The sequence below is a fragment of the Oceanobacillus saliphilus genome (genome assembly GCF_023522835.1).
In the GTDB taxonomy this organism is placed as follows: Bacteria; Bacillota; Bacilli; order Bacillales; family Amphibacillaceae; genus Oceanobacillus; species Oceanobacillus saliphilus.
In genome coordinates, this window is record NZ_JALCZU010000014.1 from 1 (window position 1) to 85172 (window position 85172).

General features: G+C 39.8%; 98 protein-coding genes, 2 rRNA genes, 1 pseudogene and 2 other annotated features. Of the genes and pseudogenes, 93 read left to right on the forward strand and 8 right to left on the reverse strand.

The features are described 5' to 3' along the window. The 67 genes and pseudogenes from rrf to sspO form a co-directional block, all read left to right on the forward strand. Positions 1-99 (forward strand): 5S ribosomal RNA (rrf, locus tag MN204_RS18145); the annotation flags it as partial. A gap of 168 nt (positions 100-267) precedes the next feature. Beyond that, complete coding sequence (locus tag MN204_RS18150; RefSeq protein WP_249872514.1) at positions 268-969, forward strand: MgtC/SapB family protein; 702 nt, start codon at positions 268-270, stop codon at positions 967-969. Positions 970-1163: 194 nt separating this feature from the next. After that, positions 1164-1631, forward strand: a complete 468-nt coding sequence (locus tag MN204_RS18155; RefSeq protein WP_249872515.1) for a CtsR family transcriptional regulator — start codon at positions 1164-1166, stop codon at positions 1629-1631. 40 nt (positions 1632-1671) lie between these two features. Next, positions 1672-2220, forward strand: a complete 549-nt coding sequence (mcsA, locus tag MN204_RS18160; protein WP_249872516.1) for a protein-arginine kinase activator protein McsA — start codon at positions 1672-1674, stop codon at positions 2218-2220. Continuing rightward, complete coding sequence (mcsB, locus tag MN204_RS18165; protein WP_249872517.1) at positions 2217-3281, forward strand: protein-arginine kinase McsB; 1065 nt, start codon at positions 2217-2219, stop codon at positions 3279-3281. Before mcsA ends, mcsB begins: the two co-directional genes overlap by 4 nt. Before the next feature lie 13 nt (positions 3282-3294). Next, the gene (clpC, locus tag MN204_RS18170) at positions 3295-5724 is read left to right on the forward strand and encodes an ATP-dependent protease ATP-binding subunit ClpC (protein ID WP_249872518.1); all 2430 of its coding nucleotides are present in this window, start codon (positions 3295-3297) and stop codon (positions 5722-5724) included. A gap of 237 nt (positions 5725-5961) precedes the next feature. Then, positions 5962-7335, forward strand: a complete 1374-nt coding sequence (gene radA / locus MN204_RS18175; protein ID WP_249872519.1) for a DNA repair protein RadA — start codon at positions 5962-5964, stop codon at positions 7333-7335. Positions 7336-7471: 136 nt separating this feature from the next. Then, complete coding sequence (locus MN204_RS18180) at positions 7472-8563, forward strand: PIN/TRAM domain-containing protein (RefSeq protein WP_249872520.1); 1092 nt, start codon at positions 7472-7474, stop codon at positions 8561-8563. 119 nt (positions 8564-8682) lie between these two features. Continuing rightward, a complete protein-coding gene (gene gltX / locus MN204_RS18185) occupies positions 8683-10152 on the forward strand; it encodes a glutamate--tRNA ligase (RefSeq protein WP_249872521.1) in 1470 nt (489 codons plus the stop codon). A gap of 59 nt (positions 10153-10211) precedes the next feature. Then, positions 10212-10427: a binding site (T-box leader), on the forward strand. Between the two features lie 115 nt (positions 10428-10542). Continuing rightward, positions 10543-11187, forward strand: coding sequence for a serine O-acetyltransferase (gene cysE / locus MN204_RS18190; RefSeq protein WP_249872603.1), 645 nt, complete (start codon positions 10543-10545; stop codon positions 11185-11187). 51 nt (positions 11188-11238) lie between these two features. Next, the gene (gene cysS, locus MN204_RS18195) at positions 11239-12639 is read left to right on the forward strand and encodes a cysteine--tRNA ligase (protein ID WP_249872522.1); all 1401 of its coding nucleotides are present in this window, start codon (positions 11239-11241) and stop codon (positions 12637-12639) included. A 2-nt stretch (positions 12640-12641) separates the two neighbouring features. Continuing rightward, positions 12642-13043, forward strand: coding sequence for a Mini-ribonuclease 3 (locus MN204_RS18200; protein WP_249872523.1), 402 nt, complete (start codon positions 12642-12644; stop codon positions 13041-13043). A gap of 1 nt (position 13044) precedes the next feature. Beyond that, complete coding sequence (rlmB, locus tag MN204_RS18205) at positions 13045-13791, forward strand: 23S rRNA (guanosine(2251)-2'-O)-methyltransferase RlmB (protein WP_249872524.1); 747 nt, start codon at positions 13045-13047, stop codon at positions 13789-13791. Beyond that, the gene (locus MN204_RS18210; RefSeq protein ID WP_249872525.1) at positions 13791-14300 is read left to right on the forward strand and encodes an NYN domain-containing protein; all 510 of its coding nucleotides are present in this window, start codon (positions 13791-13793) and stop codon (positions 14298-14300) included. The genes rlmB and MN204_RS18210 overlap by 1 nt, the downstream gene beginning before the upstream one ends. A 108-nt stretch (positions 14301-14408) precedes the next feature. Beyond that, positions 14409-15089, forward strand: coding sequence for an RNA polymerase sporulation sigma factor SigH (sigH, locus tag MN204_RS18215; RefSeq protein WP_438804718.1), 681 nt, complete (start codon positions 14409-14411; stop codon positions 15087-15089). Between the two features lie 115 nt (positions 15090-15204). Beyond that, positions 15205-15354 carry a 50S ribosomal protein L33 gene (rpmG, locus tag MN204_RS18220; RefSeq protein WP_249872527.1) on the forward strand — a complete coding sequence of 50 codons (150 nt, stop codon included), beginning with the start codon at positions 15205-15207 and terminating at the stop codon, positions 15352-15354. 75 nt (positions 15355-15429) lie between these two features. Further along, positions 15430-15603: a preprotein translocase subunit SecE gene (gene secE, locus MN204_RS18225; RefSeq protein WP_249872528.1), complete on the forward strand. Its 174-nt coding sequence runs from the start codon at positions 15430-15432 to the stop codon at positions 15601-15603. Between the two features lie 210 nt (positions 15604-15813). Then, complete coding sequence (gene nusG, locus MN204_RS18230; RefSeq protein WP_249872529.1) at positions 15814-16350, forward strand: transcription termination/antitermination protein NusG; 537 nt, start codon at positions 15814-15816, stop codon at positions 16348-16350. Positions 16351-16513: 163 nt separating this feature from the next. After that, the gene (gene rplK, locus MN204_RS18235) at positions 16514-16939 is read left to right on the forward strand and encodes a 50S ribosomal protein L11 (protein WP_067729195.1); all 426 of its coding nucleotides are present in this window, start codon (positions 16514-16516) and stop codon (positions 16937-16939) included. Positions 16940-17256: 317 nt separating this feature from the next. Continuing rightward, positions 17257-17949: a 50S ribosomal protein L1 gene (rplA, locus tag MN204_RS18240; RefSeq protein WP_249872530.1), complete on the forward strand. Its 693-nt coding sequence runs from the start codon at positions 17257-17259 to the stop codon at positions 17947-17949. A gap of 49 nt (positions 17950-17998) precedes the next feature. Then, positions 17999-18148 (forward strand) — a sequence feature (ribosomal protein L10 leader region). A gap of 59 nt (positions 18149-18207) precedes the next feature. Further along, positions 18208-18708, forward strand: a complete 501-nt coding sequence (rplJ, locus tag MN204_RS18245; protein WP_249872531.1) for a 50S ribosomal protein L10 — start codon at positions 18208-18210, stop codon at positions 18706-18708. Positions 18709-18762: 54 nt separating this feature from the next. After that, a complete protein-coding gene (gene rplL, locus MN204_RS18250; RefSeq protein WP_249872532.1) occupies positions 18763-19125 on the forward strand; it encodes a 50S ribosomal protein L7/L12 in 363 nt (120 codons plus the stop codon). A gap of 322 nt (positions 19126-19447) precedes the next feature. Continuing rightward, complete coding sequence (locus tag MN204_RS18255) at positions 19448-20050, forward strand: class I SAM-dependent methyltransferase (protein WP_249872533.1); 603 nt, start codon at positions 19448-19450, stop codon at positions 20048-20050. A 433-nt stretch (positions 20051-20483) separates the two neighbouring features. Then, positions 20484-24020, forward strand: a complete 3537-nt coding sequence (gene rpoB, locus MN204_RS18260; RefSeq protein WP_249872534.1) for a DNA-directed RNA polymerase subunit beta — start codon at positions 20484-20486, stop codon at positions 24018-24020. A gap of 109 nt (positions 24021-24129) precedes the next feature. Further along, complete coding sequence (rpoC, locus tag MN204_RS18265; RefSeq protein WP_249872535.1) at positions 24130-27732, forward strand: DNA-directed RNA polymerase subunit beta'; 3603 nt, start codon at positions 24130-24132, stop codon at positions 27730-27732. A gap of 201 nt (positions 27733-27933) precedes the next feature. Next, positions 27934-28185: a 50S ribosomal protein L7ae-like protein gene (locus tag MN204_RS18270; protein WP_249872536.1), complete on the forward strand. Its 252-nt coding sequence runs from the start codon at positions 27934-27936 to the stop codon at positions 28183-28185. 145 nt (positions 28186-28330) lie between these two features. Then, on the forward strand, positions 28331-28750 hold the full coding sequence (rpsL, locus tag MN204_RS18275) for a 30S ribosomal protein S12 (protein WP_067729211.1): 420 nt from the start codon (positions 28331-28333) through the stop codon (positions 28748-28750). Positions 28751-28791: 41 nt separating this feature from the next. Next, complete coding sequence (gene rpsG, locus MN204_RS18280) at positions 28792-29262, forward strand: 30S ribosomal protein S7 (RefSeq protein ID WP_249872537.1); 471 nt, start codon at positions 28792-28794, stop codon at positions 29260-29262. A gap of 129 nt (positions 29263-29391) precedes the next feature. Next, positions 29392-31470 carry an elongation factor G gene (gene fusA / locus MN204_RS18285; RefSeq protein WP_249872538.1) on the forward strand — a complete coding sequence of 693 codons (2079 nt, stop codon included), beginning with the start codon at positions 29392-29394 and terminating at the stop codon, positions 31468-31470. Between the two features lie 125 nt (positions 31471-31595). Beyond that, positions 31596-32786 (forward strand): elongation factor Tu, encoded by a 1191-nt coding sequence (gene tuf / locus MN204_RS18290; RefSeq protein WP_249872539.1) that lies wholly within the window; start codon positions 31596-31598, stop codon positions 32784-32786. 650 nt (positions 32787-33436) lie between these two features. Then, entirely contained in the window at positions 33437-33745 is a 309-nt protein-coding gene (gene rpsJ / locus MN204_RS18295) for a 30S ribosomal protein S10 (protein WP_010652096.1), read from the forward strand. A 31-nt stretch (positions 33746-33776) separates the two neighbouring features. Next, positions 33777-34406, forward strand: a complete 630-nt coding sequence (gene rplC / locus MN204_RS18300) for a 50S ribosomal protein L3 (protein ID WP_249872540.1) — start codon at positions 33777-33779, stop codon at positions 34404-34406. A 26-nt stretch (positions 34407-34432) separates the two neighbouring features. Then, entirely contained in the window at positions 34433-35056 is a 624-nt protein-coding gene (gene rplD, locus MN204_RS18305) for a 50S ribosomal protein L4 (protein WP_249872541.1), read from the forward strand. Beyond that, complete coding sequence (gene rplW, locus MN204_RS18310) at positions 35056-35343, forward strand: 50S ribosomal protein L23 (RefSeq protein WP_249872542.1); 288 nt, start codon at positions 35056-35058, stop codon at positions 35341-35343. The genes rplD and rplW overlap by 1 nt, the downstream gene beginning before the upstream one ends. Before the next feature lie 29 nt (positions 35344-35372). Beyond that, on the forward strand, positions 35373-36203 hold the full coding sequence (rplB, locus tag MN204_RS18315) for a 50S ribosomal protein L2 (RefSeq protein ID WP_249872543.1): 831 nt from the start codon (positions 35373-35375) through the stop codon (positions 36201-36203). A gap of 57 nt (positions 36204-36260) precedes the next feature. Beyond that, complete coding sequence (rpsS, locus tag MN204_RS18320) at positions 36261-36539, forward strand: 30S ribosomal protein S19 (protein ID WP_249872544.1); 279 nt, start codon at positions 36261-36263, stop codon at positions 36537-36539. Between the two features lie 18 nt (positions 36540-36557). Further along, entirely contained in the window at positions 36558-36899 is a 342-nt protein-coding gene (rplV, locus tag MN204_RS18325) for a 50S ribosomal protein L22 (RefSeq protein WP_249872545.1), read from the forward strand. Positions 36900-36902: 3 nt separating this feature from the next. Continuing rightward, positions 36903-37544, forward strand: coding sequence for a 30S ribosomal protein S3 (gene rpsC / locus MN204_RS18330; protein WP_249872546.1), 642 nt, complete (start codon positions 36903-36905; stop codon positions 37542-37544). Between the two features lie 18 nt (positions 37545-37562). Continuing rightward, on the forward strand, positions 37563-37997 hold the full coding sequence (rplP, locus tag MN204_RS18335; RefSeq protein ID WP_249872547.1) for a 50S ribosomal protein L16: 435 nt from the start codon (positions 37563-37565) through the stop codon (positions 37995-37997). Then, positions 37987-38187: a 50S ribosomal protein L29 gene (gene rpmC / locus MN204_RS18340; protein ID WP_249872548.1), complete on the forward strand. Its 201-nt coding sequence runs from the start codon at positions 37987-37989 to the stop codon at positions 38185-38187. The genes rplP and rpmC overlap by 11 nt, the downstream gene beginning before the upstream one ends. A gap of 25 nt (positions 38188-38212) precedes the next feature. Beyond that, positions 38213-38476, forward strand: a complete 264-nt coding sequence (gene rpsQ / locus MN204_RS18345; protein WP_249872549.1) for a 30S ribosomal protein S17 — start codon at positions 38213-38215, stop codon at positions 38474-38476. Between the two features lie 43 nt (positions 38477-38519). Continuing rightward, positions 38520-38888 (forward strand): 50S ribosomal protein L14, encoded by a 369-nt coding sequence (gene rplN, locus MN204_RS18350; protein ID WP_249872550.1) that lies wholly within the window; start codon positions 38520-38522, stop codon positions 38886-38888. A 34-nt stretch (positions 38889-38922) separates the two neighbouring features. Then, positions 38923-39234, forward strand: coding sequence for a 50S ribosomal protein L24 (gene rplX / locus MN204_RS18355; protein WP_249872551.1), 312 nt, complete (start codon positions 38923-38925; stop codon positions 39232-39234). A 26-nt stretch (positions 39235-39260) separates the two neighbouring features. Next, on the forward strand, positions 39261-39800 hold the full coding sequence (rplE, locus tag MN204_RS18360; RefSeq protein WP_010652083.1) for a 50S ribosomal protein L5: 540 nt from the start codon (positions 39261-39263) through the stop codon (positions 39798-39800). A gap of 29 nt (positions 39801-39829) precedes the next feature. After that, positions 39830-40015 carry a type Z 30S ribosomal protein S14 gene (locus MN204_RS18365; RefSeq protein WP_249872552.1) on the forward strand — a complete coding sequence of 62 codons (186 nt, stop codon included), beginning with the start codon at positions 39830-39832 and terminating at the stop codon, positions 40013-40015. A gap of 29 nt (positions 40016-40044) precedes the next feature. Then, on the forward strand, positions 40045-40443 hold the full coding sequence (gene rpsH / locus MN204_RS18370) for a 30S ribosomal protein S8 (RefSeq protein WP_249872553.1): 399 nt from the start codon (positions 40045-40047) through the stop codon (positions 40441-40443). A 30-nt stretch (positions 40444-40473) separates the two neighbouring features. Then, complete coding sequence (rplF, locus tag MN204_RS18375) at positions 40474-41010, forward strand: 50S ribosomal protein L6 (RefSeq protein WP_249872554.1); 537 nt, start codon at positions 40474-40476, stop codon at positions 41008-41010. Between the two features lie 30 nt (positions 41011-41040). Then, positions 41041-41403 carry a 50S ribosomal protein L18 gene (gene rplR, locus MN204_RS18380; RefSeq protein WP_249872555.1) on the forward strand — a complete coding sequence of 121 codons (363 nt, stop codon included), beginning with the start codon at positions 41041-41043 and terminating at the stop codon, positions 41401-41403. A gap of 23 nt (positions 41404-41426) precedes the next feature. Then, positions 41427-41930 (forward strand): 30S ribosomal protein S5, encoded by a 504-nt coding sequence (rpsE, locus tag MN204_RS18385; RefSeq protein ID WP_067729248.1) that lies wholly within the window; start codon positions 41427-41429, stop codon positions 41928-41930. A 13-nt stretch (positions 41931-41943) separates the two neighbouring features. Beyond that, a complete protein-coding gene (gene rpmD, locus MN204_RS18390; RefSeq protein WP_249872556.1) occupies positions 41944-42126 on the forward strand; it encodes a 50S ribosomal protein L30 in 183 nt (60 codons plus the stop codon). A gap of 31 nt (positions 42127-42157) precedes the next feature. After that, a complete protein-coding gene (rplO, locus tag MN204_RS18395; protein ID WP_249872557.1) occupies positions 42158-42598 on the forward strand; it encodes a 50S ribosomal protein L15 in 441 nt (146 codons plus the stop codon). Then, positions 42598-43890, forward strand: coding sequence for a preprotein translocase subunit SecY (gene secY, locus MN204_RS18400; protein WP_249872558.1), 1293 nt, complete (start codon positions 42598-42600; stop codon positions 43888-43890). Before rplO ends, secY begins: the two co-directional genes overlap by 1 nt. 34 nt (positions 43891-43924) lie before the next feature. After that, the gene (locus MN204_RS18405; protein ID WP_249872559.1) at positions 43925-44569 is read left to right on the forward strand and encodes an adenylate kinase; all 645 of its coding nucleotides are present in this window, start codon (positions 43925-43927) and stop codon (positions 44567-44569) included. A 225-nt stretch (positions 44570-44794) separates the two neighbouring features. Further along, a pseudogene (locus MN204_RS18410) lies at positions 44795-45078 on the forward strand (KOW domain-containing RNA-binding protein). Then, positions 45060-45278 (forward strand): translation initiation factor IF-1, encoded by a 219-nt coding sequence (gene infA, locus MN204_RS18415; RefSeq protein WP_010652072.1) that lies wholly within the window; start codon positions 45060-45062, stop codon positions 45276-45278. The pseudogene MN204_RS18410 and the gene infA overlap by 19 nt, the downstream one beginning before the upstream one ends. A gap of 31 nt (positions 45279-45309) precedes the next feature. Beyond that, positions 45310-45423 carry a 50S ribosomal protein L36 gene (rpmJ, locus tag MN204_RS18420; RefSeq protein WP_010095733.1) on the forward strand — a complete coding sequence of 38 codons (114 nt, stop codon included), beginning with the start codon at positions 45310-45312 and terminating at the stop codon, positions 45421-45423. A gap of 23 nt (positions 45424-45446) precedes the next feature. Continuing rightward, positions 45447-45812 (forward strand): 30S ribosomal protein S13, encoded by a 366-nt coding sequence (gene rpsM, locus MN204_RS18425; protein ID WP_249872561.1) that lies wholly within the window; start codon positions 45447-45449, stop codon positions 45810-45812. Positions 45813-45833: 21 nt separating this feature from the next. After that, positions 45834-46223 carry a 30S ribosomal protein S11 gene (gene rpsK / locus MN204_RS18430; protein ID WP_249872562.1) on the forward strand — a complete coding sequence of 130 codons (390 nt, stop codon included), beginning with the start codon at positions 45834-45836 and terminating at the stop codon, positions 46221-46223. Positions 46224-46430: 207 nt separating this feature from the next. Then, positions 46431-47375: a DNA-directed RNA polymerase subunit alpha gene (locus MN204_RS18435; protein ID WP_249872563.1), complete on the forward strand. Its 945-nt coding sequence runs from the start codon at positions 46431-46433 to the stop codon at positions 47373-47375. A gap of 44 nt (positions 47376-47419) precedes the next feature. Then, entirely contained in the window at positions 47420-47773 is a 354-nt protein-coding gene (gene rplQ, locus MN204_RS18440) for a 50S ribosomal protein L17 (RefSeq protein ID WP_249872564.1), read from the forward strand. A gap of 315 nt (positions 47774-48088) precedes the next feature. Further along, positions 48089-48928 (forward strand): energy-coupling factor ABC transporter ATP-binding protein, encoded by an 840-nt coding sequence (locus MN204_RS18445; protein WP_249872565.1) that lies wholly within the window; start codon positions 48089-48091, stop codon positions 48926-48928. After that, entirely contained in the window at positions 48904-49773 is an 870-nt protein-coding gene (locus MN204_RS18450; protein WP_249872566.1) for an energy-coupling factor ABC transporter ATP-binding protein, read from the forward strand. The genes MN204_RS18445 and MN204_RS18450 overlap by 25 nt, the downstream gene beginning before the upstream one ends. After that, positions 49770-50573 (forward strand): energy-coupling factor transporter transmembrane component T family protein, encoded by an 804-nt coding sequence (locus MN204_RS18455; RefSeq protein ID WP_249872567.1) that lies wholly within the window; start codon positions 49770-49772, stop codon positions 50571-50573. The genes MN204_RS18450 and MN204_RS18455 overlap by 4 nt, the downstream gene beginning before the upstream one ends. A gap of 18 nt (positions 50574-50591) precedes the next feature. Continuing rightward, a complete protein-coding gene (truA, locus tag MN204_RS18460) occupies positions 50592-51341 on the forward strand; it encodes a tRNA pseudouridine(38-40) synthase TruA (protein WP_249872568.1) in 750 nt (249 codons plus the stop codon). Between the two features lie 184 nt (positions 51342-51525). Next, positions 51526-51963 (forward strand): 50S ribosomal protein L13, encoded by a 438-nt coding sequence (gene rplM / locus MN204_RS18465; RefSeq protein ID WP_249872569.1) that lies wholly within the window; start codon positions 51526-51528, stop codon positions 51961-51963. Positions 51964-51982: 19 nt separating this feature from the next. Continuing rightward, entirely contained in the window at positions 51983-52375 is a 393-nt protein-coding gene (gene rpsI / locus MN204_RS18470) for a 30S ribosomal protein S9 (protein WP_249872570.1), read from the forward strand. A 202-nt stretch (positions 52376-52577) separates the two neighbouring features. Continuing rightward, a complete protein-coding gene (sspO, locus tag MN204_RS18475; protein WP_249872571.1) occupies positions 52578-52733 on the forward strand; it encodes a small acid-soluble spore protein SspO in 156 nt (51 codons plus the stop codon). Between the two features lie 209 nt (positions 52734-52942). Here sspO and MN204_RS18480 read toward each other — a convergent pair whose 3' ends face one another. From MN204_RS18480 to MN204_RS18490, 3 genes are read right to left on the reverse strand one after another with little or no spacing between them, the layout of a single operon-like run. Then, positions 52943-54238, reverse strand: a complete 1296-nt coding sequence (locus MN204_RS18480) for a TRAP transporter large permease (RefSeq protein ID WP_249872572.1) — start codon at positions 54236-54238, stop codon at positions 52943-52945. After that, positions 54238-54723: a TRAP transporter small permease gene (locus MN204_RS18485; protein ID WP_249872573.1), complete on the reverse strand. Its 486-nt coding sequence runs from the start codon at positions 54721-54723 to the stop codon at positions 54238-54240. Before MN204_RS18485 ends, MN204_RS18480 begins: the two co-directional genes overlap by 1 nt. After that, positions 54716-55717, reverse strand: coding sequence for a TRAP transporter substrate-binding protein (locus tag MN204_RS18490; protein ID WP_249872574.1), 1002 nt, complete (start codon positions 55715-55717; stop codon positions 54716-54718). The genes MN204_RS18485 and MN204_RS18490 overlap by 8 nt, the downstream gene beginning before the upstream one ends. Before the next feature lie 462 nt (positions 55718-56179). Between MN204_RS18490 and uxaC the strand changes: the two genes are divergently transcribed. Both uxaC and gnd read left to right on the forward strand, forming a co-directional pair. After that, complete coding sequence (gene uxaC, locus MN204_RS18495; RefSeq protein WP_249872575.1) at positions 56180-57577, forward strand: glucuronate isomerase; 1398 nt, start codon at positions 56180-56182, stop codon at positions 57575-57577. 78 nt (positions 57578-57655) lie between these two features. After that, positions 57656-59065 (forward strand): NADP-dependent phosphogluconate dehydrogenase, encoded by a 1410-nt coding sequence (gene gnd / locus MN204_RS18500; RefSeq protein ID WP_249872604.1) that lies wholly within the window; start codon positions 57656-57658, stop codon positions 59063-59065. 194 nt (positions 59066-59259) lie between these two features. On the opposite strand, the gene MN204_RS18505 is transcribed toward gnd, so the two are convergent. Next, positions 59260-60429: an ROK family transcriptional regulator gene (locus MN204_RS18505; protein ID WP_249872576.1), complete on the reverse strand. Its 1170-nt coding sequence runs from the start codon at positions 60427-60429 to the stop codon at positions 59260-59262. Between the two features lie 206 nt (positions 60430-60635). Here MN204_RS18505 and larC point away from each other — a divergent pair, with 206 nt between their 5' ends. The 16 genes from larC to MN204_RS18585 all read left to right on the forward strand — a co-directional run bounded on the left by larC (position 60636) and on the right by MN204_RS18585 (position 76471). Continuing rightward, positions 60636-61496 (forward strand): nickel pincer cofactor biosynthesis protein LarC, encoded by an 861-nt coding sequence (gene larC, locus MN204_RS18510; RefSeq protein WP_249872577.1) that lies wholly within the window; start codon positions 60636-60638, stop codon positions 61494-61496. 32 nt (positions 61497-61528) lie between these two features. Further along, positions 61529-61927 (forward strand): methylglyoxal synthase, encoded by a 399-nt coding sequence (mgsA, locus tag MN204_RS18515; protein WP_249872578.1) that lies wholly within the window; start codon positions 61529-61531, stop codon positions 61925-61927. Between the two features lie 223 nt (positions 61928-62150). Further along, entirely contained in the window at positions 62151-63416 is a 1266-nt protein-coding gene (locus tag MN204_RS18520; protein WP_249872579.1) for a nickel pincer cofactor-dependent isomerase, group 22, read from the forward strand. Positions 63417-63438: 22 nt separating this feature from the next. Further along, entirely contained in the window at positions 63439-64209 is a 771-nt protein-coding gene (locus tag MN204_RS18525) for an SDR family oxidoreductase (RefSeq protein WP_249872580.1), read from the forward strand. Between the two features lie 117 nt (positions 64210-64326). Beyond that, positions 64327-65802 (forward strand): gluconokinase, encoded by a 1476-nt coding sequence (locus MN204_RS18530; RefSeq protein ID WP_249872581.1) that lies wholly within the window; start codon positions 64327-64329, stop codon positions 65800-65802. Between the two features lie 52 nt (positions 65803-65854). Further along, a complete protein-coding gene (gene larB / locus MN204_RS18535; RefSeq protein WP_249872582.1) occupies positions 65855-66601 on the forward strand; it encodes a nickel pincer cofactor biosynthesis protein LarB in 747 nt (248 codons plus the stop codon). Between the two features lie 22 nt (positions 66602-66623). After that, the gene (larC2, locus tag MN204_RS18540; protein ID WP_368858682.1) at positions 66624-67094 is read left to right on the forward strand and encodes a nickel pincer cofactor biosynthesis protein LarC2; all 471 of its coding nucleotides are present in this window, start codon (positions 66624-66626) and stop codon (positions 67092-67094) included. A 49-nt stretch (positions 67095-67143) separates the two neighbouring features. Continuing rightward, positions 67144-67227, forward strand: coding sequence for a hypothetical protein (locus tag MN204_RS18545; protein WP_438804719.1), 84 nt, complete (start codon positions 67144-67146; stop codon positions 67225-67227). Between the two features lie 249 nt (positions 67228-67476). Continuing rightward, on the forward strand, positions 67477-68841 hold the full coding sequence (locus MN204_RS18550) for a hypothetical protein (RefSeq protein WP_249872584.1): 1365 nt from the start codon (positions 67477-67479) through the stop codon (positions 68839-68841). Positions 68842-68958: 117 nt separating this feature from the next. Then, positions 68959-69963, forward strand: coding sequence for a Gfo/Idh/MocA family protein (locus tag MN204_RS18555; RefSeq protein WP_249872585.1), 1005 nt, complete (start codon positions 68959-68961; stop codon positions 69961-69963). Positions 69964-70216: 253 nt separating this feature from the next. Further along, the gene (locus MN204_RS18560) at positions 70217-71227 is read left to right on the forward strand and encodes a TRAP transporter substrate-binding protein (protein ID WP_249872586.1); all 1011 of its coding nucleotides are present in this window, start codon (positions 70217-70219) and stop codon (positions 71225-71227) included. Positions 71228-71294: 67 nt separating this feature from the next. Then, a complete protein-coding gene (locus MN204_RS18565; RefSeq protein WP_249872587.1) occupies positions 71295-71792 on the forward strand; it encodes a TRAP transporter small permease in 498 nt (165 codons plus the stop codon). A gap of 5 nt (positions 71793-71797) precedes the next feature. Then, positions 71798-73078, forward strand: a complete 1281-nt coding sequence (locus tag MN204_RS18570; protein WP_249872588.1) for a TRAP transporter large permease — start codon at positions 71798-71800, stop codon at positions 73076-73078. Between the two features lie 216 nt (positions 73079-73294). Beyond that, on the forward strand, positions 73295-74464 hold the full coding sequence (locus tag MN204_RS18575; RefSeq protein ID WP_249872589.1) for a GNAT family N-acetyltransferase: 1170 nt from the start codon (positions 73295-73297) through the stop codon (positions 74462-74464). A 103-nt stretch (positions 74465-74567) separates the two neighbouring features. After that, positions 74568-75242, forward strand: a complete 675-nt coding sequence (locus MN204_RS18580; protein ID WP_249872590.1) for a hypothetical protein — start codon at positions 74568-74570, stop codon at positions 75240-75242. Then, a complete protein-coding gene (locus tag MN204_RS18585; protein ID WP_249872591.1) occupies positions 75242-76471 on the forward strand; it encodes an efflux RND transporter periplasmic adaptor subunit in 1230 nt (409 codons plus the stop codon). The genes MN204_RS18580 and MN204_RS18585 overlap by 1 nt, the downstream gene beginning before the upstream one ends. A 39-nt stretch (positions 76472-76510) precedes the next feature. Here the strand turns inward: MN204_RS18585 and MN204_RS18590 are convergent, their stop codons facing one another. Continuing rightward, on the reverse strand, positions 76511-77362 hold the full coding sequence (locus MN204_RS18590) for a YihY/virulence factor BrkB family protein (protein ID WP_249872592.1): 852 nt from the start codon (positions 77360-77362) through the stop codon (positions 76511-76513). 140 nt (positions 77363-77502) lie between these two features. Between MN204_RS18590 and MN204_RS18595 the strand changes: the two genes are divergently transcribed. From MN204_RS18595 to MN204_RS18605, 3 genes are read left to right on the forward strand one after another with little or no spacing between them, the layout of a single operon-like run. Further along, the gene (locus MN204_RS18595) at positions 77503-77985 is read left to right on the forward strand and encodes a DUF948 domain-containing protein (protein WP_249872593.1); all 483 of its coding nucleotides are present in this window, start codon (positions 77503-77505) and stop codon (positions 77983-77985) included. Between the two features lie 2 nt (positions 77986-77987). Next, positions 77988-78443: a DUF948 domain-containing protein gene (locus tag MN204_RS18600; protein ID WP_249872594.1), complete on the forward strand. Its 456-nt coding sequence runs from the start codon at positions 77988-77990 to the stop codon at positions 78441-78443. Further along, positions 78430-78657 carry a hypothetical protein gene (locus tag MN204_RS18605; RefSeq protein WP_249872595.1) on the forward strand — a complete coding sequence of 76 codons (228 nt, stop codon included), beginning with the start codon at positions 78430-78432 and terminating at the stop codon, positions 78655-78657. Before MN204_RS18600 ends, MN204_RS18605 begins: the two co-directional genes overlap by 14 nt. Positions 78658-78886: 229 nt before the next feature. Here the strand turns inward: MN204_RS18605 and MN204_RS18610 are convergent, their stop codons facing one another. Beyond that, complete coding sequence (locus tag MN204_RS18610) at positions 78887-79309, reverse strand: DUF948 domain-containing protein (RefSeq protein WP_249872596.1); 423 nt, start codon at positions 79307-79309, stop codon at positions 78887-78889. A gap of 156 nt (positions 79310-79465) precedes the next feature. On the opposite strand from MN204_RS18610, the gene cwlD reads away from it, so the two are divergent. Beyond that, entirely contained in the window at positions 79466-80188 is a 723-nt protein-coding gene (gene cwlD / locus MN204_RS18615; RefSeq protein ID WP_249872597.1) for an N-acetylmuramoyl-L-alanine amidase CwlD, read from the forward strand. Between the two features lie 91 nt (positions 80189-80279). Beyond that, positions 80280-81338 (forward strand): iron-sulfur carrier protein/transcriptional regulator SalA, encoded by a 1059-nt coding sequence (gene salA, locus MN204_RS18620; RefSeq protein WP_249872598.1) that lies wholly within the window; start codon positions 80280-80282, stop codon positions 81336-81338. A gap of 90 nt (positions 81339-81428) precedes the next feature. Here the strand turns inward: salA and gerD are convergent, their stop codons facing one another. Continuing rightward, positions 81429-82049: a spore germination lipoprotein GerD gene (gene gerD, locus MN204_RS18625; protein WP_249872599.1), complete on the reverse strand. Its 621-nt coding sequence runs from the start codon at positions 82047-82049 to the stop codon at positions 81429-81431. Positions 82050-82205: 156 nt separating this feature from the next. Between gerD and MN204_RS18630 the strand changes: the two genes are divergently transcribed. Beyond that, a complete protein-coding gene (locus MN204_RS18630) occupies positions 82206-82871 on the forward strand; it encodes a KinB-signaling pathway activation protein (protein ID WP_249872600.1) in 666 nt (221 codons plus the stop codon). A 254-nt stretch (positions 82872-83125) separates the two neighbouring features. Here the strand turns inward: MN204_RS18630 and pdaB are convergent, their stop codons facing one another. After that, entirely contained in the window at positions 83126-83881 is a 756-nt protein-coding gene (gene pdaB / locus MN204_RS18635; protein ID WP_249872601.1) for a polysaccharide deacetylase family sporulation protein PdaB, read from the reverse strand. 559 nt (positions 83882-84440) lie between these two features. Between pdaB and MN204_RS18640 the strand changes: the two genes are divergently transcribed. Further along, on the forward strand, positions 84441-84662 hold the full coding sequence (locus tag MN204_RS18640; RefSeq protein WP_249872602.1) for a hypothetical protein: 222 nt from the start codon (positions 84441-84443) through the stop codon (positions 84660-84662). A gap of 431 nt (positions 84663-85093) precedes the next feature. Continuing rightward, a 16S ribosomal RNA gene (locus MN204_RS18645) occupies positions 85094-85172 on the forward strand; the annotation flags it as partial.

An 85172-nucleotide genomic window follows, 5' to 3' on the forward strand; every position in this document is an offset into this window, starting at 1 on the left:
AGAGGTCACACCTGTTCCCATCCCGAACACAGAAGTTAAGCTCTTCAGCGCCGATGGTAGTTGGGGCTTTGCCCCTGCAAGAGTAGGACGCCGCCAGGCTAATTAAAAGAGTTAAGATACATCATGTATCTTAACTCTTTTTGTATATTTCCTTTTAATGACGGAAATCGTCATGTAATTCTATTTAAAAGAGTAGAGACATAAACTAGAGAAGAGAGAGAAAGTGAATTCATTAAAGGATAGTAGTATTGTTAGGGGGGATAAGAATTGAGCTATTATGTTGATCAACTACTTGGAGATAACTTCTTTCTAATCTTGATTCGATTATTTGTTGCCCTGATATTATCTGGGTTAATTGGTTTTGAGAGAGAAGTGAACAATCACTCAGCAGGTTTTCGTACCCATATCCTGGTAGGGGTAGGTTCCTGTCTAATGATGGTGTTATCATTATTTGGTTTTACTGCTTTTATCGAAGCATATGATAATATTCGATTCGATCCTGCACGTATTCCTTCTTATGTCATCAGTGGAATAGGTTTTCTTGGAGCTGGTACGATAATTGTATATGGTGGAACAGTTCGTGGTCTGACTACTGCAGCTTCCATTTGGGCTGTGGCAGGTATCGGTTTGGTAGTGGGAGCAGGAATGTACAGTATAGCAATCGTAACAACCTTAATTATTTTAATCAGCCTTATTTTCCTTAATCGAATTGAAAATCTGTTTCCTAAATCTAAATCCAGTAATTTTATAGAGTTAGTTGTAGGAGAAAAATTTAAAATTCATCAAGCCATCGAGATTATTGAGAAATACGATCTTTCAGTTAAAAATGTAGAGATATTTAGAGTGGAAAGTAATTTAAGGAAAATCTATATAAAGACTGACGTAAGGGATAATCATAATCTTTTCGAAGTATTTGAAGAAATATCCAGAATTGAGTATGTTAAAAACATTACCAAGTTGAATGCTTAAATAGTTTCGAAACCTTACATATTGTAACGATGTAAGGTTTTTGTTTTGTTTCCGTTAATTTTGTCTAAAATATATAAAGTAAGATGTTTGCATCTCCTTTGTTTTGGCGTATAATAAAAGTATAGTCAAAGATAGTCAAAGTCAAAAAATAAGACAAACTGAGATAAATCATACAGATAAGAGGTGCAGGGTAAATGAGCAATATTTCGGATATTATTGAACAATATTTGAAAAATGTTCTCCAATCGAAGGGGGAAAATACAATAGAGATCAAACGCAGTGAAATAGCTGATCAGTTTCAGTGTGTCCCTTCACAAATAAATTATGTGATTAATACGCGTTTCACAGTGGAAAAAGGGTATATAGTAGAGAGTAAACGAGGTGGCGGTGGGTATATCCGGATAATGCGAGTAAAACATCAGGACAAATCAGAACTTATTGATGAAATTATACAAATGATAGGCCCGTCATTCACACAGCGCTCTTCAATAGATGTACTCGAACGTCTTCTGGAAGAAAAGCTTATTACCAAGCGAGAGGCTAAAATCATGCTTAGTGCAATTGATCGCACTACATTGGCCTTTCAATTGCCATTGCGAGATGAGGTTCGTGCCCGTGTTTTTTCCGCAATGCTTTCAACACTTAAATATTTGGATGAATAGAAAATCTTTCTTCACCAACAGGAATAAGGGGGGAATGACGTTGGAATGCCAGGAATGTCATGAAAGACCAGCAACGCTTCATTTTAAAAAGATTAATAATGGGGAAGAAACATCGGTAAGCATGTGTGAAGACTGTGCGAAGAAAAAGGGGTACATGTCGTATCCGGAAGAAGGCTACTCGCTTCATGATTTACTAACGGGATTATTTAATTTCGATAACTTAAAAATGGCAAATCCAAGTGGAAATCAGTTAAAACAAGTAAAAGAACTGCAATGTACTTCCTGTGGGATGACATTTTCCGAATTTAAAAAAGTAGGTAAATTTGGTTGTGCCCATTGCTATGAATCCTTTGATTCCAGATTAGGGCCCATCTTCCGGAGAGTCCATGCAGGTAATACGAAACATTTTGGGAAAATACCAAAACGTGCCGGCAGTGATCTACATGTGAAAAAACAACTGAAAAGCTATAAAGACGAACTGAAAAACCTAATCGAAGCCGAAGCATTTGAGGAAGCTGCAAAAGTCAGAGATAAAATCAAGGCATTGGAAAAAGGGCATCGGGAACCGGAAGCAGGTGATGAACGATGACATTACAGAATTTTATTAGTGAAGCAATCAGTCCATGGATGCTTGAGGATGGCCCCGATAAAGATATAGTCATGAGCAGCAGAATTCGTTTAGCAAGAAATTTCGCCAATGTATCCTATCCGATTTTGGCAGACCAGGAAAACTTGGAGGAAATTCGCAGCTTCATTAAAAATGAATATGCAAATCAATCATTTCAGTCTTATGAAAATCTCGAATTTGTTTCCATAAAAGATCTAACGGCTGTGGAAAAAAGGGTACTGGTTGAGAAGCACCTTATCAGTCCTCATCTGGCGAAATATGCACAACAGAGCGCTGCACTGATTTCACAGAATGAACAGGTTTCCGTCATGATTAATGAGGAAGACCATCTTCGGATTCAGCTTTACTTCCCAGGTCTCCAGTTGAAAAAAGCTTTGGAGCACTCATTCAATTTTGACGATTGGCTGGAGCAAAAAGTCAATTATGCATTTGATGAAACGAAAGGTTACTTAACGAGCTGTCCAACAAATGTTGGTACGGGCATGCGGGCTTCTGTCATGATGCATCTTCCAGCTTTGGCAATGACGAATCAAATTAATCGAATGATTCCGGCAATCAGTCAGCTCGGACTAGTAGTAAGGGGAATTTATGGAGAAGGCAGTGAAGCACTTGGCAATATTTTCCAGATTTCCAACCAAATTACGCTTGGAAAATCCGAGGTTGATATTATTGAAGATCTGGAAAGTGTAGTGAAACAGTTAATTGATCATGAAAGAACCGCACGCAATCATATAATGGAACGATCGGGAACGAAACTTGAGGATCGTGTATTCCGTTCATATGGTATCCTTCAGTACAGTCGCATTATCGATTCAAAAGAATCAGCAAGATGTATTTCCGACGTGCGATTGGGTATAGATTTAGGTATTATAGAGAATACATCAGGAAATATTTTAAATGAGTTAATGGTTCTTACACAGCCGGGTTTTCTTCAACACTATGCGAATAGAACTTTGAAAGCGGATGAACGTGATGTATTGCGTGCAACAATCATTCGTGAGCGATTAAAATTGGAAAAATAGGAGGGAAATCCAGATGATGTTTGGACGATTTACAGAAAGAGCACAAAAGGTACTCGCTTTATCACAGGAAGAGGCAGTACGACTTGGCCACAATAATATTGGTACAGAACATATTTTATTAGGTCTGGTTCGGGAAGGAGAGGGAATTGCCGCAAAGGCGTTACAGTCCCTCGGCCTGGAGGTATCAAAAATCCAGGAAGAAGTTGAAAAACTAATCGGTGTAGGTAAACAGCCTATGCAATCGATTCATTATACACCACGTGCAAAGAAAGTAGTTGAGCTGTCCCAGGATGAAGCGAGAAAGCTCGGTCACTCTTACGTAGGGACGGAACATATTTTACTAGGGTTAATTCGTGAAGGAGAAGGCGTTGCTGCACGTGTATTGAACAACCTTGGTGTCAGCCTAAATAAAGCAAGACAGCAGGTACTCCAGTTGTTGGGTAGCAATGAGTCACAGGCAGGCCGCCAAGGACGTGGAGGGCAGCAATCAAACGCAAGCACCCCTACCTTGGATTCATTGGCAAGGGATTTAACTGTTAGTGCCAAAGAAGGGAAAATTGACCCTGTAATTGGTCGTGCGAAAGAAATTGAACGCGTTATTCAGGTGTTAAGCCGCCGTACGAAGAATAACCCTGTATTAATCGGTGAACCTGGTGTTGGTAAAACAGCAGTCGCAGAAGGGCTTGCACAACAAATTATTGATAATGAAGTTCCGGAAACGTTAAGAGACAAACGCGTTATGACCCTTGATATGGGTACGGTTGTTGCTGGTACAAAATACCGTGGTGAGTTTGAGGATCGACTGAAAAAAGTAATGGAGGAAATTCGTCAGGCGGGAAATATCATTCTGTTTATTGATGAACTCCATACGTTAATTGGTGCTGGTGGAGCAGAAGGTGCTATCGATGCTTCCAATATTTTAAAACCTTCCCTTGCCCGCGGTGAATTGCAATGTATTGGTGCAACGACATTGGATGAATATCGTAAGTACATTGAAAAAGACGCGGCACTTGAACGGAGATTCCAGCCGATCCAAGTTGATGAGCCTACAATGGATGAAACGATCCAAATCTTAAATGGTCTTCGTGACCGTTATGAAGCCCATCATCGTGTAACGATTACTGACGAGGCTATCGAAGCAGCGGCTACACTTTCCGATCGTTATATTACGGATCGTTTTTTACCGGATAAAGCCATCGATTTAATTGATGAAGCAGGTTCCAAAGTGAGACTTCGTTCCTATACGATTCCGCCTAATCTGAAAGAGCTGGAGCAGAAGCTTGAAGAAGTACGTAAAGAGAAGGATGCCGCAGTTCAGAGCCAGGAATTTGAGAAGGCTGCATCGTTACGTGATTCGGAACAGCGTTTTCGTGAGGAACTCGAGAAAACGAAAGATGAATGGAAAGAAAAACAGGGTCAAACAGACTCTGAAGTCACTGTGGAAGACATTGCAAGTGTTGTTTCCATCTGGACTGGAGTACCCGTATCCAAGTTAACGAAAGACGAGAGTGAACGTCTGTTAAACATGGAAGACATTCTGCATAATCGTGTCATTGGCCAATCCGAAGCCGTTGACGCTGTTTCCAAAGCCATTCGTAGAGCGAGAGCAGGATTAAAGGATCCGAAACGTCCAATTGGTTCATTTATCTTCCTTGGACCGACAGGGGTTGGTAAAACAGAGCTTGCCCGTGCGTTGGCAGAAGTGATGTTCGCTGATGAAGATGCAATGATTCGAATTGATATGTCTGAGTATATGGAAAGACATGCAACTTCCCGTCTCGTCGGTTCACCTCCGGGATATGTTGGTTACGAAGAAGGCGGACAGCTGACAGAAAAAGTTCGTCGTAAACCATATTCCGTTGTTCTGCTTGATGAAATTGAAAAAGCTCATCCAGAAGTATTTAATATTTTACTGCAAGTACTTGAAGATGGGCGTTTAACCGACTCAAAAGGTCGTCTCGTTGACTTCCGTAATACGGTTATCATCATGACGTCGAATGTCGGGGCAAGTGAGCTCAAACGGAACAAGTATGTAGGGTTTAACATGGGTGATGAAAAGCAGGAATATAAAGACATGAAATCAAAAGTTATGGAAGAGTTGAAAAAGGCTTTCCGTCCTGAGTTTCTGAACCGAATCGATGAAACAATTGTGTTCCATTCGCTAGAGAAAAAGCATATGAAAGATATCGTTACACTTATGCTGGAACAATTGAAGCGTCGTCTGAAAACACAGGATCTCCATTTGTCTCTGACAGATAAAGCAGTTGATAAAATTGCCAATGAAGGATTTGATCCGGAGTATGGTGCAAGACCGCTGCGCAGATCAATCCAAAAGAATATTGAAGATCTGCTGTCTGAAGAATTGCTGAAAGAAAACATTTCCAAAGGACAACAGATTAAGATTGGATTGAACAATAAAGGAGATTTCACCATTCTCACATAAAGGGAGTAAGATTCAGTAATGAAACTTGCGATCAGACAAAAAACACAAATTGAGTAGTAAGGAATTTAAAAGCTAGGAGAGTCATATCTTCTAGCTTTTCCTTAAATTTAAGCTAGTAAATAACAGAAACTTGCCAGTTGTGGCATAAATATGGGAAAACGTTACATAAATTGATAGGAACCTGTAACCTGCTAGGTTCAAAAATGTTTTATAATAAGAAAAAGGGGTTAGAGTGATTTGGCTAAGCGAAAAACAAAGTATGTCTGCCAGGATTGTGGATATGAATCAGCAAAATGGATGGGCAAATGTCCTGGCTGTAACAGTTGGAATACGATGGTTGAAGAGATCGAAGCTTCTTCCGTCAGGGGAAGAAGCTCCTTTTCCAATGGAACACAATCTGTCAGCAAGCCGGAAAGTATTACTTCAATCGAATCCCAGAAGGAACCAAGAATTACGACTGCCATGAAAGAGTTTAATCGTGTTCTTGGTGGCGGAATTGTTCTCGGTTCATTGGTATTGATTGGTGGAGATCCGGGTATTGGTAAATCGACATTGCTTTTGCAAATATCTTCCCAGCTGGCTGAAAAACAATTACCGGTATTATATGTATCCGGTGAGGAGTCGACACGTCAAACGAAGCTGCGTGCTGACCGTTTGGGAATTGAATCCGATTTACTATATGTTCTGTCCGAAACAAATCTATTTGACATTGGAAAGCAAATCGAAGAAGTTCGACCTTCGTTTGTCGTCATCGACTCGATTCAGACGATTTTCAAGGAAGAAGTGACCAGTGCACCTGGAAGTGTCTCTCAAGTAAGAGAATGTACGGTTGAATTAATGAAGATTGCCAAGTCGAATGGAATTCCGATATTTATCGTTGGGCATGTAACAAAAGAAGGAGCCATTGCAGGCCCGAGATTGCTGGAACATATGGTAGATGCCGTTCTATATTTTGAAGGGGAAAGACACCATACATATCGTATTTTGCGTGGCGTGAAGAATCGCTTCGGAAGTACCAATGAAATGGGAATCTTTGAAATGAAGGAAGAGGGATTGAGGGAAGTTTTGAATGCTTCTGAAATATTTCTTGAAGAACGTGCTGAGGGAACGGCAGGATCTACGGTAGTGGCTTCGATGGAAGGAACAAGACCAGTTCTAGTTGAGATTCAAGCGTTAATCTCACCTAGCAGTTTCGGTAATCCACGACGAACAGCAACGGGGATTGACCATAACCGGGTACCATTAATTATGGCCGTTTTGGAAAAGCGGGTGGGACTTATGCTACAAAATCAGGATGCCTATATTAAAGTTGCAGGAGGCGTCAAGCTTGATGAGCCTGCAATTGATTTAGCACTTGCAGTCAGCATTGCTTCCAGTTTCCGCGATCTGCCAACAAATCCAGATGATATCTTTATCGGTGAGGTTGGTTTGACTGGAGAAATCAGAAGAGTATCTCGTATTGAACAGCGTGTGCAGGAAGCGGCTAAGCTTGGTTTTAAGCGGGTTATATGCCCCAAAAACAATTTGGATGGGTGGACTTATCCAAAAGGTATTCAAATCGTTGGTGTAAGCACCGTTCAGGAAGCATTGGAAGAAGGATTAAGCAGATGATTTGAGGGAATTTTTAGAATTTGAATCGATGTTTATGCTATGCTATGATTTACTTGATATGATAGTCTTTTTTCATTTTTTTTAAGGGTTACATTTTACTATTTTCGGTAATAATAAAAGATAGGAGGTGACGAAAGTGCTCAATAAAGTTGTGCATTTGTTTTTTATTATCCTGGGAGGTACTATAGGATATCTGTATGTCCCGGAATTAGTCAGGATATTGAATATTACGGATTCTGAGTGGGTGAGTTCACCATATTTAGGAATGATCTTCGGCGCAATTATATTTTTTATCCTTTCATACTGGCTGGCAGATTATATCGTGGACTTTTTAAGGTGGGTGGAAGACGCACTTATTAAGCTCCCTGCAATCGATTTATTTTTCGGTAGTGTCGGTTTGATCGTTGGATTGGTTATTGCTTATTTTATCAACATGCCCCTTCAGGATATAAACATTCAAGTTGTTTCACAGGTTCTGCCATTATTTATAATGATTGTTCTAGGATATCTCGGTTTCCAGGTCGGTTTCAGACGCAGAGAAGAATTTGTTAATTTGATGAAAACGAATAAGAAGGATCGACGTCGTCCAATCGAAGGGGAAGATGCTGATTTGCTTCTGCCCAAAGCAAAAATTTTGGATACAAGTGTTATCATTGATGGGAGGATTGCTGATATCTGTCAGACAAACTTCCTGGAAGGAACGATTATCATTCCGCAGTTTGTTCTGGGAGAATTACAGCATATAGCAGATTCTTCCGATACACTGAAAAGGAATAGAGGTCGACGTGGTTTAGATGTACTGAACCGAATTCAAAAGGAATTGCCTGTAAAAGTGGAAATCTATGAAGGTGATTTTGAGGAAATATCAGAGGTCGACAGTAAACTAATTAAGCTTGCTAAAGTTATCAATGGAATTGTTGTAACAAATGATTTTAATCTGAATAAAGTGTGTGATCTTCAAGGTGTGAGTGTACTGAACATCAATGACTTGGCAAATGCGGTTAAACCGGTTGTATTGCCTGGAGAAGAACTGGTTGTTCAGGTAATCAAAGATGGGAAAGAGCATAATCAAGGCGTTGCGTATTTGGATGATGGCACAATGATCGTTGTTGAAGAAGGACGCGATTATATCGGCCAAACAATTGAAGTAATCATTACAAGTGTACTTCAGACATCTGCTGGGCGGATGATTTTTGCAAAACCGAAATTACTTGAAAAAGCGCTGTAAAAAGGGTATAACTTATAGAGGATACAATAAAGTGATAACATGTAAATGTTATCACTTTTTCATATAACGGTTATCTTTTAAATATTAATTATTTTTTACTACTTGAGAGGGGTAAAACCATGAGTAATGAAGTTCGCGTACGTTATGCGCCGAGTCCTACAGGTCATTTACATATTGGAAATGCACGTACAGCTTTATTTAACTATTTATATGCAAAACATTTTGATGGGAAGTTCATCATTCGTACGGAAGATACGGATGAGAAACGTAATGTTGAAGGTGGAGAAGAAAGTCAGCTGAAATTCCTGAAATGGCTTGGCCTTGAGTGGGATGAAGGAGCAGATATAGGCGGGAATTATGGTCCGTATCGTCAAACAGAGCGACTGGAAATGTATAATAACTATGTTAATGAGTTGCTTGAGAAAAATCTCGCATATAAATGCTATATGTCAGAAGAAGAGCTTGAAGCAGAACGTGAAGAACAGCGTGCAAATGGGCAAGTTCCCAAGTACTCTGGGGCACATCGAGACTTGAGTCAGGAACAAATTGCCGCGTTTGAAGCGGAAGGTCGTAAACCAAGTATCCGCTTCCGTGTACCGGCAGCGACAACCTATACTTTCCACGATATGGTACGTGGAAATATAACATTTGAATCCAGTGATTTTGGGGACTGGGTCATTGTTAAGAAAAATGGGATTCCTACGTATAACTTTGCAGTGGCAATTGATGATCATTTGATGGAAATATCACATGTTTTGCGCGGGGAAGAGCATATTTCCAATACACCGAAGCAAATGATGGTTTATGATGCTTTTGATTGGAAAGCACCAAAGTATGGTCATATGACACTGATCCTCAATGAAGATCGTAAGAAACTGAGCAAACGTGATGAGCATATCCTGCAGTTTATTGAGCAATACCGTAATCTTGGCTACTTACCGGAAGCAATGTTTAACTTTATCAGTCTCTTGGGCTGGTCCCCTGTTGGCGAGGAAGAAATTTTCTCCCAGGAAAAACTGATTGAGATATTTGATCCGGAACGACTATCTACATCAGCTGCCATCTTTGACCAGCAAAAATTGAAGTGGATGAACAACGAATATATTAAAGCATCTGAATTGGATGCAGTGATTGAACTTGCAATGCCACACCTCATTCAAGCAGGAAGGCTACCGGAAGATATGGATGAAGAAAAAAGAACATGGGCTGAGAATGTGATTAGCCTGTATCGTGAGCAATTACGTTATGGTGCTGAAATCGTTGAATTGACAGAGCTTTTCTTTAATGAACATATCTCCTATGATGAGGAAACTATGGAAGTGCTGCGTGAAGAGCAGGTACCGGAAGTGCTTCAAGTATTTACCGATAAACTGATCCATTTGGATGAATTCACTAAAGACTCCATCAAAGCGCAATTTAAAGCAACCCAAAAAGAGACAGGCCATCGTGGTAAAAAGTTATTCATGCCAATTCGTGTAGCAACTACGGGGCAAATGCACGGACCTGAATTGCCATTTGCAATTGAACTTTTAGGAAAAGAAGTTATTCTTGCAAGGCTGGATAAAGTTCTTAAACAACTGGGAGCTTAATGATTCACATTTAAGCATTCGTGTAATATAGTATTAATAAAGTCTAATTTTTACTAAATCGTTGAACGTTGATGAGGGAAAGTAGGAGCAGTCAGCTTACAAAGAGAGAATCACATCGCTGGGAGTGATTTTAAGTAGCTGTTCTGAAGTGCCCCTTGGAGTCTGTTATGGAAAATAGAGTACATGGCAGCGGCACTCTTCCGTTATAAGAGCACAAGTTGGGAGATTTGTTAATCTTCAAACAGAGTGGAACCGCGCATGTTAGCGTCTCTGTGTTTTAATGCACAGGGGCGTTTTTTAGTTTTTTCGCAACTAAGGTATACGCCAAAGGCTTAAGAAGTTGCCTTAGTTTTCTAACAAATAAGGTAGAGGAGGGGCAAACAAATGGGGATGTTTAAAACGATCAAAGAGGATATGGATGTGGTGTTCGAACAGGATCCTGCAGCCCGTACCTATTTGGAAGTGATGTTAACTTACGCTGGACTGCATGCGGTATGGGCACACCGTCTTGCGCATTGGTTTTATAGGGGAAAACTTTATTTTATCGCACGTGCAATCTCTCAAATCAGCCGATTTTTCACAGGCATTGAGATTCACCCGGGTGCTAAGATCGGAAGGCGGCTGTTTATTGATCACGGAATGGGAGTCGTGATTGGTGAAACATGCGAGATTGGGGATAATGTTACCATTTTCCAAGGAGTTACGCTTGGAGGGACTGGAAAGGAAAAAGGGAAACGGCACCCTACCGTTAAAGATAATGCACTAATCTCTACAGGGGCAAAAGTTCTGGGTGCAATCACAATCGGTGAGAACTCAAAAGTCGGTGGAGGATCTGTTGTACTCAAGGATGTTCCAGCTAATTCGACGGTAGTTGGAGTACCTGGCCGAGTAGTTGTTCAGAACGGGGAGAAAGTAAGAAGAGACCTTGACCATCATAAAATACCAGATCCTGTATCTGATCGATGCGAACAATTACAGGAACAAATTGACTCGTTGAAAGCTGAAATTGCTGTATTGGCAAATAGGAAAGATTAACAACGTCCTATCTGCCTTCGTTTTCAAATAAGAAGGGAGCACTTAAATACCATGCCAATAAAAATTTATAATACGCTGACAAGGAATAAAGAAGATTTTAAGCCTCTTCAGGAAGGCAAAGTAAGTATGTATGTCTGCGGTCCAACGGTGTATAACTATATTCATATAGGGAATGCCAGACCGGCTATTGTGTTTGATACGGTGAGAAGGTATTTTGAATATAAAGGTTATGCTGTGAATTACGTTTTGAATTTTACAGATGTAGATGACAAAATTATTAAAACAGCAAACGAATTAGGGGAAGAAGTTCCAGAACTTGCAGACAGATTTATCCATGCCTATTTGGAAGATGTCGGAGCGCTAGGTGTCAAAAAGGCTACACATAATCCTCGTGTCATGGAAACCATGGATGATATTATTGCTTTTATTGATAAGCTTATCCAAAAGGAATACGCTTATGAAGCGGATGGCGATGTATATTTCAAGCCGCGTGCTTTTGAAGGATACGGAAAATTATCCCATCAGTCTATTGATGAACTTCGCTCTGGTGCAAGAATCCAAATTGGTGAGAAAAAGAATGATCCGCTTGATTTTGCCCTTTGGAAACAAGCAAAAGATGGGGAAATTTCATGGGGTTCGCCTTGGGGGAAAGGACGTCCGGGTTGGCATATTGAATGCTCTGCAATGGTAAAGAAATATCTGGGAGATACAATTGATATTCATGCAGGTGGCCAGGATCTGACATTTCCTCATCATGAAAATGAAATTGCCCAATCCGAAGCAATGACAGGTCATACATTTGCAAACTATTGGATGCATAATGGGTATATTAATATTAATAACGAAAAAATGTCAAAATCCCTTGGAAATTTTGTTTTAACGAGGGACCTGATTGCTCATCATGATCCACAGGTTTTGAGATTTTTTATGCTTAGTGTGCATTATCGGAATCCAATTAATTTTACGGAGGAATTACTGGAAAGTGCAAAAAACAGTTATGAGCGAATTAAGACAGCATACCATAATCTGGAACACCGCAAGCAGTCCAGTATGAATCTGGTGGATGATACGGATGTTTGGGTACCGAAAATTGATGAAATGAAAGAACGTTTTGAATCCGATATGGATGATGACTTCAACACCGCGAATGCTATTTCCGTTCTCTTTGACTTGTCCAAGGAAGCGAATGTATATCTTCAATCAAAGCAAACGTCTGAAAAAGTTATTGGATACTTCCAGGAAACGATGCTGTCCATCCTTCAAGTACTCGGAATTAATCTAACAGAAACGGACGAACTATTGGATACAACCATCGAAGCGCTTATTGAAGAGAGAAATGAAGCAAGGAAGGATCGCGACTTTGCCCGAGCTGATGAGATTAGGGATCTGCTGAAGGATAAAAATATTATATTGGAAGATACACCTCAAGGGATTCGTTGGAAAAGAGGCTAATCATGAAAATGGACGTAAAACAAATGAAAAGCTTAGCCTTGGCATATATGGGCGATGCTATTTATGAGGTTCATGTCCGGGAATACTTGCTTCAAAAAGGGAGCGTAAAGCCTAATCAGCTACACCGGGAAGCTGTTACTTTTGTATCCGGTAAATCCCAGGCAGCTGTGATCCTTCACTGGGTTAATCAGGAAGGTTTTCTCAGTGAGGAAGAAGCAAGTATTGTGTCCCGGGGAAGAAATGCCAAGTCTGGCACGACACCAAAGAATATCAGTGTGCAGACTTATCGCTATAGCACTGCATTCGAAGCACTACTTGGCTACCATTATTTAATGAAGAATGAAGAGCGGCTGAACGAACTCATCGTAACAGCCATTCAATTTGTCGAAGAAAGGAGCGAATAATATGGATCAGGAAATGATTATCGGAAAGAATCCAGTAATGGAAGCATTGAGCTCAGGACGATCAGTTAACAAAGTATTTGTCTCTGAACAATTGAATCCAAATGTGTTAAAAAAGCTAAATCAATTGGCGAGGGAAGCGGGAACAATCGTGCAGAAAGTGCCGAGGTCCAAGCTTGATCAGCTTGATTCCGGAAACCATCAGGGTGTGATAGCTTATGTTGCTTCGTATCAGTACGCATCCATTGAGGATTTGTTCCGCTGTGCAGAAGAAAGGGAAGAAGCTCCGTTTTTCATTATTTTGGATGAACTGGAGGATCCACATAATCTCGGCTCCATTTTAAGAACAGCTGACGCTACAGGTGCACATGGCGTAATTATTCCCAAAAGACGCTCCGTAGGTTTAACCGCTACGGTTGCCAAAACAGCAGCCGGTGCAATGGAGCATATTCCTGTAACAAGAGTGACGAATATAGCAAACACAATTGATGAATTGAAAGAAAGAAATATATGGGTAGTAGGAACCGAGGCGGAAGCAACGGAAGACTTTCGCAAACTGGATGGCAGCTTGCCAATAGCGCTGGTCATCGGAAATGAAGGAAAGGGCATAAGCAGACTTGTTCGCAAAAAATGTGACTGGACAGTAAGCCTCCCAATGAAGGGGAAGGTCTCTTCTTTAAATGCCTCTGTAGCTTGTAGTCTGTTATTGTACGAGGTCTACCGAAAAAGGTATCCACTTGGTGATGCATAATGGTGGTTCTTATTGTAGATGGATACAATATTATAGGTGCATGGGATGAATTACAAGGACTCAAGGAAAAAGAAATCGGACAGGCCCGTGACCGGTTGATTGAAATGATGGCGGAATATCAGGCCTATTCCGCCCACCGCGTAATTATTGTCTTTGACGCCTATTATGTTAAAGGCATAGCAAGTAAGTTTAACCAATATAACGTTGAAATTATTTTTACGAAAGAAAAGGAAACAGCGGACGAATGTATTGAAAAACTTGTAAAAAAAATAAAAAATATTAAAACTCAAGTTTATGTAGCTACTTCCGATTATGCCGAACAGCGTACCATTTTCGGACAGGGGGCACTACGGAAATCTGCTAGGGAATTGCTTATTGATATGTCGGATATAGAGCGTGAAATCAAGGCCAGCATTGAGGTTCATAAGCAAGAACAGAAACATTCGAAAATCGATTTGGACCAGGAAATTCTGGAGAAATTTGAAAAGATGAGAAGAGGAGAAAAATAGCATAAAAGTTTGACTTTTGTGCTATTTCGACATTTTCCGTCATGTAATCGCTTATCATCGTATATTGACGCCAAAGAAATCCTTACTGTATAATATTTCCTAAAGCGATTGTCGGGTAGTTGGGAGGCGAGCTTGGTGAATGTTGGGCAAATAATAAATACAGGCGAGAAAGTTAGAGACAAACTTGATGATAACGATTTGCTGCAACTGGTTCGTGAAGGGGATAGCCAGGCCTTGGATATACTGATCCATAGATACATAAATTTTGTTAGGGCAAAAGCGCGGACTTATTTTCTGGTCGGTGCCGATAAGGAGGATATCATTCAGGAAGGAATGATAGGTCTCTATAAAGCTATTCGTGATTACGATGGAAGCAAGCTGTCTTCGTTTAAGGCGTTTGCCGAGCTATGTGTAACGCGGCAAATTATCACTGCCATAAAAACGGCAACTAGACAGAAGCATATTCCGCTCAATTCCTATATTTCGTTGGACAAGCCTATTTATGACGAGGAATCGGATCGTACTTTACTGGACATAATAGGGGGATCAAAAGAAATTGACCCACAGGAACTGCTTATTAACCAGGAAGATTACGGTAATATGGAACATAAATTATCTGAATTGTTAAGCGAGTTGGAAAAACAGGTCTTGCATTTATATTTGGACGGCAGAACCTATCAGGAAATTTCCGTGAGTTTAAACAGACATGTCAAATCCATTGACAATGCCCTTCAGCGCGTCAAAAGAAAGTTGGAGCAGGTGATGGAAGCGGATGGTGTGAAGTTATGACGAAAAGTGAAAAATTCACCAGCAACATATTGCGGCATCTGACAGGGCGTTGACACAATATGGCAACCGTGCTACATTTATAAGAGTGAAAATACCCTACACTAGGGGTGATATAATGAGTAATAAAATAACTTTATCGTGTGCAATTTGTTCAAGCAGGAATTATTCCACTAATAAAAATGTATCGACAAAATCTACAAGATTAGAAGTAAACAAATATTGTAAGACATGTGGGAAACATACATTGCATCGCGAGACAAAATAAAGGTAACAAGGATTCATCATTAACTTCTGTATGTTGGTTGAAATTGAGAGTTAGGTAGGTTCGGGGGGTACAAGCATGTTTAAATTTCTGAAGAATGTCTCCAGAGAGATGAAAAAAGTCAGCTGGCCAAAAGGTAAAGAACTAACAAATTATACGATTATTGTTATTTCGACTGTTATTTTTGTTGCACTGTTCTTTTTTGCTGTCGATCTTGGGATAACACAGATTTTAAATGCATTTTTTGAATAATTGAGCTATAATATAGCTATACTGAAAAAATGATATTCCTTTTATAAAACCCGGAGAAAAACGGGTTTTTTAATATTGGGTGAAAATGTTATTCTGCAGGATGCAAGTCGGTTCGGTGTTGCAATGCTGAATGTGGCTGTCTTACTAGAGTTGATTTATAAATAATTATCTCTGCAAGGGAGGGAAGGACAAGGCATTGTCCTGAAATTAATGGAGAAGAATTGGTATGTGGTTCATACGTATTCCGGATACGAGAACAAAGTAAAAATGAATCTGGAAAAAAGAGTGGAAACGATGGGAATGGAAGATAAAATCTTCCGTGTTATTGTTCCAGAAGACGAAGAAACAGAAATAAAAAACGGTAAGAAAAAAGTAACAAAGAAAAAATCATTCCCTGGTTATGTATTAACGGAAATGATCATGACTGATGACTCCTGGTATGTAGTAAGAAATACGCCGGGTGTAACAGGATTTGTCGGTTCAAGTGGCCATGGTGCGAAGCCGACACCACTGATGCCTGGTGAAATTGATGCAGTGCTAAAACGCATGGGTGTCGCAGCGCCAACTGTTCAGTTAGACTTTGAAATGAAGGAAAATGTGAGAGTGGCTGACGGTCCATTTACTGATTTCACTGGTACAATTGAACATATTGATATAGACAAACAGAAAGTAAAAGTCCACGTAAACATGTTCGGCAGAGAGACTCCGGTTGAACTGGATTTTTCACAAGTCGAAAAGCTTTCCTAAAAAAATGTACGGTGGAACCTTGCATTATTTTCTGATACATGGTAAAATTCTTTTGTTATTCATGCCCTGTTAAAGGTGCATTTGTAAATAGGAGTGGGAGGGTATCCAAAACAATTACAGGACCCTATTACCACATCACGGACTTTAAGGAGGTGTGTGTCTCGTGGCTAAAAAAGTAATCAAATTAGTTAAATTGCAAATCCCAGCTGGAAAAGCTAATCCAGCACCGCCAGTAGGACCGGCGCTAGGTCAAGCAGGTGTTAACATCATGGGATTCTGTAAAGAATTCAATGCTCGTACACAAGAACAAGCGGGTTTAATTATCCCTGTTGAAATTACGGTATTTGAAGACCGTTCATTTACATTTATTACTAAAACTCCGCCGGCAGCTGTTCTCTTGAAGAAAGCAGCAGGCATCGAGTCAGGTTCTGGTGAACCGAACAAGAATAAAGTCGCAACAGTAAAACGCGATAAAGTAAAAGAAATTGCAGAAACTAAAATGCCTGATTTAAACGCCGCTGATGTAGAAGCAGCGATGCGCATGGTTGAAGGAACTGCACGCAGCATGGGAATTACAATCGAGGACTAATAGCAAAAGCGTAAGCGGTCGTTTAAGGTCGTGGAAACTGGAGGAAGCCCCCGGAGAAAAAGGGAACACTCTGTGAACGCAGTGAGCAGATGTTGACTTATCTTACAAAGGAATTCCGAAGATTCGCAGACCCTGACCGCTGCTGCTTAAATTGTTACTTCGAAAAAATAAATACGGTACAGGTTGCGGTTGGGTAACCATTCGCAACCTTTTTCGTGAATGTGATGGCGTATAGTGCATTACAGGATTTATAAAAGCCAGGTGCTTTTATAAGTGGGAGGTATTACCGTTATAACCACAATAGAGGAGGAAATAAAATGGCAAAAAGAGGTAAGAAATTTCAAGAATCTGCTAAGCTTGTTGATCGTACAATAACGTATGAAGTAAAAGAAGCGATAGCACTTGCAAAGCAAACAGCAAAAGCTAATTTTGATGAAACGGTTGAAGCTGCATTCCGTCTTGGAGTAGATCCAAAGAAAGCAGACCAACAAATCCGCGGAGCTTTTGTTTTGCCACACGGAACAGGTAAAACACAACGTGTGCTTGTATTCGCAAAAGGTGAAAAAGCAAAAGAAGCAGAAGCAGCTGGAGCAGATTTCGTAGGAGAAGCGGAATTCATCGAAAAAATCAACAAAGGTTGGTTTGATTTCGATGTAATCGTAGCAACTCCTGATATGATGGCTGAAGTTGGTAAGCTTGGACGAGTACTTGGACCAAAAGGACTTATGCCAAACCCTAAAACTGGAACAGTTACTTTCGAAGTAGAAAAAGCTGTTAAAGATATTAAAGCTGGTAAAGTCGAATACCGTGTAGATAAGTCTGCAAATATCCATGTTCCAATTGGGAAAATTTCATTTGAAGATGAAAAATTGGTTGAAAACTTCGTAGCACTTACAGAACAACTTGTAAAAGTTAAACCACAAGCTTCTAAAGGTGTATACATGAAGAATGTTTCAATTGCATCTACAATGGGACCTGGAATTAAAGTTGACGTATCTAGTTTTCGTTAATTAGGTATTGACTTTTCATGGAGCTTTCGTTATACTAAACTCCGTTATGTAAATCGAATACGTTATACCGTAGACAGCAGGGGCGATCAAACGCTTAATCAACCTGCCGAGGTGTTTATAAACAGATGAGATGATTCGAAAGATTTCCATTTGTTATATGAAGCTCCCATGTCTACATGGGAGCTTTTTGCTTCGTCTGCCAAAACTTTCGGATTTCGAACGGTGTAATGATAGTGAATATCTATAGGAGGTGGAACAATGTCTGGAATAATTGAAAAGAAAAAACAAGTGGTTGATGAAATCACAGAGAAATTCCGTGCGAGTCAAACTGCAGTAGTAGTTGATTACCGTGGACTTGATGTATCAGAAGTTACTGCACTACGTAAAGAGCTTCGCGACGCAGGGATCGAATTTAAAGTTTACAAAAACACGATGGCCCGCCGTGCGGTTGAAGCTATTGAACTAAATGACCTTAACGAGGTACTGGTAGGACCAACAGCAATCGCATTCAGTAATGATGATGTAGTAGCTCCTGCAAGAATTCTAAATAACTTCGCGAAAGCACACGATGCTTTAGAAATCAAAGGTGGCGTAATTGAAGGTAAAGTAGCGAGCCTTGAGCAAATTAAAGAGCTTGCCGATCTTCCAAACTACGAAGGTATGGTATCGATGCTGCTTAGCGTACTTCAAGCACCTATCCGTAACTTTGCTTATGTTACAAAAGCAATTGCAGAACAAAAAGAAGAACAAGGCGCATAATTTGTGTCTCGAATAAAACGATATTAAATTAAAATTATTAGGAGGAAATATATCATGACTAAAGAAGAAATGATTGGCGCAATCAAAGAAATGTCAGTATTGGAATTAAATGATTTAGTTAAAGCAATTGAAGAAGAATTTGGAGTAACTGCTGCTGCACCAGTAGCTGCTGCAGGTGCTGCAGGTGGAGCTGTTGAAGCAGAACAAACTGAATTTGATGTAGTACTAACAGGTGCTGGACAATCTAAAATCAAAGTTGTTAAAGCTGTTCGTGAAATCACTGGTCTTGGTCTTAAAGACGCAAAAGACATGGTTGATAACGCACCAAAAGCAATTAAAGAAGGCGTAGCTAAAGAAGAAGCTGAAGAAGTTAAAGCTAAACTTGAAGAAGCTGGCGCATCTGTAGAAGTTAAATAATCAAGTTTATAAATATAGGAGCTCGTCGTATTCTCGGCGGGCTCTTTATCACGAATTTCCACCAAGTCTAACTTTTTGGAAAGACGACTGACAATAATTGCCGCATATTCGGAATGAAAAAATATACTTTACCTCACATTGTTTGGAATAAGGGCTTTTTTTCTGACTGGTGCGGCATTATTCATTTGTTTAAATGTCTATAAGTTAATCACTAAGGTTTTTTTTCGAAAGATTACGTTGTTAATTATAAATTGTTTTAGTGAGAGCGTTAAGCTTTCCTAGTCTTCTGAATTCCAAATACAAAGTCAAAGTAGGTGCCCATATGTCTGAGCATTACTTTTCCAATAAACCTCAATCTAAAACTTCACCAAGGACATGGACATATCAATTAAGAGGAAAAGAATATACGTTTACAAGTGATGTGGGTGTTTTTTCCAAAAACGAAGTGGACTTCGGCTCCAGGCTTTTAATAGAAAAATTTCGTGTGCCGGGAATTTCCGGTGATTTACTGGACCTGGGATGTGGATACGGCCCGATTGGGATAGCGTTAGCGGATGATTTTGAAGATCGCTCCGTAGTTATGGCAGATGTGAATGAGCGCGCATTAGAGCTTGCTGAAAAGAACGCTTCTATTAATAAAGTTAAAAATATATCTGTAATCAAGAGTGACGGCTTTTCTAATCTAATGGACAGGAAATTCGCGGCAATCATTACGAACCCGCCGATCAGAGCCGGAAAACAAGTTGTCCATCAAATGTTTGAGGAATCGAAAACAGCTCTATTGCCCGCCGGTGAGCTATGGGTTGTTATTCAAAAGAAGCAAGGCGCCCCTTCTGCTATGGAAAAGATAAAGAATCGATTCGGAAATGTTGAAGTTATTGCGAAAAATAAAGGTTACTATATATTGCGCGCGTTAAACAATTGACCGAGGAAAATTAATATGATAAGATTGGAAGATGGTAACATGGGGATTCTTATGTCAAGAGAATTTTTCGTGAAACAGGAACGTATATTTCATAAGCTAACGGCAACACTGGTATAATCGAAGAAAAGGAAGGTTTTTAATTAAGCCTTTTTTCTAGTTTACCAAAATATTTGCTATCTGTACATCTCAAAATTTGTTTGCTGTTGATAATATAAAAGCACTCTATGAATAAATCACGGAAGTGCGGTGTTCTTGATATTGCCAAATAGAGGATTCGTTTTCAAAGGTTTGTCCAGCTTACAGTTGGATGGCCGTAAGTGAAGTATGTTAGTTTCGAAAACAAAGCCGGAATTCATCCGGTGCTGTTTTTTCTAAATATGATAAGCATTTTGTTTAAAAACTACCAAAATGTATGATTTAAGGGGTGAAGCAGTTGACAGGTCAACTAGTTCAGTATGGACGGCACCGAAAACGCAGGAGCTATGCACGTATCAGTGAGGTGTTGGAATTACCAAACCTAATCGAAATCCAAACCGCTTCTTATGAATGGTTTTTAGAAGAAGGTTTGAGAGAAATGTTTGCGGATATTTCTCCGATTGAAGATTTTACGGGGAACCTATCACTTGAATTTGTTGATTACAGTTTAGGTGAGCCAAAATATCCTGTAGATGAATCAAAGGAAAGAGATGTCACCTACAATGCTCCGCTTCGCGTGAAGGTTCGTTTAATCAATAATGAAACCGGTGAAGTGAAAGAACAGGAAGTATTTATGGGGGATTTCCCACTTATGACAGATACTGGAACGTTTATTATCAATGGGGCTGAACGTGTTATCGTTTCGCAGCTCGTGCGTTCACCTAGTGTCTATTTTAATAAAAAAATTGATAAAAACGGAAAACGCGGTATCGCTGCAACTGTAATACCAAACCGTGGTGCATGGCTAGAATTTGAAACAGATGCCAAAGATGTTGCATATGTCCGTATTGACCGTACACGTAAATTGCCAATCACCGTGTTATTAAGAGCTCTTGGCTTTGGTTCAGATCAAGAAATCGTTGATCTGCTTGGGGAAAATGAATACTTAAGAAATACGCTTGAAAAAGATAACACAGAAACAACTGAAAAGGCGTTACTGGAAATCTATGAGCGTCTACGTCCTGGTGAGCCACCTACAGTGGATAATGCGAGAAGTTTACTGGTCTCTCGATTCTTTGACCCTAAACGTTATGACCTTGCACATGTAGGCCGTTATAAAATGAACAAAAAACTTCATATAAAAAACAGACTGTTTAATCAAGTTCTTGCTGAATCGGTAGTAGATCCCGAAACTGGTGAGGTGCTTGCGGAAAAAGGCCAAAGACTTGAACGTAAGCTATTGGATAAAATCCTTCCGTACATGGAAAGAGAGGAAGATCGTTTTGGAGAACGGGTAATCGAACTTCATGACGGTGTTCTGGAAGAGGAAATCACTGTTCAGTCTGTCAAAATCATGGACCCAACTGATCCTAACGGCGAACGTGAATTAACCGTTATTGGAAATGGCGGAGTGACAAAAGAAATAAAAAACATTACTCCAGCCGACATTCTGTCATCCATCAGTTATTTCTTTAACCTGCTTTACACGGTTGGAGATACAGATGATATCGATCACCTGGGTAACCGTCGTCTTCGCTCTGTTGGTGAATTACTGCAAAATCAATTCCGTATTGGTTTATCCCGTATGGAACGTGTCGTTCGTGAAAGAATGTCCATTCAGGATACATCAAGTGTTACACCACAGCAGTTGATTAACATACGTCCGGTTATTGCATCCATTAAGGAATTCTTTGGAAGTTCCCAGTTATCTCAGTTTATGGATCAAACGAATCCATTGGGAGAACTGACGCATAAACGTCGTCTATCTGCATTAGGACCTGGTGGTTTGACACGTGAACGAGCTGGGTTTGAAGTCCGAGATGTTCACTACTCCCACTATGGTCGTATGTGTCCGATTGAAACACCTGAGGGACCAAACATCGGTTTGATCAACTCGTTGTCAAGTTATGCAAAAGTGAACAAGTTTGGATTCATTGAGTCACCATATCGTCGGGTTGACCCGGAGACTGGTATCGTAACGAACCAAATTGATTATTTGACAGCAGATGAACAAGATAATTACATCGTTGCACAGGCGAACGCTCCTTTAGACGATGATAATAAATTTGTGAACGAAGAAGTAATCGCACGTTTCCGGGAAGATAATATTATCGTTTCCCGCGATAAAATTGATTATATGGATGTATCACCTAAACAGGTGGTCTCCGCAGCGACAGCTTGTATTCCGTTCCTTGAAAATGATGACTCCAACCGTGCATTGATGGGTGCAAACATGCAGCGTCAGGCTGTTCCATTATTGAATCCTGAAGCTCCTATCGTAGGTACGGGTATGGAATACGTTAACGGGAAAGACTCTGGTGCGGCAGTTATTTGTAGGGCCGACGGGGTTGTGGAACGTGTAGAAGCGAAAGAGATCCTTGTGCGCCGTGTTTCCGTCGTGGACGGTAAAGAAGTGCAAGGGGACGTAGAAAGTTATAAATTGCAAAAGTACAAACGTTCCAACCAAGGAACGAGTTATAATCAGCGTCCAATCGTAAGTGAAGGTGATCGTGTAACAAAAGGCGAAGTACTTGCTGATGGACCTTCGATGGAAGATGGAGAGTTGGCACTGGGTCGTAACGTTCTCGTTGGATTTATGACGTGGGAAGGTTACAACTATGAGGATGCCATTATCATGAGTGAAAGACTTGTTAAAGATGATGTCTATACTTCGATCCATATTGAAGAATTTGAATCAGAAGCTCGCGATACAAAGCTTGGACCGGAAGAAATCACCCGCGATATTCCAAATGTTGGTGAAGATGCACTGAAAAATCTTGATGAGCAGGGAATTATCCGTATCGGTGCAGAAGTGACTGACGGTGATATTCTTGTAGGGAAAGTTACTCCTAAAGGGGTTACGGAACTATCTGCAGAGGAAAGATTATTACATGCTATCTTCGGTGAAAAAGCGCGTGAAGTACGTGATACGTCATTACGTGTTCCACATGGTGGGGGCGGAATTGTTCTTGATGTTAAAATCTTCAACCGTGAAGATGGAGACGAACTGCCACCAGGTGTTAACCAATTGGTGCGTGCGTACATTGTACAAAAACGTAAAATCCATGAAGGCGATAAAATGGCTGGTCGTCACGGTAATAAAGGGGTTATCTCCAAAATTTTACCGGAAGAAGACATGCCGTTCTTACCAGATGGTACACCAATCGACATCATGCTTAACCCACTAGGGGTTCCGTCACGTATGAACATCGGACAAGTGTTTGAGTTGCATCTAGGGATGGCAGCAAGACAACTAGGCATTCATGTGGCGAGTCCAGTATTTGATGGAGCAACAGAAGATGATGTTTGGGAAACACTTGATGAAGCCGGTATGCCTAGGGATGCAAAAACAATCCTTTATGATGGAAGAAGCGGAGAAGCATTTGATAACCGTATATCTGTTGGTGTTATGTATATGATTAAACTTGCGCATATGGTTGATGATAAACTTCACGCCCGTTCAACAGGACCATATTCACTTGTTACACAGCAACCACTTGGTGGTAAAGCACAATTCGGTGGACAGCGCTTTGGTGAAATGGAAGTTTGGGCACTTGAGGCCTATGGAGCAGCATATACACTGCAGGAAATCCTGACGGTGAAATCCGATGATACGGTTGGACGTGTGAAAACATACGAAGCAATCGTTAAAGGGGATAATGTTCCTGAACCAGGTGTTCCAGAGTCGTTCAAAGTTCTTATCAAAGAATTGCAAAGTCTTGGAATGGACGTTAAAATGCTTTCCAGTGATGAGCAGGAAATCGATATGCGTGAATTGGAAGAAGAGGAAGTTCAGGCTGCCACGAAGCTGAACATAGATGTAGAAGAAAATTAAATAAATCAATTGCAGAATCGGTTCGTTAAGCGGACCATTCTGCAACTAGCATATAATTTTTACATGGATCCAGTGGTAAAATCGCACATTATAAAGGGAGGATTGCCCCTTGTTGGATGTAAATAATTTTGAGTATATGAAAATCGGGCTTGCTTCACCGGAAAAGATTCGTTCTTGGTCATATGGTGAGGTTAAAAAGCCGGAAACAATTAACTATCGTACATTGAAACCGGAAAAAGACGGTTTGTTCTGTGAAAGAATTTTTGGACCGCAAAAAGACTGGGAATGTCATTGTGGGAAATACAAACGTGTACGTTACAAAGGTGTCGTTTGTGATCGTTGTGGAGTGGAAGTAACAAAAGCGAAAGTCCGCCGGGAAAGAATGGGACACATCGAACTTGCTGCTCCAGTATCACATATTTGGTACTTTAAGGGCATTCCTAGCCGTATGGGACTTGTACTTGACATGTCACCGCGTGCATTGGAAGAAGTTATCTATTTTGCTGCTTACATCGTAACGGACCCGGGGAATACACCTTTAGAGAAAAAACAGCTGTTGTCCGAAAAGGAATTTCGTACCTATTATGATAAGTACGGTAATACGTTTAAAGCGCAAATGGGTGCTGAAGCTATCCGTAAGCTTCTTCAGGATATCGACCTTGATAAAGAGGTTGATGCACTGAGAGAAGAGTTGAAAAGTGCTCAAGGACAACGAAGAACAAGAGCAATCAAACGTTTGGAAGTAATGGAAGCTTTCCGTCATTCAGGTAATGATACAAGCTGGATGGTGTTGGATGTTCTTCCTGTTATACCACCGGAAATCCGTCCAATGGTACAGCTTGATGGAGGAAGATTTGCCACTTCTGATTTAAATGATTTATACCGTAGAGTAATCAACCGTAATAACCGTCTAAAAAGATTATTGGATCTAGGTGCACCAAGCATCATCGTTCAAAATGAAAAACGTATGCTTCAGGAAGCGGTTGACGCATTAATCGATAATGGCCGCCGTGGTCGTCCGGTAACAGGACCAGGTAATAGACCATTAAAATCATTGTCGCATATGCTAAAAGGGAAGCAAGGTCGTTTCCGTCAAAACTTGCTTGGAAAACGTGTGGATTATTCTGGGCGTTCCGTAATTGTTGTAGGTCCCAACCTTAAAATGTATCAATGTGGACTCCCAAGAGAGATGGCTCTGGAGCTCTTCAAACCATTTATCATGAAAGAACTTGTGGCCAGAGGGCTTGCTCATAACATTAAATCTGCAAAGCGCAAAATTGAACGTGTACATCCAGATGTCTGGGATGTGCTTGAAGATGTAATCAAAGAGCATCCGGTCTTACTTAACCGTGCACCTACATTGCACAGATTGGGTATTCAGGCATTTGAACCGACGTTGGTTGACGGTCGTGCAATTCGTTTGCATCCATTAGTATGTACAGCATACAACGCCGACTTCGATGGTGACCAAATGGCTGTTCACGTTCCACTTGGAGCAGAAGCACAGGCTGAAGCTAGAATCCTAATGCTTGCCGCACAAAACATTTTGAATCCAAAAGATGGTAAACCAGTTGTTACACCATCACAGGATATGGTATTGGGTAACTATTATCTGACACTGGAACGTGAGAAAGCAGTTGGTGAAGGAAGTATCTTCAAAGATGCCAATGAGGCTATGACTGCCTATCAAAACGGCTATGCACACCTGCATACGAGAGTAGCAGTGCAAGCTTCCAGTCTAAATAATAAGACGTTTACCGAAAAGCAAAATTCACAATTGCTACTTACAACTGTAGGTAAGTTAATATTTAACGAAATATTACCTGATTCCTTCCCTTATATTAACGAACCGACCAAAGTGAATCTGGAAGAAAAAACGCCAGAAGTCTATTTTGTAGAACGCGGAACGGATATTAGAGAAGAAATCAAAAATCGCGAATTGGTAAAACCGTTCAAAAAAGGTTTTCTAGGTGATATTATTGCTGCAGTATTCAAACAATTTAAGATTACAGAAACATCCAGAATGCTTGACCGCATGAAAGACTTGGGATTCAGCTATTCAACTAAAGCGGGTATGACCGTTGGTATCTCAGATATCGTAGTATTGGCTGAAAAACAAGGAATTCTTGATGAAGCGCAATCCAAGGTGGATAACGTACTCAAACAGTTCCGTCGTGGTTTAATCACGGAAGAGGAGCGTTATGAGAGGGTTATATCCATTTGGACACAGGCAAAAGATGTTATTCAAAATAAATTGATGGATTCCTTAAGCAACCGCAACCCTATCTTCATGATGAGTGATTCGGGTGCAAGGGGTAATGCGTCCAACTTTACGCAGCTTGCTGGTATGCGTGGACTAATGGCCGATCCGTCTGGTAAGATCATTGAGATTCCAATTAAATCAAGTTTCCGTGAAGGTTTAACGGTATTGGAATACTTTATTTCCACTCACGGAGCGCGTAAAGGTCTTGCCGATACAGCTCTGAAAACAGCGGATTCGGGTTACCTGACAAGGCGTCTAGTAGATGTTGCACAGGATGTCATTATTCGCGAGGAAGATTGCGGTACCGATCGAGGGCTGCCAGTATCTGCATTGGTGGATGGCTCTGAAGTTATCGAGCCTTTATTCGACCGATTAATCGGAAGAACTGCTTTCATTACTGCGAAACATCCTGAAACAGGAAAAGTTATTGTATCGAAAAATGAATTGATTTCCGAAGATCAAGCGAAAGAAATTATTGAAGCTGGTATTGAAGAGGTAACCATTCGTACTGCATTTACATGTAATACGAAACACGGGGTTTGCCAGAAATGTTATGGTCGCAACCTGGCAACGGGAGCCGATGTTGAAGTTGGAGAAGCTGTTGGTATTATCGCAGCCCAATCAATCGGTGAACCTGGTACACAGTTGACAATGCGTACATTCCATACTGGTGGGGTTGCCGGAGATGATATTACACAAGGTTTACCGCGTATCCAAGAATTATTTGAAGCGCGTAATCCAAAAGGTCAGGCAGTTATTACTGAAATTGCCGGTTCCGTTCTGGAAGTTAAAGAAGTTAAAGATAAACAGGAAATTGTTATACAAGGTGAAGTGGAACAACGCAATTATGCAGTTCCATATAATGCCCGTATAAAAGTTTCCATCGGTGAAGAAGTAGTAGCGGGTCAGGAGCTCACAGAGGGTTCTGTTGATCCAAAAGAACTCTTGCGTATTAAAGGTGTTGAAGGCGTCCAGGATTACCTGCTTCGTGAAGTTCAACGCGTATACCGTATGCAAGGGGTAGAAATTGGTGATAAGCACGTAGAAGTAATGGTTCGACAAATGCTTCGTAAAGTTAGGGTTGTTTCGGCAGGGAACACGGAAGTACTACCAGGTTCATTACTTGAGCTGCACCAATTTAAAGATGCAAACCATTCCGTGCTTAACAGTGGTGGAGAGCCTGCAACAGGACGTCCAGTACTCTTGGGTATTACAAAGGCTTCCCTAGAAACAGATTCATTCCTTTCCGCAGCGTCGTTCCAGGAAACAACGCGTGTTCTTACCGATGCGGCAATCAAAGGAAAACGAGACGAACTGCTTGGACTTAAAGAAAATGTTATCATTGGAAAACTAGTTCCGGCAGGTACCGGTATGCCACAATATCGAAACATTAAAGTTGGCATGGACAAACCGGAAACAGTGGAAGAAGAAATAGAGACAGTACAATAACAACAATCCCTATGCAAGGCGCAGGCGGCATGTAAATGTTGCCTGCGTTAGGCGGGATTTAGGATATTGTAAAAAAAGTTTAACAAGAAAAAAGTCGGAAGCACTAAAAAAATAGTCTAATATATATTGACATAAAAAATATAGAATGGTACTATATTCAAGGTGCTTCCGATTATACTTGTTACTTTGGAGGATACTCGGATGTCTTATGAAAAAGTGACAAAAGCAAGGTCGCGTATAATCATTGGGACAAAGCAGACACTTAAAGCTATGAGAAATAGCGAAATAAGTGAAGTCGTTATTGCCGATGATGCTGACAGGCAAATAACACAAAAAGTAGTCAGTTTGGCAATTGAACTAGGTATACCTTGCCAGCATGTGGATTCTATGAAAAAACTCGGTGCCGCTTGCGGTATAAAGGTTGGCGCAACTACAGCTGCGCTCAGGAAATAAACGTTTTGACGTCGTTAATGATTGTCGAAGCATTATTTTTTACCAAAAGATGAACCACCTGGATGTGTGGGTTTACAATCGGTGTTCAGAAAATCTGATTGCTGTTTTAAATTAAAGATATAAACCAAGAAGGGAGGACATAAAAATGCCTACAATTAATCAGTTAGTACGCAAAGGACGCGTAAGCAAAACAAGAAAGTCTGATTCTCCAGCACTTAACAAAGGTTACAACAGTTTCAAAAAGAGACTTACTGACCAAAGTTCTCCACAAAAACGTGGTGTATGTACTCGTGTTGGTACATTGACTCCAAAAAAACCGAACTCTGCACTTCGTAAATATGCACGTGTTCGCTTGTCAAACAACATGGAAGTAACTGCATACATTCCAGGTATCGGACACAACCTGCAAGAACACAGTGTTGTACTTATCCGTGGTGGTCGTGTAAAAGATTTACCAGGGGTACGTTACCACATCGTTCGTGGTGCGCTTGATACTGCTGGAGTAGACGGACGTATGCAAGGCCGTTCTAAATACGGAACTAAAAAACCAAAAGAAAAAAAATAACACACTAAAAATAATATAGAATAGGAAAGGAGGATACTAATATGCCTCGTAAAGGACCAGTACCAAAACGTGATGTATTGCCAGATCCGCTTTATAATTCAAAATTAGTAACTCGTTTAATCAATCAAATTATGATTGATGGTAAACGTGGGAAAGCACAGAAAATCCTTTATAATGCGTTTGGACTTGTTGCTGAAAGAAGTGGACAGAACGCAATGGAAGTTTTTGAGCAAGCTATGAAAAACGTAATGCCTGTACTTGAAGTTCGTGCCCGCCGTGTAGGTGGATCAAACTACCAAGTGCCAGTTGAGGTTCGCCCTGAACGTCGTCAGGCATTAGGATTGCGTTATATCGTTAACTATTCACGTCTTCGTGGAGAAAAAACGATGGAAGAACGCCTTGCTAATGAAATTCTTGATGCTTCTAACAACACAGGAGCTGCTGTTAAGAAACGTGAAGATATGCATAAAATGGCAGAAGCGAACAAAGCATTCGCTCACTACCGCTGGTAATATTAGAAAACTTGGCGAAAGGCTAAGCTTTTGGGCGAATGCCTTAGTTACACTTATGCGGTAAGAAAGTTTTTTACTTTTTTACCTGCCAAATCTAACCAAAGCTTTTAAGAGGAAGGAGAAGAATACATGGCTAGAAAGTTCTCCTTGGAAAAGACGCGTAATATTGGTATTATGGCGCATATCGATGCAGGTAAGACCACTACTACTGAGCGTATTCTTTTCTATACAGGACGTATTCATAAGATTGGTGAAACACATGAAGGTGCCTCACAAATGGACTGGATGGAACAGGAGCAGGAGCGTGGAATTACAATTACTTCCGCTGCAACAACTGCTGCTTGGAAAGAACACCGCATTAACATCATCGATACACCGGGACACGTAGACTTCACTGTTGAAGTTGAACGTTCATTGCGTGTGCTTGATGGTGCTGTAACAGTACTTGATGCACAATCAGGTGTAGAGCCGCAAACAGAAACAGTTTGGCGTCAAGCTACAACTTATGGTGTACCGCGTATTGTATTCATTAACAAAATGGATAAAACGGGTGCAGATTTCATTTATTCAACTGGTACGTTGAAAGACCGTCTCGGTGCGAATGCACATCCTGTTCAATTGCCAATCGGCGCAGAAGATGAATTTAATGGGATTATTGACTTGATCAAAATGGAAGCTCATTTCTATTTGGATGATCTTGGAACTCGTGATGAAGCGCGTGAAATTCCTGCTGAATTAAAAGAGCAGGCTGAAGAGCTGCGTGCAAGCCTGATTGAAGCAGTTGCTGAAAGTGACGAAGAATTGATGATGAAGTATCTTGAAGGGGAAGAAATTTCCAACGAAGAACTGAAACAAGCAATTCGTAACGCTACTTTAAATGTAGATTTCTATCCTGTATTTTGTGGGTCTGCATTTAAGAACAAAGGTGTTCAATTAATGTTGGATGGTGTTCTTGACTATCTTCCAGCACCAACGGATGTACCGCCAATCGAAGGTATCGTTCCTGGAACAGAAGAAAAAGTTACCCGTGCATCATCTGATGACGCACCATTCTCTGCACTGGCATTTAAAGTTATGACAGATCCATACGTAGGAAGATTGACTTTCTTCCGTGTTTACTCTGGAACTTTAGAATCTGGATCCTATGTTAGAAACTCTGTTAAGGATAAGCGTGAGCGTGTAGGACGTATCCTGCAAATGCATGCAAACTCCCGTGAAGAGATTTCAATAGCGTATTCTGGAGAAATCGCTGCTGCTGTTGGTCTAAAAGATACAACTACTGGTGATACACTATGTGATGAAAAAAATCTTGTTATTTTAGAATCCATGGAATTCCCAGAGCCAGTTATCTCTGTTGCTATTGAACCTAAAACAAAAGCTGACCAAGATAAAATGGGTACTGCATTAGCTAAATTAGCTGAAGAGGATCCTACTTTTAGAACGGAAACAAACCAAGAGACTGGTCAAACAATTATCTCTGGTATGGGTGAACTTCACCTTGACATCATTGTTGACCGTATGAGACGTGAATTTAAAGTTGAAGCTAACGTAGGCGCACCACAGGTTTCCTATCGTGAAACATTCCGTGCATCTGCTGAAGTGGAAGGTAAATTCGTACGTCAGTCCGGTGGACGTGGACAGTTCGGTCACGTTTGGATCAAATTTGAGCCAAATGAAGAGGGCGCTGGATTTGTATTTGAAAACAAAATCGTCGGTGGGGTTGTTCCGCGTGAATATATCCCTGCTGTTGAGCAAGGTGTTCGCGAATCATTGGAAAACGGCGTATTAGCTGGTTATCCATTGATCGATATTAAAGCTTCCTTATATGATGGTAGCTATCATGATGTTGACTCGAATGAAATGGCATTTAAAATAGCTGCATCAATGGCATTGAAAGCAGCCAAAAATAAATGTAATCCAGTACTTCTTGAACCAATGATGAGAGTTGAAATCGTTATTCCTGAAGAATACATGGGAGACATCATGGGTGACGTCACTTCCCGTCGTGGACGGATCGAAGGTATGGAAACTCGCGGTAATGCGCAACTTGTTAAAGGGTTTGTGCCACTTGCAGAAATGTTTGGTTATGCAACTGCATTACGTTCAAACACGCAAGGCCGTGGAACATATACAATGACGTTTGACCATTATGAAGAAACACCGAAGAGTATCACAGAAGAAATTATAAAGAAAAATTCTGGTGATTAATTGATTTTTTCTTTAAACTAACGTATAACATTTAGTAAAGGCTATGGAAATAACCTGCATGCATTATTTCGTAGCGGTAAATAAAATAATAAAAAATTGTTATTTATTTAAAGGAGGAACTATAAATGGGTAAAGAAAAGTTTGATCGCTCAAAAAGTCACGTCAACGTTGGTACAATCGGACACGTTGACCATGGTAAAACGACATTAACTGCTGCTATTACAACTGTTATGGCTAAAAGAAACGGTAATGGTACTGCAATGGGGTATGACCAAATTGATGGTGCTCCAGAAGAAAAAGAACGTGGAATTACGATTTCAACTTCACACGTAGAATATGAAACTGAAACTCGTCACTATGCACACGTTGACTGCCCGGGTCACGCTGACTACGTTAAAAATATGATCACTGGTGCTGCTCAGATGGATGGAGCTATTCTTGTAGTATCTGCTGCTGATGGCCCAATGCCACAAACTCGTGAGCATATCTTACTTTCACGTAACGTTGGGGTTCCTACAATCGTAGTATTCCTTAACAAAACAGATATGGTAGATGACGAAGAGCTACTTGAATTAGTAGAAATGGAAGTTCGTGATTTATTAACTGAATATGACTTCCCTGGTGATGATGTACCAGTAGTTAAAGGTTCTGCTCTTAAAGCTCTTGAAGGCGATGCAGAATACGAAGAAAGAATCGTTGAATTAATGGCTGCAGTTGATGAATACGTTCCAACTCCAGAGCGTGACACTGATAAACCATTCATGATGCCTGTTGAGGATGTATTCTCAATCACTGGTCGTGGAACAGTTGCAACTGGTCGTGTTGAGCGTGGTCAAGTTAAAGTTGGGGATGAAGTTGAGATCATTGGACTTAACGAAGCTCCAGGTAAAACTACTGTAACTGGTGTTGAAATGTTCCGTAAGCTTCTTGATTATGCTGAAGCTGGTGATAACATTGGTGCACTACTTCGTGGTGTTGCACGTGAAGATATCAACCGTGGTCAAGTACTTGCTAAACCAGGTACAATCACTCCACATACAAACTTTAAATCTGAAGTTTATGTATTATCAAAAGAAGAGGGTGGACGTCATACACCATTCTTCTCAAACTATCGTCCACAGTTCTACTTCCGTACAACGGATGTAACTGGAGTTATCCAACTTCCAGAAGGCGTTGAAATGGTAATGCCTGGTGATAACATTGAAATGACAATTGAACTTATCTCACCAATTGCTATTGAAGACGGTACTCGTTTTTCAATCCGTGAAGGTGGACGTACAGTAGGTTCAGGTGTTGTATCATCTATCCAAAAATAATTCATTTTATATAAAGCAGACAGCGTGACGACGCTGTCTGCTTTATTTTTTTGGCAGATAGTATAAAACTTTCCTATCTGCATAAGTGCAACTAAGGATGTCACCGAAAGGCTTGGTGACAACCAAGTTTTCTAATGGAAATTAATATCGATAAAAACTCCGCAAATAGATGCAACAGTCTAGGATCACTCTGGATTTGTAAAACTGATGTTATACGGTAGGGTTCTTAATCAGCTGTTAAGAAATTGAAATGCGATCCAAAAGCGCTTCTATGTCTATCAAGGTTTATTTTGAAGTTCATTAGGAGAGAGTAGTTATTATATAGACCTAGCCCTACAATTCGTCGTACAATCTGCTCCATCATAATGTACTAATCTCTTTCCATATAAAACTCCTAAAAAAACTCCTAAAAAAATTCTTAAAAAGCTTGCAATCAATGTAGAAACTATGTATAATACAGAAATGCGTGAACTTCTATTAAAAAATAGGAGTTGCATTGGACCGGCATTTTTAGTATAATATTAATGTTGGTCATTAAAGGCGATGATGTGGAAGGTTGTTGGCACACCCGGCCCCTTTGCCATGGCGGGGTGCTAAGGAATTTTCACGGAGAATGTCTATATGAATATGGGCGAAAAGGAGGGAAAATAATGGCAAAAGAGAAAATCAGAATTCGTTTAAAAGCATATGATCACCGTATTTTAGATCAGTCTGCTGAAAAAATTGTGGATACTGCGAAACGTTCCGGTGCTAAAGTATCTGGACCAATTCCATTACCAACTGAGAAATCTATTTATACGATACTACGTGCGGTGCATAAGTATAAAGATTCTCGCGAACAATTCGAGATGCGTACTCATAAACGTTTGATCGATATTGTTGATCCAACACCAAAGACTGTTGATTCGCTAATGCGTCTTGACTTACCATCTGGTGTGGACATTGAAATTAAACTATAAAATATGTTTTTAAATATAGGAGGTGTAACGGATGACGAAAGGAATCTTAGGTCGTAAAATCGGCATGACTCAGCTTTTTTCTGAAAACGGAGAGTTGATCCCAGTTACAGTAATTCAGGCTGAGCCAAATGTAGTTTTGCAAAAGAGAACATTAGAAAATGATGGTTATGAAGCATTGCAACTCGGTTTTGCTGATAAAAAGGAATCACGTTCAAACAAAGCGGAAAAAGGTCATGCTGAGAAAGCAAACACAGCCCCTAAGCGCTACGTTCGTGAAATCCGTAACGCAGATCTTGACACTTACGAAGTTGGTCAAGAAATCAGCGTTGAAGTTTTTCAGGCCGGAGAAAAAGTTGATGTAACAGGAACATCTAAGGGTAAAGGTTTCCAAGGTGTTATTAAACGCCACGGACAACAACGTGGACCAATGTCCCACGGTTCCCATTTCCACAGATCACCAGGTTCAATGGGTGACGTTGACCCAATGCGTGTTTTTAAAGGTAAAAACTTACCAGGACACATGGGATCTGAGCAAGTGACTATACAAAACCTTGAAATCGTTGGTGTAGATGCTGAAAAGAATCTATTGCTGGTTAAAGGTAATGTCCCTGGCGCTAAAAAATCTTATGTTCAAGTATTAAGTGCAGTAAAAGGTAACTAATCACACATACGAAGGGAGGATATGTCATGCCTAAAGTAGCACTTTTAAAACAAGATGGAAGTAATGCAGGAGATATCGAGTTAAACGATTCCGTTTTCGGTATTGAACCAAATACACATGTATTGCATGAAGCAGTATTGATGCAACGTGCATCATTAAGACAAGGTAATCATGCAGTTAAAAATCGCTCTGAAGTACGCGGTGGCGGTCGTAAACCATGGCGTCAAAAAGGAACTGGCCGTGCGCGTCAAGGATCTATTCGCTCACCACAATGGGTTGGCGGTGGAGTTGTTTTTGGACCAACACCACGCAGCTACAGCTACAAATTACCGAAGAAAGTACGTCGTTTAGCACTTAAATCCGCATTGTCTTCTAAAGTAAAAGAAGATAGCTTACTTGTATTGGATAACATTGTAATCGATGCTCCAAAAACAAAAGAAGTTATAAAAATGCTGGATGCGTTAAACGTTGATACAAAAGTACTGATCGTAACTGCTGAAAAAGATGAAGCAGTAATACGCTCAGCAAACAACCTTCAATCTGTTAAAGTATTAACAGTAGAGGGATTGAATGTACTAGACTTGCTTACGCATGACAAGCTGATCATTTCTAAAGATGCAGCTGAAAAAGCAGGGGAGGTGCTCGCATAATGAAAGACGTACGTGATGTTATTAAACGTCCTGTCATTACAGAGAATTCCGCAGATTTAATGGCAGACAAAAAATATACGTTCGAAGTATCTCCAAAAGCAAACAAAACAGAGATTAAAGATGCAGTAGAAACAATCTTTGGTGTTAAAGTTGAGAAAGTCAACACGATGAATGTCAAAGGTAAATTCAAGCGAATGGGCCGTTACGGTGGATATCGCTCAGATCGTAAAAAAGCTATCGTTCAGCTTACAGAAGACAGTAAAGAACTGGATTTCTTCGAAGCTTAAACTAAAAATTTCGAGAAGGAGGGAAAAAGATGGCGATTAAAAAATACAAACCAACCTCAAATGGTAGACGTAATATGTCTGTATCAGATTTTGCAGAAATCACTACGGATACTCCTGAGAAATCCCTTTTGGCACCATTGCACAAACGCGGTGGACGTAACAACCAAGGGAGATTAACGGTTCGTCATCAAGGTGGCGGTCACAAACGTCAATACCGTGTTATCGACTTTAAACGTGATAAAGATGGTATACCAGGACGCGTTGCCACAATTGAATATGATCCAAACCGTACAGCAAACATTGCATTGATCAATTATGCTGACGGAGAAAAACGTTATATTTTAGCTCCGAAAGGACTTAAAGTAGGGCAGGTAATTGAGTCAGGTGTAAATGCAGATATCAAAGTTGGTAATGCACTTCCACTAGCAAACATTCCTGTTGGTACGATCATTCATAACATCGAATTAAAACCAGGACGCGGTGGACAAATCGCTCGTTCAGCTGGTGCTCAAGCTCAAATTCTTGGTCGTGAAGAAAAATATACACTCGTACGTTTGTCTTCCGGCGAAGTTCGTTTAATTCTTACTACTTGCCGTGCTTCAATTGGTCAGATTGGTAACATTGAACATGAACTTATCCGCATCGGTAAAGCTGGTCGCTCGCGCTGGTTAGGCAAACGCCCAACTGTTCGTGGTTCCGTAATGAACCCTAACGATCACCCACACGGTGGTGGTGAAGGACGTGCTCCAATCGGACGTAAATCACCAATGTCACCATGGGGTAAACCAACTCTTGGTTACAAAACGCGTAAACGCAACAAGCCGTCTGATAAATATATCGTTCGTAAACGTAAAAAATAATCGGAATAAAGGGCGGGAAGTAAGACCCGTCTCTCAATTGCGGAAGGAGGTTTATCCATGGGTCGTAGTTTGAAAAAAGGACCTTTTGCAGATGACCATCTATTAAAGAAAATTGATACTTTAAATGAGGATGACAAGAAACAAGTTGTTAAAACTTGGTCACGTCGCTCAACAATTTTCCCGACATTTATTGGTCACACAATAGCTGTTTATGATGGACGCAAACATGTGCCAGTTTATATAACAGAAGATATGGTCGGACATAAATTAGGTGAATTCGCACCAACTCGTACGTACAGAGGACACTCTGGTGACGATAAGAGAACAAAACGATAATGAGAGGAGGTACTAGGCATGCAAGCTAAAGCCGTTGCGAAATCAGTTCGTATTGCTCCTCGTAAGGTTCGTTTAGTCGTAGATCTAATTCGAGGAAAAAATGTTGGCGAAGCAATTGCAATTTTACGCCACACACAACGCGGTGCTTCTCCAGTCGTAGAAAAAGTTTTGAATTCTGCTATCGCAAATGCAGAACACAACTACGAAATGGATACAGATAATCTAATTATCTCCGAAGCATTCGTAAATGAAGGTGCAACAATGAAACGTTTCCGTCCACGTGCACAAGGACGCGCAAGTAAAATCAACAAACGCACAAGCCACATTACAGTAGTGGTAACAGAAAAGAAGGAGGGATAGTCAGTGGGTCAAAAAGTGAATCCGACAGGTCTTCGCGTAGGTATCATTAAAGACTGGGAGTCAAAATGGTATGCAGGTAAAGACTATGCAGACTTACTGCATGAAGATATTAAAATCAGAGAATATCTTGAAAACCGCTTAAGTACAGCTGCTGTTTCTTCTATCGAAATCGAACGTGCAGCTAACCGTGTAAACATTACAATTCATACTGGTAAGCCAGGGATGGTAATTGGAAAAGGCGGTTCTGAAGTAGAAGCTCTACGTAAATCATTAAACAGTTTGACAGGCAAAAGAGTTCATATCAATATCGTTGAAATCAAGAAAGTTGATCTTAACGCTAAATTGGTTTCGGACAACATTGCTCGTCAATTAGAAAACCGTATTTCATTCCGTCGTGCTCAAAAGCAAGCAATTCAACGCGCAATGCGTGGAGGAGCTAAAGGAATTAAAACTCAAGTTTCCGGCCGTCTAGGTGGAGCAGATATCGCTCGTGCGGAACATTATAGTGAAGGAACAGTGCCACTACACACATTACGTGCTGATATTGACTATGGTACAGCAGAAGCTGATACTACTTATGGTAAATTAGGTGTTAAAGTGTGGATCTATCGTGGAGAAGTCCTTCCAACGAAAACCAACAAATAAGGGAGGGGGCTCATTACTATGTTAATGCCTAAACGTGTTAAATATCGTAGACAACATCGTGGTAAAATGAGAGGCCAAGCAAAAGGTGGCACAACGGTTGCTTTCGGTGAGTTCGGTTTACAAGCAACAGAAGCATCATGGATTACAAGCCGTCAAATCGAGGCCGCTCGTATTGCAATGACTCGTTACATGAAACGTGGTGGTAAAGTCTGGATTAAAATCTTCCCAGACAAACCATATACTGCAAAGCCTCTTGAAGTCCGAATGGGATCCGGTAAAGGTGCTCCTGAAGGATGGGTAGCAGTAGTTAAACCTGGAAAAATTATGTTTGAAATCGCAGGTGTACCAGAAGAAGTTGCTCGTGAAGCGCTAAGACTTGCTTCTCATAAACTGCCGATTAAAACAAAATTCGTAAAACGTGAAGAAATTGGTGGTGAAAGCAATGAAAGCTAATGAAATAAGAGATCTAACCACTGCCGAAATTGAACAAAAAGTAAAATCGTTAAAAGAAGAACTATTTAATTTACGCTTCCAGCTTGCTACTGGCCAGTTGGAAAACACTGCACGAATCCGTGAAGTACGGAAAGCAATCGCACGTATGAAAACTGTTGTACGTCAACGTGAAATAAGCGTGAATAACTGATTCTAAAGAGAGGAGGTTAGCCTCAATGACTGAACGTAATAATCGTAAAGTATATACAGGCCGTGTTGTTTCCGACAAAATGGATAAAACAATCACAGTTTTAGTTGAAACTTACAAATTTCATAAATTATACGGTAAACGTGTTAAGTATTCTAAGAAATTCAAGGCACATGATGAAAACAATGTTGCAAAAATAGGTGATGTCGTTCGTGTTATGGAAACTCGCCCATTATCAGCTACGAAACGTTTTCGTTTACTAGAAGTAACAGAAGAAGCGGTAATCATCTAATTAAAGTTCGCTCGGAATGTATCCGAAGGGAGGTCACAGCGTTATGATTCAACAGGAATCTCGTTTAAAAGTTGCAGATAACTCTGGTGCTCGTGAAGTATTGACCATCAAAGTATTGGGTGGATCAGGACGTAAGACTGCTAATATTGGTGATGTAATTGTTTGTACAGTCAAACAAGCAACACCAGGCGGCGTTGTCAAAAAAGGCGAAGTTGTTAAAGCAGTAATCGTACGTACTAAATCTGGTGCACGTCGTAAAGATGGATCATATATCCGTTTTGATGAAAATGCGGCCGTAATTATCCGTGATGATAAAAGTCCAAGAGGAACTCGTATCTTCGGACCAGTTGCACGTGAATTACGCGATGCTAAATTCATGAAAATCGTATCTCTAGCTCCAGAAGTGTTATAAGAATGAATTACCTTGTCAAGGAGGTGCGTTAAGCATGCATGTTAAAAAAGGTGATAAAGTTAAAGTATTATCCGGTAAAGACCGCGGTAAAACAGGTACAATATTAGAAGCATTTCCGAAAAAAGAGCGTGTGCTTGTTGAAGGAATCAACATGATCCAAAAGCACGCGAAACCTTCTCAAGATAATCCGCAAGGCGGAATTCTAAATATAGAAGCTCCAATTCATGTTTCTAATGTAATGCCATTAGATCCAAAATCCGGTGAACCAACTCGTGTTGGGTATGAAGTACGAGACGGAAAGAAAGTCCGCATCGCTAAAAAATCCGGTGAAGCTTTAGATAAATAATTTAGCGACGAAAGGAGGGCGCCACTATGAACGAATTAAAACAAAAATACCAAGGTGAAATTGCACCATCTTTAATGAATAAATTCAATTACGATTCTGTAATGCAAGTACCAAAAGTAGAAAAGATTGTTATTAACATGGGTGTTGGTGATGCAGTTCAAAATTCAAAAGCATTAGATAGTGCTGTTGAAGAACTTTCTTTAATTTCTGGTCAAAAACCATTAATCACTCGTGCGAAGAAATCAATCGCTGGTTTCCGCCTTCGTGAAGGGATGCCTATCGGGGCAAAAGTTACCCTTCGCGGTGAGCGTATGTACGAATTCCTACAAAAGCTAATCGCGGTATCACTTCCACGTGTACGTGACTTCCGTGGTATCTCAAAAAAAGCTTTTGATGGTCGTGGTAATTACACATTAGGTGTTAAAGAGCAACTGATTTTCCCAGAAATTAATTATGATAAGGTAAGCAAAGTTCGTGGTATGGATATCGTTATCGTAACTACATCCAATACTGACGAAGAAGCTCGTGAACTTTTAGCTCAGCTAGGCATGCCTTTCCAAAAATAAGCTAAGAGCTAATACAAGGAGGGAAAATTGTGGCTAAAAAATCTATGATTGCGAAACAAAAACGTCCGCACAAATATAAAGTACAAGAATACACACGCTGTGAGCGTTGTGGTCGTCCACACTCTGTAATCCGTAAATTTAAACTTTGCCGTATTTGTTTCCGTGAACTTGCCTATAAAGGTCAAATTCCTGGCGTCAAAAAAGCAAGCTGGTAAACCCCGATTCGGGAAGGAGGTAATTAGTAATGGTTATGACAGATCCAATCGCAGATATGCTTACTCGCATTCGTAATGCAAATATGGTTAAACATGAAAAATTAGAGCTTCCTGCTTCTAACATGAAAAAAGAGATCGCTGATATCCTGAAACGTGAAGGTTTTGTTAAAGATTATGAATTAGTCGAAGACAACAAACAAGGTGTTCTGCGTATTTTCCTTAAATATAGTGCAAGCGAAGAGAGAGTAATTACAGGTATCAAACGTATTAGTAAACCAGGATTGCGCGTATACGCTAAAGCAGACGAAGTACCACGTGTACTTAATGGTTTAGGTATAGCTATCGTATCAACATCTAAAGGTGTGTTATCTGACAAAGAAGCACGTTCACAAGCTGTTGGTGGCGAAGTTCTTGCGTATGTTTGGTAATTAACATTTTTTAAAGAGGAGGTGCATGGAATGTCTCGTATAGGACTTAAACCGATAGAAATCCCTGAAGGTGTAGAACTTAAACTTAATGGCACTACGGTTACTGTTAAAGGACCAAAAGGTGAATTAACAAGAGAATTGCACTCAGATATGAAAATAAATATTGAAGATAACGTTCTTACAGTTGAACGTCCAAGTGACCATAAAGACCATCGTGCCCTGCACGGAACTACTCGCAGCCTAATCAACAACATGGTTGAAGGCGTAAGTAAAGGTTTCGAAAAATCACTTGAGATTATTGGTGTTGGGTATCGTGCACAAAAACAAGGAAACAAACTTGTAGTTAGCGCTGGTTATTCACATCCAGTTGAAATCGATGCAATTGATGGCATTGAAATTGACGTTCCTAAAAACACACAATTAACTATAAAAGGTATTGATAAAGAATTGGTTGGTGCAGTTGCAGCTAACATAAGAGCAATCAGACCACCAGAGCCTTACAAAGGTAAAGGTATTCGTTATACTGATGAATATGTACGCCGTAAAGAAGGTAAAACTGCCAAGTAAGATTAGTTAGGCGAGAAAGGAGTGACCTAGATGATCACAAAACCTGACAAAAATATTGTCCGTAAAAAAAGACACGGTCGCGTTCGTAAAAACCTCTTTGGTACAGCCGAGCGTCCACGTCTTAACGTATTCCGTTCAAATAAAAACATTTATGCTCAATTAATAGACGATATTAATGGAATAACTGTAGCAAGTGCTTCAACTGCTGACAAAGATCTTAACATTGGCGCTGGTTCAAACGTTGAGAACGCTGAGAAAGTTGGAGAAGCAATCGCAAAACGTGCTCTGGATAAAGGTTACAAATCGGTTGTATTTGACCGTGGAGGATATCTTTATCATGGACGTGTAAAAGCATTGGCAGATGCTGCCCGCGAGGCAGGTCTCGAATTTTAATTGATAAAGGAGGTTACCATTTTATGAAAACTAACATTGATCCGAACAAATTAGATCTTGAAGAACGCGTTGTGACGGTCAACCGTGTTGCTAAAGTTGTAAAAGGTGGACGTCGTTTCCGCTTTGCAGCGTTGGTAGTAGTCGGAGACAAAAATGGTCATGTAGGTTTCGGTACTGGTAAAGCACAAGAAGTACCGGAAGCAATTAAAAAAGCAGTTGATGACGCGAAGAAAAATTTAATTACTGTACCAATCGTTGGAACTACAATTCCTCACCAAATTAATGGACGTTTTGGTTCTGGTAATGTATTGATGAAGCCTGCTTCAGAAGGTACTGGAGTTATCTCTGGTGGCCCGGTTCGTGCTATTTTAGAACTTGCTGGTGTTGGTGATATTTTAACAAAATCACTAGGTTCGAACACACCAATCAATATGATCCGTGCAACATTGAATGGCTTAACAAATTTAAAAACAGCTGAGGACGTAGCAAAATTACGTGGAAAGTCTGTAGAAGAACTGTTAGGATAAGGAGGGAAACACTATGTCTAAAAAATTAGAAATAACCCTCACACGCAGTGTCATTGGTGGAACAGCAGTTCAAAGAAAAACTGTTGAAGCATTAGGGTTAAAGAAAATTCGTCAATCCGTCGTACGTGAAGATACTCCAGCCGTTCGTGGTATGGTGAATAGAGTGTCCCACTTATTGGCAGTTAAAGAAGTATAATAACACATTAGCGTAAAGAGGAGGTGCTCGCATGAAACTTCATGAATTGAAGGCAGCAGAAGGAACTCGAAAAGAGAGAAATCGTGTTGGACGTGGTATGTCTTCTGGTAACGGAAAAACTTCCGGCCGTGGACATAAAGGACAAAAAGCACGTTCAGGCGGTGGTGTACGTCCGGGCTTTGAAGGTGGACAAATGCCTTTATTCCAACGTCTACCTAAACGCGGATTTACAAACATCAATCGCAAAGAATATTCAATCGTAAACTTAGATACGTTAAACCGCTTTGAAGAAGGCACTGAAATCACACCAGAGCTATTACTTGAAAAAGGTGTCGTAAGCAAACTTAATGCCGGTATTAAAATACTTGGCAAAGGCGCTATCGAGAAAAAAGTAACAGTAAAAGCTCATAAGTTCTCTGCTTCAGCTAAAGAAGCAATTGAGGCAGCGGGCGGTCAAACCGAGGTGATCTAATGTTTCGTACAATCTCCAATTTTATGCGCGTAGCTGATATTAGACGGAAAATAATTTTTACATTATTAATGTTGATTGTCTTCCGAATAGGCACCTTTATTCCTGTGCCGTTTACAGATAAAGCAGCAATCGATTTTATGAACCAGCAAAATGTATTTGGGTTTCTGAACACCTTTGGTGGTGGAGCCCTTCAAAACTTCTCTATCTTCGCGATGGGAATAATGCCATACATTACAGCATCCATCATCATGCAACTACTGCAAATGGATGTTGTACCTAAATTTACCGAATGGAAAAAACAAGGTGAAATGGGTCGTAAAAAAATTGCGCAGGTTACTCGCTACGGAACGATTGTTCTTGCTTTTGTTCAGGCAATTGCAATGTCAGTTGGTTTTAATGCGATGGCTGGTGGCTTATTGATAGTCGATCCAAGCTTTATGAAGTTTCTTATCATTGCTATTGTATTAACAGCCGGAACAGCATTTTTAATGTGGGTTGGTGAACAGATTACTGCACAAGGTGTTGGCAACGGGATTTCCATCCTGATTTTCGCTGGTATCGTCGCAGCAGTACCGAATGGTGTTGGTCAACTTTACAGCCAGTATTTTGTTAATCCTGGTGATGAGCTGTTCATTAACATCATCATTGTTCTTCTGATCGCATTGGTCGCTGTAGCTGTAACAGTTGGAGTTATATTTGTTAACCAAGCATTAAGAAAAATACCGATTCAATATGCAAAAAAACTTGTTAATCGATCTCCGGTAGGTGGTCAATCAACTCATTTGCCTATTAAAGTAAATGCTTCTGGGGTTATCCCTGTAATCTTCGCGATTGCATTTATGATTGCACCAACGACGATTGCTGGTTTCTTTGAAGGTAGTCAAGTAGCAAATACAATTACGTATATATTTGACTATACACAGCCTGTCGGTATGGTTATATATGTAGCGCTAATCATCGCTTTCACATATTTCTATACGTTTGTTCAAGTAAACCCTGAACAGATGGCTGAGAATTTGCAAAAACAAGGTGGATATATTCCAGGTATCCGTCCGGGGAATAATACAGAACAATATCTTACACGTGTTATGTATCGCTTAACATTTGTAGGTGCGCTCTTTTTAGCAGCAGTATCTGTATTTCCTATGATTTTAGGTGGTCTTGCTAATTTGCCAACAGCAGTACAAATCGGTGGCACAAGTTTACTAATCGTTGTAGGGGTAGCATTACAGACAATGAAACAACTAGAGAGTCAGTTAGTGAAGCGTCACTACAAAGGATTTATTAAGTAATTTCCTGCTGCCAATGAAGAGCGAGGGGAAAATATTGAATTTAATTTTAATGGGCTTACCTGGTGCTGGTAAAGGTACTCAGGCAGAGAAAATAAATGAAAAATATAACATCCCTCACATTTCAACTGGGGATATGTTTCGACTAGCTATCAAAGAGGGTACAGACCTCGGCATGAAAGCTAAGGAATATATGGATCAAGGAGATCTTGTTCCGGATGAAGTAACCATTGGAATTGTGAAAGAGCGTTTAAGCAAACCCGACTGTGCAAATGGATTTCTTTTGGATGGATTTCCAAGAACCATTGCTCAGGCTGAAGCATTACAACAACTTCTAACTGATTTAGACAGATCTATTGATCATGTATTACATGTAGATGTACCAGAAAAAAATTTGGTAGAGCGTTTAACAGGACGCAGAATTTGTCCGACTTGCGGAACAACATACCATGTTGTTTACAATCCTCCAAAAGAGGAAGGTATATGTGATAAAGATGGATCTCAGTTAATTCAACGGGATGACGATCAACCAGAAACGGTTAAAAAGCGTTTATCTGTTAATATAGAACAAACACAACCCTTACTTGATTTTTATCAGGATAAAGGATATCTTGTGAAAGTAAACGGAGATCGTGATATCGAAGAAGTCTTTCAGGATATTCAATCCATATTAGGAAAATAAGTCATTAATTGTTCCTAGACAGAATAGGTGCATTCCAAGCTGTGAAAAGTTATAATTAATGACGTGAGTTAACATGAGAACACGTGTATTACTTTGAATAAAGTGACACAGGATGATAAATAGTTACTCTATTTTCTATATAAATTTAAACAAAAGCCTAAGTGATGGTGAGCGCTGTTGTACGAAGATAATTCGGTTCCGCTGAAGGGACAGATAGTTCGTATTATGCAGGGACGTGATACTGGACAATACGCAGTCGTTATTGCAATTGTTGATGATCGGTTTGTCCTTTTGGCCGACGGGGAAAAGCGCAAATTTGATCGACCAAAGAAGAAGAATCTGCATCATATTGAGATGATGGATTATATTTCCCCTGAAGTCCAAAACAGCCTTCTAGAAACTGGTCGTGTCACAAATGGGAAATTACGATTTGCCATAACTAAATTTATAGGTGAGGTTGTGACTGATTGAAGAAGGGAGATCAACTCAAGTGGCTAAAGATGATGTAATTGAAGTTGAAGGTACCGTAACGGATACATTGCCAAATGCGATGTTTAAAGTTGAGCTTGAAAATGGCCATACGGTCTTAGCGCATGTATCTGGTAAAATCCGTATGCATTTTATCCGCATACTACCGGGTGATAAAGTGACGGTTGAACTTTCTCCGTATGATTTAACCAGAGGGCGAATTACGTACCGTTATAAATAAACGAGCTCCGATATAAAAGGAGGTAAAGATGATGAAGGTAAGAGCATCTGTTAAACCAATTTGCGAAAAATGCAAAGTCATCAAACGCAAAGGTAAAGTAATGGTGATTTGCGAAAATCCGAAACATAAACAAAAACAAGGCTAAAAAACAGGAGGTGCTTATGTTCTATGGCACGTATTGCAGGTATTGACATTCCACGTGACAAACGTGTAGTAATTTCATTGACATACATTTATGGAATTGGAAAAGTTACCGCACAGAAAGTCCTCAAAGAAGCAGGCGTTTCTGAAGACACTCGTGTACGTGATTTAACGGAAGAAGAATTAGGGAAAATCCGTCAAGCGATTGATGTATACAACACAGAAGGTGACCTTCGTCGTGAAGTATCACTCAACATCAAACGTCTGATTGAAATCGGATCATACAGAGGTCTTCGTCACCGTCGTGGTTTACCAGTTCGTGGTCAAAAAACCAAAAACAATTCACGTACTCGTAAAGGCCCACGTAAGACAATGGCTAACAAGAAAAAGTAAAGTAAGGAGGTAAGCTAAACAATGGCACGTAAACAAAATACACGCAAACGTCGTGTGAAAAAGAATATTGAGTCAGGTATAGCGCATATCCGTTCTACATTTAACAATACAATTGTTACGATTACGGATACACAAGGTAATGCTGTTGGATGGAGCTCTGCTGGTGCATTAGGCTTCAAAGGATCACGTAAATCCACTCCTTTCGCAGCGCAAATGGCAGCTGAAAGTGCAGCTAAAACAGCGGTCGAAAACGGCATGAAAACATTAGAAGTTACTGTTAAAGGTCCTGGAGCTGGACGTGAAGCTGCTATTCGCTCACTTCAAGCAGCAGGTTTGGAAGTTACAGCAATTGTTGATGTAACACCAGTTCCTCACAATGGTTGTCGCCCACCAAAACGTCGTCGCGTATAATTTTACCGTATAGAATTTGTCACCCTGTCTATAATGGGTTATGATAGCTAAAATATTTAAAGCAACGATCCAACAGCATCTGAGACAGACTCGTACGAAAGAAATGCAGGTAGCGCAGAAACGCCAACTGCCTTATTTGAGGAATTTCGGTTAGACAGAACAGATGTCTAGCCGGGGTTTCGACGTTTTAAAGGAGGGTTTTATTGAATGATCGAAATAGAAAAGCCAAAAATTGAAACGCTTGAAATCAGCGATGATGCTACATTTGGAAAATTCGTGGTTGAACCGCTTGAACGTGGATATGGTGCCACTCTTGGAAACTCCTTGCGTCGTATCTTATTATCCTCACTACCAGGTGCTGCAGTTACTACAGTTCAAATTGACGGTGCACTCCATGAGTTTTCAACGATTGATGGTGTTGTTGAAGATGTAACAACAATAATTTTGAATCTGAAAAAACTCGCTCTAAAAATCTATTCTGATGAGCCCAAAACATTGGAAATAGATGTACAAGGTGAAGGAAAAGTTACTGCTGGTGATCTGACTTATGACAGTGATGTAGAAGTAATGAATCCGGATCTGCATATTGCTACGCTTAACAGCAAAGGCAATTTACACATGAAATTGACAGCTGAGCGTGGGCGCGGCTATCGTCAAGCAGATGAAAACAAAAGTGATGAACAGCCAATTGGTGTAATTCCAGTTGATTCTATCTTCACTCCAGTTTCACGTGTTACGTATCAAGTAGAGAATACACGTGTCGGCCAAGTGGCAGACTATGACAAATTAACATTGGATGTTACTACTGATGGAAGCATTCGTCCTGAAGAAGCTGTTTCTTTAGGTGCTAAAATCATTTCGGAACATCTCAATATATTTGTTGGTTTGACAGACGAAGCACAAAATGCTGAAATCATGGTTGAAAAAGAAGAAGATCAAAAAGAGAAAGTCATGGAAATGACAATCGAAGAACTTGATCTTTCTGTTAGATCATACAACTGCTTAAAACGCGCTGGAATCAATACTGTTCAGGAACTTGCCAACAAGTCTGAAGAGGATATGATGAAAGTACGTAATTTAGGCCGTAAATCTTTAGAAGAAGTAAAAGTAAAATTAGTGGACCTAGGATTAGGTTTACGAGATGATGACTGATTTATACAGTCACCTTTAGAGTTTCAAAAAGGGAGGGATAGTCCATGGCTAGAAAGTTAGGACGTACAACAGACAATCGTATGGCACTACTTCGCAACCTTGCATCTGATTTAATTATTCATGAACGGATTGAAACAACAGAAGCAAAAGCGAAAGAGCTTAAATCTATAGTGGAGAAAATGATTACACTTGGAAAACGCGGTGATCTACATGCACGTCGTCAAGCTGCAGCATTCTTGTACAACAAAGAAGCAGATGAAGAAAACAGTGTTCTTCAAAAGCTTTTTAATGATGTTGCCAAGCGTTATGAAGACAGACAAGGTGGATACACACGTGTTCTTAAACTAGGTGAGCGCCAAGGTGATGGAGCAAAAATGGCAATCATCGAATTGGTATAATCACAAAACATACGGCAAGGGCAGGACTCAATCTCTCTCACGAGGTTAATCCAAGCCCTTTTTTTGTAGTAAAGAAAAGTGTAGCGGGCTCGCCCAGAGACGGAGGGTATAAGCAAGGGACCACAGTGCAGGTGTTTTCCCTGCACAGTGTGTCAATTGCTTATACCCCGTAGTCTCTAGCCCACGCGATACTAGACAGGCAAACTAATTCATTTTAAACTAGAAGAGAAATTACTTATTATTATTATTATCAAGTACATATGACATACAGATTAATCCCCGGGGCTTGCGCTTAGTGGTAGAGGAGGTTTTTAGATGAGGAAAAAATTAGTTGAGTTTAGAAATGTATCATTCAGGTACGGAGATGAAGGGCCCTGGGTATTAAAAAATTGTTCCTTTGAAATTTATGAAAACGAATGGGTTGCCATTATTGGACATAATGGTTCAGGTAAATCAACAATTGCCAAGCTATTGAACGGATTGCTATTCCCGCAAGAAGGCGAGATTATAATAGATGGAAAACAAGTAAATGAAGCGTCTATATGGAGTATTCGAAAAGAAGTCGGAATGGTTTTTCAAAATCCCGATAACCAATTTGTTGGTGCAACGGTACAGGATGATGTTGCATTTGGCATGGAAAACCGTGGTGTACCACGGGATGAGATGAAGAAGAGAATTACCGAAACGTTATCAGCAGTACGTATGCAGGACTATCGTTTAATAGAGCCACATCGTCTATCAGGCGGACAGAAGCAGCGTGTAGCTATAGCGAGTGTACTCGCTATTTCTCCTAAAGTCCTCATCTTGGACGAGGCAACGGCTATGCTGGATCCAAGTGGAAGGAAAGAGATTATGGATACGGTAGGAAGTATCCAGCATCTTAATGGGTTATCTCTGATTACCATTACACATGATCTGCAGGAAGTTGTCCAGGCAGATCGGGTTATTGTCATGAACAGTGGCGAGATATGGAAAGAAGCATTACCACGTGAAATTTTTAGAGAAAAAGATGCCTTGCGCAAAATTGGCTTAGATGTTCCTTTTGTAGCTATCCTGGCTGATGAATTGAAACAAGCGGGTGTCAATCTTCAAGCTGCACCATTAAATCACGAAGAATTGCTGGAGGACCTATGGACATTACATTCAAAAACGTAACTTACATCTACCAACAAAATACACCATTTGCGCATAAAGCTATTGAAGATCTTTCCTTTCATGTGGAGTCTGGTTCAATTCTTGCTGTTATCGGTCATACAGGTTCAGGTAAATCGACATTAATTCAGCATTTAAATGGCCTTTCCGTTCCCACGGAAGGGGAGGTAAGCATTGGTGAATATCGATTATCAAAGGATCACAAACTAAAGGATATGAAAGAATTACGAAGCCGTGTAGGTGTCGTATTCCAATATCCCGAGCATCAATTATTTGAAGAAACAGTTGCTAAAGATATTGCGTTTGGACCGCAGAACTTTGATGTTCCAGAATCTGAGATTAACCGACGGATTAAGGAAATTATTCCGGCGGTAGGTCTCCCGGAAAGCATTCTGGAACGTTCGCCATTCGATTTGAGTGGTGGACAGATGCGCAGGGTTGCTATAGCCGGTGTATTGGCCGTGAAGCCTGATGTACTCGTGCTTGATGAACCGACTGCTGGACTAGACCCGAGAGGCCAAAAGGAAATCATGGATATGTTCTACAAGCTCCATAAGGAACAGGGGCTGACGACCGTTCTTGTCACGCATAGTATGGAAGACGCATTGAAGTATGCAGACAGGATCCTTATTTTAAACAAAGGTACAAAATTTATGGAAGGTACTCCAGAGGAAGTATTCGAACAGAAAGAAGCACTTCAAAGTGTTCAGCTGGATGTCCCAGAAAGTGTTCAGTTTTTAAGCAAATTCGAGAAAAGGTTTGGACATGCGATTCCATTCCAAAAGCAATCGGTCGAGGAAATAGCCCAGACGATTCAGCAGATTATAAAGGGAGCTGAATCAAGATGAATAATGCATTAATCATTGGACAATATGTGCCAGGCGATTCACTGGTGCACCGACTGGATCCAAGAACCAAAATTACGATTATTTTTTTCTTTGTGTTTATTGTATTTTTAGCTAATAACGTAGCGAGCTATGGTATATTGACTGTATTTGCACTCGCAAGCATGTTCACTTCCAAAGTGCCTATTCGGTTTATTATAAAGGGTCTTACGCCTGTGTGGTTCCTAATCATATTTACTTTTATATTGCACTTATTCGTTACAAGAGAAGGCACCGTTATAGCTGAGTTTTGGATTTTTAAAATTTATTCGGGTGGTCTTATTCAGGGGATAGCGATTTCTTTTCGATTTTTCCTATTGATACTTGTAACATCCCTCCTGACTTTAACGACCACACCGATTGAGATTACAGATGCTATAGAAGATATGCTCCATCCTTTGAAACGGTTTAAGTTTCCTGTTCATGAGCTGGCACTGATGATGTCGATTTCTTTGAGATTCATTCCTACATTATTGCAAGAAACAGATAAGATTTCGAGGGCACAGGCATCCCGTGGAGTTGATTTTAAAACGGGGCCAGTCAAAGAAAGAATAAAAGCTATCGTTCCACTCTTAGTACCACTATTTGTCAGTGCCTTTAAGCGTGCAGAGGAGCTTGCAATGGCTATGGAAGCAAGAGGATATCAGGGGGGGGAAGGCAGAACGAAGCTTCGTGAGTTGAAAATTGAAAGACGCGATATCTTCATTTTCATTCTCTTTGCTTTTGTTATTGCAGGTTTATTCATGGCAAGGACGTATAGTTAAGAGAAAGGCTGGATATGGATGGCAAGATTAAAATGTGTAGTGAAATATGATGGTTCCGGGTTCTCTGGTTTTCAAGTACAACCGCAAAATCGGACCGTACAAGGTGTTCTGGAAAGCGTTCTAAAGGAGATGCATAAAGGGTCTGAAATACGTCTGCAAGCCTCAGGACGCACCGATACGGGCGTACACGCCATCGGGCAGGTGATTCATTTTGATTCTCCATACAAAATACCTGAAAATAATTGGAAACGGGCACTGAATACGCTTCTTCCAGAGGATATATACATTCAGAAGGTTACCGAGGTTACGGAAGATTTCCATGCAAGATATAGTGTTGTTGAAAAGGAATATCATTACTATGTTTGGAATGCAGAGGAGCCTGATGTCTTCAAACGAAATTATTCCTATTACTTTCCGTATGAGTTGGATCTGGATAAAATGCAGCAGGGATGCCGATATTTGCAGGGAACACATGATTTTACGACATTTTCCTCGGCGAAGTCAACCATTAAGGGAGAGAAAATACGAACACTCTATCATGCCTCGTGTAAAAAACAGGGAGATGAAGTAGAGTTTATTTTCCGGGGGAGCGGTTTTCTGTATAATATGGTCCGCATTATGGTCAGTGTGCTGCTAGATATTGGTCAAGGCCGTAGAAACCCCGAAGATATTATTGAACTGCTTGAAAAAAAAGATCGTCAGCAAGTTGGAAAAACGATATCTGGGCAAGGTTTATACTTGTGGAATGTGAGATATCATGAAAAGTAGAAAATAACTATCTTTTTTCTAATTAAATGCTCCAGGCCCTTGACAACAAGCGGTTTAATGTTATATTATGATATATGGCATTTTATTTCTAAACCATGATTAGCCCCGGAATCTAATTATGATAAGAATATAAAAATCGAATGAAAATAAAAATGAATTATCGATATATGGAGGGAAATCTATCATGCGCACAACTTTCATGGCGAATGAATCAAATATTGAACGCAAATGGCTTGTTGTGGATGCTGAAGGCCAACGTCTTGGTCGTCTGGCAAGTGAAGTTGCTGCAATCCTTCGCGGAAAGCACAAAGCTACTTACACACCACATGCAGACACAGGTGATAACGTTATTATCATCAATGCACAAAAAATCGAATTAACTGGTAACAAAATTAACGACAAAATGTACTACCGTCACTCTGGCCATCCAGGTGGATTAAAAGAACGTAATGCTGACGAAATGCGTACAAAATACCCTGAGCAAATGCTTGAACTTGCAATCAAAGGCATGCTTCCAAAAGGTTCTTTGGGACGTAAAATGGGTAAAAAATTGCACGTATTCAGAGGCGCAGAACATACGCACCAAGCACAAAAACCAGAAGCTTACGAACTTCGCGGATAATTAAAAGGAGGTAAATCAATTGGCACAAGTACAATATTACGGCACAGGCCGTAGAAAAAGCTCAACTGCCCGTGTACGTCTAGTACCAGGTACAGGTAATATTACAATCAATGGTCGCGATGCAAAAGACTATTTCCCATACGAAACGCAATTATTAATCTTGAACCAACCATTAGTTACTACTGAAACTCAAGGAACTTATGATGTTTTAGTTAACGTTAATGGTGGTGGATTCACTGGTCAAGCTGGTGCAATCCGTCATGGTATCTCTCGTGCGCTTCTAGAAGCAGATCCAGAATATCGTGGAAGCTTGAAGAGTGCAGGATTCCTTACTCGTGACGCTCGTATGAAAGAACGTAAAAAACCAGGTCTTAAAGGCGCTCGTCGTGCACCTCAGTTCTCAAAACGTTAATTATATTATCGTTTCAAAGACTCTCAACCATTTTTGGTTGGGGGTCTTTTGTTTTGAACAAAAAGCAGGTAGCAGGGACAAGCATCATTTTTTGTTTGCACCAATAGAAATCGACAAAAATCGGGGAGTGACAGGCACCATTGCTTTCCTTTGTATACATTTCTTCCTTAGCAGCCAAAATAATGGTGTGGAGGTGTTTAATATGGGCAAAAAAGCGAGAAATAAATTAAGTGGTGCCATGAGCGATGAGCAGGCTGTAAGAAAAAAATTATCAAGAGATTTTGATCACGAATTCGCTAACGAGCCTTTAACAGAGAAAGAGAAGTTTAATAATAAAAAAACGAAAAAAAGACAATAAGTTTTTATGTGCATTTGAATAACCTGTCGTGTAAGATGCAGTTGACCTGAAAATGACGTATTAGAAAACTTGGCTGTCACCAAGCCATTCAGTGACAGCCTTAGTTGCCCTTATGTAGATAGCTAAGTTTTATAACTTTCCTATCTACCAAAAAAACCGCTTTGCGTTTGTGCAAAGCGGTTTTTGAATGGGCTCCATACTTAATTGCTTTATAGTCCAAATAACTGTGGCAGGAACAAACTTAATTGCGGGATAAACGTTACAAGTAATAGAACAACAATGACTACCGCAAAGAATGGAAGCAGTGTTTTAATTACTTGTTCGATTCGAACTTCTGCCACACTAGCACCGACAAATAATGCACTTCCTACTGGTGGTGTCATGTTTCCGATACATAAAGCGAAACATAGAATCATTCCGAAGTGTACAGGATCAATTTGGAAATTTTGTGCTACCGGTAAAAAGATTGGTGTGAATATCAGTACAGCTGGCGTTATATCCATGAATGTTCCTACGATAAGCAGGATAGCAAGCATGATTAGCATAATTCCAATCTGGTTTTCAGTAATGGATAGCAAGGCATTACTAATGGCTTGAGGTAATCCCAAATAGGACATTACTAATGAAAATAGTGCTGATGCAGTAATTAGGAATAGAATCATACCCGTAATTTCAATCGTTTCTCTTAAAATCACCGGGACATCCTTAACTTTTAGGCTCTTGTATACCAATGCAAGGATAGTCGAGTATAGTACGGCTACTGCTGCACCTTCTGTTGCTGTGAATATACCTGCGATAATACCACCAATAACAATCACAATAAGAAGTAAGCTTGGAATAGCACTACCGACAATATAAACCACATCTTTAAAGCTAGGTAATGAAGAGACCGGATAATTTTCTTTCTTTGCCATGAAATAAGCAACAATCATAACTGCCAATCCCCAAAGGATACCAGGAATATATCCGGCCATGAATAAAGCAGCAACCGAAGTCCCGCCACTTACTAATGAATAGACAATTAATACAGAACTTGGCGGGATAATTAACCCTGTAGGAGCAGAAGCAATATTTACTGCTGCAGAGTAGGTTCGTTTATACCCTTGGTTGTCCTGCATAGGAGTCATAATCCGGCCCATTGCTGCTGCTGAGGCCACACTAGATCCTGCAATGGCTCCAAAAAGCATGTTTCCTACAACGTTTGTATGTGCAAGCGAACCTGGAAGTTTTCCAACAAGCACTTTCGCAAAGTTTACTAATCGAAACGCGATCCCACCCGTATTCATAATGATCCCGGATAATACGAATAATGGGATGGCAAGCATTGTAAAGTTATCTATCCCTGTAATCATTCGCTGCGCTGAGGTCATGATGGCAACATCGAAGGGAAGAACGAATAAAAAGGTCAGAACGGAACTAGCAATGATTGCAATTGCAATTGGAGCTCCAAACCATAATAGAAAGAAGAAGCTGATAAATAATATGATTCCTGCGATTGTTTCCATTAGACACCAACCTCCTCATTCTTATTTTTCTTACCGGTCAACATACTATGAATCGTATAAAGGATGATAAGAATCCCGGCGACCGGTAATGCAGCATAAACAATTGCCATAGAAATTCCAGTTGCAGCCGCTGTCTGTGCAGAAGTTAATAGAACTACTTTCATTCCACCATAAACCATAAGAACGGCTGTAAGTACGATAATCAGTATATCGGTAACTCGTTCAAATATGGCTAGCGTTCGGGCACTGAATTTTTCACGGAAAAACAGGATTGCAATATGCTTCTTCGCTCCAAATACATATGCTGCTGTCATTAACCCAAACCAAATCAGTAAATATCTTGTAACTTCTTCGGTACCAGGAGAGGAAATGTTAAATATATATCGTGCAAGCACTTGCCATATGGAAAGGATAACCATCATAATCAACAGGATGGATGAAAATGACAAGAGTGTCTTATCCAAAATGTCTTTAAATTTAATCATTTGATTTCCCTCCCATAATCAGTTGATAGATATCTTCTGTTTTTTCATCATTCGCATACGCTCCATGAAGCGGTTGTACAGCTTCGATAAATGGCTCTTTATCTACTTCGATAAATTCCACGCCCATTCGTTCTTTTGCAATTTCTGTTTGCTCTTCGATTGCCGCTGACCATACATCTTCATGAAAAATGGTTGACTCATCTGCTGCTTCCTGGATGATTGCTTGTTCCTCTTCGGAAAATCGGTTAAAGCTTTCAGCATTCATAATCAGCATGTCCGGAACAATTTGATGCCCAGTATACATATAATACTTGGCAACTTCTCCGTGGTTGTTTCCAACTAAAGCGGTTTCATTGTTCTCGGCTGCATCGATGACACCAGATTGCAACGCAGTATATACTTCACCATAAGCCATTGCCGTTGGGATACCACCCAATGCTTCAATCATTCGAACACTTGTCTGACTTGGTTGAACACGCGTTTTTAAACCTCTCATATCCGAAACATCGTTTACTTCTCTGTCTTTTGTATAGAGGTTCCTTGTACCAGCATTGTAATAAGTCAAACCGATAAACCCAATATTTTCAGTTTGTTGATAAATTTGATCTGTAATCGACTTATCATTCATGATCTGTTCAAATTCCTCATAGCTTTCAAAAACATACGGAAGACTGAAGATGGAATAATCGGATTCAAAGCCTTCTAATGCACTGGCACTAACCTTGGAAACATCTACTGCCCCTGTTTGTGTCAGTTCAATAACTTCCCTTTCACTACCTAACTGCCCATTTGGAAATATCTTTACTTGGATCGTATCATTCGACTTTTCCTCTACTAGCCTTCCAAATTCCGCTAATGATTTGTGTACCGGATGATCCAGTGACTGGTTATGTGCAAGCTTCAGTTCTCTCGCTTCTGAATTGCCTGTCACATTTTGACAGCCGGTGAGAACTAGAATCGCCACGATTATGATGAATAATAGTTTCTTTTTCATTACATAACCTCCCTAATTGTTAAATTTTTCTATCGCAAAACGTTTGAATACGCTTTAATTTTAATATTTCATCTATCTGCTTATCTTATTTTAAACTTCCCTTGAAATGTTTTTTAAAACACACAAATGGGTAAAGTAATGTGAGGTTTTCATACGAATCGTAGTAGAATACAGCTTTATGCAGGTATATGAAAATGTCGAATTTTTGAACCCCTTGATCGTTTGACGAGCCTTTCTCGGTCACCCTCCCTTCACCAGTTGAAATTTAGTTGAGAAAAATATGTCAAACGCTTGAAAAATAAAACGTTTACATATATCATAAGACAAGTATACGATAAATAGTTTATTTAGTAAACAAATTAATTATTTCCAGTGGTAATTTTCGAAATTAGGTTCTATTATGAATACATCAGGAAAGAAATGCAAACGATTTTCATTATACAAGGGAAAGGATGATTGAAAGTGAAAACTTTTATTACCGATGATTTTTTGCTTTATAATGATACGGCAAAAGAACTTTATCACAATACTGCAAAGAATTTACCGATTATTGATTATCATAACCATCTGAACCAGCATGAGATACTTCAGGATAAGAATTACGCAAATTTGGCCGAGGTATGGTTGGGGGGAGACCACTATAAATGGCGAGCGCTAAGGGCAAATGGAATAAGTGAAGACTATATAACAGGAAACAAAAGTGATTATGAAAAGTTTTTAGCTTGGGCAAAAACGGTACCAAATACAATAGGGAATCCGCTTTACCACTGGACCCATCTAGAATTACTAAGATATTTTGATATCGATGAATTACTGAATGAAGATTCAGCAGCTGCAATCTGGGAAGAAGCCAATAAGAAATTGGCAAGCCCGGAGCTCTCAACAAGATCCTTATTAAAAAATAAAAATGTCGAATTTGTCGGAACTACTGACGATCCAACAGATGATTTGGCAAGCCATCAGAAGCTGGCTAAAGAAAACATTGGAATGACGGTTTCTCCATCGTTCAGACCGGATAAAGGATTAAGTATTGAAAATGAAGATTTCAAAGCTTGGGTTGAAAAACTAGAACAAGCTAGCCAGACAACAATTGAAAATTACCGTGCATTTCTGGATGCATTGGCTAATCGTGTCGACTACTTCGATGAGAATGGCTGTAAAAGTTCCGATCATGGTATTAATGTAATGTTCTATGAGCCAGCAACGGAGAATGAGGTAGCAGCTATATTTCATAAACGTTTAAATGGAGAAGCTTTATCTGAAAAAGAAGTAGAGCAGTTTAAAACATATACCCTGGTCACACTTGGTGAGCTTTACGCTGATAAAGGCTGGGTCATGCAGCTGCATATTAATCCGTTGCGCAACAATAGTACGAGAAGGTTTCAACTAATTGGACCGGACAGTGGATTTGATTCCATTGGGGATCGATTATTAGGCAATAAACTGTCAGGTCTACTCGATGCTATGGATATCAAAGATAAACTTCCAAAAACAATTTTATACAGTCTTAATTCACGCGACAACAATGTTTTGGCTGCAATGGCGGGTAACTTCCAAAGCGATGAGATACCTGGTAAAGTTCAATTTGGAACGGCATGGTGGTTTAATGACACGATCGACGGGATGGAAGATCAAATGAAAACATTGGCGAATATTGGGCTGATCAGCAACTTTGTTGGAATGTTGACTGACTCGAGAAGCTTCCTTTCATTCCCTAGACATGAATATTTCAGAAGGATATTGTGTAATTTATTAGGAACATGGGTAGAACAAGGAAAAGCACCAAAGGACATGGCATTACTTGAAACATATGTAAAAAACATTTGCTATGAAAATGCAAAACGTTACTTTGGAATATAGGAAATTTTATTTCCGGCAATTATTATGTATAATGTAAATGATTCATTTCAAATATAGTCATAAGAGAGGAAATGATTTATCTTGAAACAACAAATTGGTGTAATTGGTTTAGCTGTAATGGGTAAAAATTTGGCGTTAAATATCGAAAGCAGAGGATATTCTGTTGCAGTATTTAACCGTTCATATGACAAAACGCAAAGCTTTTTGTCAAATGAAGCAAAAGGTAAGAACTTTGTCGGTGCCCAGACCATTGAAGAGTTTGTAAATTCACTTGAAAAGCCTCGTAAAATTTTATTGATGGTTAAAGCAGGTCCTGCAACAGATGCAACAATCGAATCCTTGCAGCCGTATCTTGAAAAGGGCGATATTCTAATAGATGGTGGTAATACATTATTTGAAGATACAATCCGCCGTAATAAAATGCTTGATGAAACTGGTATCCATTTTATTGGAACAGGAGTTTCAGGCGGAGAAGAAGGGGCACTCAATGGTCCTTCCATCATGCCTGGTGGTCAGAAAGAAGCTTATGATCTAGTGGCGCCAATCTTTGAAGCTATTTCAGCAAAAGTTGATGGTGACCCATGTGTGACGTATATTGGACCAAATGGTGCTGGACATTTCGTGAAAATGGTTCATAACGGAATCGAGTATGGCGATATGCAATTGATTGCTGAAGCATATGATATTTTGAAAAATGTACTTGGTATGGAAGCTCAAGAGTTGCATGAAGTGTTCAAGGAATGGAATAAAGGGGAGCTTGACAGCTATTTAATTGAAATTACTGCTGATATCTTCACAAAAACAGATGATGAAACTGGTAAACCAATCGTCGATGTCATTATGGACAAGGCTGGCCAAAAAGGAACCGGTAAATGGACAAGCAAAAACGCGTTGGATCTTGGGGTCCCACTACCATTGATTACGGAATCTGTATTTGCCCGCTTTATCTCATCCTTAAAAGATGAGCGTGTAAAAGCAAGTAACGTATTGAGTGGTCCACAGGCGCAAAACTATGATGGTGATCGCAAAGAACTGATTGAAGCGGTTCGAAAAGCATTGTATATGAGTAAAATCGTATCCTATGCACAAGGCTTTGCCCAAATGCGTGCAGCTTCTGAAGAAAATAACTGGAACCTTCAATACGGAGATATTGCTATGATCTGGCGTGGTGGATGTATCATCCGTGCTAATTTCCTGCAAAAGATCAAAGATGCCTATGATCGTGAACCAGAATTGGCTAACTTGATGCTTGATCCTTATTTCAAGGAAGTAGTGGAAGGTTATCAATCTGCATTGCGTGAAGTAGTATCGGTTGCAATTAAAAACGGAATTGCTGTACCAACATTCTCAAGTGCTGTTGCTTATTATGACAGTTACCGCACAGAGAATCTGCCAGCAAATCTAATTCAAGCACAACGTGACTATTTTGGTGCACATACGTATGAAAGAAAAGATAAAGAAGGTACTTTCCATACAAACTGGTTTTAATTAAAAAAGCTTGAAGCTATTCAGCTGCCATTGCCTCTCGGAAGACGCGCTGATATTATAAACAAAAAGAACTCTCCTATCCAGTTTTGCTGGAATGAGAGTTCTTTTTTAAAATTAAGTATCTCCAAACATCTTCATTCTACAAAGGCTTATCTATCCAGTTCACTATGCAAAAGTTAAGTTAATACAATGTATTAGTCCTCGTCACTAAAAAATACGATTTCCGATACTTCAAAGAAATTCTGAATGGCAAGGGCACATGCTCCCATGACACTTGCATTACTTCCTAAATCAGATAAAACAATTTCGCGATAGCTGCTCACAGATGATATCAGATATTCTTCCAGCTCTTCAACAGCATTCGGATACAATTTGAGCAATTCGCTGTTTATTACTAGCGTTTCCGGGTTATATAAATTTATAATATTATTTAACCCAATAGATACGTGTTTAATATATGTTTTCATTACTTCACGAGTTGTTGGATCATTTTCAGCCGTTAATTGTTTAAGATCATCAAAATCACAGCTTGATTTGCTAAGCTTCTCAGCTAAAGAGGAATATACGACCCGTTCGGCTGCATAAAGCTCCCAGCATCCATGATTCCCGCATCTACATTTACGACCATCCGGCCAGATAACCATGTGGCCCATTTCACCAGCATAGCCGTCGTATCCTTTATGAAGCTTGCCATCAATCATAATCCCTGCGCCAATTCCCGAAGAAAGAATTAGAGTGAGTAGGTTGTTGCTATGATGATGCTTGTATACTCTTTCGGCAAATGAAGAGAGGTTGGCATTATTTTCAATGCTAATATTCATGTCAAGCGCCTTCTCCAAATCACCCTTTAAGTTTTTGCTATGCCATTGTAATTTTGGAACGAAAAAGATGGTCTCATCATTATTAACTGTACCATGTATTCCGATAATTGTTTGGACGAGTCCATAATGACTGCCTGCATACTTTTTCTTATATTTCTGAATTAGTTTTATCAATACGTTTACAGACTCATCGTAGTCATCCGTATTGCATAGGACTGTTTCTGTATATACCATGTTCCCTTGTAAATCAGAAATTCTGTATTTAATCTGCTCGTAATCGAGATCTATACCAAGAACGTATCCTGCCTCTCCATTAATAGAGAGCATGATAGGGCGTCGTCCAACAGCATGATGCTCCTGTTGTGTTTCACATACCAAATTCTCATCGAGCAGATCAACGACCTGAACGGAAATTGTTGCTTTATTCAGCCCTGTAATTTTTGATAACTCTGCCCTTGATATGAAACCGTGTTCAATTATGTTTTGCAGAATTAAACTTCTATTTATCTTTTTTATGTATGCCCCATCGCCTGTCACCATCATTTTTTCCCCCTTGCTCCATTAGAAATGAGATTTATCAATAAAAACATGATATTATTTGTTTAGTAAACAAATAATAAAGGATTGCAAAAAAAATACAAGACGCGAATCACATGGAATTTTCGTTTGAAAAGGTTTACAAAATTGCCTTCCATTAGATTTACATTAGTAATTATATAACCATTATAACAAAAAAAGGAGAGATTGGAATGAAAATTCTATATTTTGATTGTTTTTCCGGCGTAAGCGGGGATATGACAATTGCGTCCCTTGTCGATGCAGGCGGCGATCCGGATTATTTAGAGAGTGAATTAAAAAAACTCGGCATGGAAGATGAATATAAATTAAAGTGGGATAAGGTTGTAAAAAATGGCATTACAAGCACGAAGTTTGATGTTGTGTTGTTGAACGAGGAAAAAGATAAAAGCCATCAACACGATGGAGATCATAGTCATAGCCATAGTCATCACCATCATCACGATCATGAGCACAATCATAGCCATGACCATTCCAATGAAGATCACAGTCATACGCATCACCATCATCACGGCCACAGTCATAGCCACCGTTCCTATAAAGATATTGTAAAGCTCATCGAATCAGCAGGGTTTGAGGAATCAGTACAGGAAACGGCATTAAAAATCTTCAAGAAAATCGGCGAGGCAGAAGGACGTATTCATGGAATGCCTTTGGAAGAGGTGCATTTCCATGAAGTTGGAGCAGTCGATTCTATCATCGACATTGTAGGAACAGCTATTTTAATCCACCAAATGGAAATTGATAAGGTGAAATCGGCTCCGGTTCCGGTTGGTGGAGGCAAAATACGGATTGATCATGGTGTATATCCCGTACCGGCACCTGCAACTCTGGAAATCTTGAAAGGTGTACCTATAGCTGAAAGTGATTTAAAAGCAGAACTAACGACACCAACTGGAGCGGCAATCATAGCTGTCCTTGCAGAGGAATTTGGTGGCATGCCATCCATAAAGGTAGATAAAATTGGTTATGGTGCAGGTACGAAAACATTTCCTGATCATCCAAATGTATTGCGCACCATCATTGGGGAGTAGACATAAAAACGAAAAGAACAGGGGGATTTACAATGAAGATTGCTTTAATTGCGCATGATGAAAAGAAAGAAGATATGGTGAGGTTTACACAGGCCTATAAATTTAGTCTGGAGAAACATGAACTGTATGCAACAGGCACTACAGGTACTAGGATTTCAGAAAACACTGGGTTGACGCTGCATCGTTTCCAGTCAGGCCCACTTGGTGGTGACCAGCAAATAGGGGCGATGGTAGCCGATAATAATATGGACATGATTATCTTTTTTCGCGACCCATTGACAGCCCAACCTCATGAACCGGATATTTCCGCACTGATGCGCTTATGCGATGTATATTCCATTCCTTTGGCAACGAACATGGGTACTGCTGAAATTCTAATTCATGCACTGGAACGTGGGGATTTAAAATGGCGCGAATACATCAAGAAGTAGACTGGTTTTTAAGCCAAGGTAGTTGACTGGTAAACGCCTTCATGATATTCTAGGTAATATAATTAGTTTGGACGGCAAACTAATTATATTACCTAGTGAAAGGGATTACATGATTCCTCGAGATTCTGCTTAAGATGTGTTATTAATTATCATAAAGGGAACTATATTTGTAGAAAAAAGGTATCGAATTTAAATATAATGTGAAACGGAGTGAATTAGCTGTATGGGTATTTTGCAAGAGCTGCTAAAGGATATTCCTGTTCCAAAGATGGCAAAGGTCAGTCAGACATTTGACGATACGAAAGAAGAAGATGTTGTAGGTACGCTTGAGAATCAATTGGAACGTATTAAAGATACCGTTAAGCCAGGCATGGAAATTGCTGTCGCAGTGGGAAGCCGTGGCGTGGACCGTCTTGTTGATGTAACGGCAGTAACCGTTAAGTTCCTTCAGGATTTAGGCGCCAAACCTTTTATTGTTCCATCCATGGGAAGTCATGGCGGTGCAACTGCGGAAGGACAAAAAGCGGTGCTTGAACATTTAGGAGTTACAGAAAAGGCTGTAAACGCAGAGATTCGCTCATCGATGGAAGTTATCAAAATAGGTGAACTTCCTAATGGACTACCAGTTTATATTGATAAATTGTCATCCGAGGCGGACGGAATTGTTGTTATCAATCGCGTAAAACCACACACGGCTTTCCGTGGACCGGTAGAAAGTGGAATCATGAAAATGATCAGTATCGGTCTTGGAAAGCAAAAAGGAGCAGAAGCCTGCCACCAATTGGGATTTAAGCATATGGCAGAGCATGTCCCAGCAATGGCGAAAATGACAATGGCAAAAATGCCAATCCTATTTGCTGTAGCAACCGTGGAAAATGCATTTGATAAAGTGCTAAAAGTTGAAGTACTTCTTCCTGAAGAAGTTGAAGAACGGGAAACAGAATTGCAAAAGCTTGCTAAAGCATCACTGCCGAAGCTTTTCTTTGATCAAATCGATGTATTGGTCATTGATGAGATTGGAAAAAATATAAGCGGTGATGGAATGGATCCGAATATTACTGGCAGGTATCCAACTCCATATGCACATGGAGGACCGGATGTTACAAAAATGGCTGTTCTTGATGTAACACCACAATCGGAAGGAAATGCAAACGGTGTTGGTACAGCAGATTTCACGACAGAACGCCTGGTTGGAAAGATGGATAAGCACGGTACTTATGCAAACGGGCTGACGTCAACTGTTGTCGGGCCAACTCATATTTCAACAACCTTGCCTAACGATAAGATGGCGATTCAGGCCGCGGTAAAGACTTGTAATATCCTTGATTTCACTAAGGTAAAACTTGTTCGTATTAAAAATACGCTCGAAATAAGTGAAATAGAAGTTTCGGAAGCATTGCTTGAACATGTGAAAGGTCATCCTAACTTGGAACAGACTTCAGATGTATACGAATTTAATTTTGATGAAAAAGGAAATCTATTTAACTAAAATGAAAATGGGGGGACTCTAAATGAGTAAACTATTTGATCTAACAGGTAAAACAGCAGTAGCAATCGGTGGAAACAGCACATTAGGAAGTTCGATGGCTAAAGGTCTTGCAGCAGAGGGTGCGAAAATTGCAATCGTCGGCAGAAATTTGGAAAAAGCCGAAGCTGTTGCCAAGGAAATTGAAGCAGATGGTGGTTCTGCAAAAGCTTTTCAAGGGGATGTAAGTGACCTTGAATCAATCGAACGTGCTGCGAAGGAAATTGAAGCATGGTCAGGTGGCTGGGATATTCTATTAAATGCTCCTGGTAAGAACAGCTCGACACCATTCATGGAGCTTGCTCCGGAAGAATGGGATGATATTATGGATGTTAACCTTAGAGGTCTTGTATTCACCACGCAGATTTTTGCTAAACACATGATCGATCAAGGGAGACAGGGAAGCATCATCAATATTTCTTCTGTTTCTTCTACAACACCATTATCTCGCGTATTCACTTATTCTGCATCAAAAGCTGGCGTGAACAGCGTAACTCAATATTTGGCTAAAGAATTTGCACCACACGGTATTCGTGTGAATGCCATTATTCCAGGGTTCTTCCCGGCAGAGCAAAATCGTAAAATTCTTGATGAAGATCGGATTGACTCCATTATGAGACATACGCCAATGAACCGCTTCGGTGAGCCAGAAGAATTACAAGGGGCAGCTGTTTATCTTGCATCAGACAAAGCGTCAGGCTTTGTAACCGGATCACTGCTTCGCGTTGACGGTGGCTACGGAAGTATGACAATATAGTAAATACGAATGAGGGCTTTGGGGGAAGTTGATCACCTTCAAAGCCTTTTCTATAGTTGTGTTATAAACCAAGTGACATTGCATCATCACTATACAGCTGTAAAGGATGAGATTTAATTGAAAAAAAGATTAGTTATTGGACTTGATATAGGAACAACGAGCGCTAAAGCGGTCATCTTTGATTTGAAAGGTAAATTAATTGCTGAATCGGAAAAAATGGTTACGACCTATTATCCCAAGCAAGGCTTTGTGGAACAGAATCCGGATGAAGTAGAGGCTGCATGCAGGATGGCGATGAAGCATGTTATCCAGCAGGTTGGGGACGAACCATACGAATTGCTTGCAACCGGCATATCCTGTGCGATGCATTCCCTCATTTGTGTGGATGAAAGTATTGCTCCTTTATCGAACATGCTGATTTGGTCTGACGGTCGGAGCAGTGAATTGGCAGAGAGGTTAATGGAGACGAAGGGGAAAGAAATATATACCCGAACAGGCACCCCAATCCATCCAATGACACCTTTTATGAAGCTAATCTGGATGCGTGAAAATAATTACGAGGCATATGAAAAAGCCGCTTATTACATGACGTTTAAAGAATACTTGTTGCATAAGTGGTTTGGCAAAAGAGCTATTGATTATTCCATGGCTTCATCCACTGGTCTAATGAATGTTAAAGAATTGGACTGGGATGAAGAAGCGTTAGAACTGGCAGGAATTAACCGGGAACAGTTATCCAAAATCGTTCCTCCTACAGAAGTTTTTACGAGTCTTCTTGAAGAAGTTGCCGATGAAATCGGGATTTCGAAGGAGCTACCTTTTGTAATCGGTGCTGCTGATGGTCAATTGGCAAACCTCGGAAGTGGAGCCACTTCACCGGGAGAAGTAAATGTATCGGTTGGTACAAGTGGAGCAATCCGGCAATTTGTAAATGGTGCACCAGTCAATGATGAAATGGAAACATTCACCTATGCTTTTTCTGATAAAACATCGATTATTGGTGGTCCAACAAATAACGGAGGAATTGCATTACAATGGTTTAAAGATGTCATTGAGTTTAAAGGTACCCATGATGAACTTCTTGCTGGAGCGGAAGATGTGGCACCAGGTTCAGAAGGTATCATCTTTCTCCCTTATATAAATGGAGAGCGGGCACCACTATGGAATCAGCGTGCGAAGGGTAATTTCTTTGGTCTTGGAATTGGTCATAGAAAAGAGCATTTAGCCCGAGCCGTACTGGAAGGAATTACATTTAATATTTATCAGATTGGTCAAGCATTGGAGAACATGGCTGGTGAACCGAAAAAGATCAGTGTCAATGGTGGACTGTCCAAATCCCGTCTGTGGGTACAGATTATGGCTGATGTTTTTGGTATGGAAATTCATATTTCCGATACACACCACAATGCCGCATGGGGAGCTGCATGGACGGCACTGGTAGGTATTGATGAAGCGGAGAGCTTTAATGCTATTAAAGAAAACATGCCTGCGGAAGCAGTAATTAAACCGAATATGGAAAACCATGAAACGTATTTAACTATTTTTGAGAAGTATGAGCGAATTGCTAAGGATTTATCCATTTATTTTACGTAAATATAAAGCATAACTGTAAAACAGTATGGACATTATTTTCGAGGGAGGTAACTTGATGGAGGAAATTTTAAAACAGCTTCAGAATGGAACCTTGAGTGTGGCGGAAGCAAAAGAACAACTGGCTACATATGAAAACTTGGGTTTCGCCAAAGTGGACCATCATCGGATGAAACGTCAAGGATTTCCTGAAATTATATATGGTGAAGGTAAAACTTCGGAACAAATCACAGCTATTATTGAGGCAATAAAAGCAAAAGATAATGATGTTTTAGCAACACGTATAAACAAAGAAAAGGCAGATGAAATATTAAAACAGCATTCCGAATTAACCTATAATGAAATTGCCCAAATTCTCTACTGGAAGCAACAACCCAAATCTGCTGACGATTCTAACGGTTATGTTGCGGTTGTTTGCGCTGGCACTTCTGATTTACGAGTAGCTGAAGAAGCGGCTGTCACCGCAGAAGTTCTAGGAAGTAAAGTTCACCGTATTTATGATGTAGGTGTTGCAGGCATCCATCGTCTACTGGATAACCTGGAGGAAATCCAAAATGCTAACGTATCCGTTGTCGTGGCGGGAATGGAAGGTGCGCTTCCAAGTGTTGTTGGGGGCCTTGTATCCAATCCTGTTATTGCAGTGCCTACCAGTGTAGGATATGGAGCTAGTTTTAATGGCTTATCTGCATTGCTGACAATGCTGAACTCGTGTGCATCTGGAGTGAGTGTTGTAAATATCGACAACGGTTTTGGTGGAGCATATAATGCCGTCATTATTGATCGGCTGGCAAACAAAGAATAGTTTTTGAGAGGAGCTGTTTTCAATAGATTCCTATCGTCCTCCAAACAATGAACATATTGATAATCACATGGTAAAAATGGAAGTGAATCTGGATGATATTTCCGGTGAATGGCTTGGCTACGTAATGGATGTATTGTTTGACGCCGGGGCAAATGATGTCTTTTATACCCCAATCTATATGAAAAAAAACAGACCCGGTGTATTGCTTCAATTGCTTTGCAGAAAAGAAGCAATCGGTCAGATGAAAGACATCTTATTGAAAGAAACGACAACACTCGGCATCCGTTATTATCCACTAACCGTACATCGGATGGAGAGGGATTTCGTTCAGGTGGAAACAAAATGGGGTTCTATTACCGTGAAGCAAGGAATTTCCAATGGAGAGGTTTTCCAAAGCTCACCCGAATATGAAGAATGCAGAAAGATAGCCGAGAAACATAAAGTACCACTGAAAAAGGTTTATGAAGAAGTATGGAAACATGTCGGTAAGTAAATTTTAATTAGATATGGGACATTTTCTGGATTGTTAAAGAATGAAAGAAATGTTTGCAACATGGACAGTATTGGAAACGATTATCTCTGTATGTGGCCTCATGTTCGTATTGCTTCTCAGCCTTTTCGTGTAACAGAATATAAATATTAATGGAAATAGGAAAGACACTGCCTCATCAGCGTATTGTTCATATGCTGAAGAAGCAGTGTCTTTCTATGACAGCACAAAATAGGTATCAATCATGAAATTTATCATAATATTCTTGATAAAATAACCGCTTACATATATGATTGATTTAAATATAATATAATTTGTTTAATATACAAACAATCAACAGTCGATTAGATAAAAATAGTTGTACTGGGGATGTAAGGAGTTAACAATGGAAACAAAATCGATCTATAATTATTTCTATATTTTTTATTCTAGTGTTTTTCTGTTGCATATTTTTAATAATTTTATAGAAAGTGAAAGCTTGAATTTTATCATCGGAACATTGGGCTTTCTCATGCTGTTCGCTTCATTTCCAAGAGCTTCAACACTTTTCAAAATCCTAGGAAGTGGATTTATTGCGATAGGTCTTCTGGCATTTGCAACAACAGGACAACCGATTAGTGCGATTCCCTCATTACTAACATCCAACATGTCGCTTCTAACACTGTTAGCTATGCTGCCATGGATGAATAGTGTTGTTAGAAGTGGAAGGTTTGATCGCAGTTTAAACAACTTGTTAAATGTGAACGTATCAGATTTGGGCAAATTATATCCACGCAGCTCCATAACAACGTTGACACTTGCTGCATTTTTAAATCTATCTGCAGCCTCCATTTCACAGGATGTATTAAAAAATAATCTGAGGCAAGTAAAGAAAAACGTTCGAGATTCCTTCATTGGCACAGCAACGTTAAGGGGCTATTCCTTGGCTCTTGTATGGAGCCCATTGGAAATTTTGCTGGCCGTATCGATCTTCACTACAGGAGTCGATTATGTTTCTTTATTACCATGGCTTTTATTGATCGCCTTTCTTACATTTATGCTTGATTCAATATGGGGTCGGTATCATTATAAAAAGTATACCTATGATCATCCGGAAAAAGAGAATTTCAATGGTAAGCAATTGACAAAGAAAATGCTGCACTTGCTTGTAGCGCTCGCATTGTTTCTGACTACTGTAATAACACTAGGTAGACTATTAAATCTTGATTTTATTTTTACGGTTACCATCCTTATTTTCCCATTTGCTTTAATTTGGTCACTTATTATGAAACGCGTTCGGAGCTTTTGGACAATCGGCTGGAAATCATGGAAAAATAGTATGAATTCGATGCAGAATTTTGTTGTATTATTTATCTCATTGGCATTTTTTGCAAACAGCATTGAAGACGCATCATTCTTAGGTTTTATTCAACAGCCACTATTATTCTTTTTGGATTATCCACTAATCATATTTATCTGTATCCAATTGACTTTTATATTTTTAAGTATGTTCGGTGTTCATCCGATAGCGACAATTGGAATTCTTACTGGTATTATAACGACTCTATTGGAATATATGAATCCTATCAGTCTTGCAATTGTTTTAACTACGAGTGCAGTTGCAACATTGACAGTTGGATCATATGGGTTGGTTGTCCAATTAACTTCCATCAATACAGGGCAAAATCCATATCGACTCACACTAAATAATATGCCATACGCCCTCATTTTCGGTGGCATAGGCTCTACGGTAGCATATTTCCTGTTATAAGAAGAGGTTGTATTTAGGAATCTTGGAACTGCGGTTACGTCGCACCTTATATCAACTGCGACGATGATAAAGCAACAATTATTTTGAAATAAGTCATACAAAAAGGAGTGGTTGGAGATGCGTAAAGTAAAGTGGGGAATTTTGAGCACAGCAAAGATTGCACAAAAGGAATTGATTCCAGCGTTTCAACGTTCTGTAAATGCAGATGTCATAGCGATAGCAACAAGTAGCAAAATGGAAAAGGCAAAGGAAGTTGCAGACCGATTCCAAATCGAAAAAGCATATGGTAGTTATGAGGAATTACTAAATGATCCCGAAATCGAGGCCGTCTATATTCCGTTGCCGAATCATCTGCATAAAGAATGGGTAATAGAGGCTGCCAAGAAAGGTAAACATATATTATGTGAAAAACCTGCAGGATTGAATACGGAAGAAGTACTTGAAATGAAGAAAGTTTGTGAGGATGAGAAAGTGTTATTTATGGAAGGGTTCATGTATCACTTTCATCCGCAGCACAATCGAGTGAAAGAAATTATTAAATCCGGTGAAATTGGCGAAATAAAATTAATGAGAGCGGCATTTTCCTTCCAGCTTGCTCAAAAAGAAGGCAGCATTAAAATGAACGCCAAGGGTGGAGGAAGCATTTATGATGTTGGTTGCTATGGTATTCACTCCATCAGAAATATACTTGCAAGCGAACCGGAGTCTGTTCATGTTCACGCGTTAAAGGACAAGGATTATGAAGTAGATACAGATGCAGTTGCGTATTTACAATTCAAAAACAATGTCAGAGCAGTTTTTGATGTAAGTTTTGGATTGGCGAAAAGAAGTGAGTATGAAATAATTGGTACAGAAGGACGAATTACAGTCCCAAGGGCGTACAGACCGGATTGGTATGGCGGCGATGGCTTGGTTATTGTCGAAAAAGATTATGTTTCACGAACAGAAACGATTCAGGGCGATCAATATCGCAATGAAGTGGAACATATCTCGAATGCTATCATACATGGCTATTCACCGAATGAACTGGAGCATCCTTTTGATAATACCGTCAATAATATGCTTGTTGTAGATGCTTGTTTTGAGTCGATGGAAACTGGTGAAAAAGTGGTATTAAGATAAGTTGGTTGTTGCAGCGGGTAGAAAAGTATAAAACTTTCCTACCCTTAAAAAGCAACGTCATCTTTGAGCAGATTTTTAAAATTTGCTTTAAAAAAAGCTTGATTATTGAAGCGCTTGCAATTATAATAATAATCAGTAATTATATTAGTTTGTTTGCTGAACAAAATATAATTAAACAAGGGGGAAAGGAACACCAAAACTTGGTGGTTGTTTGTAAAACTATTTTTGTCTAAAAAAAGAGGAGGTATTTTACATGAAAAAGAAAACGTTATCATTATTGGCGATATTGTTGTTTGTTGGAGTGGTTCTGGCAGCTTGTGGCGGTGGAGATGAGAATGATGCAGATGGGGCTTCTGATACTGAAGAGTCCGTTACGCTTCGTCTAGCAGAAAATCATCCGGAAGATTATCCAACAACGATTGGAGATAAAGAGTTTGCAAGACTTGTAGAAGAAAAAACAGATGGACGCTACAATATTGAAGTATATGCTGGTGGACAACTTGGAGAAGAGTCAGAAATTCTAGAGCAGCTTCAATTGGGGACAATTGAATTGGCAAGGGTTAATGCTATTCCTTTAACACAGTTTTCTGATCAAATCGGTGTTTTGTCCATGCCTTACTTATTTGACGATCCAGACGAGAAATGGGAAAAGCTAAATGGTGAAGTTGGGCAAGAGTTGTTGGGGACATTGGATGGTTCAGGCTTAAAAGGATTGGCATTCTATGATTCTGGTGAAAGAAGTTTCTATAACTCCGTTCGCCCAGTATCAACTCCTGAAGATATGAAAGGCTTGCAAATCCGGGTGCAATCATCAGACTTGGCAATCGCTATTGTTGAATCTTTAGGAGCGTCTGCTACGCCAATGGAATATGGTGAAGTGTATTCTGCTTTGCAAACGGGTGTAATTGATGGTGCTGAAAATAATTTCCCAAGTTACTATACTGCAGGACATTATGAAGTAACACCATATTTCACTGTTAATGGTTATCAAGGAACACCTGAAGTATTATTGGCATCCCAAAGTATCTGGGATGATTTAAGCGAAGAAGACAGACAAGCATTTAGCGAAGCTGCTATGGAATCGGTAGAAGTCCAACGCCAAGCATGGGCAGAGCTGACAGAGGAAGCTCGTGAAGCTGTCGTAGAAGCTGGAAGTGAACTGACAGAAGTAGAAGACATTTCTGCATGGAGAGATGCCGTACAACCCGTATATGATAGATTTGGTGAACAATACGCGGATTGGATTGAAAAATTAACACAATAGTTCATCCTGGGAGAAGTGAGAGGAGAGTTCTCTCACTTCTTCTATTATACAAGGAGTGGTTTACGGCATGAAAGTTCTTCAGACAATCACGGACGTTCTGAATCGCATTCTTTTAGTTGTTTCATTATCGATACTAGCGGCAATGGTCCTTGTAATTATCTATCAGGTTTTTTCACGTCAAATCCTGGGCTCGGCCCCAGCGTGGAGTGAAGAAGTATCACGCTTGCTATTTGTTTGGGTCAGCTTTTTGGGAATTGCCTATGGTTTCAGGGAAAAACTTCACATTGGGGTTGGACTGGTCATTGGTAAGTTGCCCAAAAAAGTCCAAACCATATTTGATTATTTTGCAAAAATACTTGTTATAGGTTTTGGGTTCCTTCTGATTTATTACGGTTGGCAATTCACAATGCTAACAAGCACTTCAACAATGCCCGCAACTGGTATGCCTTCCAGTGTACTATATGCTTCAATCCCTGTTAGTGGTTTTTTTGTATTGCTGAACGGCGTTGAACTACTCTTTAGAAACGGAATGCATCAAGAACTTGAAGATGCAAGTGAGGGGTGACCGATATGGAAGTATGGATTTTATTGGGAAGCTTTATCTTACTGATTATTTGCAGAGTTCCAATCGCACTCTCACTTATATTATCTTCATTGGCAACCGGTATCTACATGGGGATAGATTTGTCCGCTATTATTCAAAGAATGGTGGCAGGATTAAATTCATTCTCCCTATTAGCAATCCCGTTCTTTATTATTGCAGGGGAAATTATGAATGAAGGCGGCATTTCCCGTAGATTGATTAATCTTGCAAACGTAGTGATTGGAAAGATAAGAGGGGGACTGGCGCTTGTTAACGTTTTGGCCAGTACTTTTTTTGGAGGTATTTCAGGATCGGCTATTGCTGATACATCCTCTGTTGGTTCAGTCATGATACCGATGATGAAAAAGCAAGGTTATGACTCTAAATTTGCTGTTGGGGTGACGGTTTCGAGCTCTGCGCAAGGAGTTCTGATTCCGCCAAGTCATAATATGATTATCTATTCAACTGCAGCGGGCGGTGTCTCTATTGGGGCGCTGTTTATGGGAGGGCTTCTTCCGGGAATATTACTCGGCGTTGCTTTAATGATCCTGACCTATATCCTTGCGGTGAAAAGAAAGTACCCTGTTGGTGTACCTGTTAAAAAAGAAGATATTCCGAGAATTGTGTGGGAAGGTCTATTAGGATTATTCACAATTGTGATCATTCTTGGAGGAATCTTAAGTGGATTCTTTACTGTTACGGAATCTGCTGCAATCGGGACACTTTATGCTTTTCTCATAACGTTCCTGGTGTACAGGGATATCAATATTACTAGAATGGGAGTAATTTTACAAAGATCCTTTAAAACACTCTCCATGGTTCTATTTTTAATTGCTGCTTCATCAGCTTTCGGTTGGTTGTTGACGCTTCTGAAAGTCCCTGCCATGGTATCAAATGCACTGATTAGTATTTCTCCAAATGACGCAGTAACCATTTTATTAATCGTGATTATCTTGCTGCTATTGGGAATGATTATGGACATGGCGCCACTAATATTAATCGCGACACCTATCCTCCTGCCTGTTGCAATAAGTGTAGGAATGGATCCGGTCCACTTTGGGGTTGTGATGATCTTATGTCTTGCAATTGGTCTAATCACACCACCAGTTGGGACGGTCCTCTTTGTAGGGTCTGCCATTGGTAAAATTTCGATCGAAAACGCAACAAAAGGCTTGCTACCGTTCTATGTGGTAATGATTGTCATGCTTCTGCTAGTCGCATTTCTTCCGGCGCTGGTATTATGGCTCCCGGATGTATTAGGGCAATAAAATGGAACATCCCCTTTTTATCGGGGGATGTTTTTTGTATGTAAAATATGAACTTCTTTTCAGACAAAAGCTGTCTAGGACATTTTCATAGAGTAACAAGCTTATATATTACCTTATTACATAGCTTATTTTATTAAATAAGGACGCTATTTTTCGCTTTTTTCAATTGATATTTAGTATGATGGAGATATCGAATAAATACGGGAGGGTTACCGATTGGATCAAATAAAAAAACTAACAGAAGCGGACTATGATGAAATCTTTGCTTTATCACAGTTTGCTTTTCAATACAAACTTACGGAAGAAGCACTTGTTAAGAAGAAGGAAGAGACGAAACGTCATACGATTTGGGGCTGGATGGAAGATGGGAAAATAGCTGCAAAGGCCCATCTCATTCCATTGTCCGTCTATATTAACGGAAAGCCTTTTGAAATGGGAGGAATAAGTGCCGTTTCTACATGGCCGGAATACCGTAGAAATGGGATGGTAAAACAGCTTCTTGCTCATGCTTTAAAGCATATGAAAGAAAATGGCCAAGTTATTTCCTATTTGCACCCATTTTCAGTGCCTTTTTACCGGAAATTTGGCTGGGAAATGGTGTTTGAGGAAAAAAAGTATACTATTCCAATGGATAATCTGAAAAGAAAATGGTCAGCGGAAGGATATGTAAGGAGAAGCGATGCAGATATAGAGCTTTTGCATCAGATTTATACAGCGTATGCCATGAACTTTAATGGTATGCTCACACGTGACGAAAAATGGTGGGAACAACGTGTATTAGCGAAAAATAGCATGGTAGCGGTTTGTTATGATAAGAACAATCAGGCTGAGGGCTATTTAATTTATAGCGTAAAAGAGAATATGCTACAAGTGGAAGAGCTGGTTTACAACTCTCTAAATGGATGGAGACTGCTTTTGGAGTTCATTTCCAATCACGACTCCATGGCTAAAGAAGTTAAAATGACTGTTCCGGTAAATGATAACCTGCCTTTATTGGTTGATGAGCCGAGGTTTAAGCAGGAAATATCCCCTTATTTTATGGTGCGAATTGTAGACGTATTAGCGTTTTTAAAAGAATTTCCATTTGAGCAAGCATCAGACACATCGCTTTTTATCCATGTTGAGGATTCCTTTTTACCGGACAATAGTGGGGTATACAAGATTAATCAGCAGAATGGAAGTACTGAAGTAACCCATCTGGTTGAAGCGGCGAACGAAAAAGCTGAGGTTCATTGTAACGTCCAGCAGTTTGCAGCAATAATGTTTGGCTATAAACGACCAATGGAGCTGTATAGAGCGGGACTTATTCAAGGCAATCAAGATGCTTTGGAGAAACTTAATAAGCTCATACCTGTAAGTCAATCCTTTTTCCCAGATTTTTTCTAATAGGTCAAAGAGCTACTATCAAAAAGATGCAAAATTCATAGTATTTCCCCAAATTCTGAGTTAAAATGAATACTATAGGGTTAAAAGAAAAGGAATGTAGCATATGACATATCGTGTTCGTCTATTTAGAATCCTCACTTCGATGGAGGATGATTTATTCCGAATAAAAAAAGCGGAGCGGATTGAAAATTTATGGAAAGTAAATGTCGTATTAGTACTTGCGGCGGTTATCGTATATGCATGGATGGCGTTTCTTGGATTAGGTTCAGAGGCTATATCGAGTGTTGCTGTTTCACTGACCCAGCAGACATATGAAACTAGTAAACTATGGTTTATTATAGGACGGTCACTCTATGGATTACTGTTTGCAGCTTTTATTTTGTTTGTACCAAGTCTGTTGTTTTATCTTTTAACGGGAATTCCATATAGGAAGCTTGTTATTATGCAGCAGATTGTATTAGCGGTAATGCTTGCGGAAAGGTTGCTTTGGATTCCGCTTGTCATCTTTGCGGGTCTGAATTGGCAGGTATCTCCTTTATCGTTTGGGATTATTGCTTCTTACATGACAGATATGCCTTGGATTATTTACTTTTTTGGAGCGATTACGGTAATTCAATTATGGATTATCTGGTTTCAGGTGAAATATATTACCACATTTTCAGGTATGAAAAAGCATGTGATCTGGATTAATGTCATATTATTGCATTTCTTGGGCTGGTGTCTCGCTGCGCTTACCGCTTTTACTGATTCCTACATATTAAGTGGGTGGTTTGGATGATGCAAAAGAGAATAATTCAAATACTTTTAATCGTTTTTGTTGGAGTGAATTTTCTGCTCGTGTATCTGGATGAAGAAGAAAAGGTTGAAAGAACAGCATATATTAACAATTGGTCGGAAAGCTTTGAAACGGATATGGTGCAAAGAATGTATAAGCCCGGTGTCCTGACTTCAAGTGGGGACGAGCATATTTACTTCGATGAAAACCTGGGTAGCTTTCAGGAATTTCTAGTGGAAGAAGGCGGACCGGTAAATGCCGGAGATCCACTGTATAGCTATACAGTCCACAATTATTATCAAACAGAAACGAATTTATTAAATCAAACAGAGCAAATAAATGACGAGATTACAGCTATTGAAACAGCCATTTCCGAAATGGAAATGTACCAGCTTCCCCAGGCTGCTTCAGGGACACCGAGTTCTTTTACGCTTACAGAGGAACAGCTTCAAATAGAGTTCCCTAATACATCGATTGAAGCTGAGCTGATGAAAGAACAATTCTTGTTGGAAAAGCAAAAGGAATTAGCGCAAAAAAGAGCACAACTTGAGTCTGTACAAGGCCAACTCACAGAACTTCAGGTTTCAGGTGATACGATCACGGTTGAAAGTCCTTATTCCGGCAGGGTAAGTAACATAAAAGATTCGTTGGATAATCCGGTCATTACGATTCAACATGCAGATCTGCATGTGGTTGGTGAATTGACTGAAAGCGAACGTACACAAGTTCAGGAAGGTCTCTATGCAGAAATTGATTTGCTTGAATTGAGTGTTCATTTGGAGGGAGCTGTGCAAGAAGTAAGTGACATACCGAAGTCAATAACAATTGGTGGTAAAAGTATTTATCCTTTCCATATCGCTTTGAATGAAGATGCTGAAATGGATGAACTGCTGCCGGGATATCATGCAGATATCGCGATTACCCTCGAAGAATCCCTTCGTGCGACAGCCCTTTTTGAAGAAGCTGTTTTCAATGATTCGGTCTGGAAAATGACGAACGAAGGAAAAATTATCAAACAAAATATCGAGACAGGACTTCATGTGGACAGTATGGTGGAACTCACAGCGGGAGTGGAGACGGGAGAATGGGTTGCTGTAGAACCCCCAAGTTTATTTCACGAGGCTGCAAATTTCATCACTCCCCTAAAAGCAAAAGAAATTACGAAGGATTCCTTTTCCGTCTCGGATAATACGTGGGCAGAAAGTTTTGTAACAGGTATATTGTCGAGATAAAACAGGCCAGGAATTGTTCCCGACCTGTTTTTATCTTAGTCAAATATTAGCAGCCTTATGAAGTTCTGCATTTTCCCGTACTTCCTTCTTATGGTACATCACATTGATGATAGCTCCGATCAGCAGGATAACGCCAGTCAGAAAAAACCAAATCATTAATACAATGATACCGCCAAGGCTACCATAAGTAGCGGAATAGTTTCCAAAATTACTGATATAGATGGAGAATCCAAATGATATAACTTGCCAAAGAATACTTGCTGTCAAGGCCCCCGGTATAATATGCTTGAAAGGGATTTTTTTATTAGGTGCAACGTGATAGAGAGCCATCAATAGTGCGGTGATCACTAGAATACTAATGACATACCTGAGAATTTGCAGTAATACTGTCATATCTGAACTGATGCCAAGCAGCGTTACAAGGAACCCAAGAATGACATCTCCGAATACTGGAAGTAAGATGGCTATTACAACTGCAAGAATCATGCTGATGGTTAATGTAAAGGCAATGAAACGTGTAACGACGAAAGAACGAGTTTCTTCGACATCATATGCTTGGTTCGAGGCTTTAATAAAAGCGTTAATGCCGTTAGAAGCAGACCATAGGGCACCGATTATACCGACAGTAAGTAATCCACCCCTAGGAGTCTCAACAAGACTGACGATATTATCTTCAAATATGGAAGCTAGTTCTCCGGGAACGATGGAAGCAATGAAGCTCATCGCATCTTCTGCACGAATATTAAAGTAAGGAATTATTGCGAATGCGACAATTAATAAAGGAAAGACTGCTAACAAAAAATAATATGCTAAAGAAGCTGCAAGTAATGTTACATTATTTTCCTGGAATCTTACCATAAAATCGTGATAGAATTTTTTAATTTTAGCCATTCTATACCTCCACAATTAATTTATATATTTTTTCTATACCCATGAATGACGAATATCAATCTTTAGTAAAGACAAGTGTAAAACGTTTTATTTATGTTTGCTGGTGGTATAATATTGTCAATAGGGAGGGAATTTTACATATGGATATTATATATGTGGGTATTCTATTGTGTTCGATTGCATTTGCGATTGTAGTGATTTATATATGTTTAGTGCTGAATAGAATGACAAAAACAATGAAATCGCTCGGTACAACCATGGGTGAAATGGAAAAGGAACTGGAATATATTACACCGCAGCTTACACAGTCAGTTCGGGAAGCGGATAAACTTGTCGATGACATAAGTGAAAAAATGAGGGCCACAGACAGCCTATTTGATTCATTTGAAGATGTTGGGACTACAATCAATTCTCTTAATGAAGTATACAAGAAACAAAACCAAGCAATTACGGATATGGAATTAGAGCAGAAAATGAAGCCATTCGTTGGAGGAATTACGTGGAGCGAAGCGGCTGTACAAATTTACTCTAAATGGAAAGCGACAAAGCGTACAGATAAAAATGAATTGATGGTACAGCAAACAGAAGTTGTACCTGCTGCGAATACAGGAAGAGAGGGATAAAGATGACTTTAGTTGGAATAGGCGTATTACTTATAGGAGTGGCATTTATTATTTTAGCAATATTTATTGGACATGCACTGAATAATCTGGCAGGTGTGCTGAGTGGGGTTGATAAAACCGTCCAGCAGCTGCCGAAGCAATTGGATAATATTTTTAAAGAAACAGGCAATATGATTAGTGAGAGTAATCATACATTGGCAGATGTAAACGATAAGCTTCATCAATTAAGCCCACTATTCTATATTGTAGGTGATGTAGGAAATGCCACAAGAAAATTTTCCTCCTCGTTAGTTGATGTTACAGATTCCATCAAAACAAAAACAGACGGTGGAAAAGAAGTCTCAGATCGTAATAAACTTGGTGGTCTTTATGGTTCATTTGCTTTGGGATATTACTGGCTTAAAAAACGCCGGGAAATGAAGGAAGCAAAAGGGGAATTCACCGATGGAAACCATTAATGGCAAAAGAAATGTTCCAATGATAGTTAGTGCCGTCGGAGGCATTACTTTAGGATGGTTCATAAAGAACTACCTATCCAAACAGCGGCAATTGGAAGAGCACCAATCTATTGTCGAAAGGTTGAAGGAGTTTGAAAGGCAGCTCTATGAAGATGGACAGAAACGTGCAAAAGCTATTGAAAGTATCCAGGAGGAAGTGACGAACAAAATATAGTTGTGACAGATTCCTTTATGGAAGCAAGTGGGAATTTTTTTCCTGCATGTGAGAAAGTACAAACTTTCTTTCTTGCCTAAGTATAACTAATGCATACGCCCAAAGAATTAAGCGTATGCCAAGTGTTCTAATCGCTTTAAGCCAGTTAGATTAAAAATAAAAGGGCAACCGACGTTATAAAGTCGGCTGCCCTTTCTTTATTTTATAGGAATCGTGTTTCTATCACTTTTTATTTCATTTCCTTATTTTTCTGAAAGAGAAGATATCCAAGCGTTAATGCTCCATAAAATCCTTCCAAATTCTTTCCTGTTGTGATATTTTTGCCGCGCTGCGTATTCAGTTTCATATCATCGACTGCATCCACCATAGATGAAGTTAATTGATTGGTCGCTCTTCCAGCATCTCCTATAATATGAAACAATGGACTTAATTCTTTAATCTGGTTATTCACTTGTTGCAATGTTTCAACGCTGGTACCAAGTGTTTTCGTGGTTTGTGATGTAATGTTTTCCACTGTTTTAGGGAGTTCATCGGTTGTTTTTTGCAGACTGCTAAAAACACCTGCCAAATTGTTAAGCGGCTTAATAAGAAACATAACCAGTGCCATTAACGCAATTCCTATAATAATTAGACCTATTCCTACCCAAATCATCTAAAATGTCCCTCCCAATATACGGTTTCCTTTTTAATACCACACCTGTAAAAACAATAAACTATTCCTAATTGTAGCATACCACAAATGGATAGTCATAAACCCGTAACTTGTCCCATAAATTTAATAAGAGATTATTCTTAAGGAGCGGATCAAATGGGACGTAAAATGAAAATAATGTACTGGTTACTTGGAGCTTTCCTATTAGCGTTTCTGATTCAATATCCAATCAGTAAAAGTGAATTTAATACAAATAACTCGTGGTCACTTCCGCTCTCAGGAAAAACAATTGTAATTGATCCAGGGCATGGTGGACCGGATGGGGGAGCTGTTGGTGCAGATGATACGTTAGAAAAGGATATTGCTCTGGAAGTTGCCAAGATGCTCCAAAGATTTCTACAGCAGAATGGGGCGCTTGTTTATTTGACAAGGGAAGAGGACTCAGATTTGGCAGCTGAGGATACGAAGGGGCTTTCGAGAAGAAAGGCGGAGGATATTCGCAATCGCCTGGAATTTATTCATGAAAAAAATCCGGATTTCTTTTTGACGCTGCATTTAAATGCATTGCCATCGACTAGATGGAGAGGAGCACAAACATTTTATTATCCCCAATTTGAAGAGAGTAAGCACCTTGCGAAAATGATACAGGAGGAAATTATCCGTAATTTGGAGAATACGACGCGGTCCCCATTGGTCATCAATGGAATCTACCTGCTGAAGCATGCCAAAGTTCCCGGTGCCCTGGTGGAGATTGGCTTTTTATCGAACACGGAGGAAAGGGAATTACTTAAACAGGATGACTATCAGCGAAGAATGGCAGCGAGTATTTATGAAGGGATATTACGATATTTAACGGAAGATGTGAAAGAGGATGAGTGAAAACGTCACCATAGTTCATATCGCTTAGTTTTTATATGATTTATGTTATACTAGCAGTTAGAGTACAAACATAAGGGGATGGTGACCTACAATGCTAACACAAGAGGAAGTTGTTCAACTGCTTAATCCTGTTAAAGATCCTTTTTTACATACAACACTTGAAAATACCGATGGAATTACAAGTGTATCCATTAAAGAAGATAAGAAACATGTCAGTGTCAAAATTGCTATATCGAAGACGAATACTGCTGAACAAATGGAACTGCAGCAGGAAATTGTCGGTATTCTCAAAAGAAATGGTGCAAATACGGTTGGGTTACGTTTTGAACAGTTGGATGAAGATATTATAAAAAAATATCAGCCAGCTGCAGAAAAGTCCAAAGAAGAATCATTAATGGGCGGAAACTCAAACACAAAATTTATTGCCATAGCGAGCGGTAAAGGCGGCGTAGGGAAATCGACAGTGACCGTTAACCTTGCTGTAGCACTAATGCGACTCGGTAAAAAGGTCGGCATTATCGATGCTGATATATACGGATTCAGTGTGCCGGATATGATGGGTGTGGAAAAGCGTCCGATAGTAAGAGGGGAAAAGATTATCCCGGTAGAGCGTTTTGGTGTACAAGTCATTTCGATGGGTTTCTTTGTTGAAGATAATTCACCGATTATCTGGCGTGGGCCAATGCTCGGTAAAATGATTAACAGTTTCTTTTCTGAAGTAGAATGGGGCGATTTGGACTATCTGCTTCTCGATCTCCCGCCAGGTACTGGAGATATTGCAATGGATGTTCATGAACTGCTGCCTACATGTAAAGAAATCATTGTAACGACTCCGCATCCAACCGCGGCATTTGTAGCGGCCAGAGCGGGACAGATGGCATTGAAGACGAACCATGAAATTCTAGGTGTGGTCGAAAATATGGCATACTTTGAAAGTAAGAAAACAGGGGAAAAAGAATATGTATTTGGAGAAGGTGGCGGACAGAAACTTGCTGAAGTGCTGAAAACAAAAGTGCTTGGCCAATTGCCAATCCAACAACCATATGAAGAAGAGGGCGTATTTGCACCTTCTGTATATCAGGAGGACCATCCAAACGGAAAACAATTTCATAAAATTGCAGCTAAGATTATCGCAAAGCTGGAAGATTAAAAAAGGAGGGCGTCCTATTAGGATGCCCTCTTCTGATTAGGAGTATCTAGGTAACAACTATCTTGATGTGTTCTAAAGAAATCAAGAAAATTATTCGCCTTCGGTACCACCACCCTGACCACCACCTTCACCGCCGCCTTGACCACCGCCACCTTGTTGTCCTTTGCTTTGCTCTTCAGCAGCTTTCAACAATATTTCCTGAATTTTTGCCTGGAATAAAGGCGTTTCTAATGTTTCGGTGATTGTTTGCTCAAGATGCTCACGAAATTGTTGGCTTTTGAGCAAGCTCAGCATCTGGTCCGTTATTTCTGGATTTTTCATTAGATCGAGCATTTGCTTTTGATATTCGGCATCATTCATCAGATCTTTCATTAACTTCTTTTGTTCTTCAGACATCGATTTTGCATAACCCTCAACAAACTTCGGGTCTTCAAAGAGGGTTGTCCACATTTCTTTCCCCTTTTCTGAAACGAGGGCTTCATTAATTGCAGATTTTACGACATCTGATTGAATTACTAATTCCTGTTTCAGTTTCTCGTCAGCCATTACTTCAGTCAAGGCTTTTTTGCCATCTTCTGTCTGTAATATGTCAACAACCATTTTCTTTGTCGTTTCATAATCTCCCTCTGTGCCGGAAGCGGCCTCACCAGCACAAGCCGCCAGTAAGCTAAAGGATATTCCAAGGAGCGCAATAAATACGATACGTATCATTAAATCGTTCCTCCTTCCTATATCCTTTAATATGAGTGACAAATTTATAAAATATTCACTTCCTATGGGAAAATTAAAGCGCTTCATGATAAAATAAATGGTGTAGGATTATTTTAATGATTTTTGTCGATTGCTGGAGCTTTAGGAGGATTTATATTGACTAGTCGTAAATTGGTAAATTTTTTATTTAAGACATTTATAATTGGGGGAGTCGCTGGGCTTCTTATCAGCTTCTTCGTTAAATATGAAGATTACGCTACATATTTAAACCCGTTTGATTTTATGGAAGTTGTTGGGCTGGTCTTATTCTTTATCGGCCTCGGTTTAACGTTCAGTGTAGTCAGTATGACCGGTTTCTTCGCTTATTTATTTATTCACCGGATGGGTTTAAACCTATTCAAATCATTTTGGCCAACCGTACAGGTATTGCTTATCGCATTTGTTATTTTTGACTTAATTTATTTTCCATACCAGGCAACCGCTGGTGAGGTTTCCGTATTCTGGTATATCTTAATGGCTGCTGCTTTACTTGGATTTGGTTGGATTGTCGCAAAGAGAAAAGCAAAAGAAACAAACAAACATGCGTTTATTCCAGCTTTATTTTTTATGGTTGTCATCACCACGGTAGAGTGGGTGCCTGGTTTGCAGGTGGAAGGTACTGACTATGCCTGGTTAATGATTGCCCCGTTGCTGGCGTGTAACACCTATCAATTGCTCACATTGCATCGGATTACGAAGACAGATGAAAAAAAGCAGTCGAATGCAAAATCACAACCTGTAAAGAAAGCATCTCATAAGCAATCAGGTGCAAGTAAAGTATAAATTGCACCTCTGGACGAACATGGTCAGAGGTGTTTCTTTCCGCAACGAAGGCTGTCACCGAAAGACTTGGTGACAGCCTTCGTAATGGAATTTGGCTACAAATCATTTCTTATACATAAGCCACGTCCAGCGCAATTGGACTAACACCCTTGAGAACTTAAGTAGAAACATCATGAGCAAAGAACGAATCTAGGAGTTTCTACTTAAGCTTGTCGGAGGTATAATCAGCTCGTTAACGCTTCGTGTATCCTGTTTCATTCAACAATTTCGGTTTCTGCATGTGCCTGGTTAATCAGCTCAGAAATACTAACGAGCTCGAATCCTTTGTTCTTCAGGCCTGGCAGGATAGTTGTTAATGCATCTGCAGTCTGCCTTGCAGCATCGGAGGCATGCAGTAATATGATGTCTCCATTCGTTGTATCTTTCATGACAGTATCTACTATTACGGATGTTCCTGGATTTTTCCAATCATTCGGATTAATGTTCCAGTGAATTACTTTAAAATCAAGCCCCTCAGCAAGTTCAATAATTTCTTCGTTAAAGTGACCACTTGGTGTCCGAAGCAGCGTTACATCCTCATAACCGAGTTTCTTGAAAATATCCTTTGCATAAAGTAAATCCTTCCTAACCTGATCAATATCCTGTTCGAGATAACTTTTATAGCGATATCCCAACATTCCCAGCTCATGCTGTCCTTCTGAAATCTTCTCTAGAATAGCCGGATGACGTTCTGCCCATTCACCACTAACGAAGAAAGTCGCCTGCACCTGTTCCTTCTCCAGTTTTTCCAAAACATCCAGCGCTCTTTCTTCACCCCAGCTAATATTAAATGTCAATGCAATATATGGTTCATCTGCATTTCCTTTAGATAGAGCAACAGGCTTTTCATTGGAAAAAACGGAAAAGACCATCTCCTTTTGATTCCATATTAAGAGAGCGGTAAACAATGCGAGTACAAGAATTAACCAGCGTTTCCGATGCTTCATTTCTATTACATAAAAATGATTCATGCATTTTCCTCCCATACTTAGTACTTCTATTCTTATATTTATGATAAAGGGGGAGAAATATGAACAAGCTCTCTCAGGAAATAGATTCATTAATGAATGATAAAGAAAAAAATTATAACAATGGATGAAAAAGTTAGGAATTAGGGAATAGTATTCCTAATGATTTCGTTTCTGCTATTTGAAATGTTCTTTCAGACGAAAAATGATCTGACACCAACCGACAAATTTTGTTTTAAAATACGAATGAATGTGATGTAAAGTTCTTATGCTGCGTTTTTAAAGGTGCCAAATAAGAAGTGATAAGGTCATGGTGGCATAACAACGTATGGCAGTAATGCGTGAAGTAGCTACAAGAGCAAACCAATAAAGTGGTTGGACGCTATCACTTCGTTACTTTCTGAATAACTTCTTATAGTAGCTCGTATGGCACGAAGGAAAGATAAAGGATAAGCCTGAGAAAAGGATATTGCGTTATTGCGCGATCCTTCTCTGCTTTTAGATGGGATATGTAAATGTATAATGATTTATCTAGATTAGAGAAATGTTAGAGGTGAGTATAATGTTGGGATTGTTAATCAGTGAAATGGAACAAAAGGAAATTGAATATCTGTTAAAAAGGGAACTTGAGGAATTATTGATGGATTTGGAGGACGGTAGGATTGACCATATGGTAAAACGGGCAATGAGAGAAAGATATCGACTTCTTTTTCAATTACTGCGACGTGTGGCAAGTGAAAAGGAATGTTTGAAATATATGCCTAAGCGTAGAGAAAACCAATAAAAGCCGTATCCTCCTCCACTATCAGTTACTCTTTTAGACGATGATGAATTGGCGGGGGATTTTACGATGTTGTAGGGTCAAACAAACAGGGTCATGCAGAGTTAAGATGCATAACAAAAGTTTATGAATTATTTATAGATTAATTCGAATTATTATTTTTTTATTTTCCTATTGCCCAAAACTTTATAATGTGATATATTAATTTCTGTTGTCGCTTTATGAAAATACTTTAAAAAAAGATTTCATAAAACGTATTGACAACAACTGAAATACATGATAAATTATAATTCGTCGCCAAAAAACGACAAATTGAAAAATTGATCTTTGAAAACTGAACAAAACAACCAGTATGTTAGGAAAAAGAAAACTTGTTTTCTTTTTTAAAAGCAACAAACAGAAGCTAGTCTTCTAACTAAGCTAATTCAAACACTTTTATGGAGAGTTTGATCTTGGCTCAGGACGAACGCTGGCGGCGTGCCTAATACATGCAAGTCGAGCGCGGGAAGCTTT

What these genes read in the sequence shown, in the direction of transcription:
- rplC (WP_249872540.1), top strand. Translation starts at nt 33,777, where the DNA reads ATGACGAAAGGAATCTTAGGTCGTAAAATCGGCATGACTCAGCTTTTT.
- MN204_RS18570 (WP_249872588.1), top strand. Translation starts at nt 71,798, where the DNA reads ATGGAAGTATGGATTTTATTGGGAAGCTTTATCTTACTGATTATTTGC.
- rplO (WP_249872557.1), top strand. Translation starts at nt 42,158, where the DNA reads ATGAAACTTCATGAATTGAAGGCAGCAGAAGGAACTCGAAAAGAGAGA.
- MN204_RS18255 (WP_249872533.1), top strand. Translation starts at nt 19,448, where the DNA reads ATGTCTGAGCATTACTTTTCCAATAAACCTCAATCTAAAACTTCACCA.
- rplP (WP_249872547.1), top strand. Translation starts at nt 37,563, where the DNA reads ATGTTAATGCCTAAACGTGTTAAATATCGTAGACAACATCGTGGTAAA.
- pdaB (WP_249872601.1), bottom strand. Translation starts at nt 83,881, where the DNA reads ATGAATCATTTTTATGTAATAGAAATGAAGCATCGGAAACGCTGGTTA.
- rpmD (WP_249872556.1), top strand. Translation starts at nt 41,944, where the DNA reads ATGTCTAAAAAATTAGAAATAACCCTCACACGCAGTGTCATTGGTGGA.
- rpsH (WP_249872553.1), top strand. Translation starts at nt 40,045, where the DNA reads ATGGTTATGACAGATCCAATCGCAGATATGCTTACTCGCATTCGTAAT.
- MN204_RS18565 (WP_249872587.1), top strand. Translation starts at nt 71,295, where the DNA reads ATGAAAGTTCTTCAGACAATCACGGACGTTCTGAATCGCATTCTTTTA.
- rplD (WP_249872541.1), top strand. Translation starts at nt 34,433, where the DNA reads ATGCCTAAAGTAGCACTTTTAAAACAAGATGGAAGTAATGCAGGAGAT.
- MN204_RS18520 (WP_249872579.1), top strand. Translation starts at nt 62,151, where the DNA reads ATGGGTATTTTGCAAGAGCTGCTAAAGGATATTCCTGTTCCAAAGATG.
- nusG (WP_249872529.1), top strand. Translation starts at nt 15,814, where the DNA reads ATGGAGAAGAATTGGTATGTGGTTCATACGTATTCCGGATACGAGAAC.
- rplW (WP_249872542.1), top strand. Translation starts at nt 35,056, where the DNA reads ATGAAAGACGTACGTGATGTTATTAAACGTCCTGTCATTACAGAGAAT.
- MN204_RS18545 (WP_438804719.1), top strand. Translation starts at nt 67,144, where the DNA reads ATGTTTGCAACATGGACAGTATTGGAAACGATTATCTCTGTATGTGGC.
- secE (WP_249872528.1), top strand. Translation starts at nt 15,430, where the DNA reads ATGTTTAAATTTCTGAAGAATGTCTCCAGAGAGATGAAAAAAGTCAGC.
- MN204_RS18270 (WP_249872536.1), top strand. Translation starts at nt 27,934, where the DNA reads ATGTCTTATGAAAAAGTGACAAAAGCAAGGTCGCGTATAATCATTGGG.
- rpsK (WP_249872562.1), top strand. Translation starts at nt 45,834, where the DNA reads ATGGCACGTAAACAAAATACACGCAAACGTCGTGTGAAAAAGAATATT.
- rpmJ (WP_010095733.1), top strand. Translation starts at nt 45,310, where the DNA reads ATGAAGGTAAGAGCATCTGTTAAACCAATTTGCGAAAAATGCAAAGTC.
- rplM (WP_249872569.1), top strand. Translation starts at nt 51,526, where the DNA reads ATGCGCACAACTTTCATGGCGAATGAATCAAATATTGAACGCAAATGG.
- MN204_RS18525 (WP_249872580.1), top strand. Translation starts at nt 63,439, where the DNA reads ATGAGTAAACTATTTGATCTAACAGGTAAAACAGCAGTAGCAATCGGT.
- MN204_RS18490 (WP_249872574.1), bottom strand. Translation starts at nt 55,717, where the DNA reads ATGAAAAAGAAACTATTATTCATCATAATCGTGGCGATTCTAGTTCTC.
- MN204_RS18580 (WP_249872590.1), top strand. Translation starts at nt 74,568, where the DNA reads ATGACATATCGTGTTCGTCTATTTAGAATCCTCACTTCGATGGAGGAT.
- rpsS (WP_249872544.1), top strand. Translation starts at nt 36,261, where the DNA reads ATGGGTCGTAGTTTGAAAAAAGGACCTTTTGCAGATGACCATCTATTA.
- clpC (WP_249872518.1), top strand. Translation starts at nt 3,295, where the DNA reads ATGATGTTTGGACGATTTACAGAAAGAGCACAAAAGGTACTCGCTTTA.
- rplV (WP_249872545.1), top strand. Translation starts at nt 36,558, where the DNA reads ATGCAAGCTAAAGCCGTTGCGAAATCAGTTCGTATTGCTCCTCGTAAG.
- truA (WP_249872568.1), top strand. Translation starts at nt 50,592, where the DNA reads ATGGCAAGATTAAAATGTGTAGTGAAATATGATGGTTCCGGGTTCTCT.
- rpsE (WP_067729248.1), top strand. Translation starts at nt 41,427, where the DNA reads ATGAAAACTAACATTGATCCGAACAAATTAGATCTTGAAGAACGCGTT.
- tuf (WP_249872539.1), top strand. Translation starts at nt 31,596, where the DNA reads ATGGGTAAAGAAAAGTTTGATCGCTCAAAAAGTCACGTCAACGTTGGT.
- MN204_RS18480 (WP_249872572.1), bottom strand. Translation starts at nt 54,238, where the DNA reads ATGGAAACAATCGCAGGAATCATATTATTTATCAGCTTCTTCTTTCTA.
- gerD (WP_249872599.1), bottom strand. Translation starts at nt 82,049, where the DNA reads ATGATACGTATCGTATTTATTGCGCTCCTTGGAATATCCTTTAGCTTA.
- cysS (WP_249872522.1), top strand. Translation starts at nt 11,239, where the DNA reads ATGCCAATAAAAATTTATAATACGCTGACAAGGAATAAAGAAGATTTT.
- rpmG (WP_249872527.1), top strand. Translation starts at nt 15,205, where the DNA reads ATGAGTAATAAAATAACTTTATCGTGTGCAATTTGTTCAAGCAGGAAT.
- MN204_RS18550 (WP_249872584.1), top strand. Translation starts at nt 67,477, where the DNA reads ATGGAAACAAAATCGATCTATAATTATTTCTATATTTTTTATTCTAGT.
- mgsA (WP_249872578.1), top strand. Translation starts at nt 61,529, where the DNA reads ATGAAGATTGCTTTAATTGCGCATGATGAAAAGAAAGAAGATATGGTG.
- rpsG (WP_249872537.1), top strand. Translation starts at nt 28,792, where the DNA reads ATGCCTCGTAAAGGACCAGTACCAAAACGTGATGTATTGCCAGATCCG.
- fusA (WP_249872538.1), top strand. Translation starts at nt 29,392, where the DNA reads ATGGCTAGAAAGTTCTCCTTGGAAAAGACGCGTAATATTGGTATTATG.
- MN204_RS18210 (WP_249872525.1), top strand. Translation starts at nt 13,791, where the DNA reads ATGGTGGTTCTTATTGTAGATGGATACAATATTATAGGTGCATGGGAT.
- MN204_RS18485 (WP_249872573.1), bottom strand. Translation starts at nt 54,723, where the DNA reads ATGATTAAATTTAAAGACATTTTGGATAAGACACTCTTGTCATTTTCA.
- mcsB (WP_249872517.1), top strand. Translation starts at nt 2,217, where the DNA reads ATGACATTACAGAATTTTATTAGTGAAGCAATCAGTCCATGGATGCTT.
- rplR (WP_249872555.1), top strand. Translation starts at nt 41,041, where the DNA reads ATGATCACAAAACCTGACAAAAATATTGTCCGTAAAAAAAGACACGGT.
- sspO (WP_249872571.1), top strand. Translation starts at nt 52,578, where the DNA reads ATGGGCAAAAAAGCGAGAAATAAATTAAGTGGTGCCATGAGCGATGAG.
- MN204_RS18505 (WP_249872576.1), bottom strand. Translation starts at nt 60,429, where the DNA reads ATGATGGTGACAGGCGATGGGGCATACATAAAAAAGATAAATAGAAGT.
- rplF (WP_249872554.1), top strand. Translation starts at nt 40,474, where the DNA reads ATGTCTCGTATAGGACTTAAACCGATAGAAATCCCTGAAGGTGTAGAA.
- rplQ (WP_249872564.1), top strand. Translation starts at nt 47,420, where the DNA reads ATGGCTAGAAAGTTAGGACGTACAACAGACAATCGTATGGCACTACTT.
- rpsM (WP_249872561.1), top strand. Translation starts at nt 45,447, where the DNA reads ATGGCACGTATTGCAGGTATTGACATTCCACGTGACAAACGTGTAGTA.
- rlmB (WP_249872524.1), top strand. Translation starts at nt 13,045, where the DNA reads ATGGATCAGGAAATGATTATCGGAAAGAATCCAGTAATGGAAGCATTG.
- MN204_RS18595 (WP_249872593.1), top strand. Translation starts at nt 77,503, where the DNA reads ATGGATATTATATATGTGGGTATTCTATTGTGTTCGATTGCATTTGCG.
- rpsQ (WP_249872549.1), top strand. Translation starts at nt 38,213, where the DNA reads ATGACTGAACGTAATAATCGTAAAGTATATACAGGCCGTGTTGTTTCC.
- MN204_RS18605 (WP_249872595.1), top strand. Translation starts at nt 78,430, where the DNA reads ATGGAAACCATTAATGGCAAAAGAAATGTTCCAATGATAGTTAGTGCC.
- rpmC (WP_249872548.1), top strand. Translation starts at nt 37,987, where the DNA reads ATGAAAGCTAATGAAATAAGAGATCTAACCACTGCCGAAATTGAACAA.
- rplE (WP_010652083.1), top strand. Translation starts at nt 39,261, where the DNA reads ATGAACGAATTAAAACAAAAATACCAAGGTGAAATTGCACCATCTTTA.
- MN204_RS18600 (WP_249872594.1), top strand. Translation starts at nt 77,988, where the DNA reads ATGACTTTAGTTGGAATAGGCGTATTACTTATAGGAGTGGCATTTATT.
- MN204_RS18445 (WP_249872565.1), top strand. Translation starts at nt 48,089, where the DNA reads ATGAGGAAAAAATTAGTTGAGTTTAGAAATGTATCATTCAGGTACGGA.
- MN204_RS18450 (WP_249872566.1), top strand. Translation starts at nt 48,904, where the DNA reads ATGGACATTACATTCAAAAACGTAACTTACATCTACCAACAAAATACA.
- rplL (WP_249872532.1), top strand. Translation starts at nt 18,763, where the DNA reads ATGACTAAAGAAGAAATGATTGGCGCAATCAAAGAAATGTCAGTATTG.
- MN204_RS18200 (WP_249872523.1), top strand. Translation starts at nt 12,642, where the DNA reads ATGAAAATGGACGTAAAACAAATGAAAAGCTTAGCCTTGGCATATATG.
- MN204_RS18640 (WP_249872602.1), top strand. Translation starts at nt 84,441, where the DNA reads ATGTTGGGATTGTTAATCAGTGAAATGGAACAAAAGGAAATTGAATAT.
- rplB (WP_249872543.1), top strand. Translation starts at nt 35,373, where the DNA reads ATGGCGATTAAAAAATACAAACCAACCTCAAATGGTAGACGTAATATG.
- rpsL (WP_067729211.1), top strand. Translation starts at nt 28,331, where the DNA reads ATGCCTACAATTAATCAGTTAGTACGCAAAGGACGCGTAAGCAAAACA.
- cysE (WP_249872603.1), top strand. Translation starts at nt 10,543, where the DNA reads ATGTTTAAAACGATCAAAGAGGATATGGATGTGGTGTTCGAACAGGAT.
- MN204_RS18585 (WP_249872591.1), top strand. Translation starts at nt 75,242, where the DNA reads ATGCAAAAGAGAATAATTCAAATACTTTTAATCGTTTTTGTTGGAGTG.
- MN204_RS18560 (WP_249872586.1), top strand. Translation starts at nt 70,217, where the DNA reads ATGAAAAAGAAAACGTTATCATTATTGGCGATATTGTTGTTTGTTGGA.
- MN204_RS18155 (WP_249872515.1), top strand. Translation starts at nt 1,164, where the DNA reads ATGAGCAATATTTCGGATATTATTGAACAATATTTGAAAAATGTTCTC.
- MN204_RS18610 (WP_249872596.1), bottom strand. Translation starts at nt 79,309, where the DNA reads ATGATTTGGGTAGGAATAGGTCTAATTATTATAGGAATTGCGTTAATG.
- larC (WP_249872577.1), top strand. Translation starts at nt 60,636, where the DNA reads ATGAAAATTCTATATTTTGATTGTTTTTCCGGCGTAAGCGGGGATATG.
- MN204_RS18555 (WP_249872585.1), top strand. Translation starts at nt 68,959, where the DNA reads ATGCGTAAAGTAAAGTGGGGAATTTTGAGCACAGCAAAGATTGCACAA.
- secY (WP_249872558.1), top strand. Translation starts at nt 42,598, where the DNA reads ATGTTTCGTACAATCTCCAATTTTATGCGCGTAGCTGATATTAGACGG.
- gltX (WP_249872521.1), top strand. Translation starts at nt 8,683, where the DNA reads ATGAGTAATGAAGTTCGCGTACGTTATGCGCCGAGTCCTACAGGTCAT.
- MN204_RS18590 (WP_249872592.1), bottom strand. Translation starts at nt 77,362, where the DNA reads ATGGCTAAAATTAAAAAATTCTATCACGATTTTATGGTAAGATTCCAG.
- MN204_RS18435 (WP_249872563.1), top strand. Translation starts at nt 46,431, where the DNA reads ATGATCGAAATAGAAAAGCCAAAAATTGAAACGCTTGAAATCAGCGAT.
- MN204_RS18455 (WP_249872567.1), top strand. Translation starts at nt 49,770, where the DNA reads ATGAATAATGCATTAATCATTGGACAATATGTGCCAGGCGATTCACTG.
- rplN (WP_249872550.1), top strand. Translation starts at nt 38,520, where the DNA reads ATGATTCAACAGGAATCTCGTTTAAAAGTTGCAGATAACTCTGGTGCT.
- salA (WP_249872598.1), top strand. Translation starts at nt 80,280, where the DNA reads ATGCTAACACAAGAGGAAGTTGTTCAACTGCTTAATCCTGTTAAAGAT.
- cwlD (WP_249872597.1), top strand. Translation starts at nt 79,466, where the DNA reads ATGGGACGTAAAATGAAAATAATGTACTGGTTACTTGGAGCTTTCCTA.
- rplJ (WP_249872531.1), top strand. Translation starts at nt 18,208, where the DNA reads ATGTCTGGAATAATTGAAAAGAAAAAACAAGTGGTTGATGAAATCACA.
- rplX (WP_249872551.1), top strand. Translation starts at nt 38,923, where the DNA reads ATGCATGTTAAAAAAGGTGATAAAGTTAAAGTATTATCCGGTAAAGAC.
- rpsJ (WP_010652096.1), top strand. Translation starts at nt 33,437, where the DNA reads ATGGCAAAAGAGAAAATCAGAATTCGTTTAAAAGCATATGATCACCGT.
- rplA (WP_249872530.1), top strand. Translation starts at nt 17,257, where the DNA reads ATGGCAAAAAGAGGTAAGAAATTTCAAGAATCTGCTAAGCTTGTTGAT.